This is a genomic window from Leifsonia poae (assembly GCF_050632865.1).
GTDB classification, from domain to species: domain Bacteria; phylum Actinomycetota; class Actinomycetes; order Actinomycetales; family Microbacteriaceae; genus Leifsonia; species Leifsonia poae_B.
This window is the reverse complement of record NZ_JBODSA010000001.1, coordinates 1-113,869: the sequence shown is the minus strand read 5'-3', so window position 1 is coordinate 113,869 and position 113,869 is coordinate 1. Positions and strand designations below refer to the sequence as shown.

Sequence of the window (113,869 nt, the reverse complement as noted above, 5' to 3'; positions counted from 1 at the left end):
GGTGCGCTTCGCGTGCCGTCCGGAGGCGACGCTGGTCACGCTGACGGCCGCCGTCTGAGTGCGAAAACCAGAAGACCCGGTCAGTGATCACTGACCGGGTCTTCGTTTTGGTCGGGGTGACAGGATTTGAACCTGCGGCCTCTTCGTCCCGAACGAAGCGCGCTACCAAGCTGCGCCACACCCCGAAGGCCTCATCTAGGATACACGAGCGCGCGGGTGCTCATGACCACGGGCGGGACGATCAGAGCGCGGTGCGATCAGAACGCGCAGCGGATCAGAACGCATCCGGCCGCGCGAACTCCCGCTCCGCGATGGTCGCCTGCGGGTCGATGTTCGCCCGGATGAGCGGCAGCGTCCGTGAGACCGCCGTGTCGATGCGTTCGCGCAGGTCCTCCGAGCGGATCTCGTAGTCGGCGAAGTCGCTCTCGCTCGCGTAGATGCCGAGCGGCACCGTGAGCGACTGGAAGAAGCCGAACAGCGGGCGCATCTGGTGCTCCACGAGGAGCGCGTGCCGGTCGCTTCCGCCGGTCGCCGTCAGCACGACCGGCTTGTCGATGAGCGCGTACTGGCCGATGTGGTCGAAGAACAGCTTGAAGAGCCCCGTGTACGTGGCCCGGTAGGCGGGCGAGCCCACGACGAGGATGTCCGCGTTCTCTACGGCCTCCAGCGCCTCCGTCACGATGGGGCTGAGGCTGTTGCGGAACGGGCCCGCGCCGAGCTCGGGCAGGAGCGGCGCGAGCTGGATGGTGCGGTGCACGCCGCCCGACGCCTCCGCGTATGCGCGGGCGACCTCGTCCACCAGCACGGTGGTTCGGGACGGGTGGGTGGGGCTTCCGCTCACTCCGACCACGGTCAGTGGATGCGACATGGGTACCGCCTTCGCGTTGGTTCCGGGATGTGCGCCCACGGTACCCGGGCGTGACGGCGACCGCACGGGTCGCCGTCACGGTCCGTCATGCGGCGGGGTACAGTTCCCGGACGATCTCGAGCGAGCGGATGCGGCCCTCGACGCTGGCGGCGCCCGAGGAGATCATCAGCTCGTCGGCCTGGGTGGAGGCCAGCAGCGCATCCAGCCGGGCCTTCACCTCGTCGGGTGTGCCGATCGCCTGGCGGGCGTTGCGGGAGGCGATGAACTCCTCCTCGAGCGGGGTGAACTCGTACGCCAGCGCCTCCTCGATGCTCACCGGCTCGGGCTTGAGCCCCCGCCGCATCCGCAGGAACGAGAGCTGGCCGGGCAGCGACTGCGCCCGCACGATCTCCGGGTCCTCGTCGGAGACCACGTTCACGGCGATCATGGTGTGCGGCTTGCTCAGGATGTCGCTCGGCTCGAACTTGGACCGGTACAGGTCGAGTGCGGCTTCGGTGTTCTCGCCCGCGAAGTGGTGGGCGAAGGCGAACGGCAGGCCGAGGGCCGCCGCCACCTGGGCGCTGTAGCCGCTGGAGCCGAGGAGCCACACCTGCGGCGCGTCGCCGAGGCCGGGGACGGCGGTGATGCCGTGCAGCGGGTTGGCGTCGCTCATGCCGCCGTAGAAGAAGCCGAAGAGGTCGAGCAGCTGCTGCGGGAAGTCCTCGACCCCGAGGCCTTCGACGCTGCGGCGGAGGGCCATCGCGGTGGCGCCGTCGGTACCGGGAGCACGGCCGATCCCGAGGTCGATGCGGTCGCCGTAGAGGGCGCGGAGTGTGCCGAACTGCTCGGCGACCACGAGCGGCGCGTGGTTGGGCAGCATGACGCCGCCGCTGCCCACGCGGATGCGCTCTGTGGCGGCGGCGACGCCGGCGATGAGGACGGCGGGGGCACTGGACGCGATGGCCGGCATCCCGTGGTGCTCCGCGACCCAGAATCGGCCGTAGCCAAGCCGCTCCGCCTCCTGAGCGAGGCGGACGGTGCCGGCGACGGCGTCGGCGTTGGTGCCCCCGGCGGGGCGGCTGGCGAGGTCGAGGACGTTGACGGGGATGCTGGTACTCACCCCGTCTCCAACGCAGAACCCTTAACGGCGATTCCCGGCCGGACCTCGCTGGTCCGGCCGGGAATCGTCTCGGGTGGTGCGGGGGGTGTCAGGACGTGGTCTTGACCTTGCGCACCCAGGCCACGATCGCCAGGGCGATCAGGCCGAGGATGACGAGCGAGCCGCCCATCCAGGCCGCCCACGAGGCGACGACGGAACCGGTGTGGGCCAGTCCGTTGCTGCTACCCGGGTCGACGACCGTGCTGGCGCTGTCGGCAGGCAGGATGGTCAGGGTCGCGGGGCACTCGTGCCCGCTGGTCTGGCCGACGCCGACGAAGTTGTAGGTGCCCGTGGCCGAGGCCGGGACGGTCACCGTGAGCACGTCGCTGCCGTCCGCGTTGGAGTGCTTGACGAACTGGAGGCTGCTCTTGGCGGTGCTGAACGAGGCCAGCTTGAACGACGAGCCGGACTCCCCGGTCACCGTCCAGGTGATCGCCTCGCCGGGCGTCCACGTGCCCGGAACGCAGATGAGGGTGGCTGTGCCACCGGCGGTCGCCACGCTCGCGTCGAACGCGCACTCCGCACCTTTGGTGTAGTCGTCAGCGTTCGCGGCGGCGGGCGCAGCAAGCAGCAGCCCCGCGGTCACGGCGACTGCCGCCAGGATCTTTTTGAACATCGGCCCGCCTTTCAGTTGGGGCCCGGCTCACGCTCGGGTTAGTTGAGTAATACTCACTTTACGACGGCTGAGCACCGAACACCAATGGCCTGGACCGGGTTTCGTGCCCCCACATCGGGGGTGGTCCCATTGCCCGGCAGGGTGGGCGTCGTCACCACGGTGAGCTTCGGAGTGGTCTGGGCGGCGTTGAGGAACTGCACCGAGACGGTCTTCGACTCCCCGGGGGCGAGCTCCACCGTGAACAGGCTGACCGGCCGGCCGTCGTCGACACCGGCCACGGTGGGATAGTTGCCGCCGTCGCTCTGCGTCGCGGCGAGGAACCCTTCGCTCGGCCCGTACACGGCGACGCGCGTACGGATGTTGCCGGGCGTCACGCCGTACGTCCCGCCGCCCGTGACGTAGCGCGGGAGGGAGGTCCCCGCGTCCGCCGGCGCGCGGTTGGTGAGCGTCACGTTGACGACGGTCGTCGGCTTGCCGTCGGCGCGGCAGACGGCGGCGCCGGCGGCGACCGAGGTGCCGAGGTAGTAGTCCATCTTCGAGCCCGTCGCGTCGTTGTAGTAGACGCCGATGCCTGCGGTGGAGAGATCGGAGGTGGGAAGGCCGCCGGCCAGGGTCGTGCCGGCCAGCACCTTCTGCTCGTCGCCTGCGGCGCTCCAGATCAGCACGCGCCGGGAGTCGCCGGCGCCGACGAGCGCGCTCAGCAGCTTCTTGCCATCCACTCCCCCGGCCGAGAGCCGGGTGAACACCGCGCTCGCGGCCGACGCGAAGAACTGGTCCTGCTGCTCGGGCTTCTCGTAGCGGCGGTAGACATCGCTGAGGAGCAGCTTGACCGCGTTCTGCGAGGTGAGCTTGTCACCGGTGTCGAGCGTGATGGGGCCGGTCGCCTTGAGCAACCCGCTCAGCACCACGGGGTCCACGGCGATGACGCCGTCCACCGTGCCCCCGTGGGTGGTGGTCCACATCTTGGACGCGGTCGCGGCCGCGAGCGGGAAGTCGGGGGTGAGGTTCGCATCCTGCAGGAAGCGCCCGACGAGCGGCCCGTAGAGCCCCCGTGTGTTCAGGGGGACGTCCGCGACATCGGACGACCACGGCCCGATGGAGGTGCCCGCCTCCTGCTGCGTCAGCGTCACGGCGCCCTTCTCGGCATGCACCAGCGCTACGGCGCCGATGAGGCCGCCGGTGGAGCGCAGCTCGGCGGGATTCTGGGCCGCCAGGAGGTAATTGCGCGGCTCCGCGGCCCCGAGCATCCCGGGGAGGAGCTTGACGGCGTTGCCGAGCGCGTCGACCTCCGGCGTCGCCCGGTCGAGCACCTGGTGGAGTCGCTGGATGCCGTCGGCGACGGGGCTCAGGAGCGAGCCGGTGTCGATGCTGGCGACGCTGGCGCTGGCCTCGGTGTAGGCGGTCTGCGCCTTGGCGACCGCCGGCTGGGATTTGATGATGGGATCCAGGTTCATCCGCCCGTCGCGGATCGCCAGCGCCCGCAGGTCGATCGCAGAGCCTGCGGCGACGAGTGGTTGGATGACGCGCGAAGCGACGGTGTCGGAGGCGGCCGCCGCGGTGCGGACCGCGGTGAGGTTGGGGCCGATCCACGGCACCGCCTCCACGGTCACCCACACCGGGTCCGAGGTGAGCGCTGCGGCTTCGCCGGTCTTCTGCTGGAGCTCTTTCGCGGCGCGTCCTGCGCCGCCCAGGTCACCGCTCCCGATGGCCGCCTTGACGCGGTCGGCCGCGGGGACGGCGGCATTGAGCGACTGCTGCGCGAGGAAGCCGCGAACGGAGACCCAGATGATGGTGAAGAGCAGGAGGACGCCTATTGCGATGAGCACCCAGAAGACGACCGGATGCCGCAGCTGAGGAAGGCGCCGCGCGCTCGAGAGCACGGGGGCGGGGGGACGCGGCGGCGCGTCGCGGTCGGTCAGACTTGTCGCCATACGACAAATCTAACAAATCCTCACTTTTTTCGCGGCCCCCAATCGGGAGCGCCGCCCGCGATCAGCGGCCGAGCCCCCGATATGTCCAACCCGCCTCGCGCCAGACAGTGGGATCGAGCGCGTTGCGGCCGTCGATGACGGTCCGGCCGCTCACCGACTCGCCGAGCGCGGCGGGGTCCAGCCCGGTGAACTCGGGCCACTCGGTGATGAGGAGCACGATGTCCGCATCCCGGACCGCGTCCTCAGCGCTGTCGGCGAACCGCAGCTGCGGCGCCCGTCGTTTCGCATTCTCGACGGCCTGCGGATCGGTCGCCGTCACGATCGCACCGGCATCGGCCAGCCGCATGGCGATCTCGAGCGCCGGCGAGTCGCGGATGTCGTCGGAGTGCGGCTTGAAGGCCAGCCCGAGGACGCCGACGCGTACCCCGGCAAGGCCGCCGGCCTCCTCGCGGACCATCTCGACGACGCGCGTGCGTCGCCGGAGGTTGATCTTGTCGACCTCATCGAGGAACTGCACCGCCTCGCCGCGTCCGAGTTCACGCGCACGGGCGCTGAAGGCACGGATGTCCTTGGGGAGGCAGCCGCCGCCGAAGCCGACACCCGCGTTGAGGAAGCGTCGGCCGATGCGGGCGTCGTGGCCGATCGCGTCGGCGAGCTTGGTCACGTCCGCGCCGGTCACCTCCGCGATCTCGGCCATGGCGTTGATGAAGGAGATCTTCGTGGCGAGGAACGCGTTGGCCGACACCTTGACCAGCTCGGCGGTCGCGTAGTCGGTGACGATGACCGGGGTGCCTGTGGCGACGGCGGACGCGTACACCTCGTCCAGGAGGCGCGCGGCGCGTTCTCCGGCCTCGCCCTCGGGGACGCCGTAGACGAGGCGGTCTGGGCTGACGGTGTCCTTCACGGCGAAGCCCTCGCGCAGGAACTCGGGGTTCCAGGCGAGCGTCGCGCCCGGCTGGCGCTCGGCCACGAGGGCGGCCAGCCGTGCGGCCGTCCCGACCGGGACCGTGCTCTTGCCGACGATCAGGTCGCCGTCCTTGACGTGCTCCAGGAGCGACGAGAAGGCGGCGTCGACGAAGCGCATGTCGGCGGCATCCCCGTCGGCGACCTGCGGCGTGCCCACGGCGACGAAGTGCACGTCGGCGTCCGCCGCCGCGGCGAAGTCGGTGGTGAAGCGCAGCCGCCCGGACGCCCCGGCCGACTCCAGCACCTCGGGCAGCCCCGGCTCGAAGAACGGCGCGCGGCCGGCCGACAGGGAGTCGATCTTCGCCTCGTCCACGTCGATACCGACCACGTCGTGGCCCAGGTGCGCCATGGACGCGGCGTGCACCGCGCCGAGGTAGCCGCAGCCGATCACGGAAATTCTCATCTGTCCCATCTCTTTCGGGGAAAGGGGCTTCGGGTGACGGACCGGCTCAGGTGAAATCCGGGTCCGGCTCGTCGACGTACGCAGGCACCGCATCCACGGGCCAGTGCCGGCGGCCGTTGTTGAGGACGCCGCGGCTCTCCTGAAGATAACAGTTGCCGCACAAGGACTCGTAGGACACGGACGCTCCGTCGATCGCGACCTGGTCGCCGTCGAAGACGAAGACGCCGTCGATCTTGCGCGCGTTGAAGATCGCCTTGCGGCCGCAGCGGCAGATGGTCTTCAGCTCCTCCAGGCTGTGCGCGACCTCGAGCAGGCGGCGGCTGCCGGGGAACGCGACCGTCTGGAAGTCGGTGCGGATGCCGTAGGCCAGCACCGGGATGCCGTCGAGCAGCGCGATGCGCAGCAAGTCGTCGACCTGGGCCTCGGTGAGGAACTGCGCCTCGTCCACGAGCAGCGCGCTGACATCGGTGTCGAAGCGCTTGATCGTGCGCTCGCGGTGCCGCTGGAAGGAGCCGTAGGCGTCGGTCTCGGGGGTGATGAGGAAGTCGACCTCCCGCGTGACGCCGAGGCGCGACAGGATGCCGAGGTCGCCCTTCGTGTCGATGGACGGCTTGGCCAGCAGCACACGGTGGCCGCGCTCCTCGTAGTTGTAGGCGGCCTGGAGCATGGCCGTGCTCTTGCCGCTGTTCATCGCGCCGTAGCGGAAATACAGTTTTGCCACGCACCGATCCTATGGGTGACCGGCTGGAGAACCGGTCATACACCGGTCAGGTGAGGTAGCCGTCCTCCGCGGCGCGACGGATGAGGTCGGCGCGCGAGCTCGTCGGCCGGCCGGCCTTGCCGTACTTCTCACGCACCCGCCGCAGGTAGGTCTTCGCCGTCTCGTACTGCACGTTCATGGCGCGGGCGACCTCGGAGGTGGTGCGTCCGTCCGCGTAGAGCACCAGAGCCTGCCGCTCGCCGTCGCTCAGGCGCGGGCGGGCGGACTCCGGGATGAGCGGCTTCGGCCGCCACGCCGGCTGTTGCGTCGTCGCCGCGCGGCCGACTCCACGGCCGGCCGCCGAGAGCGCCGCGGCCAGCAGCTCGGTCATCGGCTGCGACTTCGTGACGTACGCGACCGCTCCCGCGGCGAGTGCCGCGTCCCGGTCCTCCGGGGTGTCGACGGCGCTCAGGACGACGACCTTGGCCCCCGCCGCGCGGCATGTGCGGACGCGCGCTCCGATCGAGACCGACTCCTTCAACTGCAGGTCCATGATCACGAGATCGGTGGGGAACGCGTCGCTGTGCACCAGCTCGAGCCAGCTGCTCGCGCGCACGACGAGGTCGAACTCGGGCGCGTTCTTCTCGATCCAGGTGGCCAGGCTGTCGAGCAGCAGCTCGTGGTCGTCGAGGATGGCGAGCCGGATGGGCGGCTCCACGTCGCGCGCGGCGCCGGTGGCATGGGGGTCGGGATGGAGATGTGTCATCGTCGTCTCCCATCAGAGTAAGGGAACCCGGCGGGCGAGGCGAAGCGGACCTTCAGCTCCGCGCCGCGGATCCTCATCGTCGCATCCATGGCGGTGGCGTTGAGTGCGCTGACGAACGGCAGGAGCTCGCGGCGCAGCTCGGCCCGCGGTTCGTCGACCTGCGCGCTCAGCAGGAAGGTCGACCGGTCGGGGGTGCTCGCCGAGATGCGCAAGCTGTCCGGGTCCAGGCCGGGGAGACCTGAGACCGTCGCGATCAGGGCACCGACGATGGCGCGCTGGTCGGAGGTGAGCACGCGCTCCAGCCGGTCCGGATCGTCGACGCGCTCGGCGGCCGTCGGGTGCCCGTCGCGTGCGCGGCCGCTCGCGGCGAGCCGCGGGCCGAGCGCGAGGCTGAGGGTGTCGGCCAGCCAGGTGCGGCCGACGGCGCGCACCGACATCCCGCGGATGTGGTCGGCGAGGACCCGGGCGCGCTCGACGTCGGCCGGGGCGATCTCCTTGCGACGGAGCAGGTCGGTGAGGAAGGGGACGGCCTCGGCGTTCAGGGCGGTCATGCGCTCCTGCGCGATCATCCGGTCGGCCGCCTGGCGGAGCTCGCCGTCGAGCCGGGCCTGCCCTTCGCGCGCCAGCTCGCGCCAGCGCAGCGTCTCCCCCGTCATGGTCCATGCGTAACCGGCACCGCCCGCCGCGAGGGCGAGGATGGGCGTCGCCGCGACCGTCGCATAGACGAGCGGCGAGTTGCTGATGACGAGCGAGTGCTGAGCAGCGGCCAGTCCGCCGAGGACGACCGCGGACACGACGGCCGAGCCCGCCACCTCTCCGATCGGCCGGTACAACGGCATCGCGACGAGCAGCAGGGCGACCGCGATCTGGCCCCAGTCGTCCTGGATGCGCTGGTTGTGGCCCCAGAGCGACGCCGTGGACAGGCAGGCCGCCGTCAGGACGACCGCGATGATCGAGAAGTGCGACCAGCGCCCGAACGGCGCGAAGCCGGGATGGGAGCGGATGGAGGCGACGATCACGGCGATCAGCAGCACGCCGATCGCGAGGATGTCCAGGCCCAGGTCTCGGAACTGCCCCGCGTGCCGGATGGACGAGAACACCGCGTACCCGACGGCGACGGCCCCGAGCAGCGGGATCAGCAGCCACGCGGACTGCGCGCCGAGCGGGTCGAGGCGCTGCGGGGTGCGCTCGACGGCGACCGATCGCGCGCCGACGATGCTGCGCGTGCTGAGAGCGGTCATGCGGTGCGGCCCCCGTCGAATCCCGACCCCGTCCCTGCTGCGGCCGGCACGGTGAGGATGACCGTCGTCCCGACATCGGGGGTCGAGTAGATGTCGACGCTGCCGCCGATCCGGGCGATGCGGTCCTCCACCGACTGCCGGAGACCGAGCCGGTCGGCCGCTGGGCCGCTGGCGGGGAAGCCGCTTCCTCCGTCCACCACCATGACCGAGACGGAGCCCGTCCCTGCGCTGAGCGCGACCTCGGCGCTCGGGCTGCCGGAGTGGCGGATGACGTTGACCAGGCACTGGCGCACGGCGAGGCCGACGGCGTGGCGGATGTGCTCGTCGAGTGCGACGAACGGCGCGCGCTCGCCCGAGATGTCGACGGTGAGGCCTTCGTCACGAGCGGCCTCGATCGCGCGGTGCAGTTCGCTGTCGTACCAGGGGTCGGGCAGCTCCGTCCCGTCGACCGTCTGCTGCGCGGCGGCGCTGCGGGGCTGCTGCTCGCCGCCGGCCATCGGACCGCTGAGCCCGCGAAGGTCGTCCTCGATCCGCCGGGCGAGCCTCGGGTCCAGCGGACCGGGAGTGGATGCGGCCACAGCCAACAGCTCGCTCAGCACGGTGTCGTGCACTTCGGCCGTGGCAGCCACCATGAGATCACGGCGGTGGTCGACGAGTCGGGCGTCGCGCACCGCCCGGTGCAGCGCGGACTGCGCGCCCGACCGCGTTCCCCGGGTGAGGCCGTCGAAGGCGAGGACGCCGACCAGGAGCAGATAGGCGCCCAGGGAGATGGCGTCGGGGACATAGGCGCGCCCGGTGGTGGCGGCGCCGAGGATCACCGCCGCCTCGGCGAGCGCAAAGCCCAGCGTCGCCCAGAGGATACCGGCGAGCGCCCCGGTGCCCGTGCCGCCCACCAGCGTCATGGCGACGACGGGGAGGGCGACGACGAAGAGGTTGGTATCGCGGTATGAGGGAGTGCCGGTGAACAGGGCGACCACGTAGAAGTAGGTGCACACCGTCCCGACCAAAAGGTAGGCGAGGGTGAGCGCTACCGTCCTGCCGCGGGCGAGCACGATGAGGAGGGCGACCATCGGCACGAGCACGGTCACGCTGATCCACGAGATCGCCGAGTCGGTGCCCGCCGTCGACATCGCGACGTTGACCCCCGCTGCGGCCAGGCACACCAGGCCGGCCCAGCGGGCGCCCGCCGCGAGGGCACGGGAGTTCGCGGGTCGCGCCAGATGGCTGGGCAGACCGAGCGACACCTTCGTCCCGTCCCTTCCGGGCCGAGCCGTTCTCGGTCCCTCCCGGATTATGGCACCACCTCGGACGGCTGTGTACCCCGGCTCGTACCCCGATTGGGGGTCGTGTGTACCCCGGGCGAACTCCGGGCAAGCTCCAGACGAGCCGCCCACCTGTCTCGGCGATCAGAACAGCGTCGGCTGCATCCCCAATCCCGTCAATGACGCGCTGACGACGGCCGCCGCGTCCGGCGCCTCCGTCTCCCCCGTCGCCCCCGCTGCTGCACGCACGGCCGAACCCACCGTGCGACGCTCCCCTTCGTCGTCGCGCAGCATCCCGAGCGCCGTCGACCGCACGCCACCGGTCAGCGGGTCTTCCTCTCCCCGCTGCAGACCGTGCGACCGGATGAGCGGCTTGATGCGTCCCGCCAGCCAGCGCCGGTACTCCTGGGGTGCGTACGTGCCGCGCCCGTACATCTGCCGGTAGCGCGGAAGCAGTTCGGGATGCTCCTGCCCGAGCCAGAGGTAGAACCACTCCTTGACCCCGGGCTTCAGGTGCAGCGCCGAGTAGAGCACGGATGTCGCTCCGGCCTCCTTAGCCTGCCGCAGCGCGTCGTCGAGATGGGCACGGGTGTCGGTGAGGTACGGGATGATCGGCATGAGGAACACCGAGCAGTCGAGTCCATGCTCCCGGACCGCCGTGACGGTCGCGAGCCGAGCCTTGGTCGTCGGCGTTCCCGGCTCGATCGACTGCTGCAGCTCGTCGTCATAGACGGCGATCGACATCGCGAGGTCGACCGGGACCCGCTTGGCGGCGTCGGCCAGCCGGTCGAGGTCGCGCCGCAACAGCGATCCCTTGGTCAGGATGCTGAACGGCGTCCCCGAGTCAGCCAGCGCGTCGATGATCCCGGGCATCAGCGAATAACGCCCCTCCGCCCGCTGGTACGGATCGGTGTTCGTGCCGAGCGCCACGGGATGATGCCCCCAGCTCGGCTTGGCGAGCTCTTTGCGCAGCACCTCGGCGACGTTGACCTTGACGATGATCTCGTTGTCGAAGTCTTTGCCCGAGTCGAGGTCGAGGTAGGTGTGCGTCGGCCGCGCGAAGCAGTAGACGCACGCATGGGAGCAGCCGCGATACGGGTTGATGGTCCATCCGAACGGCATCGGCCCTCCCCGCCCGGGATGCGGTTGAGCGCCGACTTCGCCAGCACCTCGTGGAACGTGATGCCGGCGAAGTCGGGCGTGCGCACCGAGCGCACGAGATTGTTCAGCCGGGCGAGCCCGGGCAGCGCCGACGGCTCATCGACCGACAGCTCCTGACCACTCCAACGCATGGTTCTATTCGAACATACGTTCGAAGGTTAAGCAAGGTTGACCGTCCTCCCTGTCCAGCCGGAGCGCAGCCACCGATCGTGGCTGGCTACCACGACCGCGCCGGGGTAGGCGCCCAGCGCCTCCTCCAACTCGGTGGCGAGCGCGAGCGACAGGTGGTTCGTCGGCTCGTCCAGCAGGAACAGGTGGGGCGGACGCGCCACGATGAGAGCGAGCGCGAGCCGGCGCTGCTGCCCGACGGACAGCGCACCGACAGGCCGGTCGAGGTCGCGCGGCGCGATCAGCCCGAGCGAGCTGAGCGGCACCGCCTCCGCCCGACGCTCTCCCACCACCGCTTCGTAGAGCCGCCGAGGCGACGTCGTCGGATCGGCGAACCGCACATCCTGCTCCAGGAGACCGACCCGGAGGCCCCGCCGCCGGGTGACGTCCCCGGCTGACGGCTCGAGCCGCCCCGCGAGGAGGGACAGCAGCGTCGATTTGCCGGCACCGTTCGCCCCGGTCACCAGGATGCGTGCATTCCCCGGAACGACGAACTCGTCGAGATGAAGGCGACCGGCGACGCGCACGTCGCGGACCTGAACGAGCACGCCTGCATCCTCGCCCAGCGCCTGGAACCCGGTCGGGATCCCCGCGAAGCTGAGCGGCGCCGGCGGCTTGCGCACCTGGGACTCCTGCAGCGTCTCCAGCCGCCCCTCCGCGTTGCGGATGCGGCGGCTGATCTGACGGTCGAGGGCGTTCCCCTTCACCGACTTGACGAACTTGTCGTTGTCACGGACCTTGCCCGACCAGGCGATGGAGCGTGCCGTCACATCGACCGCGTGCTTCAGCTCCTTGAGTTCGTGCTGCTCGTCCGAGAACTGCTTCTCCCAGCGCGCGCGCTCCGCCGCCTTCTCGGCGAGGTACGCGCTGTAGCCGCCGCCGAACACCGTCGTGCCGGAGCGCGACGGGTCCAAGTCGAGGAGGCTGGTCGCCACCGCATCCAGGAACGCACGGTCGTGGCTCGCGAACACGACAGGACCGTGCCATCCGCTGAGCTGCCGCTCGAGGAACGCCGCCGCCTCATCATCCAGGTGGTTGGTGGGCTCGTCGAGCAGCAGCACGTCGGGCCGGCCGAGCAGGAGCGCAGCGAGGGCGAACCGCGACCGCTGACCTCCGGACACCTCGCTCACGCGCCGGGCCAGCGGGATGTCGCCCACACCGAGCCCCGCCAGGAGTTCGTCGCGGCGGGCATCGACGCTCCAGACCTCCGCCCGCTCGGCAGCCGCGAGCGCGTCGTCGTACCGCGCCGAGGCCGCGGCGTCGTCGGAACCCAGAGCCTCAGCCGCGGCCTGCAGTTCGCGCTCGATGGCCCGCACATCGGCGAGGGCGTGCTCGATCAGGGCCGACAGCGTCTCGCCCGGCTGAAACCGCACCTCCTGCCACAGCAGAGCGGTGCGCGGTGGCCGGGAGATGACGCCGGAGTCCGGCGTCTCGTGCCCGGAGAGGACGCGGAGGAGCGTGGACTTGCCCGCGCCGTTCTCCCCGATCAGGCCCAGCCGCTGGCCGGGCGCGACCGTGAGGGAGACGTCGGTGAGGACGCGGCGATCGCCGTAGACGACCGAGACGCCGTCGGCGCGCAGGGGTGCGAGAGTGAGTGTTGGCATGGGGAACCGTCCTTCCGGGCGCTCCACAGGGAGCGGGTTCCCGCCGGGCGATCTCCGTCGTGAGCGGCGCCGGAGCGCCCAGGTGCCTGACCGGGCAGCGCATCGGCCGAAAGGGTCCTCACTCACATCGACGGCGCCTCAGGCGCGGGACGTCAGGAGGTTCTCACTTCATAGCGTGGACGACCATAACAGGTCGTCCACGCCGCTGTCCAGCCTCTACTGCTGCAGGTGCAGGGTCTCCGCCGTGGCCGCGAGCACGCGCTGCGCCTCCGCCGGCTTGTCGTTCAGCGTCGTTCCGACCGTCGGGATGAGTTCCTTGATCGTCGGCAGCCACTGGGCGAAGTGGTCCGGGAAGCAGTGCTTCAGCAGGTCGACCATGATCGGGACCGCGGTGGATGCGCCCGGGGACGCGCCGAGCAGGCCGGCGATCGAGCCGTCCTCTGCCGCGACGACCTCCGTGCCGAACTGGAGCACGCCGCCCTTCTTCGGGTCCTTCTTCATCACCTGGACGCGCTGGCCTGCCGTGATGAGCTCCCAGTCCTCCGACTTCGCGGTGGGCATGAACTCCTGCAGCGCCTTCATCTTCTTCGCACGGTTGGCGAGCAGTTCGCCGACCAGGTACTTGATGAGGTCAAAGTTGTCGCGCGCGACCGCGAGCATCGGGCCGAGGTTGCCGGCGCGGATGGAGCCGGGCAGGTCGAACCACGAGCCGGTCTTCAGGAACTTCGGGCTGAAGCCCGCGTACGGGCCGAACAGCAGCGACGCCTGGCCGTCGACCACGCGGGTGTCGAGGTGCGGGACCGACATCGGCGGGGCGCCGACGGCCGCCTTGCCGTACACCTTCGCCTGGTGCTGGGCGACGATCTTCGGGTCGGTGGTGCGCAGGAACTGGCCCGAGATCGGGAACCCGCCGAAGCCCTTGATCTCGGGGATGCCCGACTTCTGCAGCAGGTGCAGCGCGCCGCCGCCCGCGCCGACGAAGACGAAGCGCGCGTCGGTGATGTGCGTGGTGTGACCGACCTCGTGACGGACCTTCAGCCGCCAGAGCCCGTCCTTCGTGCGCTTGATGCTCCGGACGCTGTGGTTGAGCGCGAGGGTGGCGCCGTTCTCGACCAGGTTGTCGAACAGCGCGCGGGTGAGGGCGCCGAAATCGACGTCAGTGCCGGAGGTCTGCCGGGTCGCGGCGATGCGCTGCTTGGCGCTGCGCCTCTTGGTGAGCAGCGGCGTCCACTCGCCGATGACGGCGGGGTCTTCGGAGTACTCCATGCCGGCGAACAGCGGCTCGTCCTTGAGCGCTTCGTAACGCTTGCGGAGGTAGCGGACGTTGTCGCGCCCCTTCACGAACGTCATGTGCGGGGTGGAGTTGATGAACGTGTTCGGCTCGGGCAGGTCGCCCGCAGCGACGAGGCTCGCCCAGAACTGGCGGCTGAGCTGGAACTGCTCGTTGATGCTGATGGCCTTCGCCGGGTCGACCGTGCCGTCGGACGCCTCGGGCATGTAGTTCAGCTCGCAGAGGGCCGCGTGGCCGGTGCCGGCGTTGTTCCACGGGTTCGACGACTCCTGGGCCACTTCGCCCAGGCGCTCGTAGATCCGGATGCTCCAGTCGGGCTGCACGCGCTGGATCATGGCCCCCAGCGTGGCACTCATGATGCCGCCGCCGATGAGGACGACGTCGATGGGAGAATTGCTCACCCGACAATCCTATGCCGGGCACGGCCCACGCCCCGCCGTGAGGAGGGGTGGATCTCTCGATATCGAGATATCAGGCGGTGATCGGATTCGCCAGGCGCTCGGCGACCAGCTCGGCGATCTGCACCGCGTTGAGCGCCGCGCCCTTGCGCAGGTTGTCGTTGCTGACGAACAGCGCGATGCCGCGGCCCGCCGGGGCGCCCTCGTCGGCGCGGATGCGGCCGACGAAGCTGGGGTCGGCGCCGGCCGCCTGGAGCGGCGTCGGCACGTCGGTCAGCTGCACGCCGGGGGCGTCCGCGAGGAGTTCGGCGACGCGCTCGGGGCTGATCGGGTTCGCGAACTCGGCGTTGATGGAGAGCGAGTGGCCGGTGAAGACGGGAACGCGCACGCAGGTGCCGCTGACCAGCAGCTCCGGCAGGCCGAGGATCTTGCGGGACTCGTTGCGGAGCTTCTTCTCCTCGTCCGTCTCGTTGAGGCCGTCGTCGACGATCGACCCGGCGAGCGGGATCACGTCGAACGCGATGGGACGCACGTACTTGACGGGCTCGGGCAGCGTCACGGCGGAGCCGTCGTGCACGAGGTCGAGCAGGCGCTCGTCCGCGACGGCGGCGCGGGCCTGCTCGGCCAGCTCCTCCGCGCCGGCGAGTCCGGAACCGGACACCGCCTGGTAGGTGCTGACGACGAGGCGGGTCAGCCCGGCCTCCTCGTGCAGCGGCTTGAGGACCGGCATGGCGGCCATCGTGGTGCAGTTCGGGTTGGCGATGATGCCCTTGCGCGCCTCGGCGATGGCGTCGGGGTTGACCTCGGAGACGACGAGCGGGACGTCCGGGTCCATGCGCCAGCCGCTCGAGTTGTCGATCACGATCGCGCCGGCCTCGGCGAACCGCGGGGCGTGCGCCTTCGAGCCGGTGGCGCCGGCCGAGAACAGGGCGATGTCGATACCGGAGACGTCGGCGGTCGCCACGTCCTCGACGGTGATCTCCTGGCCCTTGAACGGCAGAGTGGTGCCCGCCGAGCGGGAGGACGCGAAGAAGCGGATGCTCTTCACCGGGAAGTCGCGCTCCTCGAGCAGCCGGCGCATGACGGCGCCGACCTGGCCGGTCGCGCCGACGACGGCGACGTCGAATCCGTTGCTGTCGAAATCGGTGATCTCGCTCATGTCAGCCCCTTCGGGTCGTTGTGGAGGGGAACCGCGGTCATCGCCGCGGCATTCCCGGGTGAGGACTAGCGGCCGGTGCCGGCGTAAACGATGGCCTTCTCGTCGCCGTCCAGGCCGAAGGCGGTGTGGACGACGCGCGCGGCCTCGGCCACGGTGTCGGCGCGGGTGACGACCGAGATGCGGATCTCGCTGGTGGAGATCATCTCGATGTTGATGCCCGCGTCGTACAGCGCCTCGAAGAGCTTCGCGGAGACGCCCGAATTAGTGCGCATCCCGGCGCCGACGAGGGCGAGCTTGCCGATCTGGTCGTCGTACTGCAGCGACTGGTAGCCGACCTCGTCCTTCTCGGCGGTGAGGGCGGTCAGCACGCGCTGGCCCTCCGACTTCGGCAGGGTGAAGGAGATGTCGGTGAGGCTGGTGGCCGCGGCGGACACGTTCTGCACGATCATGTCGACGTTGGCGTTGGCCTTCGCGACGATCTTGAAGATCTGCGCGGCCTTGCCCGGCACGTCGGGCACGCCGACGACGGTGATCTTGGCCTCGCTCAGGTCGGTGGCGACGCCGGAGATGATGGGCTCTTCCACGGTTCCATCCTTCTTGGCGGCCTCGGCCGCCGCTGCTTCGTTGAGGACGTACGTGCCCTCTTTGTTCGAGAACGACGAGCGCACGTGCAGCGTCACGTTGTGACGGCGGGCGTATTCGACGGCGCGGATGTGCAGGACCTTCGCGCCGGCGGCGGCGAGCTCCAGCATCTCCTCGCTGGTGATGCGGTCGATCTTGCGGGCGAGCGGCACCTGGCGCGGGTCGGACGTGAAGACGCCGTCGACGTCGGTGTAGATCTCGCAGACCTCGGCACTGAGGGCGGCGGCGAGGGCGACGGCGGTGGTGTCGGAGCCGCCGCGGCCGAGGGTCGTGATGTCGCGGGACTCGCGGCTGAACCCCTGGAACCCGGCGACGATGGCGATCGCGCCTTCGTCCAGGGCGTCCTGGATGCGGCCGGGGGTCACATCCACGATCCGCGCGGAGCCGTGCTGCGCGTCGGTGATCATGCCCGCCTGGCTGCCGGTGAAGGAGCGGGCGTCGTACCCCATGCTCTTGATCGCCATCGCGAGCAGCGCCATCGAGATGCGCTCGCCCGCGGTGAGCAGCATGTCGAGCTCGCGCGGCTCCGGGATGGGGGTGACCTCGTGCGCCAGGTCGATCAGCTCGTCGGTGGTGTCGCCCATGGCCGAGACGGCGACGACGACCTCATTGCCAGCCTTGCGCGTCTCGACGATGCGCTTCGCGACGCGCTTGATGCTCTCAGCTGTCGCGACGGACGAACCGCCGAACTTCTGGACGATGAGGGCCACGGACTCTCCTGAACTTCACGGGCTTCCCATCCTACCGGCCGGGATATGGCGGTTCCTTCATGTGACGAACCGGTGGATAACGGGGTTCAGGAGACCTGGCGGCGGCCCTCGAAGGCGCGGCCCAGGGTGACCTCGTCGGCGTACTCGAGGTCACCGCCGACCGGCAGGCCGGAGGCGAGCCGGGTGACGCGGATGTCGAGCGTCGTGAGAAGGCGGCTCAGGTAGGTCGCGGTCGCCTCGCCCTCGAGGTTGGGGTCCGTCGCGAGGATGACCTCCTGCACGGTGCCGTCGGCGAGGCGCTGCATGAGCTGGCGGATGCGCAGGTCGTCGGGGCCGACGCCGTCGATCGGGCTGATCGCGCCGCCGAGCACGTGGTACAGGCCGCGGAACTCGCGCGTGCGCTCGATCGCGACGACGTCCTTCGCCTCTTCGACGACGCAGATCAGCGTCGGCGTGCGGCGCGGATCGCGGCAGATGGAGCAGGTGGCCTCTTCGGACACGTTGCCGCAGATTTCGCAGAAGCGGACCTTGTCACGGACCTCGAGCAGGACCTCGGCGAGCCGGGTGACGTCGAACGTCTCGGTCTGCAGGATGTGGAATGCGATGCGCTGAGCGGACTTCGGGCCGATGCCCGGCAGCCGACCGAGCTCGTCGATCAGCTCCTGGACGATGCCTTCGTACACCGGCTACCTCATCCCCGGGGTCGGAGGTGCGGGCTGCTCCTCGATGAAGGTGGCGCCCAGGATCTCGCGGACCACGGCCTCCCCGTAGCGCTGCGGCTGCTGGAAGGTCGGCGTGCGGGCGCCCGCGGCGGGTGCTGCGGACGTGCGCGCGGCACGGGCGGGCTCGGGCGTGGGAGCCGCCTGTGAAGGGGCGGACGTCGCGGTGGCGCTGGGTTCGGCCGCCCAGTCGCCCGTGGGCTCCTCCGGGACCGGAGGTTCGAACGGCGGCTCGGTCTCGGGCGGAGGGACGTCGTCGTAGGGCGGCTCGTCCGGTGCGGACTCGGAGACGGGGCGCGCAGCGGGAGCGGCCGGAGCTGCTACGGGGCGCTCCAGGGTCGCCACGGCGGCGGTCGTCGAGAGGGTGGCGGTCGCGGTGTCGTCGGGTGCGGACGCCGACGGGATGGCAACCGTCGCCCACTCGGTGACCGTGGCGGCGTGAGCGGCCGGAGTGGAGGTGGTGGATGAGGTGGGGGCCTCGGCGCGCACGGCGGAACCCGACGCGGTGGGAGCGGAGGCGGCGTCGCGCGCGCCGGAAGCCGACGCGGCGGGTGCCGACGCGGCGGGGCCGCTGGCCGACGCGGGGGAAGGTGCGGCGTCGGCGCGGGAGGCCGACGGCGCGGGCGCGGCGGCCGCGGCGCGAGCGCCGCCACCCGTAGGAGCGGAGGGCGCGTCGGCAGGGTCGGACCCGGGCCAGGTCTCGGCCGCCGGGGCGGCCGGCGCGCCGGCGGACGGGCGCGGAGAGCCGCCGGAGCCGGACGCCGAGTCGGCGCGGGCGATGAACTTCACGCGGATGCCGAGCACGTCGACGATCGCCTGGCGCAGGTACTCGCTGACGCCCAGGGCGCCGCCGACGTCGGGCTGGCGGAAGCTCTGGACGTCGTTGTCGCTCGGGAACGACAGCGTGAGGACGTCGCCGTTGAGGGCGCGGACCTGCGCGGTGAAGACGACCATCCACGCGCTGCGCTTGGCGCGCTGGACCGCCTCGAGGATCTGGGGCCAGGAGTCCTTCACCTGCTGCGTGGTGACCGGACCGACGGGCGCCGGCGCGGCGGCCGCAGCGGGCGCGGTCGTTGCGGGGACGTCGGCGGACGCGGGCTCGGGCGCAGCGGTCTCCGCAGCGACCGAAGCCTCCGGCGCGGCGGGAGCGGCGGGCGCCTCGGTGACCGGGGCGGATACACGCGGAGCGGGTGCAGCAGCAGGCGCAGACACAGTGGGAGCCGGCGCAGGCGCAGCACCGCGCGCAGGCGTCGCAGCAGCCTCACTCCCCCGCGCCGCATCCGCTGACACGGCATCGCTCACGCCGACCCGACGCTCCAGCCGCTCGACGCGAGCCAGCGCGCCGCGCTCGCTCTCGTCGCTCGACGGTACGAGCACGCGCGCGATCATCAGTTCGAGGTGAAGGCGCGGCGAGGTCGCGCCGGTCATCTCGGTGAGGGCGGCGTTGACGATGTCGGCCGACCGGCTGAGCTCTGCGGCGCCGAACTTCATCGCCTGTACGCCCATGCGGTCGAGCTCGTCCTGCGGCACGCCGCGGAGCACAGCGGCCGCGCCCTCGACGCTGGTCGCCGCGACGACGATGAGGTCGCGCAGCCGCTCCAGCAGGTCTTCGACGAACCGGCGCGGATCCTGACCCGTCTGCACGACGCGGTCGACCGCCGCGAAGGCGCCCGCCGCATCCCGTGCCGCGATCGCGTCGATCACGTCGTCGAGGAGCGCCGCATGCGTGTAGCCGAGGAGGGCGACCGCACGCTCGTACTCGATCGCGCTGCCCTCGGACCCGGCCATCAGCTGGTCGAGCAGGGACAGGGTGTCGCGCGGCGAGCCGCCGCCCGCGCGCACGACCAGCGGCAGCACGCCGGGCGCGACCGTCATGCCCTCGCTGTCGCACAGGCTCTGCACGTACTCGAGCATCTGCGCCGGCGGCACGAGCCGGAACGGGTAGTGGTGCGTGCGGGAGCGGATGGTGCCGATGACCTTCTCGGGCTCGGTCGTCGCGAAGATGAACTTCACGTGCTCCGGCGGCTCCTCCACGATCTTGAGCAGCGCGTTGAAGCCCTGCGGCGTCACCATGTGCGCCTCGTCGAGGATGAAGATCTTGTAGCGGTCGCGGGCCGGCGCGAAGATCGCGCGCTCGCGGATGTCGCGGGCGTCGTCGACGCCGTTGTGGCTGGCCGCGTCGATCTCGACGACGTCGAGCGAGCCTCCGCCGTCGCGGCTCAGCTCGATGCAGCTCGCGCACTTTCCGCACGGGGTGTCGGTGGGGCCTTCGGCGCAGTTGAGGCAGCGGGCGAGGATGCGGGCCGACGTGGTCTTGCCGCAGCCGCGGGGACCGGAGAAGAGGTAGGCGTGGTTGACCCGGTTGGTGCGGAGCGCCGTCATCAGCGGATCGGTCACCTGGGACTGGCCGATCATCTCGGCGAAGGTGTCGGGCCGATAGCGGCGATACAGGGCGGTTACCACTTGAACATGGTACTCACCGCCGCCGACATTCCGGTGGGAACCGGCCCCTCACTGCCCGCGCACGTTCAGCGCCCGCGCGATCGCGGACCAGAGCGCGACGCGGGCGCGCTCGGTCGCCTGTGCGGCGGGCGGCGGCGGAAGGTACAGCGGCGTGTACGGAGGCACGTAGAAGAGGTGCGTCGCGTCGGGCGCGCGGACGTACGCGTCGCCGCCACGCGCCGGTCGCACCCGGGCGGCTTCGTCCATCCACCGGCACGCGTTGTCGAGCTGTTCGTCCTGCCCGGCGCAGCCGAGGACGACAGGGCCGGGGATGCGGTCGAGGCTCAGGACGGCGGCACGCGTCACCTGGTGCGTCCCGCTCAGGCACGGCACCCACGCTCCCCCGACGGTCACGGCGGGTCCGGGCACCGGGGACGGGCAGACGAGGCCGGTCGTCCCCGCCGGCGCGATCGCGCCGTAGACGAGCTCGGGATGCGCGACCGCCGTCCACAGCGCGAGCTGAGCCCCGCGCGACGTGCCGAACACGAACACGCGCCGGGGATCCACCCCGGGCTGCGAGCGCAGCCAGTTCAGCGCGGCGACCACGCGCTCGGCGGGCAGCGTCCGCACCGGATCCAGTTGCTCGCCCGCGGAGCCGTAGGTGGACAGGGCCAGCGCCGGGTATCCCATCGCCGCCAGCACGGAGGCCGACAGGACCCCGGTCGGCGCGCCCGGATCCGTCCCGTCCAGCACCAGCACGCCAGGGCGAGGGGCGGCCGCGCTGGTCGCCGGTTGGATGAAGTCGCCCAGGATACCGTCGTCGAAGACCGCCCGAGAGGGCGCCACCGAGGACAGTCCGACGCGCTGCAGGCGCCGATCCGCCACGCGGCGCCCTCCGATGGCCGCGTCGAGGTCGATCGACATGCTCGCCCCTCCCCACTGCTGCGGGGAGGTCGCCGCGGCTCCCGATGCGGCGGCCAGGGACCAGAACAGCCCCATGCCGTCCGCACCGTGCCACGGGGCCTCGATCGGCGCGTCCCGGTCGAGGTCGACCACCCCGGAGGCCGGGACGGCGTAGATCGCCTGCGAGCTCCACCGGGCACCGTTGAGGGTGCTCGCGCTCACCGTCACGAACCCGCCGGGAGGGAGCGACACGAGCCGCAGGTGGATGGGCTGCCACACTCCGCTGGGATCCTCGTTGACCTCGAAACGCGGGCCGGCGGCGCCGGGTGCGGGCCCGCATCCCGTCAAAGCCGCGAGCGCGACGCCGAGCACCGCGACGGCCGCCGCGATCCGGCCGACCCCTCCCACCCGGATCACGGCCGCACCGACCCCTCCAGCTTGGCGAGCACGAGCGCCCAGAACGACGTCCGGGCCTCCTCCGTCGCCTGCGCGGTCGCCGGAGGCAGGTCGCTCAGCCCGATCGGCAGCACGGGCGGTGTCGTGATGTCGTGCCCCGCGCCGTCGAGGTAGAGGAACGCATCGCCGTCCTTCTGCCCGCGCGCCTCTTCGCCGGCCCGCTGCCAGTCGCACGCCGTCGGCAGCAGCCGGTCGGCCGTGCCGCAGGCGAGCACGAGCGGACCTGGGATGCGCTGCAGCGGCAGGATGTCGGTCCCGGCGATGGTCCGCTCGGGGTTGGCGCACGGGAGCGGGATCCCGTGCTCGATGAGGAGCGGGCTCCCGGCATCCGAGGTGCACTGCAGCGCCGTCGCCCCGCTCGCGGCGAAGGCCCCGTGGATGCGGCCCGGCTCATTCGAGGCGAACCACAGCGCGAGCGAGGACGCGCGTCCGGTGCCGTAGACGAAGATGCGGTCCTCGTCGACGATCGGCAGTTCGGAGAACCAGCTGAGCGCGGCGTCGAACGTCTCGACCGAGAGGGCGGCCGACCCGGCGATCCTGCCCTCCGGCACGAACGCGGGCAGCACGAAGACGGCGAAGCCGGAGGCAGCCATCAGCCGCGCGGCGAAGGCGCCGGACGCGCCGCCGTCGTCGCCGTCCACCAGGATGACGCCCGGTCGCAGGTCGACCGGGGTCGGGACGGCCTCGACCAGAGCGCCTACGCGGGCGGTGGGCGCGAACCCCGAGGCGTCCGGGTCGCCGGTGCCGATGAGGTCGCTGCCGAGCACGTCGCGGTCGCTCGTCCCCGCGGCGAGCGCCGCCCGGTGGAGGACGCGCGAGACGACGGGACGCCCGTCCTGCGTCACGGTGAAGCGCGCGTCCACCCCGTGGTATACCCACTGCGCCTCGAGCTGCTGCTGGCTGAACGACGGTCCCGTCAGGCTCCAGAGCAGCCCGGAGCCGTCGGCCCGGGGATACGGCGCGGTCAGCGGCTCCTGCGACCACAGCCGCACGCGACCGTCCGGCGGGACGGAGTACACCGCTCGCGAGGTGAATGCGCCGCCGCTCGTGGCTACCCGGACGTCGACGACGGCCGGATGCCCAGGCTCGAGCCCGGCGAGCTGCACCCCGACCGGTTGTGTGACCGCGTCCCCGAAGCTGCTGAAGACGATCCGCGGTCCGCCTTGCGTTCCGGCGCTGCACGCGGAGGTCGCGACGGCGAGGGCGGCGACCACCGCAACGGCGGCGAGCCGGCGCAGCAGACACGAGCGGGTCATCCCAGCACCGCCCGGAGCAGCGCCCGGCCGACGGCGTTCCAGAAGGCGACCCGCGCCTTCTCGGTCGGTTGGCCTCCCGCCTCGGGGAGGCCGATCGGCAGCCCGGGCGGCACCGACACCGAATGGCCGGCACCCTCGGCGTAGACGGTCTGCACGCCGAAGGTGGAGAGCCGGGTCGCCACGAGCGCGCGCTGCCAGTCGCAGGCGTTCGGGAGCACGGCATCCTGCTTTCCGCACCCGACGACGATCGGTCCGTTGATGTTGCCGATGGACGGGATGGCCGAGCTCACGACGGTGGCCGGGGAGCCCAGGCACGGCAGTCCGGTCGAGTCGTCGAACGCCGGGGCGACCTGCGCCGGCGAGAGGCAGAGCAGCGCCGCGGCGCCGCCCGCGACGAACAGTCCGCGCACCCGGCCCGGGAACCGGGTGGCCGCCCACACGGCCAGCTGCTCCGATGCTCCTGTGCCGTAGACGAACACCTGGTCGTGGACGATATCGGGACGCTGCGCCAGCCAGTCGAGCACGGCCTGGACCGTGGTGTCCGAGACGATGCCGGTCGATCGCACACCGTCCGACGAGGCGGAGATGGGGATGCTCACCACCGACGCGCCGAACTGGGCGATCAGCGGAGCGGTGTACGCGGCCGACGCGCCGGGGGTCGGGTCGTCGAACATCACGACGGCCGGAGCGCGCGGATGCTCCAGCGTGGCGGCGCTGAAGAACGTGCCGAGCGGCACGTCCTCGTGGGTCTCGCGCGGCACGCGCGCGTCGATCGCGGCGCGCAGGTCGCGCGTGTACAGGGTCCGCTCGGGGAGCCCGGCGGCGAGGCCGGACAGCTCGAAGCGGCGGGACGCGACCACCCGATCGCCGTCCGCGGCCCGGACGGTGACGTGGATGGTGTCGCGCATCCACTGCCGGACGGCCGCGTCGTCGCCGAGACGCGGTCCGCGCAGCGACCAGAACAGCCCGGCCGAGTCGGGCTCGGTGAACGGGGCCAGCTGCGGCCGTGCGCGCGCCAGGTCGAGCGTGCCGGACGCGGGGATCGTGTAGGTCGCCGCCGAGGTCCAGGAGCCGTGGGACGTCGTCAGCTGTGCGGTGAACCGGAGGCGCGCACCCGGCTCCGCCCCGACCAGCTGCAGCGGGACCGGCCAGAGCACCGCGCTGTAGCGGACCAGGGGCGGCGTCACGAAGCGCGCTCCTCCCCCGCCTTCGACCGGGGCACAGCCTGCGAGCGCCGTGACGCCGACGAGCAGCGCGGCGGCGGCGGCGATGATGCGGCGTCGGACACCGCGCACGGGCAGAAGCGGCATCCCGTGCCGCATGCCGTCGCCGCGTCGTCGCCGCATGGCCGTCTCCCGTCAGCCCCCGTGGACTCCCGGACAGCCTCCAGCGACTGCCGCGAGATCTCCAGCTCCTCGTCGGTCGGGACGACGAGCACCGTCACTGCGGAGTCGTCGCTCGAGATCACCCGGGCCTCGCGCGATCGGGCGGCGTTGCGCTCCGGGTCGAGCCGGATGCCCAGCACCTCCAGCCCGGACAGCACCTCCGCCCGGAGCGCGGCGTCGTTCTCGCCGACACCAGCGGTGAAGACGAGCACATCCAAGCCGCCGAGCAGGGCGGTGTAGGCGCCCAGGTAGTGCTTCAGCCGGTGCACGGTGACGTCGAGGGCGAGCCGCGCCTGCTCGTCGCCGCCGTTCGCCGCCGTTCGGACATCCCGCATGTCGCCGCGGCCGGAGAGCCCGAGCAGGCCGCTGCGGCGGTTGAGCAGTTCGTCGAGGTCGTCGGTCGACAGGTGCGCGCGCCGGGCGAGGTGGATGAGGACGGCGGGGTCGAGGTCGCCCGACCGCGTGCCCATGACCAGACCCTCGAGCGGGGTCATCCCCATCGACGTCTCGACCGACCGGCCGCCGTCGATGGCGCACGCGGACGCGCCGTTGCCGAGGTGCAGCACGATCTGCTTGAGCTCGCCGAGCGGGCGGTCGAGGAACGCCGCGGCCGTCTCGGACACGTACTTGTGCGACGTGCCGTGGAACCCGTATCGGCGCACGCGGTGCCGCTCTGCGAGGTCCGCGTCGATCGCGTAGGTGTACGCGGCGGGCTCCAGGGTCTGGTGGAAGGCGGTGTCGAACACCGCGACGTGAGGCACGTCGGGAAAGGCCTTCTTCGCGGCGCGGATGCCCTGCAGGTTGGCCGGGTTGTGCAGCGGCGCCAGGTCCGACAGATCCTCGATGTTGATCTCGACCAGAGGGGTCACGATGGTCGGCTCGAAGAACCGCTTGCCGCCGTGCACCACCCGGTGACCGACCGCGTCCAGCGGGTTGTCGTCCAGGCTCGGACCCTCGGCTTCGAACGCGTCGAGCATCGCGCGGAAGCCCGCCGTGTGATCGGGGATCTCGAGCTCGCGCTCGGTCGTGCCGTCGGGGCCGCGGTGGGTCATCCGTCCGTTCGGCTCGCCGATCCGCTCCACCAGCCCGGACGCGAGCGACTGCTCCGTCTCGCTGTCGATCAGCTGGTACTTGAACGACGACGAGCCGCTGTTGACGACCAGGACCGCGCTCATGACAGCGCCGCCTGGATCGCCGTGATGGCCACCGTGTTCACGATGTCGTCCACTGTCGCGCCGCGCGAGAGGTCGTTGATCGGCTTGCGCAGGCCCTGCAGCACCGGGCCGATCGCGACGGCGCCCGCGCTGCGCTGCACCGCCTTGTACGTGTTGTTGCCGGTGTTGAGGTCGGGGAAGATGAACACCGTCGCCCGCCCGGCCACCTCCGACCCGGGCATCTTGGCCGCGCCGACCGCCGCATCCGCCGCGGCGTCGTACTGGATCGGTCCCGCCACCGCGAGCTGCGGAGCGCGCTCCCGCACCAGCTCGGTCGCGGCGCGCACCTTCTCCACGTCGGCGCCCGCTCCCGAGTCGCCCGTCGAGTAGGACAGCATGGCCACTCGCGGCTGGATGCCGAACTGCTCCGCCGTCATCGCCGAGGAGATCGCGATGTCGGCCAGCTGCTCGGAGGTCGGGTCCGGGATGACCGCGCAGTCCCCGTAGACCAGGACGCGGTCGGCGAGCGCCATCAGGAACACGCTGGAGACGACGGAGACGCCCGGCGTGGTCTTGATGATCTCGAACGCCGGCCGGACCGTGTGCGCCGTGGTGTGGGCGGCGCCCGACACCATCCCGTCGGCGAGCCCCAGGTGCACCATGATCGTGCCGAAGTAGGAGGCGTCGGTGACCGTGTCCGCCGCCTGATCGACCGTGATGCCCTTGTGCGCCCGCAGCCGCGCGTACTCGTCCGCGAAGCGCAGCCGCAGCACGTCGTCGAACGGGCTCAGCACCTCGGCCTCCGACAGGTCGAGGCCGAGCTCGATCGCACGGGAGCGCACCTCGAACGGCTCGCCCAAAATCGTCAGCCGCGCGACCCCGCGCGCCAGCAGGGTGTGGGCGGCCCGCAGGATGCGGTCGTCCTCGCCCTCCGGCAGCACGATGTGCTTCTTCGCCGCTCGGGCCCGCTCGATGAGGTCGTACTCGAACATGAGCGGAGTGACCACGTCGTGGCGCGTGACGTCGAGGCGCGCGAGCAGGGCTCCCGCATCCACGTGCCGCTCGAACAGTGCGAGGGCGGTGTCGTACTTGCGCTGGGAGTCGGCGGCCAGCCGTCCGCGCGCGTGCGTGATCCGGACGATCGTCTCGTAGGTGTCGAGGCCGGTGCGCACGATCGGCAGCGGGGAGCGGAGGCCGGCGAGCAGCCGCTCGATGGGCTCCGGGAGGTCGAAGCCGCCGTTGAGGACGATGCCGGCGATCGAGGGGAAGGTGCCGGACGCGTTGGCCATCAGCACGGCGAGCAGCACCTCGGTGCGGTCCCCCGGCACGACCACGACGGCGCCGTCGACCAGCCGCGGGAGGACGTTGTTCATCGACATGCCGGCGACGACGACACCCAGCGCTTCGCGGGCTAGCAGGGCCTCCTCACCCGACAGCAGGGTCGCTCCGGTCTGCTCCATGATCGAGCGGATGCTGGGCGCCACCAGGAACGGGTCCTCCGGAATGGCCCACACCGGCGGCCGGTCGCTGGTGCCCGCCGCGACGGCCGCGGCGCCGACGGCCGAGCCGACCGCGGCGACGATCGCATCCAGCTTGGTGTCGTCCGCTCGGTTGGCGATGACGGCGAGCAGTCCCGCGTGCTCGGCGCGCAGCTCGGCGACCGCGAGCTCGGCCAGCTGGCGCAGCTCCTCCGGCGAGCGCGGGTCGGCCTGTCCCAGGCGTTCCCCGAAGCCCTGGCCGATGCGTCCGCCCAGGACGAGCAGCACCGGCGCGCCGAGGTTGGCGGCGATGCGGGCGTTGTAGGCGAGCTCGGTGGGGCTGCCGACGTCGGTGTAGTCGGAGCCGAGGATGACGACCGTGTCGCATCGCGCCTCCACCGCCCGGAAGCGCTGCACGATCACGGCAAGCGCCTCATCCGCGTCGGCGTGGACGTCCTCGTAGGAGACGCCCAGCGCTTCCTCGTACGACAGCTCGGCGGTGGTGCGCTGCAGCAGGAGCTCGAGCACGTAGTCGCGCTCCTCGGTGGAGCGGGCGATCGGCCGGAACACGCCGACCCGCCCGACCGAGTGCCGCAGTGCTTCGAGCACGCCGAGCGCGACGGTCGACTTTCCCGTGTGGCCCTCCGCGGAGGTGATGTAGATGGAACGCGCCACTTCAGCCGATCCGCTCGATCGCGGGCGGCGTCCACGTGCCGTCGAGCACGTCCTCGCCCGGCTGGTACAACCGCAGGATCGGCCGGAAGCCTCCGGCGGACGTCGGCAGCCAGTTGGCGGCGGCCGTCGGATCGGTCGGGCGGGCGGCGCTCATCGTGATGGTCAGTCCTCCATCGTCGTCGTACACGAGTCCCGGCGTCCGGTCGCCCACCGAGTAGCGCTCGACGGGGTTGCGGACGAGGTAGTAGTGCGGCAGGTCGTACATGGTGATCGACCAGAACGCGCCCACCGGCGGCGTGGGGTTCAGCCGCAGGCGGTAGACGTGCTCGCCCGACAGGGGCTCGCCGTCCGCGTCCTCGTAGGTCATCAGGTAGGCCGCCTCGTAGGCGTGGTTGCCCCACAGCCCGCCGAGGGCCGCGGCGGCGCGGTGGGCGTAGCGGGTGCGCGGGTCGAAGAGCATCCACTCGGGGGCGTCGATCGCGCCGAGCTCGAAGAAGTCGAGGTTGTAGTCGAAGACGTGGAGGTTGACCGACCAGTGGTCGATGAGCGCGACGGAGGTGTGCAGAGCCGACTCCAGCGCCTCCTTGCCGAGCGCGTATCCCTTCTCCAGCGCCTCGCGGACACCCTCCGGCTGCTCGGCGACGGTGTAGGGGCTCACCAGCCCGAGCGGCGCGTACGAGTCGAGGGCGGGACGGTCGCGCTCGGCGGGCGGGAACGCCTGCGACCACACCCGCAGCTTCTCGAAGAAGTCGAGCGCTTCGCCGTTGCCGGTCGTGACCTCGGGGACGCCCTGCGCGGGCGCCACGGACTCGCGCACCTGTGCGAGCGCCAAGCCGTCCTGGAGGGCGTGGACCGCCGGCAGGTCCTCCTCGCCCGCCACCGCCCAGCGGCCGACGATGGTGCCGACGCGGGTCGGGAAGCGGATGGCCGGAATGCGGCCGTCGGTCGGCTCCTCGTCGGGCGGCAGCAGCAGGAACTCGCCCGCCCCTCCCCGGTCGCCCGGGTGCCGATGTAGGCGAAGTTGTTCGTCCACGCGTCGACGAACTGGAGGACGTAATAGCGGTCACCCGCCTCGGGAACGGTCAGCCGCAGAGGCCCCACCGAGAGGTCGATCTGGGCGATCGAGTAGAGGGTGTCGTTGTTGATCGAGACGAACGTGTCCTCGGGCCCAGCGAGCCGTCGGGCATGCCCGAACGCGTTGAAGGGCGTGGCCGGAACGCCGCCGATCCCCTCCTCGGTGAACCGCACGACCTGCTCCAGGTCGAACACGAGCGGGAACCCGACGACGTACGCTTCGGTCGCCAGCTCGGTCAGCTGCTCGGTCACTGCGGCACCCCGTCCATCCACTGCTCAACGGAAGACACGATTCATTCTACAAGGCGTAGAAGAACGCCCTGCTGCGCTCAATATACGCGGCGGCCGTGACGACGGGCTGGACAAGAAAAAGACCCCCCACGCACCCGCCAGAGCCCGGTTACCCTTGCTGCGTTTCCGCCCTGGGGGAGTTGGCCTGGATGGCGCCACGTGGGGAGCCGGAAACCAGTGTAGCGGGTACGGCTGGGAGCCGTGTGCGTCGGGCCCTCCGCCGATCGGCTACGATATTGTGAGCCGCCGGCCGCGATTGCGGAAGGCAGCCCCAGGAGAATTCGCCTAGTGGCCTATGGCGCACGCTTGGAAAGCGTGTTGGGTGCAAGCCCTCGGGGGTTCGAATCCCCCATTCTCCGCCATTTATTTCTCGGAAGCTCTGCTCAGTCGCTGACCCAGCACTCCCAGACCGCGACGTCGTCGAAGCCGAGACGCCGGTACACGGAGTGGCCTTCCGCGCTCGACTGCAGCCACGCACCGCGTGCCCCCACGGCGAGCGCGTCGTCGATGATCCGGGCGGTGATGGCCGCCCCGTAGCCTTTCCGTCGGTGCTCGGGAGGCGTCGCGATGTTGAAGACCCCGACGTGGTCCGCGAGGTGCAGGCCGAGGCCGGTTGCGACGGGCTCCCCCTCTACCTCGGCGACGTAGAAGTGCAGGGCCGAGCGCTCCGCGACGCCGAGCGCGACGAGCGGGGCGAACAGCGCGGCCGGCGCGCCGAAGCCCGCGGCGGCGACCTCGGCGTGCATCCCGAGCTCCCCGGCCTCCAGCCGTCGCACGACGAGGTCGGGCACCACGCCGGCCGCCGTGCGCGCGGCGGTGTACATGAGGGGCGCGTCCTCCCCGCGGGTCAGGCCGGCGGCGGTCGCGGCGTCCCGCCCGGTCGTCGAGCCGGACGCGAACTGCGCACAGTACGGGACGCCCGCATCCCGAACCGACGACAGCCATTCCGAGAACCGCCCCGCGTCGGGCTGGGCGGACCACACGCCGTTCATCGTCGGCGCGGCGATCCCCGTGACCGAGGCGACGTGATCCCCGTCATGCCGGGACCAGCCGCCCGGCACGCGCTCACCTAGCCACGCGCGTGCGGCGAGGAGGAGGGACGACGCCTGCTCGGAAGAGGCCGGCCCGCGCTCGGCGGCCGCCCTCATCGCATCGGGCGGCCGGTCGTGAATGCATTAGCGGTGGTCAGGCGATAGGTGACCTCGCTCCCCGAATCGGCGACTTTCGTCCAGACGCGCTCCCGATCGCCGAGGTCCATCGTCACACGGTCGTAGGCCTCCCCTCGATCCGCTCTCCGGCGAAATACGACGGACGGCCCTCGGTCGTCGCCGTGAGGACACCCACGAACTCAGCGTCCTTCGGCGGCTCGCTCAAGAGGTCCGACGGGGTGAGTTGCAACACGATACTTTCACCGCGCACTACGCGCGGCGCGCCATTCCTGGCGCCATTGTCTTCGGCCATGGTCGACTCCTACTCAGTGGCTTCCGGGTGGTCACGGTAGGCCCCTCGGTATGCAGCCGCAATGGATGGAGCGCCGCTATTGCTCGGCTCCGTAGACCACCGCCTGGTCGCCGCCGCCCCGCTTGGCGGCGTACATCGCCTGGTCCGCAAGTCGAACGAGGTGATCGACCGACTGGTCGCCGACGTCCCCGTCCGAGATGGCGATTCCGACGCTCGCCGTGATGCTCAGTTCCGCCGGGATGCCGTCGAAATCTTCTGCGATGGCCGCTCGGGCCCGGTCCGCCAGTTCGATCGCATCCAGCGCGTCCGTGACATGCAGCGCCGCGATGAACTCGTCGCCCCCGTACCGGGCGACGGTGTCCTGCTGACGGAAGACCCGGCCCAGGCGCTCGGCGACCTCCTTGAGCACGGTGTCACCCGCGGCATGCCCGAGGACGTCATTGATGGCCTTGAACCCGTCGAGGTCGACGAAGAGCACGGCGATCCGCTCCGCGCGGGCGCGCCCGGCCTGCTGCAGGTTCTCCTCGAACAGCCGGCGGTTCGGGAGCCCGGTGACCTGGTCGAGCATGGCGGCCCGGCGCAGCCGCGCCTCCAGGCGCAACCGCACGAGGACCTGCCCGGCGAGCTGGGCGAGGGCTTCAGCCAGCGGGACAGCCTGATCGTCGAAGATCCGGGGCTGATCGAAGTAGCAGGCGAACGCACCGTAGAGGACACCGTCCTCGATGATCGGCACAGCGAGAACCGCGGAGACCCCCGACCGTTCGAAGACGCCGCTCAATCCGAGACCTGGCGCCACCTCATCGGCCTCAGCGGGTGTCTGGACCGTCATCACGCGCCCGAGCTCGACAGCTCCCTCCGGCGCGTCCTCCGGCCACTCCGCCTCCAGCAGATTCTCTCCAGCCACGAGGACGTAGTTCCCCGGCTCGCCCGTGTGCACGCTGCACGCCGTCGCATTGAACGCCCGCCGCGCCGTCTCCGACAGCAGCGCGCCCAGCTCCTCCTCCGTCTGCGTCTGCGCGAACGCGACGGATGCCGAAAGCAGCAACTGGAGGCGGTCGCTCTCGCGTCGTCCGAGCGCCACCGCGCGCTCGCCGACCGCGGCCAATTCCGGGTCGAAGGCGACGATGGTGTGCCCTTCGGAGATCCGCACCGCCCGGATCACCACCGAGCTCCGTGTCCCCTGGTAGCCGTGCGCGGTGGAGGCGAGGCGGATGCCGCCGGTGTTCCCCGTCGCCAGGGCCGCGTCCAGCTCATCGGCGTCGACGCCGAGCACCGTGGCGAGCGGCATCCCGACGAGCTCGTGAGGGGGCCGGCTCGCCCAGATCTCGAGTGCCAGGTTGGCATCGACCACGACATGGGAACGGTCTATGAGAGCACGCGGGAACGGCTGCATCCGCGCGACTTCGTCGAGCAGTTCTCGTCTCACGGGCGTGACCGGCTCAACGTACATGTGTTGAGAGTGGCTGTTGAGGAGGCGATGGTCAAGTTGCCACACGCCGCGGAGGGCGCGGATGCCGCCGGACGCGAACAGGCGACCACGCAACCGGCTAGCGCACGCTCGACCGGTTCGCGCTCCAGGCGACGGCGTTGCGCGCCTGCTCCGGGGAGAGCGCTGTCTCGGCGCCGCAGTTCGTGCACTGGTTCACATACCGGGTGGAGAACGAGAGCGGGAGGAAGAACAGCGTGAACCGGTGGGAGCGCTTGAGGACGTTCTGTCGCGCGTCCACCCGGCAGTAGCCGCAGACGAAGGTCACCACGGTGATCAGGGTCTCGTGGATGGTGGAGCCGAAGATCAGGAGCATGCTCCATCCAGCTCCGTGTCCGAGAAGCGGGACAAGCCCTTGACCGCCCGGGCCGCAGCTGGGTCGTTCAACGCCGTCGGGGTCGTCGCCGGAGCGCGGCCGAGCCGAGGAGAGCCGCCCCCAGCACCATCGCGCCTAGGGCCGCCCCTGCGGCGGCGCTGACGGGCGACGACGAGCCGGTGTCGGAAAGGTCGCCCGCTACGTCCGCCGTGCTCGAGCCGCCGCCGTCGTCCGGCACGATCGGGGGCGCGACCGCCGCCGCGACGTCGACCGTCACCGTGGTCGTCGCGCACAGGGTCGGGGCGGCGACCGCGCAGATCGTGTAGTCGAACGTGTCGGTGCCCGCGAAGCCGGGATCCGGCACATACACGATCGTTGCACCGTCGACGCGCACGGTGCCGTGGGCGGGAGTCGAGGCGACGACGGGCGCCGTGACGGCTCCGAGGTCGTTCCCGCTCACGGGGATGCTGACCGGCGTGTCCTGGGCGGTGGAGGCGCTGTCCGGGTTCGCGACCGGGTACACGTCGACCGTGACGTCGCCGGTGGAACAGAGCACCGGGTCGCCGTCGTCGCACGCGATGACGGCGTAGGCGTCGGCGCCCGCGAAGTTCGCGCGGGGCGTGTAGGTGGTCCGGTCGTCGGCGACGGACGCCGTGCCGCTGCGCGGCGGGATGCCGCGCGCGAAGGTCAGCGTCTGGCCGATGTCCGGGTCGCTTGCATGGATCGTGTCCGTCACGGCGGCGCCGACGGAGGTCACCAGGTGAAGCGCGTCGACCACCGGCGGGCGGTTGAGCGCGCGCACCACGACGGTCACCGTCGCCGTCGCGCACAGGGCCGGGTTCGTCGGCGAGCAGGTGCGATAGCGGAAGGTGTCCAGCCCGGTGAAGCCGGCGGACGGCGTATACGTGATCGAGCCGGATCCGGCGTCCACGGCAGTGATGCCGTTCGCCGCGGACACCGGCAGCGTCGTCTGAAGGGCGGCGCCGAGCGAGTCGTTCGCGGTCACCGGGATGGTCACCGGCGTGTCCACGCCGGTCACCGCAGTGTCGTCGGACGCCGTCGGGCTGATCGGGAGCGACACCACCGCCGAGTCGCACAGCACGGGGGTGCCGTCGTCGCACACGGTGAAGGTGAAAGCATCGTCACCGGTGAAATCCGGATCCGACCGGTAGGCGAAGCCGCCTCCCGCGACCATCACCGCGATGCCGTGGGCGGGCGGCGTCGTGATCGAGAAGATGAGCTCCTGGCCGGCGTCCGGGTCCGTGGCCGTCACCCTCCCGAACAGCAGCTCGTCGGTGAAACCGGGCTGCACGAGCGGGTCGGCGACCGGCGGGCTGTTGGCCGGCGGCGGGGCCGCGACGACGACCGTGTCCACCTGGCTGTCCTCGCTCGTGCCGTCGTTGTCCGAGGGGTTGGGATCGGCGGTGTCGGAGGTCGCGCTCGCGGCGTCGCGCAGCACGGTGCCGACCGGGGCGGACTCCGAGATCGTGATGCCGAACGAGGCGGACGCCCCGACGGCGAGGGAGCCGACGGTCCAGGTGATGGAGCCGTTCGCGACCGTGCCGCCGTCGGCATCCACGACCCCCGTCGCCTCGGGCGGCAGCACCTCGTGGACGACGACGCCGGTCGCCTCGTCGGGGCCGTCGTTCGTCACGGTGATCGTGTACGCGATGTCGCCGTTCGGCAGCACCGTCCCCGGTCCGCTCTTCGTCACGGAGAGGTCCGCGAAGGGAAGGACGTTGTTGCTGCATCCGGACAGCGGGGCGTCGGGCGACGTCGAGCGGGAGGCGACCACCCGGATCACGTTCGCGATCGTCCCGGTCTGCACGTCGAAGATGCTGCCGGCGGGCGCCTGCGTCTGCACCTGGATGGGGTTGCCCGCGGAGTCGCCGGTGAACCGGCCCTGCACACTGGTGGGACCGGTGAACTGGTAGGCGCCGAAACCGCTCACGGTGCCGTCGTCCGTCAGGCCGGTCGCGGCGAGCAGCCCCTCCACCGACTGCCGCCAGGTCCCGTTGTTGCGGAACGTGCCGCCCGCGACCACGATTCCGGCGTTTGCGGACGCCGCGGCATCGTTCGTGATGGCGCCCGTCGCCCGTACCTGGCAGGCGTTGGCGAACGTCGCTCCGCCGTTGACACCGAGGATGCCCGCGACGTCCACCCGGCCGGTGTTGTCGAGGCGGCCGTTCAGGAGTGCGTCGCCGCCGACGGTCAGCCGCCCGGCGTTCTCGATGCTCGCGCCGCCGTTGAGGTTGAGACTGCCGCCGACGGTCAGAGTGCCGCGATTGTCGAACACGCCCGCCGACGGGGAGAAGGAACCCGACACCGCCATCGTGCCACCGGACGCGATGGCGAACCGCGACGCGCCGTTCACGTTGAGTCCGGCGAACGTCACGCTGCCCTCCGCCTGCAGCGCGAACCCCGTTCCGACGGAGAGGGACGGGAACGTCGCCGTGGCGCCCGCGGCGACGATCACCGTGCCCGCGCCGTTGTTGAGGTATGCCGGTTGCAGGGTCGCCCCGGCGGCGACGCACAGCGTCGCACCGGAGGGCAGGGCGTTCACGCCGCCCGTGAAGGTTCCGGACGCGAGCAGGACCGTCTCGCCCGGCGCGAGGCTCACCGACGACGCGGAGGGGTCGAGCGTCCGGGTCGGAGTGGCGCATTGGCTTGCGAAGCTCGCGGAGGCAGGCGCGGAGGGCGTCCCGAGCGTTATCAGGAATGCGACGGCGAGCGCCGCAACCGCACCGATGCCGCCCCGCACCCCGAATCGCACCATGGCGGCAGTATGTCGTGCGGCCCCGCGCGCCCACCAGACCCGGCGTTCGGATCCCGGGTCACCCCGCCGCCCGCGGCACCTCCACCCCCTCCAGGTACGCCTTCAGTGCGTCCATGATGTAGCGCGATCCGTCCACGGTCTCCTGGCCGTGGCCGCCGGCGTGCACGAGCGTCACGACGCACCCGTCCCCGTCTGGCTCGACGGTCCAGGTGAGCGTGCCCTGATTTTCGCGCTCGCCCGACCAGGTGGCGATGAACTCGTGGCTGTAGGAGCGGGGCGGGTCGTAGGCGAGCAGGGCGCCGGTGATCTGCAGCTCGTCGCCGGCGAAGTACTCCACGGGTTCGCCGACCGTCCAGGTCGTGCGCACCTCGGAGCCGTAGTACCAGGCGACGGTGCGGGCGGGGTCGGTGATCGCCGCCCACGCCGCTTCGGGCGTGGCGTCGATGCGGACGCGGTAGACGCGGTCCTCGGTCATGGTCTCTTTCCTTCCAGATCCCTCTTCAGTGCGGTGAGCCCGGATGCCGTGCGGGCGCCGAAGTCGTCGATCCAGCGTTCGGCGAGCTGCACGATGGGCACCGCGTTGAGATAGCACAGCCGCTGCCGCCCCACCTTGCGGGTGACGACGAGGTCGGCTGCTTCGAGCACGTGGATGTGCTTGAGCACGACGTGGCGCCCGAGCGGCGCGACCCTCTCGGTGAGGGACGCGATGGGCTGCCCGTCCTGCTCGCGGAGGGCGTCGAGCAGCCGGCGGCGGGTGGGATCCGCGATCGCCTGGATGACGTCGTCGGTGCTCATGCCGACACAATAGGTGACTCTAGGGTCACCTGTCTAGACTGAGTCCATGGAGGCGTTCGTCGTCTGGGCGAGTTTCATCGGGGCGTGGTTCCTCGTCGCGGGCCCCCTGTTCCAGGGCTCGGTGGAGCTGCACCGCATCGAGTCGTCGATCGCGAAGGAGGAGACGGCGCAGCCCTCGCGGTACTGGTGGCTTCTGCCGCCGGTGATGTACCTGCTCACCCGTCGCCGTATCGCGGCCGACCCGTCCGTCGGGTCGCGGGCGCGGCTGTTCCGAGCGTCGGGGACGGGATGGTTCGCGGTGTCCGCCGGCGGCGCAGCTGGCGACGCAGGAGACGTGGGAGCTCACGGAGTACCTGCACGCCGGAGACGGCGCCTTCTGGGCGATCTACCTGGTACTGCTCGTGGCGTCCGTGCTCAACACGTCGATCCGGATGATCCGCGAGCGCGTCAGGACCGGCGGCTCCTAGAAGGCGGCGATGCCCTTGCCGATCATCACGACGCCGATCACGAGCAGCAGCACGGACATGACGGCGACGTTGTGGGCCACCAGCCAGCCGCGAAGCGAATCCAGGGGCTTGGTGAACGTCGAGGCGGCCACGAGGTAGCCGACGACCGGGATGAGCACGGAGATAGCGGCGACGAGCGTGAACACGACGATGACCACCACCGCCGACCCGACCGACAGCCCCGCCGTACCGATCGCGACGCCGGCCGAGGCCGCCAGCAGCAGGTTCTTCGGGTTCACCGCGGCGAGCAGGAACCCGAGGACCAGCCCCCGCGTGGCCGTCATGTCGTCGATCGCGTCCATCCACTTCGGTAGCGCCGCGGTCTCGCCGGCGCGCGGCCGCGACCGCCATTGACGCAGCGCCAGCAGGAGCAGCAGCACGCCGAGCACGACCTTGATCACACCGGCGATCGGCTTGGAGGCATCAGGGTCCTCGGCGGGGATCAGACCCGACAGGAGGGTGAACACGACGACGGCGACGACGATGCCCAGCACCCAGCCGATCAAGAAGCCGACGCTGGTCGATCGGGCGTGCGGCGAGAGCAGCATCAGGATCGCCGCGATGATCGGGATCGGGCTGATCGCGATGCCGACCGCCAGCGGCAGCACCTCTCCGATGGCCTCGGGCACGGGAACTCCTCTCAGCGGCGGCTGTCCGCGTCGGTCCGCAGCGCCGCGATCGCGGCACGGTTGGTGTCGAAGACGGTGACGTCGGTGTCCAGGCCGAGGTGGTGGAGCCGGTCGAGGATGCCAGGGCGGACGCGGCTCAGCGCGAGCCCCACATCCCGCGCGGACAGGAACGCCCGCATCGACTCCCATGCCTCGGCGCCGGTCACGTCGACGTCGGTCACGGCCTCCATATCGAGGACGACGTGACGCGCCCCGGTCGTCGACACCGCCGAGGTGACGGCCTGCGCGAACGCGGTGCTGTTCGCGAAGAACAGCGGCGCCGCCAGGCGGATGACGACGACGCCCGGTGCGGTCAGCGTCCCGGGGTCCGCTGGGCCGAGCAGGGAGTGCGTCGGGTCGCCGTCGGACGACAGCGTGTCGATGGGCGGATTCGCCGCCCGCCTCGTGACGTTGATGACGGCGAGCACGAACGCGATCACGATTCCGGCGATCGGCCCGATGAACACCGCACCGAGGAAGCACACGGCCCCGATGGCGAACTCGAACCGGTCCAGCCGCCACAGCCGGATGAAGTCCGGGATGCCGAGCAGCGGCACCACGGCGACGGCCACGATCGCGCCGATGGCCGGTGATGGGATGTCCTCGAGCAGCGCCGTCCCGAAGATCAGGAGCAGCAGTGTCCCGACCGCGGTGACGAGCGACGGCAGCTGCGTGCGCGAGCCGGCCTGGTCCATCGCGGCGGTGCGCGAGGTGGAGGACCCGACGAAGAAACCGCCGCTCACTCCGGCGCCGAGGTTGCCGAGGCCGAACGCGAACAGGTCTCGGTCGGGGCTTGTCGCGTAGCCGCGGCGCTCGCCGTAGGACCGCGAGACGAGCAGCCCCTCCCCCATCGTCACGAGGGTCAGCGCGATGGCCGACGGGATGACGGCGAGCCACTGCCCCCAATCGATCAGCGGCCAGGTGAGCCGCGGCGGACCGGCCTCCACCTTCCCGAGCACCGAGACGCCGGCGGACTCGGCGCCGGAGAGGAGCACCACGATCGTGGCCAGGATGAGCACGATCAGCGCCCACGGCACGGCGCGCGCGATCCGCCGGCCGACGAGCAGGATGAGGAGCGACCCCGCCGCGATCAGCACAGACCAGACGTTGACACCCGAAAGACCTCCGACCAGGCCGACGACCTTGTCCACGAACTCCCCGCCGGAGTCGATCTTCACGCCGAGCATCTTGGCGACCTGCGACACCAGGATGTCGAGGGCGAGTCCGCCGACGAAGCCGACCAGGATCGGCTTGGACAGGAAGTTCGCCAGGAACCCGAGCCTGAAGACCGCGCTCAGCAGGAACAGGACGCCGCCGATCAGCGCCTGCGCGAGCGTCAGCGCGATGTAGTTCCCCTGGCTGACGGCGAGCCCGCCGACGGAGGAGGCCACGAGTGCCGCCGCCGCCGCATCCGGCGACGCGACGACCTGCCGCGAGCTGACGGTGAGGGCATAGAGGATCGACGGGAGGACGAGCGCGTACAAACCGGCGGTCGGCGGGAGCCCGGCGATCTGCGCGTAGCCGATGTTGAGGGGATGGCGATCGCCAGGAGGGTCACACCTGCGAGCAGTTCGCGGACGAGGTTGCCGCGGGTGAGGCCGGGCAGCAGGCGGCGCGGCCGTGCCGCGGTGCCTGCGTCGGCCATGCGCGCCTCCCCTCACGACGTGCGGGCAGGGTATCGCCGGGGGTTTCGGGGCGTCTAGACGGCTCTCGTCCCTGACCGAGCAGTTTCGGAGAAGCCACACACCGCCGTCCCGCCCTATGGTCGGGGACATGACGAAGACGACAGAGACCACAGCCTCCGCGTTCACCGACGAGGAGCGCGCCGCCATGAAGGAGCGCTCGACGGAGGTGAAGCGCCAGCGTCGCGGCAAGGCCGGCCGCGAGGACGACACCCGCGACCTGCTCGAGAAGATCGCCGAGCTGCCGGAGCACGATCGCCGGCTCGCCGAGCGCGTCCACGCGATCGTGACCGAGGCCGTGCCTGATGTGTGGCCGAAGCTCTGGTACGGGATGCCCGCGTACGCCGTCGAAGGGAAGACGTTCTGCTTCTTCCAGCCGGCGTCGAAGTTCAAGTACCGGTACTCGACGCTCGGGTTCAACGATCCCGCGCAGCTCGACGACGGCACGATGTGGCCGACGGCGTTCGCCATCCTGGACCTCACCCCCGCCGACGAGGAGCGCATCCGGGAGCTGGTGGTCCGGGCCGCCGGCTGACCGCGAACCGGCGGGGCGCCTGGCCGCACCCCTGAACGGGTGTCCCCCAAAATGCCGCTACCGGGGCCTATACGAATCGGTCAAGCTCATGGAGTGAGTGAGCAGACAGACGTGGATCGGGATGCGGGGTCGACCCGCGTGACCGTCCTGCGCCCGCACCGGCATCTGTTCATGCGCGGCATCATCGCGGTGCTCGCCCTCACGACTCCGGTGTTCGCCGTGATCTACTGGCTCACCATCCCGGGGCCCGCCTGGCCGTACGTTCTGATCGCGCACCTCGTCGTCATCGGGGCGACCGTGGTCGGGGTCGCGTCCTTCCTTAACACGACCATCACTATCGGCGCGGAGGGCGTTCGGGAGCGCGGGTTCTTCGGGCGGACGGTACACGTCGCGCCGGGTGAGGCGGGCGCGGTCATCCTGGTGCAGATGTACGAGGGCAGTACGCTCGACGTCCTCCCCCAGCTCTTCGTGGCGTCCGCGAGCGGCCGCCTCCTGATCCGGATGCGGGGCCAGTTCTGGTCGCTCGCCGACATGGAACGGGTGGCGGAGGAACTGGACGTGCCGGTCACCCGGCCGGACGAGCCGATGACGCTCAACCAGCTGCGGCGCACCTGGCCGCGGCTGCTGTACTGGTTCGAGCGCCTGCACCTGCGTCCCTGACGGCGGCCGCATGACGGTGCCGGAAGACGCGCTGGCCGCGGTCCGCGAGCGTCTGGGGCTTCGCTCGGACAGCGCTGCGTTCGCGACCTCATCGAGCGTGCTGCAGCCGGTGCGGCGCGGCGACGACCGTGCATTCCTGAAGCTGGCGACGTCGGGCGAGGAGCGGGCCGGGAACGCCGTGCTCCGCTGGTGGGACGGCGATGGCGCCGCTCGCGTGCTCGCGGTCGACGGGGATGCGGTGCTGCTCGAACGCGCGGACGACGACGGGCTCGCCGCCCTCGCGCGCTCCGGGCCCGACGGTGACGACGAAGCCACCCGCGTCCTCTGCCGGGTGGGGAGGCGCCTCCACGCGGCGGGGCGCGACCCTCGGCCCGGGGAGCTGTTCGACCTGCGGCGCTGGTTCCGCGACCTCCTGACCTACGACGGCGCGGATCCCGACGGCATGCTCGCCGCCGCCGCGCAGACGGCCGAGGACGTGCTGTCGCATCCAACCGCTGACGTCGTCCTGCACGGCGACCTGCATCACGGCAACGTGCTGCACTTCGGCGAGCGCGGCTGGCTCGCGATCGACCCCAAGCCGCTGCACGGCGATCCGGGGTTCGACGTCGCGAACATCCTCTGCAACCCGGACGCGGCGGTGGCGCTCGCACCGGGGCGGCTGGAGCGCAGGGTCGCGATCATCGCGGCCGAGACCGGGATGCCGGAGCGGCGGGCGCTCTCGTGGGCGCTCGCGTGGGGTGCGCTGTCGAGCCTGTGGTCGGCCCAGGACGGCGGCGACGGGTCGATCGCGCGCGCGATCGCCGTCCGCGCCCGGGCTCTGCTCGCGCTCTAGCGCCGCCGCCGGGTGCCGAAGATGCCCTCGACGACGCTGCCGAGGATGTCCCGCGTCGCCTTCGAGCCGAGCACCTGCTCCAGGACCGTCTTGTTCGAGGACGAACTCCGCCGCGAGGTCGACCGCGAGCTCGACCGCGGCGCCGTCTGGCGCAGGATGCGCTCGTACTCCTTCTGCGCGGCCGCCTGGGCCTTGGCGTCGGCCTTCGCCTGCGCCGCCGCCTGCTTCTGCGCCTCGGCGGACGCCTTCGCCGCGTCGGCCTCCGCCTGCGCCTGAGCCGCGGCGGCCGCCGCCGCATCCAGCTTGCGTCCCAGCATCTCGCGCGCCGAATCGCGGTCGAGCGGGGTGCCGTACTTCGCCTGCAACGGCGATGCCGCGATCGTCGCCTGCACCTGGTCGGCCGGCGCGGGCGACATCGAGCCCTGCGGGGCGCGGAGTCGCGTCCAGGCGACCGGCGTCGGCGCGCCCTTCTCGTTCATCACCGTCACGATGGCCTCGCCGGTGCCGAGCGACTGCAGCACCTGCGCGAGGTCGTAGCCGGAGGTGGGATACGTCGACACGGTCTGCTTCAGGGCCTTCGCGTCATCCGGGGTGAAGGCACGCAGCTGGTGCTGGACCCGCGAGCCGAGCTGCGCCAGCACATCCGAGGGCACGTCCTTCGGGGTCTGTGTCACGAAGAAAATGCCGACGCCCTTCGACCGGATGAGCCGCACGGTCTGGGTGATGGAGGCGAGGAAGTCCTTCGACGCGTCCCGGAACAGCAGGTGGGCCTCGTCGAAGAAGAACACGAGCTTCGGCTTGTCGAGGTCGCCGACCTCGGGGAGGTCGTTGAACAGGTCGGCGAGCAGCCACATCAGGAAGGTCGAGAAGAGCGCGGGCTTGTCCTGCACCCCCGGCACCTCGAGCAGGCTGACGACGCCGGTGCCGTCGGGCGCAAGACGCAGGAACTCCGCGGTGTCGATCTCGGGCTCGCCGAAGAACGCGTCGGCGCCCTGATCGGCGAACGCGATCAGCTCGCGCAGGATGACGCCCACGGTCGCCGCCGACAGCCCGCCGAGCCCGGTCAGCTCCTCCTTGCCGTCATCGCTTGTGAGATAGGTGAGCACGGCGCGCAGGTCGGCGAGGTCGAGCAGCGGGAGCCCGGCCTGCTCGGCGTAGTGGAAGACCAGGCCGAGGCTCGACTCCTGCGTGTCGTTGAGCCCGAGCACCTTCGACAGCAGCAGGGGCCCGAAGCCGGCGACGGTCGCGCGGATGGGCACGCCGGCGCCCACACCGCCGAGGGAGAAGAACTCGGTCGTCGCGGCGCGGGGCGTCCAGTCCTGGCCGATGCCCCGGGTACGCTCCAGGAGCTTGTCGTTCGGCTGGCCGGGCGTCGCGATGCCGGAGAGGTCGCCCTTGATGTCGGCGGCGAAGACCGGGACCCCGGCCGCGGACAGCTGCTCGGCGAGTACCTGCAGGGTCTTGGTCTTGCCGGTGCCGGTCGCGCCCGCGACCAGTCCGTGCCGGTTCGTCATCGCGATCGGGATGCGGATCGGCACCGCGGGCTGCGGGTCGCCGTTGACGAGGGCGCCGAGCTCCAGCACGGCCCCGTCGAAGGCGTACCCGGCGCGGACGGCCTCCACCTCGGAGGCGTCGAGCGGACCGGTGGGCGCGTCCGTCGGCGCGGCCGGCGCTGCCGGTACAGCCGCCGCGGCCGTCGCAGCCGTCGCAGCAGCGACCGCAGCCTCCCGCAGCGATGCCGCCCGCGCCTCCGCCGCCGCAGACGCCTCCTGCGCCTTGCGCACGGCCTCCGCCGCTTCCGCCTGCAGCCGTTCCGCTTCATCCGCGGCCGCCTGGGCCTCGGCCTGCGCCTTCGCCAGCGCGTCCGCGTCGCTCATGCCGGACACTCTACTGGCGCGTCCGCGACAGGAAGAAGGGATGCGGCTGCGTCGCCTCCAACGCCAGCCGGTGCGCCAGCGGCGTCCAGACGATGATCGCGACGCCGGCCCCGAGGATCAGTCCGCCGATCGTGTCACTCACCCAGTGAGCGCCGAGGTAGGTGCGGCTGATCGCCATCAGCACGGCCCACACGACGCCGAGGACCCAGACCCACACGCGCGGAAACAGGATGCCCAGCACCACCACCATGGTCGCCGCGTTGGCCGTATGCCCGGACGGGAATGAGCCGGTGTCCGCGTGCACCAGGATCTCCGTCGGCCGCGCCCGCCCGACGGTGTGCTTCAGGATCTGCACGCAGACGACCGACACGATGCTCGCGATCGCGAAGAAGGCAGCGCCCCACGGCCTTCGGAACGCGAGCAGCAGCAGGAAGATCACCAGCGGGACGACGAAGGATCCGACGATCCCGCCTCCGGCGTAGTTGAAGAACAGCGCAGGGCCGAGCCAGAGCGGCGAGCGGTGCTCGACGATCTCGCCCATCCACTCGGTGTCGATACCGAACGGCAGCTTGGGCCGCAGGGCGATGATGATGCCCAGCGCGACCACCAGCCCGACCGCCACGGACGCTGCGATGACCGGCCACCGGTTGGTGACCCGCCGCGCTCCGGCGACATCGTGGCCTTCGGCGTCCGGTTTCGCAGGAGAGGGTTCGGCAGCGCTCATGACACGACAACGTACCCGCCGCGGCATGCGCCGCCTAGGGACGGCTCAGTGCGCGAGTTCTGGAACCGTACGCGGCCGCACCACGATCCACAGGGACGCGATCGAGATCAGCGCGCAGATCGCCATGACCGTGGCCATCGGCGCGGCGCTGCCGACGCCCAGGATGCCGACGACCGGGGAGACGATACCCGCGATGCCGAAGTTGAGCGCGCCGAGCAGGCTCGCCGCCGTGCCCGCCTCCGCGCCGTGGCCGTTCAGCGCCAGCACCTGGACGCACGGGAAGCCGAAGCCGCACGCCGCGATGAAGAACCACAGCGGGATGACGATGCCCCACAGACCGACGTGCGCCTGGTCGAGGACGACGATCGTGACGGACGCCACGAACATGACGATGGTGGAGCAGGCGAGGATCCACTGGGGGCCGACGTACTTGGTCAGGCGCGCCGCCGACTGCACGCCGATGATGATGCCGATCGAGTTGACCGCGAACAGCAGGCCGTACTCCTGCGCGTTGAACTTGTAGATGTCCTGGAAGATGAACGAGCTCGACGACAGGTACGAGAACAGGCCGGTGAAGTTGGCGGCGCCGACGATCGCGATGCCGACGAAGAGACGGTCGCTCAGCACGTTCTTGTAGCGCTGGCCGACGGTCGAGTGGCCGGCGTCGTGGCGGCGCGCCTTCGGCAGCGTCTCAACGATCCAGAGAGCCACGCAGGTGACGACGAACAGGCCGTAGACGGCGAGCACGACGAAGATGCCGCGCCACGGCATGACGAGCAGCAGCCAGGATCCGATCACCGGCGCGAGCACCGGCGCCAGGCCGTTCACCAGCGCGAGCCGGCTCAGCATCCGGACCAGCGGTCGCCCGCCGAACAGGTCGCGGACCATCGCCATCGCGACGACACCGCCGGCCGCCGCGCCGATGCCCTGCAGGGCGCGGGCGACGCCCAGCAGCTCGACGTTGGGAGCGATCGCGGCCGCGAGACACGCGATGATGTGCACTCCGGTCGCGACCATGAGCGGCGTGCGTCGGCCGATCTTGTCCGACCACGGGCCGACGAGCAGCTGGCCGACGCCGAAGCCGATCGTGGTCGCGGTCAGCGTGAGCTGGATGGCCGCGGTGGAGACCTGGAAATCGTTCTGGAGTGTCGGAAGCGCCGGCAGGTAGGTGTCGATCGTGAACGGTCCGAGTGCCGTCAGGGCGCCCAGGATGAGGATGTAGGCGAGGCGCTGGCGGCCGGAGAGCGAGTCTCCGGGATGCACGACGGTGGTCACGAGAAAGTCCTTGGCGAGTCTGGGGGCGGAAAGGCGCGCGCCCGCCATCGGACGCAGGAGAAGAGAGCACCGCGTCACGGACGCGGTGCGGAAGACCCGGGCTTCGAATCGATTCGAGCCGTCGGGCAAGTCCTATGTTATACCCGGCCGGGCGCCGAATGTGAACGTGCGCATGCAATGCATTCCGGGCACGTTCGCCGCGACGAAGAGGTCAGGAGGCGGGCGACGCGAGCAGCGGACCGAACGCGCGCTCCGCGGCTCCGATCATGAGGATGTCGGAGCCGAGCGCCGCCCGCACGATCGACAGCCGCTCCGCGCTCGCAGCGAGCGCCTGCTCCCCCACCAGCCGCGGCAGCCGCTCGGGATCGAGCGCGTGCAGGGCACCGAGGAATCCGCCGAGCACGATCAGCTCCGGCGCGAAGATATTCGTGGCGTTCCGCAGCGCGACGGCGAGGAACCCGATTTGGCGATCGACCTCGGCATGCACGGCAGGGTCCCCCGCGGCGAGCGCGTCATCCAGTGCCCGCTCCAGTTCGTCGGCGTCCGCCGCCTCCAGGCCGAGCACCCGGAGCAGCGCACGCTGGCTCACCTCGGTCTCCAGACACCCGACCGCGCCGCAATGGCAACGGACGCCCGCGGAATTCACCAGGGTGTGCCCGAGTTCGCCCGCATACCCGCTGATGCCCGTCAGCGGCCGGCCGCCCGCGATGACGCCCGCGCCGATGCCGGATGCGCCGCCGTTGAGGTACACCAGGTCGCTCGCGCCGCGCCCGCGCCGAACAAACGCTCGGCGTCGGCGCCGAGGTTGGCGTCGTTCGCCGCGTGGACGGGCAGGCCGGTCGCGGCGGACAGCTCCGCGGCGAACGGCTCGTCGACCCAGCCCAGGTGCGGAGCGAGCCGCACCATCCCGTCCTCCTCGCGAACGAGGCCGGGGACGGCCACGCCGATGCCGACCAGTCGACTCGCGGCGGTCAGCTCCGGGCGCAGCTGGGCGATCGCGGCGGTCACGATCTCGACGGCCTCGGCGGCGGTCGGGATGCGGCCCGTCGGGTAGCGCAGGCGGCGGCGCACGGTGGCATCCAAACCCACCACGCCGACGGTCACGGCGTCGATCTCGGGGTTGATCGCGAGAGCGACCACCCGCCCGTCCGCTTCGACCACCGGCGAGGGACGCCCGACGCGGTTGCTGGACGCGGGCTCGCGCTCACGGACGAGTCCCAGCGCGGTCAGCTCGCCGACCAGCGCCCCGACCGTCGACCGGTTGAGCCCGGTCGCCTGGGTCAGAGCCGAGCGGGCGAGCGGACCCTCCCGGTGCACCAGCCCGAGTACGGCCGCGAGGTTGTGCCGCCGCACCGTGTCGAGGTTCGTCCCCGGGCTCGTCCTGCCGTCCATGTCGCAGGCAACCCTACCGGCGCGACGGTCGGCGCCGGCCCGTCACCACGTCTCGGGGCGCGCGCCGTGCGGCACCGGCGCCGGGCGCTCGACCGTCGACGACAGCTCCACGACCTCGTGCGTCGCACCCGCGCGCAGCACCGACTCCATGATCTCGAGCACGTGGAACGCCAGCTCCCCGGAGGCCCGGGCGGGCCGATCTGTCTCGATCGCGCGCGCCAGGTCGGCCAGGCCATACCCGCGTCCGGCGTCGGCGTACCCGGCCACGGGCTCCACGTCGCGGAAGTCGCGCTCGTCGGCCGTGGCGAGCTGCACGGTGTCCGAGAACATGTTCGGGTCCGGGACCGCCAGGGTCCCTGCGGTGCCGTAGACCTCGAACTTCGGGGAGCGCGACGCCCACACCTCGAACGAGACGGTCACGGTGGAGATGACGCCGGACGCGTGCTCGAGGATCGCGGTGACGTGCGTGTCCACGTCGACGGGCACCACCGAGCCGGCGAGCGGTCCGGTCGCGATCCGGCGCTCCCGCGTCGAGCGCCCGGTGGCGCCGGAGACGCGGACGACCGGCCCGAAGAACGTCACCAGGCTGGTCAGGTAGTAGGGGCCCATGTCGAACAGCGGCCCGCCGCCCGGCTGGTAGTAGAACGCGGGAGCCGGATGCCACAGCTCGTGCCCCGGAGCGCTCCAGTGGACTGCCGCCGCGACCGGGTCGCCGATCGCGCCCTCGTCGAGCAGCGCGCGCGACGTCTGGATGCCGGTGCCGAGAACCGTATCCGGCGCGCTGCCGACACGCAGCCCGCGTGCCGCCGCCCGCTCCAGGATCGGCGCAGCCTCGGCGGTGGACAGCGCGAGCGGCTTCTCCCCGTAGACATGCTTGCCCGCATCGAGCGCGCGGAGTGCGACCTCGGCGTGCGCGGCGGGGATGGTCAGATTGAGAACGACGTCGACCCGCGGGTCGGCGAGCAGGGCGTCGACCGAGAGCGCTTCGACGCCCTGCTCGGCGGCGACGACGGATGCGCGGTCCAGGTCGAGGTCGGCGACGGCGGTCAGCGTCAGGTTCGGCAGCTGCGGAAGGTCCTCGAAGTACTGCTTGCTGATCACTCCGACGCCGACGACGCCGACGTTCAGCGGGCGGCCCACAGCAGCCCCCTCTCGATGATGGTGCGGACGGGACGGCTCTCGACGATCTCGAGCCGATGGCCGGGAGCGGAGACGAAGATGCGACCCTTCCCCACTGGCGGGTCCAGATCGCCGGCGAGGTCACCGGGCGGTTCCAGGCATCCCAGGGCCGGACCTCCTGTGTCGTGGTGGCGAGCACGTCGTTGTACTCGTCGCTCAGCACCCAGTACTGCTCCGTCACGAGGTCGAAGTCCTCGATGCCCTCGGTGATGGGATGCGTCTTGCCGTAATCGGTGATGTGCACGGTGTAGGGGATGTAGTTGTCGCTCTGGTCGCCCACCCGCTCGGCCGGGTCCTTGCCCGCGTGGTGGGCGAACTGGCCGCCGATCATGTGGAGGTAGTCCGCGTTGTTGCGGTACGCGTCGGCGATGCCGCCGTGCCAGCCCGCCATGCCGGTCCCGTTCAGGACGGCGTTGCGGAGTCCGCGGAACTCCGCGTCCTCGATGGTGTTCATGGTGTTGACCTGGACGATCAGGTCCACGCCGGTCAGGTACTCCTCGTCGGCGTAGACGCCCGTGCCCTCCTCGACCCGGACCTCGAAGCCGTTGTCGCGGAGGAACGGGACGAACAGGTCGGTGGTCTCGACGGGCATGTGCCCGTCCCAGCCGCCGCGGACGATCAGTGCGTGCTTGCTCATGCTTCCTTCGTGGGTCGGGGTTCGTCGATCAGGGGATGGGGGTCCACGCGCTGCCGGCAGCCGCGCTGCGTTCGACGGCGTCCAGGACGCGCTGGATGTGGAGGCCGTCGGCGAACGACGGCTCGGGGTCCTCTCCGGCCGCGATGGCGGTGACGAAGTCGACCACCTCGTGGCTGAAGGCGTGCTCGTAGCCGATGGCGTGTCCGGTGGGCCACCAGTTGGCCATGTAGGGATGCTCGGGCTCGGTGGCGATGATCCGCACGAACCCCTGCTCGCCGGCCGGGGCGGTCGCGTCGTAGAACTCCAGCTCGTTCATCGACTCCAGGTCGAAGGCGATGGCACCGCGCGAGCCGCTGAGCTCGATCCGGAGCGCGTTCTTGCGGCCGGTCGCGTAGCGGGTCGCCTCGAAGGCGCCGATGGCACCGGCCGCGGCACCGCCATCGAGTCGGGCGGTGAACCAGGCGGCGTCGTCCACGGTGACCCGCCCGCGCTCCGCGGAGGCGGTGCCGGACAGCCCGACCGTCTCGCCCAGCAGCGGACGCTCCTCGACGAAGGTCGCGAGCGTCCCGGAGACACCCGCCAGCCGCGAGCCGGTGAGGTATTCGACGAGGTCGACGGCGTGGGCGCCGATGTCGCCGAGCGAGCCGGAGCCGGCGGCGGCCTTGTCGAGGCGCCACGTCATCGGGCCGTCCTCGTCGCGCAGCCAGTCCTGCAGGTAGAGCGCCCGCACCTGGCGGATCTGGCCGAGCCGTCCGTCCTGCACCAGCCGCCGGGCCACGCCGATCGCGGGAACGCGGCGGTAGCTGAAGCCGACCATCGACCGGATGCCGCGCGCGGCGGCACCTTCGGCCGCCTCGGTCATCGCCTCAGCCTCGGCGACCGTGTTGGCGAGCGGCTTCTCGCACAGGACGTGCTTGCCCGCGGCGAGTGCGGCGATGGCGATCTCGGCGTGGCTGTCGCCCGGCGTGCAGATGTCGACGATGTCGATGGCGGGGTCGGCGACGACCTCGCGCCAGTCGGTTGCGGCGCGCTGCCAGCCGAAGCGGCGGCGCGCATCCTCGACCCGGGCGGCGTCGCGCCCGACGATCACCTCCATCACCGGTTCGGCGGGGAGGTCGAAGAACCGCGGTGCGGTCCGCCAGCCCTGCGAGTGCGCGGCGCCCATGAAGCCGTAGCCGATCATGGCGACCCGGAGCTGGGGTGTGTCGTCGGTCATCGTCGGCCTTCCTCCCGTGGATCCCTCAGCGACGCTAAAGCGGTCTCGCGAACGGGAGCAAGTTTCTGCGGGAGGTTGGAAAACTTTCGTTCAACCGCGCGGCGGCGCCGTCGACCCGCGCTCGATCAGACTGGTGGCGAGCTCCAGCCGCGTGCTCTCGGCGGCCCCCGCCCGCAGGCGCAGCGCCAGCCGTGCGGCCTCCTCCGCCATCTCCTGCAGCGGCTGCCGGATGGTCGTGAGCGGCGGACGCGCCCAGGACGCCGACGGCGCGTCGTCGAAGCCGACGACGGACACGTCGGCCGGCACATCGAGGCCGAGCGCGAACGCCGCGTCGTACACGCCGAGGGCCTGCATGTCGTTGGCGCAGACGATCGCGGTGGGGCGATCCGCGGGGGCTACGCCGAGCAGACGGCGCCCCTCCCGTTCGCCGTCCGCGCGCGAGAACCCCGCCGACTCGACCGGCGCGGGGACCGGGAGTCCGGCCTCCTGCAGCGCCGCCTGGTACCCGGCCACCCGGGCCCGCGAGCACAGCAGGTCGGCCGGGCCGCCGATCGACGCGATGCGTTCGTGCCCGAGCGCGACCAGGTGCCGGGTCGCGGCCAGCCCGCCCGCCCAGTTCGTCGCACCGATCGCGGGCACGTCCGGCGGTGGGTCGCCCGCCGGGTCCACGACGACGAACGGGATGTTGCGCGCCCGCAACTGCCGCCGGTGATCGGCCGTGAGGTTCGAGAACTGCAGGACCACTGCGACCGGCTTGCGCCGCAGCACCCCGGTGATGAGGTCGTCACCGGCCGCGTGGTAATCGCCGATCGTGGACAGCGTCATCGCGAGCCCCGCCTCCCGGGCCACCCGCTCCACGCCGCGGATCACCTCGACCGACCACTCGCTCGCCAGGTTCTCGAGCACGAGTTCGACGGTCTCGCCGCGCTCCGCATCCACCCCGCGGCGGGCGTAGCCGGAGTCGTGCAGCAGGTCCTCGACCAGCCGCCTCGTCGCGGCCGCCACGCCGGGTCGACCGTTGAGCACCTTGGACACGGTGGAGAGCGACACGGACGCCTCGCGGGCGATCGCCTCCAGCGTCGGTCGGGTGGGCTCGGGCATGGTGCCACTGTCGCACATCCGCTCGTCGGCCTTAGCGGTGGCGTCGTCGCGGTGTGCCACAATGACGGCCACGCCGACCTGCGCCGGGTGTACCCCGCCGCCGTCGGCCCGTCCCGGAAAACCGCGCCGAAAGCGAGACCGATGCCGCTCACCGACCTGTCCCACGCCGAACTGCTGACCTTCCGCCCGGAGGTCGAGGAGCCCGCCGACTTCGACGCGTTCTGGGCGCGCACCATCGCCGAAGCGCGCGCGGCGGGCGGGGTGCCCGAACTGACGCCGGCCGAGACGCCGGTGACACAGCTCGTCGTCGACGACCTGGTGTTCCCCGGTTTCGGCGGCGAGCCGGTACGCGCGTGGGTGTCGCGTCCCCTGCAGGCGGACGGCCCGCTCCCGGCGGTGGTGCAGTTCCAGGGTTACGGCGGCGGCCGCGGCCTCGCCGGCGAGAACGTCTCGTGGGCGCTCGCGGGGTACGTGCACGTGTTCGTGGACACGCGCGGCCAGGGCAGCGGATGGGGCAGCGGCGGCGACACCCCCGACCCGCATGGCTCGGGCCCGGCGACGCCCGGGGTGATGACCCGCGGCATCCACTCGCCCGAGACGTACTACTACCGCCGCGTGTTCACCGACGCGGTGCGCGCGGTCGACGCGGTGCGCGAGCTGCCCTTCGTCGACGCGTCGCGGATCGCCGTGACCGGCGGCAGCCAGGGCGGCGGCATCGCACTCGCGGCGGCGGCGCTGTCGGACGGCGTGGCCGCTGCGATGCCGGACGTCGCGTTCCTCTGCGCCTTCCGCCGCGGCGTCGAGGTCGCAGTCGGCGGCCCGTACCAGGAGATCGCCACGTACCTGTCCGTGCACCGCGACGAGATCGCGGACGTGTTTCGCACGGTGTCGTACTTCGACGGCGTGAACTTCGCCCGCCGCATCCACGTGCCGTCGCTGTTCTCGGTGGCGCTGATGGACACGGTGGTGCCGCCGTCGACGACGTTCGCCGCGTACAACCACCTCGCGGCGGAGGACCGGGCCATCGAGGTGTACCCGTTCAACGACCACGAGGGCGGCGGTCACCTGCAGTGGCGCGCGCAGGCGGCTTGGCTGGCCGCGCGCTTCGGCGCCTGACCCCGCAGGTCAGGCGGGCGGGGCGGTGGTCGCTCGGCGCACGAGGCGCGTCGGAAGGCGCAGGTGGGTGCGCTCGGGGGTCTCGCCGTTCATGAGGGCGATCAGCAGGTCGGCGGCCGCCGCGCCCAGGCTCTGCATGGGCTGGCGCACCGTGGTGAGCGGCGGGCTGTACTGCGACGCCTCCGGGATGTCGTCGAAGCCGACGACGGACAGGTCGCGCGGCACATCCAGGCCGAGCTCCGCCGCCACCTCCATGACCGCGATCGCGGAGATGTCGTTCGCCGCGAACACCGCCGTCGGCCGGTCGGGCCGCGCCAGGAGGGGCAGCGCGACCTCCTTCACGGTGTCGTGCTCGTACCGGCCCACCGCGACGAGCGACGGGTCGAACGTGATGCCTGCCTCCCCCAGCGCACGCCGGTAGCCGGCGTCGCGCAGGCTCGACGACCGCAGGTCCGGGCGTCCGGCGACGAATGCGATCCGCCGGTGGCCCAGCCCGATCAGGAAGGCGATCGCGTTGCGCGCGCCGCCGAAGCTGTCCGACTCCACCGTCGGCACGTCGGCCCGGCCGGTGTGCGGGTCGATGGCGACCATCGGCACGTCCGCGTTCGCGCTCACCACGGTCGGGGTCACCATGATGACGCCGTCGATGAGCGTGCCGCTCAGCCGGCTCAGCGAGCGGCGCTCCCACCCTTCGCTCGACGGCTGCCGCGAGCCGCTGTAGGCGAGCAGGTCGTAGCGGGAGTCGTGGAGGGCCGCGCCGACGCCCTTCAGGATCTCGGCGGAGAACGGTTCGAAGTCTGCGACCAGCACGCCGATCACGCCCGTCCGGCGTGACCGCATACTGCTCGCGACCAGGCTGGATTCGTACCCTAGCTCCTGCACGACCTGCAGAACGCGCTCGACCGTCTCGACGGCGACGCCGTACCGACCGTTCACAGCCTTCGAGACCGTGGCGACCGAAACACCGGCCGCCTCGGCCACATCGTTGATGGTCGGACGTCGTCCCATGAGCGTCGAGCATAGCGTTAGAAAAGGTTTTCGAAAACGTTTGACACCGTCGCATGCACTTGCGACACTTCCGAACGTCCCCACCTCAACGAAGAGAACAGGTTGGAATCACATGAAAGGCACCAAGCTCCTCACCGGGGCCGCCGTCGTGATGGCCGGCGCGCTCGCCCTCACCGGGTGCAGCGGCGGCTCCGACAGCTCCAGCAGCAACGGCAAGGTCAACATGACCCTCTGGCAGAACTCCACCACCGGCCCCGGCCAGGAGTTCTGGAAGAACGCCGTCGCCGCTTTCGAGAAGGCGAACCCCAACGTCACCATCAAGGTCCAGTCCATCCAGAACGAAGACCTCGACGGCAAGCTCCAGACCGCGCTGAACTCCGGCGACGCCCCCGACATCTTCCTGCAGCGAGGCGGCGGCAAGATGGCGGCCATGGTCAACGCCGGCCAGCTCATGGACATCACCGACAAGGTGTCGTCCGAGACCAAGAAGAACATCTCCGAAGGCTCGTTCAAGGCGGAGACCTACCAGGACAAGGTGTGGGCCATGCCCATCGCCGTGCTCCCGGGCGGTCTCTTCTACAGCCAGGATCTCTTCAAGGCCGCGGGGATCAGCGACGCTCCCAAGACGATCAGCGACCTCAACGAGGACGTGACCAAGCTCAAGGCGACCGGCGTCGCCCCCATCGCGCTCGGCGCGAAGGACGCCTGGCCCGCCGCGCACTGGTTCTACTGGTTCGCGCTGCGCGAGTGCGCCGGCTCCACCATGGAGAAGACGGCCGACTCGAAGTCGTTCTCGGACGGCTGCTGGCTGAAGGCCGCAGAGGACCTGCAGAAGTTCTCCGACACCAAGCCCTTCAATGACGGCTTCCTCACCACCTCCGCCCAGCAGGGCGCGGGCAGCTCGGCCGGCCTCGTCGCGAACCACAAGGCCGCGATGGAGCTCATGGGCGCCTGGGACCCGGGAGTGATCGCGTCCCTCACGCCTGACCAGAAGCCGCTGCCGGACCTGGGCTTCTACCCCTTCCCGGAGGTTCCGGGCGGCAAGGGCGAGCCTGGCTCCATCATGGGCGGCGTCGACGGGTACTCGTGCTCGGTCAAGGCCCCCAAGGAGTGCGCCGACTTCCTGAACTTCGTCGCCAAGACGGACCAGCAGGAGGCCTACTACAAGGCCTTCAACGCCCCGCCGGTGAACTCCGAGGCGCAGAAGGTTGTCACCGAGCCCTACCTGAAGGACGTGCTCAAGGCCTACAACGCGGCCCCGTACGTCTCGCAGTGGCTGGACACGGTCCTCGGCCAGAACGTCGGCAACGCGCTGAACGTCGCGGTCGTCGACATGCTCGCCGGCAAGAGCGACCCGAAGCAGCTCATCCAGGCGGCCAACGACGCCGCCAAGAAGGGCTGAGGCAGGTTAGCTCGTGACCAACATCCGCGAGAACACCACCGGCGTCCAGCCGGCCGCGGGTCTCGCGCAGCACGGCGGGGGCGACGCGATCGCGTCGCCCCCGTCGCGCCAGCGCCGCCCCCGCAAGGGCCGCTGGTCCGGACGCCTGGAGATCGCTCTCCTGGCCGGACCCGCGGTCATCGTCTTCCTGGGCTTCGTGATCGCCCCGGTCGTGATGGCGGCCTACTACGGCTTCTTCCGCTGGGCGGGCTACGGGACCCCGACCGACTTCGTCGGCCTCCAGAACTACGTCACCATCCTGACCGACTCGGCGTTCCAGCAAGCGTTGGCGCACAACGCATTCATCGTCGTGATGTCGATCGTGCTGCAGGGTCCGATCGCGGTCCTGCTGGCGCTGCTGCTCAACCGCAAGATGCGCGGCCAGTCGATCATCCGCGTCCTGATCTTCGTGCCCTACGTGATCGCCGAGGTCGTGGTCGGCACGGGCTGGAGCCTGATGCTCGCCACCAACGGCGCGCTGAACGGCATGCTCAAGAACCTCGGCCTCGACTTCCTCGTCCACGACTGGCTCTCCGACCCGAGCCTGGCGATCTGGACGCTGATGGGCATCCTGACCTGGAAGTACGTCGGCTTCGCCGTCATCCTCTTCCTCGCCGGCCTCCAGGGCATCCCGGAGGAGCTGTACGAGGCCGCTGCACTGGACGGCGCGTCGTACTGGCAGATCCAGCGCCGCATCACGCTGCCGCTGCTCGGCCCGACGCTCCGCATCTGGGCGTTCCTCTCGATCATCGGGGCGCTCCAGCTGTTCGACCTCGTCTACATCATCTGGGGCCAGTACGTCGCATCGACGGCCGGCACCTCCACCATGGCGACGTACATGGTCGCGAACGGCCGCAACGCGGGCAACTTCGGTTACGGCAACGCCGTCGCCGTCGTGATCTTCCTGATCTCGCTCATCGTCGCACTCGTCTACCAGCGGTTCGTGCTCCGGCGCGACACCGCGGGCGCCATCACCGGCGACAGCCGGAAGGCGCAGCGCGCAGAAAGGAAGGGACGATGACGACCCTCACCGCCACTCCCGAGCCCACGCTCCCGGGCACGACCCGGCGCAAAGAGAAGGGCCTCCCCTGGGGCTCGCCGATCATCTACTTCGTGGCGCTCGTCGTCATCGCCCTGATGCTCGTGCCGATCGCGTACATCGTGCTCGGCGGCTTCCGCACCAACTCGCAGATCACGGTCGACCCGGCCGGGTTCCCCAACCCGTGGAACGTCCAGAACTACCTGAGCGTCCTCAGCGGCAGCACCTTCTGGCAGGAGGTCGGCAACTCGACGATCGTCGCGCTGGTGACCACGCTCGGAGTGATCGTGCTCGGCCTGATGGCGAGCTACGTCCTGGCCCGCTACAAGTTCCGCGGGCGCGGGTTCCTCTACGCGCTGTTCGCGGCCGGCCTGATGTTCCCCATCACCGTCGCGATCACCCCGCTCTACATCGTGGTGCGCAACCTCGGCCTGATGAACTCGCTCGGCGGCGTCATCCTGCCGCAGATCGCGTTCGCCCTGCCGACGACGATCATCATCCTGGTCCCGTTCCTGCGGGCCATCCCGGACGAGATCGAGGAGGCCGCGTTCATCGACGGTTGCAGCCGGCTCGGCTTCTTCTGGCGGATGGTGCTCCGGCTCTCGCTCCCGGGCGTGATCACCGTCGGCATCCTGGCCTTCATCGCGAGCTGGAACAGCTACCTGCTGCCGCTCTTCCTCCTGAACAACGAGGCGACGTTCACCCTGCCGCTGGGAGTGCAGGCGTTCTCGTCGCAGTACTCGCAGGACACGGCGAAGGTCCTGGCCTTCACCTCCCTGTCCATGATCCCGGCGCTGGTGTTCTTCAGCCTGTTCGAGCGCCGCATCGTCGGCGGCCTGACCGGCGCCGTCAAGGGCTGACCGCCCGCTCCGCTTAGAAGTGAGATCCGACATGACCGAATCCCTCCATCCTTCTGCGCCCTCCGAGCGGGTGCGCGCGCTGCTCACCGAGATGACCCTCGAGGAGAAGCTGGCGCAGCTCGTCGGGTACTGGGTCGACAAGGGCGACGAGCTGGTCGCCCCGATGGCCGGCGAGATGGGCAACCCGGGAGCCTACGCGGACGCCACCGAGCACGGCCTCGGCCAGCTCACCCGCGTCTACGGAACGCGCCCGGTCGACCCGGCGGAGCGCGCCGCGTGGCTGTGGTCGGAGCAGCGCCGGCTGAAGGAGGAGACCCGTCTGGGCATCCCCGCCCTGGTGCACGAGGAATGCCTCACCGGGCTCGCGGCCTGGAAGGCGGCGACGTTCCCGACGCCGCTGGCGTGGGGCGCGTCCTTCGACCCGGAGCTGGTGGAGGAGATGGCCGGGCTGATCGGGCTCTCGATGCGCGAGCTCGGCATCCACCAGGGCCTCGCCCCGGTGCTCGACGTGATCCGCGACCCGCGCTGGGGCCGGGTGGACGAGTGCATCGCCGAGGACCCGTACGTCGTCGGAACGCTGGGCACCGCCTACGTCCGCGGCCTGCAGGGCGCGGGCGTCCACGCGACGCTGAAGCACTTCGTCGGCTACTCGGCGTCGCAGGCCGGGCGCAACCACGCGCCGGTGCACGCCGGTCCTCGCGAGGTGCGCGACACCCTCCTGCAGCCGTTCGAGATGGCGGTGCGGGATGGCGGGGTGCGCTCGGTCATGAACTCGTACGCGGAGATCGACGGCGTGCCGGTGGGTGCGTCTCCCGAATACCTCACGGGGATCCTCCGCGACGAGTGGGGGTTCGACGGGACGGTCGTCTCCGACTACTTCTCGGTCGCCTTCCTGCACACCATGCACGGCGTCGCGGCCGACCTCGGCGAGGCGGCCGCCCTGGCCCTCGCCGCCGGAATCGACGTCGAACTGCCCACCGGCGACGCGTTCCTCGAGCCGCTGGTGGAGCGCATCCGCTCGGGTGAGACGGACGAGGCGCTGGTCGACCGTGCTGTACTGCGCGTGCTGGCGCAGAAGGAGGAGCTGGGGCTGCTGGACGAGACGTTCGACTCGCCGCCGACCTCCATCGACCTTGACACGCCCGCCCACCGGGATGCGGCGCTGCGCCTGGCCGAGGAGTCGTTGGTGCTGCTGACGAACGACGGCACGCTGCCGCTGGCGTCGGCCCCCCGCCGGATCGCCGTGCTCGGCCCGAACGCCGACGCGCCCGAGGCCCTGATGGGCTGCTACTCGTTCGCCAACCACGTGCTCGCGCACCACCCCGAGGTGCCGCTCGGCTTCGAGCTGCCGTCGGTGCTGGAGGCGGTCCGCGGCGAGTTCACCGGTGCCGAGGTGGTGCACGAGCGCGGCTGCGACGTGGAGGGAGACGACCGCTCGGGCATCCCGGCCGCCGTGGCCGCCGCGAGCAGCGCCGACGTCGCCGTCGTGATCGTCGGCGACCGCGCGGGCCTGTTCGGCCGCGGGACGGTCGGCGAGGGCAACGACGTGGAGAGCCTGGAGCTGCCGGGCATCCAGCGCGAGCTGGTCGAGCGGGTCGTCGCGACCGGCACGCCCGTCGTGCTCGTGGTGCTCTCCGGCCGACCGTACGCGATCGGCTGGGCCGTCGAGGGCGTGACCGCCCCCGCGGCCGTAATGCAAGCATTCTTCCCGGGCGAGGAGGGTGGCCGCGCCATCGCGGCGGTCCTCTCCGGCCGGGTCGCGCCGTCCGGACATCTGCCGGTGTCCCTCCCCGCTCGGCGGGCGCGCAGCCGTACTCGTACCTCCACCCGATCCTCGGCGGACCGAACGAGATCACGAGCGCGGACAGCACCCCGGTGCTGCCATTCGGCCACGGGCTCTCGTACACGACGTTCGAGCGGTCCGAGCTGACCGTCGACGCGGAGGTCGCCGCCGGCGGCACGTTCTCCGCCAGCGTGCGCATCCGGAACACCGGAGAGCGCGCGGCGACCGACCTCGTCCAGCTGTACGCGCGGGATGTGCACGCCAGCGTGACGCGTCCGGTGGCGCAGCTGCTCGGCTACCGCCGCATCGAGCTGCAGCCCGGCGAGGAGGCGGTGGTGCGGTTCGCCGTGCCGACCACTCGGCTCGCGTTCTCGGACCCGTCGTTCCGCCGCATCGTGGAGCCCGGCGCCGTGGAGCTATGGGTCGGCCCCTCGTGCGACGTCCGCGAGACGTCGGCCGCGCTGACGATCGCCGGCCCTGTCCACGAGGTCACCGCCGCGGACGCCCGCCTGGTGACGTCGGAGGCCGAGACGGCTACCGTGGGTGCCGTCTGAGCCTTCCCCTCGCGCCGCGCGCCTGCGTGCGGTATAAGTTTATTGAAACAACAAATCACCGACGACGCTGAAGGAAACATCCATGAGCCTCACCCCCACCCGCGCCGACAAGTTCTCGTTCGGACTGTGGACCATCGGCTACAACGGCACCGACCCGTTCGGCGGCCCCACCCGCCCCCAGCTCGACGTGGTCGAGGCGGTGCACAAGCTCGACGAGCTCGGCGCCTACGGCCTCACCTTCCACGACGACGACCTGTTCGCGTTCGGCTCGACCGACGCCGAGCGCCAGAAGCAGATCGACCGCCTCAAGCAGGCCCTCGCCGACACCGGCATCATCGTCCCGATGGTGACCACGAACCTCTTCTCGGCTCCGGTCTTCAAGGACGGCGGCTTCACCTCCAACGACCGCGCCGTTCGCCGCTTCGCGCTCCGCAAGGTGCTGCGCAACATCGACCTGGCCGCCGAGCTCGGCGCCAAGACCTTCGTCATGTGGGGTGGCCGCGAGGGCGCCGAGTACGACGCGGCGAAGGACATCCGTTCCGCGCTCGAGCGCTACCGCGAGGCCGTGAACCTGCTCGGCGACTACGTCACCGACAAGGGCTATGACATCCGCTTCGCCATCGAGCCGAAGCCGAACGAGCCGCGCGGCGACATCCTGTTGCCGACCGTCGGCCACGCGCTGGCGTTCATCAACTCGCTGGAGCGTCCGGAGCTCGTCGGCCTCAACCCCGAGGTCGGCCACGAGCAGATGGCGGGCCTGAACTTCGCCGCCGGCATCGCCCAGGCGCTGTACCACGGCAAGCTCTACCACATCGACCTCAACGGGCAGCGCGGCATCAAGTACGACCAGGACCTCGTGTTCGGTCACGGCGACCTGCAGAACGCCTTCGCCCTCGTCGACCTCCTCGAGAACGGCGGCCCCGACGGCGGCCCGGCCTACGACGGCCCCCGCCACTTCGACTACAAGCCGTCCCGCACCGAGGACATCACCGGGGTCTGGGACTCGGCGGCCGCGAACATGCGCACCTACCTGCTCCTCAAGGAGCGCGCGCAGGCGTTCCGCGCCGACCCCGAGGTGCAGGAGCAGCTGGAGGCGTCGCGCGTGATCGAGCTGTCGCGTCCGACCCTCGGCGACGGCGAGACGTACGACGACCTGCTGGCCGACCGCAGCGCCTACGAGGACTTCGACCCGAGCGCCTACTTCGGTGCGAAGGGCTTCGGCTTCGTCCGCCTGCAGCAGCTGGCCCTCGAGCACCTGCTCGGCGCCCGCTGACCCACCCCACCCCACCCCCGTGAATTGCTCGTAGTTGCGGTCCCGACCGGCGTGTCGGCCGCAACTGCGAGCAATTCGCGCGTTCGCGAAGGAAAGAGAGAGGACAGCGCATGACGCTGGTTGCGGGAGTCGACTCGTCGACCCAGAGCTGCAAGGTGGTCGTGCGCGACCTCGAGACGGGGGCGCTGGTGCGCTCGGGGCGCGCCGCGCATCCCGACGGCACGGAGGTCGACCCGGCCGCGTGGTGGTCGGCGCTGCGGGATGCTCTCGCCGCGGCGGGCGGCCTGGAGGACGTGGACGCGATCTCGATCGCCGGCCAGCAGCACGGCATGGTGGTGCTGGATGCGGAGGGGCGCGTCATCCGCGACGCCCTGCTCTGGAACGACACCCGCTCGGCGCAGGCCGCGCGTGACCTGATCGACGAGGTGGGCGCGGACGAGTACGCGCGCCGGGTCGGCGTGGTTCCGGTCGCGTCCTTCACCGCGACCAAGCTGCGCTGGCTGCGGGATGCGGAACCGGAGAACGCGGCGCGGGTCGCCGCGGTCGCCCTCCCCCACGACTGGCTGACCTGGCGGCTGCGCGGCTACGGCCCCGCGGGCGAGAGCGAGCTGGGACCGGAGCTGGAGGCGCTGACCACGGACCGCTCGGACGCGAGCGGCACGGCGTACTGGGGTGCGGCGAGCGGGGCCTACGACCTCGACCTGTTCGAGCGCACGCTCGGGCGCCCCGGGCGCGAGGCCGGTTCGGGCGACGGAGACGCCGTGGTCCTCCCCCGCGTGCTCGGCCCGTCGGAGGCCGCCGGCCGTACACCGTCCGGCGTGCTCGTCGGTCCCGGCGCCGGCGACAACGCGGGCGCCGCCCTCGGACTCGGCGCCGCAGAGGGCGACGTGGTCGTCTCGATCGGAACGTCCGGCACGGTCTTCGCCGTGACCGAGCAGCCCGTCGCCGATCCCTCGGGCACCGTGGCCGGCTTCGCCGACGCGTCCGGGGTGTCCCTTCCGCTGATCGCGACGCTCAACGCCGCGCGGGTGCTGGGTTCGATCGCCGGCCTCCTGTCGGTCGACTTCAACCGGCTCGCCGAGCTGGCGCTGACCGCGGAGCCCGGCTCGGGCGGTGTCGTGCTCGTGCCCTACTTCGAGGGCGAGCGCACCCCGAACCTGCCGGATGCGAAGGCGAGCATCCACGGCCTCACGCTGGCGTCGACCACCCCCGCGAACCTGGCGCGCGCCGCCATCGAGGGGATGCTGTGCGGCCTCGCCGACGGCCTCGACGCCGTGCGGTCGGTCGGGGTCCGCGAGCGGCGCATCCTGCTCATCGGCGGCGCCGCCCAGAACCCGGCGGTCGCGCAGGTCGCCGCGCAGGTGTTCGACGCGCCGGTCGAGGTGCCGTCCCCCGGCGAGTACGTCGCGGACGGCGGGGCGGTGCAAGCGGCCTGGGCGCTGACCGGCACCCGTCCGTCGTGGACGGTCGAGACCGCGGCGACCCTCGCGGTCGACACGCGAGCGGTCATCCGCGACCAGTACGCCGCCGCCCGCTCCTGAGTTCAGCCGGCGGCGGCGTGCTCGGTCTCGGCCAGCGCCGCCGCCACCCGCTCGGCCAGCTCGGCCGGCGTCGCGTCGATGTCGAGCGTCAGTTGGCGCTCGTCCTGCCCCGGCGGTTCCAGCAGGGCCAGCTGGCTCTGCAGCATGCCCGCCTTCATGAAGTGGTGCTCGCGCGCCGCCAGCCGATCCCCGAGGAGATCCGGCGATCCGGTGAGGTGCACGAACAGGACGTCGTCCTTCCGGAGCACATCGCGGTAGCGGCGGGTGAGCGCCGAGCAGGCCACCACGACCGGCCGGCGCTCCCCCATCCAGGACGCGATGGCTGCGAGCCAGGGCGCGCGGTCCTCGTCGGTGAGCGGGATCCCCGCGCCCATCCGCTCGACGTTGGCCGCCGGGTGCAGGGCATCGCCCTCCAGCAGCTCCCACCCGAGGTGGGCGGCGACGAGGGCGGCGACCGTCGACTTGCCGCACCCCGCGACGCCCATCACGACGACCGCGCGCACCGGGGTCATCCCAGGCCGCCCACGAAGAGGCTGACGATGAGGACACCGACCAGGCCGACCACCGAGATCAGGCACTCCAGGACGGTCCAGCTCTTCAGCGTCTGCGGGATGCTGAGACCCAGGTACTCCTTCACGAGCCAGAAGCCCGCGTCGTTGACGTGCGAGAGGAACACCGAACCCGCGCCGATCGCGAGGACCATGAGCGAGACCATCGGGGTCGACAGGTGCTCGGTGAGCGGCAGGAGGATGCCGGCCGCGGTCACCGTCGCGACGGTCGCCGAGCCGGTGGCGACGCGGATGAGGGCCGCGACCGTCCAGGCGAGGAGCAGCACCACGATCCCGCTCGCGCCGGTCGCCCAGCCGGCGATGACCTGACCGATGCCGGTGTCGACCAGCACCTGCTTGAAGCCGCCGCCCGCGCCGACGATGAGCAGGATGCCCGCGATCGGCGGGAGGGAGGCGCTGAGGCTGGCCTGCATGGCCTTGCGGTCCATCCCGCCGCCCAGCCCCAGGAGGAGCAAGCCCGCCAGCACGGCGACGGTCAGTGCGATGACCGGGGTGCCGAGGAAGTCGAGCACGACCTTCCACGCCGGCGCGGCGTCGGCCGGCGTCGCGATGTCGGCCACGGCCTTGGCGAGCATAAGCACGACCGGCAGCAGGATGCTGATCAGCGCGGCGGCGAACGACGGACGGCGGCGAGCGCCGGCCTTCTCCGCCTCGTCGGCGACGAACAGCGCGGGGACGCCCGCCGGCACCCACTTCGCGGCGACGCGGCTGAAGAGCGGGCCGGCGATCGCGATGGCCGGGATGGCGACGAGCACGCCGAACGCCAGGGTCAGTCCGAGGTTGGCGCCGAGCGCGCCGATGGCGACCAGCGGACCCGGGTGCGGCGGGACCAGGCCGTGCATCGCCGAGAGGCCGGCGAGCGTCGGCAGCGCGATGCGCATGAGCGGGAGGCCGGAACGGCGGGTCACCAGGATGATGACCGGCATGAGCAGCACGAGGCCGACCTCGAAGAACATCGGCAGGCCGATGATCGCGCCGACGGCGCCCATGGTCCACGGGAGCAGCCGGGCGCTGGTGCGCGAGACGAGCGTGTCGACGATCCGGTCGGCGCCGCCGGAGTCGGCGAGCAGCTTGCCGTACATCGCGCCGAGGCCGATCAGTACGCCGACGCTGCCCATCGTGTTGCCGAAGCCGGTGATGAAGCTGGCGATGGCCTTGTCGGCCGCCATGCCTGCCGCGAGTCCGGCGACGAGCGAGCCGAGCAGCAGCGAGAGGAACGGGTGGAGCTTGAGCCAGGTGATCAGGATGACGATCACCGCGATGCCGACGAGGGCCGCGATGATGAGCTGGCCCTCCGGGCCGGTCGGCTCGGGGGCGGGAGTGGGAGCGGGCGCGGCGGCAGCGAGGCGCCCGAGTAGTGCTGTGGTCATGAACGTCCTTGGTCGCGAATCCGATGGGGCGGGGATCACTCTAGGAATAAATCAGATTTGTGTCCAATCCGTGCTCATAATTGCGGACGAATCCCGAACATCGGATAATGGAGGCGTGACGCAGCCGCCACCCGGTTCCCTGCACGAGCAGGCCATCGCCTCGCTCGGCGCGCGGATCGTCGCGGGCGACATCCCGGTGGGCACGGTCCTGACCCCCGAGGGGCTGGGCATCTCGCGCACGGTGCTGCGCGAGTGCCTGCGGGTGCTGGAATCGCTCGGTCTGGTGCAGGCCCGCCGGCGACGCGGGACCGTGGTGCTGCCGGAGACCTCGTGGCAGGCGCTCGACCCGCGCATCCTGAGCTGGCGGCTCGCCGGACCGGACCGGATGCGCGCGCTCGGCGACCTTAGCGAGCTGCGCCGCGCGGTCGAGCCCGTCGCCGCCCGGCTGGCCGCGGAGCGCGCGACGCCCGACCAGTGCGGCGACCTCACGGCGGCGATCGTCGGGATGGCGGCGACGCAGCGCTCCGCGAACCGCGAGGAGTACCTGGCGCACGACCGCGACTTCCACCGCGTCCTGCTGGAGGCGTCCGGCAACCCCGTGTTCGCGGCGCTCAGCGACGCGGTCTCCGAAGCGCTCAACGGGCGCACGGAGCACTCGCTCATGCCCGGAACGGCGAACCCGGAGGCGATCCGGCTGCACGAGGAGGTGGCGGCCGCGGTCCGCCGGGGCGACGGCGCGGCGGCCGAGGAGGCGACCCGCTCGATCGTCGAGGAGGCGGACGTCGCGGTGCAGCGGCTGGCGCGGTAGTCCGATCCTCGATCAGCTGCGACGCAGGATCCGCGGCCCCACCACCCACGCCAGCAGACACAGCACACCCGACACGGCGAACGCCCCGAGGAACGGCCACCCGCCTCCCGCGTCCCGCAACGCCGCGAAGACGATGGCCGTCGCCGCGAGCGCCACCGCCGACCCGGTCGCGTCGGAGATCGACAGCGCCGAGCTGTTGAAGCCCTGGTCGTCGCTCGTCGAGTACTCGAGGGTCAGGACGCCGAGTCGCGGGTAGAGGATGCCCATCCCGCCGCCCGCGAACGCCCACGCGATCACGGCGACGGCAGGGCTCAGATGCCACACCGCGGTCGCGATGAGGGTGGCGAGCGCGATCGTCAGTCCGAGCGCACCGAGCCGTGCGGCGAGACGGTTGCCGATGCTCGGGAAGCGGCCCTGCACCCACGACGCCGCCGACCAGGTCAGCCCGGCCGCGGTCAACGCCAGCCCGGCGATCGCCGCCGACTGGCCGTACTGCGTGACGAGCAGAAGGGGCACGTACACCTCGGACGCGAAGAAGGTCCCGGCGACGATCGCCCGCATCAGGATGACGCTCGGCAGCCCCCGCCTGCCGAGCAGCACTCCCCGGGGCACCAGCGGGCGGAGCGCGAACGCGGCCACCACCGCGGCGACCACGGGCACGATCCACTGGACCGGTCCGGTCGCCTCCGCCGCGAGCGTCAGCGCGAGCACCGCGACCGCGAGCAGCACCGCCCAGAAGAGCCGCGCCGGACGGAACGGCGCCGGGTCCGCCGGGGGCTCGAGCACGCCGTGCATCACCGGCACGACCATCACCATGGCGAGCGCCGTCAGCGCCACGACGCCGAGGAACACCCACCGCCAGCCGACCGTCTCGGCGAGCAGGCCGGCGATGAACGGCCCGATCAGCGACGGGATCACCCAGGCCGCCGCGAAGCCGGCGAAGATGCGGGGATGCAGCCGCGGCGGGTAGACGCGCGCCACGATCACGTAGAGCACGACCGTGAGTGCTCCCCGCCGAGCCCGTGGACGAGGCGGCCGACCACGAACATCCCCATCGTGGGCGCCGTGCCCGCCAGCAGCAGCCCGGCGGTGAACAGCGCCACCGAGGCGATCAACGCGCTGCGCGGGTTGCCGCGGTCGGCCCACGCGCCGGCGGCGACCATCCCGACCACGCTCACCGCGAGCGGACCGGCGAAGGCGAACGCATACAGCGCCGCGCCGTCGAGCTCCCGGCTGACCGCGGGCATGATCGTGGTGACCGCCAGCGCCTCGAACGCGGCCAGCATGATGAGCAGGCACATCCCGATGCTGGTCCAGCGGAACGGCGGGCTCAGGACGCCGCCGGACACCGCTCGATCGGGGGATGCGGAGCCGGTCGACACGGAGTCCAGGTCGCGCGAGCTCATGGGCTCCAGCCTAGGCCGGGCCTCCGACGCCGTGGGAGGTCAGCTGAGCGCGGTCGTGGACGACCGGACGATCAGGTCGGGCAGCAGGCTGACGGCGGTCAGCTCCTCGCCGCCCTCGATCTCGGCCACCAGGCTCTCGACGCTGCGGCGGCCGAGGTCGGTGAAGTCCTGGAACACGGTGGTGAGCGGCGGCCAGAAGTGGGCGGCCTCCGGGATGTCGTCGAAGCCGACCACGCTGAGGTCGTCCGGGAGGCGCCGGCCGCGCTCGTACGCCGCGTGATACACCCCGAGCGCCATCTGGTCGTTCGATGCGAACACGGCGGTGACTCCAGGGTCGCGCAGCACCTCGAGCGCCAGCCGGTACCCCGACTCGGCGGTCCAGTCCCCTTCGGGCACCGGCTCCGGGTCGAGACCGGCGTGCGCGAGCTCCTGGCGGTAGCCGTGGACGCGTGCCTGCGCCTCGAACCACGTGAGCGGTCCCGAGAGGTGCACGATCCGCCGGTGCCCGAGTGACACCAGGTGCCGGGTCGCGGCCCGTGCGCCGGCGACCTGGTCGACGGTGAGCTCGCGCTGCAGCGACGAGGGACCGCCCTGCAAGGTGACGTACGGAACGTCGAGCCGGGCGGACTGCAGCTGCTCGATCACCACCTCCTGCGGGGCGATGACGACGATCCCCTCGACGGACTGGGCGAGCAGGTGGTCGAGGCCCGCCGCGATGGATTCGCCGGTCAGGTCGGGGAGCTGCGCGACGGCCACCGAGTACCCGGCTGCGCGTCCCGCATCCTGGATCGCGTTGATGCTCGACACCGGGCCGTAGAGCGCGGCGGCCGACGTCGACAGCACCCCGATCGTCCGGGATCGGGCCGTGACGAGCGCGCGGGCCGCCCGGTTGGGCCGGTAGTGCAGCTGGAGCATCGCCTCCTGCACGCGCTGCCGGGTGGACTCGCGGATGCTGGGGTGGCCGTTGATCACGCGGGACACCGTCTGGTGCGACACCCCGGCGAGCGCGGCGACGTCGCGCATGCTGGCGGCGCGCTGGTGCTCGGTCACCCGCTCCCCTCGCCTGCCGCGGGTCGGGTCCGCGGTGCCCCTATTATGCGCGATCGGTGCGCGGGAGCGGTTCGGGCGCACCCGCGTCGCGGGAGGCGGAAGGCCGCCGACGCGTCCGCCGGGCGACGAGACCGACCAGGAGCGCCACGACGGCGACGCCCGCGGGGAACACCAGGTGCCAGCCCGCGAGGACGAGGAGGCCGGCGGCGAGCACGCACGAGAGCAGCGCCATCCACCAGCCGAGCGAGCGCGCCGGCAGCAGGCGGAGAGCGGAGGCGACGCCGAGACCGTAGACCGCCGCGGCGATACTCGTGTGCACGAGGATGAACGGCTGCAGGTCGCCGCTCGACAGCACCACGACGGAGTACACCGCCATGACGACGGCCGACAGCAGCAGCCCGCGGCGGGCGACCGCGCCGTTCTCGGCGCCCCGGCCGAACCACGCGGGCAGGTCGCCGTCGCGGCCCATCGCCGCGCCAAGCTTGCTGAACGCCGCCAGGTAGGCGTTGAACACGCCGGTGACCACGATCGCGGCGATGACGGCGACCACGATCGCGCCGCCCGATCCGGTCGACACCTCGACCAGGTCGAGCAGAGGCACAGCACTCGTCGCCGCGTGCGACCCCAGGACGGTGACGGTGACGGTCTGGATGGCCAGGTACGCGACCGACACGATGATCAGCGCCAGGGCGGTCGCTCGGGGGATGTCGCGCCGCGGGTTGCGGAACTCCCCGCCGATGCCCGCAACGGCCTCCCAGCCGGCGAACGCCCAGATGTAGAGGGACATGGCGAGCCCGACGCCCGCCCAGCCGTGCGGCAGCAGCGGCTGCAGGTGCGCGACCTGCCCGTGCGGCGCCGCGGCCGCCAGCACGAACACGAGCACGGCGACCAGCGCACCGGAGAGCACGAGCTGGACGGAGGCGGCGAACCGCACGCCGAAGGCGGTGACGGCGACCGGGATCACCATCAGCCCGACCGCGATGAGGGTCGTCGTCAGCGCGTCGCCACCGATGACCGCGACCACGTACCGCGCGGTCATGAGCGCGGCGATAGGGGCGCCGATCGGCGTGCCGAAGAAGAACCAGTAGCCGATGATCCTGGCCGCATCCGGGCCGAAGGCGCGACGCGCGAAGGTGGCGACCCCGCCGGCGTCCGGGTGGCGACGCGCCAGGGCGGCGAACGTGGCCGCGAGCGGGACCGAGATCAGAGCCAGCGCCGCGACCGCGAGGATCGCTCCCGGGCCGGCCACCGCCGCAGCGAGCGCCGGGAGCACGAGGATGCCGGTGCCGAGCACCGCCGCGATGTAGAGCGCCGTTCCGCCCGCCACACCCAGCCGGCCATGCGACGCGTCGGGCACCCGCGGGTCGGGCACACGCGGGTCGGGACGCTCCGGACCGCGGGCGCGCGTGGTCGAGGGCCCGCGTTCCGTCATGTCCCCATGATGGCGCGGACCCCCGACAACGGGCGAACCGGCGTTACGACGTCAGGTCGTAGACGGTCACCCCGTCCACCGTCCGCGCGGTGAAGTTCTCCGACACCCACGACGCGATCTCGCTCGAAGCGCTGCTCCCGCCGTTCGAACGCCCGCCGACACCGCCGGCGATGAAATAGTGGATGCGTCCCTCGGCCACGTACGCCTGGAACTGCGCCAGGGTGGGCGATGGGTCGGAGCCGTTGAAGCCGCCGATCGGCATGACCGCCTGCTGCGTCGCCAGCTGGTAGCCGGCCGCAGAGTTGGACCCGACGGCCGCGGCCACCCAGGTGTACTGGGAGGCGTTCGCCTTCAGGAGCGCGGCCAGCTTCGAGCCGACGGTGCCGGAACCCAGGAGGGAGCCCATCCCGCCACCGGTCCCGCCGGGGGCGGTACCGGTGCCACCGGTCGTCCCGCCTGGCGTCGTCCCGGTCCCGCCCGGCACGGTCGCACCGGGTGGCGTCCCGCCCCCGAACCCGCCCGGCGCGCCTCCGGGCTGCCCGGCGCCGCCGCCTCCCGGCACCCCGCCGAACGCGCGCCCGCCGCCCGGGCCGCCCATCCCGCCGGCGACCGTCGGCCCCGCGGTCACGATCGACCCGGTGTGCGCCGTGGTCACGGTCTCGATCGTGTACGCGAGCGGAGCGAGCAGTCCGGCGACCAGCGTCACCGCGATCGTCGCCGCGGCGAGCACGCGCCGCGGCGGCAGGACCAGCAGCACGGCGCTCGCGAGCGACGCGACCAGCACGACGACCTTGATCCAGGGAAGCCAGTCCGACGCCCGGTCGAGCAGCACCCTGGCCCAGACGCCGGTGCCCAGAACGACGACAGCCGACAGGATGCGCACCCACAGCCGCCCTCGCGCCTGCCAAGCGGCGGACGCCCCGATCGCGACCGTCCCGGCCAGCGCCGGCGCCAGTGCGACCGTGTAGTACGCGTGGAAGATGCCGGCCATGAAGCTGAAGGCGAGCGCGGTCACGACCAGCCAGCCGCCGAAGATCAGCAGGGTCGCACGTCGCGCATCCGTCCGCACCATCCGCCGGCCGAGCACCAGCGCGAGCACCAGCAGCACCAGGGCCGCGGGCAGCAACCACGCGATCTGGCCGCCGATCTCGTTCTCGAACAGGCGCAGGATGCCGGTCTCGCCCCACATCCCGCCGCCCGCGTTGCCCGCTCCGCCGGTCACCGACCCGGTCTCGGCGCCCGTGATCCGGCCGAGCCCGTTGTAGCCGAAGGTGAGCTCGAGGAAGCTGTTCGTCTGCGATCCCCCGATGTACGGGCGCCATGACGCCGGCACCAGCTCGACGATCGCGACCCACCATCCGGCGGAGACGACGACGGCGCCGAGCGCGGCGAAGAGGTGCCCGAACCGCTTGCGCCACGACACCGGCGCCGCCGCCAGATAGACCCCGGCGAGAACCGGGAGGATGAGGAACGCCTGCAGCTGCTTGGTGAGGAATCCGAATCCGACGGCCACACCTGCCCAGATCACCCACCGGATCCGTCCGCTCTCGATCCCGCGCAGCGTGAGGTACGCCGACAGGGTGAGGAGCAGGACGAGCAGCGCGTCCGGGTTGTTGAAGCGGAACATCAGCGCGGCCACCGGCGTGATCGCGAGCACCCCGCCCGCGAGCAGCGCCGTCTGTGCCGAGAACCGGCGGCGGACGATCGCGTAGACCAGGCCGACCGTCGCGACGCCCATCAGCGCCTCCGGCACGAGGATGCTCCATGAGCTCAGGCCGAACAGCCGCACCGAGAGCGCCATGATCCACAGGCTCGCGGGCGGCTTGTCGACGGTGATCGAGTTGGCCGCGTCGCTGGAGCCGTAGAAGAACGCCTCCCAATTGACGCTGCCCGCCTGCACGGCGGCCGAATAGAAGGAGTTGGCCCAGCCGCTGGCCGCGAGGTCCCAGAGGTACAGCAGCGCGGTGATGGCGAGCAGGCCGAGCAGGGCCGGGCGTTCCCAGGCGGCCGCGTCGGCGCGCCCGCGGAGGAGCCAGCGTGCGGCACGGGTGATGCGGCCGGGAGGGGCCGCGGCGTGCGGCGTCGCGACGGAGGCGGTCGGGGGGTTCGTGGTGGTGGTCATGGCTTCACTCGCTTTCAGCGGAGACGGGGACGGAGGGGGAGGAGACAGGGATCGGGGTGGACGGTGCTGCGGGTCGTGGCCGCGGCGGCCGGAACACCCAGAGCCGCAGCAGCACGAAACGCAGGAGGGTCGCCACGAGGTTCGCGACGGTCAGCACGACGAGCTGCAGCTGCGGGGACGCGTTCGGCGCCGCCGCGTGCAGCAGCGCGAGGGATCCGCTGGTGAGGCCCCACGCGATCCCGAACACGATGAGCCCCTGGAACTGGTGCTTCACCATCCCGGGGCCGTTCACCCCGAAGGTGAAGCGGCGGTTGGCCCAGGTGTTAGCGATGGCGGTGAGCAGCAGCGCCGCGAAATTGGCGGCCTGCGCGGTGAGGACCGACTGCAGGAGCAGGTAGAGCACCGCGTAGGCGGCGGTCGACAGCACGCCGACCACCCCGAAGCGGAGCACCTGCCCGAAGAAGCCCGGTGGCGACGCAGGTGCGAACGGCCGTCTCCCGAGCTCCGCGTAGAGGGCTTCGACCGGGATGCGCCCGCGCGCCAGGTTGGTGCCGACGCGCAGCATCCCCTTCAGGTCGTCGCGTGCCGTTCGCACCACGTCGACCGAGCTGTGCGGATCGTCCACCCAGTCCACCGGGATCTCATGGATGCGCAGCCCGGCGCGCTCGGCGAGGATGAGCAGTTCGGTGTCGAAGAACCAGCCGTCGTCCTCGACGAGCGGCACGAGCCGCTGCGCGACGTCCCGGCGGATCGCCTTGAAGCCGCACTGGGCGTCGCTGAAGCCGACGGACATCGTCCGCCGCAGCAGCAGGTTGTAACTGCGCGAGATGAACTCGCGCTTGCCTCCGCGGATCACGCGCGCACTCCTCCCGAGCCGGGTGCCGATCGCGAGGTCGGAGTGGCCGGAGAGCAGCGGCGCCACCAGCGGGGAAAGCGCGGCCAGATCGGTGGACAGATCCTCGTCGAGGTAGACGAGCACCTGAGCGGGCGACGCGAGCCACACCTGCTTGAGCGCGCGTCCCCGTCCCTTGAGCGGGAGGTGGACGGCGACCACGCCCGGGAGCGTCGCGGCGAGCGCGTCGGCCAGTTCGGGCGTCGCGTCGGTGCTGGCGTTGTCGGCGATGGTGATGCGCCAGCTCCACCCGATCGAACGGGTCAGGTAATCGTGGAGGCGCTGGATGGAGGACTCGAGCGTCGCCTGCTCGTTGAAGACGGGCACGACGACATCGAGCGCCAGGGCGGGCAGTGCATGGGTTGAGGTTTCGAGCGTCATGCCGACACCCTCGCGTCGTTACATTCCTGTGACCTTTCGTCGCCCTATGACCGGTTCATGGGTCTCCTGCAGAGTTCCTATGGGCGGCACACTCCCAGCCCGCCCCGCTTCCGCCCGGCCCCGACTCGCGGGAACATGTGCGGCGGAGGAGGCTGCGTGCTCGGACTGGAACTGCTCGTCGTGATCGGCGTGATCACGCTCGTGAGCAAGGTGCTCTCGCGCCGGATCGGGGTCGCCCAACCGCTTCTGCTGGTCGCCTTCGGCGTGCTCATCGGTCTCGTGCCGCTGTTCCGCGACATCGGGCTCGCCCCGGAGGTCGTGCTGTTCCTCTTCCTCCCGGCCATCCTGTACTGGGAGAGCCTGACCACCTCGCTCCGCGAGATCCGGTCGAACCTGCGCAGCATCGCCCTGATGAGCACCCTGCTCGTCGTGGCGACGGCGGCCGCCGTCGCGGTGCTCGCGCACTCCATGGGTCTCGGCTGGGGACCCGCCTGGGTGCTGGGCGCGGCCGTCGCCCCGACGGACGCGACGGCGATGACCTCGTTCACTCACTCGCTCCCGCGGCGCAACGTCACCATCCTGCGCGCGGAGAGCCTGGTCAACGACGGCACCGCCCTCGTCCTCTGGTCGCTCGCCGTCGGCTTCACCGTCGGGGACGCCGACGTCAGCTTCGGCGCGGTGACCGTCACCTTCCTCTTCGCCTACCTCGCCGCGGCGGCCATCGGCGCGCTCGTCGCGTGGCTCGCCATCCTCACCCGGCGGCGCCTCCAGGACGCCATCACGCAGAACATCGCGATGCTGCTCACCCCGTTCATCGCGTACCTGCTGGCGGAGCTGGTGCATGCCTCCGGCGTGCTCGCGGTGGTCGTCGCGGGCCTCATCATCAGCCAGGCGGGACCGCGCGTCGGCGTCGCGGAGGGACGCCGCCAGTCCGACGCGTTCTGGTCGTTCTCGACGTTCCTGCTCAACGCGAGCCTGTTCGTCCTGGTCGGGATCGAGCTGCCGCGCTCGGTGGGCGAGCTGGCCACGCGCGACCTCGGGATGGGGCTGGTCGCCATCGTCGCGGTCACCGTGGTCATCGTCGGGGTGCGGATCGTCTTCCAGTTCGCGAGCGCGTACCTCATCCGTGCAATCGACCGACGGCCGCAGCAGAGGGCGCGGCGGCTGAGCAACCGCTGGCGCATCGTCAGCGGGCTGTCCGGGTTCCGCGGCGCCGTCTCCCTCGCCGCCGCACTCGCCGTGCCTGCGACCATCGGCTCGGGCACGCCCTTCCCCCACCGAGACTTCATCGTCTTCGTGACCACGGGCGTCATCATCGTGACGCTGGTCGTGCAGGGCCTCGCCCTCCCGGCGGTCGTCCGCTGGGCGCAGCTGCCCGAGGACGAGTCCGTCGGGCACGAACTGCGTCTCGCGGAGACGAACGCGACCCGCGCGGCCCTCGATGAGCTGCCGCAGCTGGTCCGCCGGCTCGGCGTCGACCAGGAGATCGCGGAGCGCATCCAGAACGAGTTCGAGGAGCACCTGGAACTCCTGGAGGCGGAGGACGAGTCGCGCGACGGCGAGGAGGCGATCGAGCGCAGCCGCCAGGACACCGACCTGCGCCTGGCCCTCCTGCACTGCAAACGCGAGGAGGTCGTCCGCCTGCGCGACGAGGGCGAGATCGACGACATCGTGCTGCGCGACGTGCAGCGTCGGCTCGACGTCGAGGAGGTGCGGCTGACCGGCCGCGAGCCGGGCGAATGACGGCCTTCTGCTCCCGCCGATGCCCGTCTACCATCGCGCTCAGAACATCCAGGAAGGGGTGCGCACCATGACCGACGCCAAGGAGAACTGGCCGGAGACGCCCTCGGGCGAGCCGATCGATGTGGACGCCATCGCGGAGGGCACCGAGGACGAGGGGCCGTACGACGCCGACGGCGTCTTCGAACCGGAGCACGACGAGTTCGACCCGCTGGAGGACGACAGCGGTAACTGACCCGCACCTCTTGTCCCCCGGTCCTGTACCCCGCTAGGGTCTGTCGTAGACAGGCCGCACAAGGGGAGGGGTGCAGCGTGACCACATTCGACACACCGATCGGGAACGTTCCGAAACCGGGTCAGGACGTCCATCTCGTCCGCTGGATCCGCTCGGCGGACGGCTGGACGAGCGAGACCGTGCTCTGCACCTACGTGGCGTGCACGCCCGAGTCGTGGATCGTCGACTCGCGCGGCCAGCGGATGGCTCTCGCGCGCGAGGAATGGTCCCAGTTCGCGTTCTGAGCGCGGAAGGGGCATAGACTCCGGACCAGAGCGTCCCGGTTGTCCGTGAGACTGCGCCGTCCGTGAGAATGCGCTCGGCGAGGATCCCATGCCCGGCACGTTCCTGTCCCGCGACGCCGCATCCGATCCGGACGCGGCCGAGGAGCTGTTGCGCCGGGGCTACGGGGACGTCTCCTTCGGCTCCGATGCGCGCGAGAGCGGCCTGAGCTATGCGGAGGAGCTGCGCGGCGACGAACGGATGCTGCTCGGGCGGCACCGCTTCGGCGGCGAGCTCTCGCTGTCGTTCGATCTGCCGTTCATCGCCGTCGGACTCGCCCGGGGCGCCTACCGCTGGCGCGTCGGAGACGAGGAGGGCGACCTCGCCGCAGCCCCCGCGCTGTTCCAGCCCGAGACCGGGGCCCAGGGACGGATGGACCGCGCCGACGTCACGGTCGTGGCCTTCGACGTGCGCAGCCTCACCCGAACCGCCCGCGCGACCTTCGGCGAGGACCGGCTCGCGCCGACGTTCCTCTCCGCAACGCCCGTCTCCGTGCAGGCCGCGGAGCACTGGCGTGCCGTGCACGACCTCGCCTGGCGACAGGTGAAGACCGGCGCCTTCGACCACCCGCTGCAGCGCGCCTCCCTCTACCGTCAACTGGCGGTCGCGACGCTCGAGACGTTCCCGCTCGCCGGGGACCACGAGACACGTCGGACCACCGTCGCCGCTCGCGCCCGCGCCTTCAAGCGCGCCATCGCCTACATCGACGAGCACGCATCCCTGCCGATCACCGCCGACGACATCGCCCTGGCCGCGGGGACGACGACGCCGGAGCTCGCACGCGCGTTCGACATGCACCTCCCGTACACGCCGCTGCAGTACCTCGCGAGCGTCCGCCTGACCGCGGCGCACCGCGACCTCCAGGACGGCATTCCCGAGCCGGTCGCCGTCGTGGCGGCGCGCTGGGGCTTCCCGGACGAGGAGACGTTCATCCGGCTCTACGTCACACGGTTCGGCAGCATGCCGGTGTCGCGCACCGTCGGCTGACCCGCTTCAGAGCCCGGCCCGCCCGGCCAGGATCTCGACGGCCACGCGCCAGTCCCGCGCCGGGATCCCCTCGCCGGCCTCCTCCTCTCCGGGGAGGCGCGCCACGAACCCGGGCCAGAGCTCACCGGTGCTGTGCACCTCCTCGATCAGGCCCAGGTACTCGCCGCCGTAGTAGACCTCCCACGCGGCGGTCGCGGTCGGGCTGTACATCAGGGTGAGCGGCAGCGAGCCGTAGGTGTAGACGGCGTGCTGGTGGGCGAGGTCCCTCTCCGTCATGACCGCAGACTATGCGCGATCCCGCGCACACGGAAGGGACAGCGACGCCCTGTTGCGCGCCTCACGCGACGTCCAGGTCGTCGTCCTCCGCTTGCTCGTGCGTGGCCGTGACGGCGAGCCCGACGACGTCGCGGATTCGGCCCCTGCGGCCGAACGCGGCACGCTGCCGGCCCGCCCCTCCCCCGGTCGCGTGGATGCGGGCGACACCGCGCCGGACGACGGCCAGGTCGCCGTTCGCCTCCAGCGCATCGGCGGTGTGGGCGAGGAGCGCTTCCACCGCATCCACCGCCGACGCCTCCCGCCAGGTGACGGGATGCGGCAGCGAGCCGGTCACGCCGGTCAGCGCCGCCTGCCATTCGGCGAGCCGCAGAGCCGCCGACGGCACCGCCGCCGGCGGGATACCCGCGCGCCACTCGGCGACCGCGGTGTCGACCAGCGCGCGGACGATGGCCGCGATCACGGCCGCGTCCCGCGCGTCCAGGCAGACATCCGCGACCCGCACCTCGACGGTCGGATGCTTGCGCGAGACCCGCGCATCCAGGTAGAGCATCCCCGTGTCGAGGATGACGCCCGTGTCGACCAGGAACCGCTCGAAGCGGTCGTACGCCTCGACGGACCCGAAGACGTCCGTCGGGCCGGCGCTCTGCCACTGGTGCCAGGCGACGAAGCGGTAGCTGGCGTGGCCGGTGTCCGCGCCACCGAAGAACGGCGAGTTGGCGCTGAGCGCCAGCAGGGTCGGCAGCCAGGTGCGGATCCGGTCGAGCACCGCGACGCCCTCCTCGCGGGACTCGATGCCGACGTGCACGTGGAAGCCGCACACCAGCGTGCCCCGCGCGGTCAGCCCGTAGCGCTCGATCATGGTCGCGTAGCGGGGTCCTCGGTGACGTGGGGACGCAGCCGCATCGGCGACATCGCCACGGCCACCGCGCGCGCGCCGTGGCGCTGCGCGAGGCCGTCGGCGAGCTCTCGGCCCGCGACGATGTCGAGCAGCAGCTCGCTGGTGAGCAGCTGCGGGCGGGTCTGCGTCTCGATCATCTCCTGCTGGATCTCCGCGCTGACCGAGGGCCCGTCGATGACCGCGGGGGCCTCGGCGAGCAGCATCGGCGCCACTGGAGAGGCCACCCCGCGCGCGTCGACCAGAAGGAGCTCTTCCTCCACCCCGAAAGTCCTCACCCTCCCACTATCGGTGCCGGGCTGCGCACGGACAATACCCTTCTCCCTGTGAGGATGCCGTGCCCGGATCGGTCGAGCCGCGCACGCATTCTGCGGCCTCAACGCCCGAGACGCAGGATCACCTCGTATACCATTTGGTCAGCGCGGGATATTCCTCTATAACTGATCCGGCGATGCAACAAAACCGCGTCGCCGCTCGCAACGACCACGAGGAGCCGCCATGTGGGACACCGCCGTCAGGATCCCGTTCGACGCCTCCCTGCTCACCGACCGCAGCGACGCGTCCGGCCGTGATCGCCTCCGCACCCTGATCGCGAGCGTGCCAGGCATCTCGGTCGACGAACTTCACGCCCTCGGCCTTCCGGGACTCTTCGCCGACCTGCGGGCGCTCCACCGCGACGGCTCGATCGCGGCGAGCGCCGAGCCGCCGCGCTTCTTCGAGCGCGCCACCCGCGTGTACCCGGCGGCGCTCCCAAGCTGACCCGTGCCGGCGCCCGGTAGGCGCCCCTAGACTCGCGCCATGGCCGCCCCGGATCCGACGGACGACGAGTTCGCGACCCTCTGGGACGCCGCGCTCAGCGGCGATCACGCCGGGTTGGAGCAGCGGCTCGTCGCCGGCAGCAGGCTGCCCGGTCCGCGTGCGAACCTGGAGCTGGCGCACCGGTTCGCGGACCGTGTCGGCGCCACCCCTCCGGAGCAGCGGGTCGCGGCGAGCGCCGCGCTGGCGGCGTGGCTCGCCCTTCCCGCAGGGGAGCCGGACCCGCGCGCCGAATACCTCGCCGCCGTGGCCGCCCTCGCCGCGGGCGCCCTGCTCGCGGCTGCGCCCGATCGGAACGCGGACGCCCTGCTCACCTCGGCGGCGCGGGATGCGCGCTGGCGGGTGCGGGAACTCGCCGCGACGGGCCTGCAGCGTGTGCTCGCCGCGGACTGGCCCCGCGGCCTCGCGCAGGCGCGCGCCTGGCTCTCCGACGGATTCGTGACGAATGGTCGCGATTCGCGCCGAATCGCGACCATTCGTGACGAATCGCGGGCTGGCCGCGACCCGTTGCTCGCGCGGGCAGCGGCGGCGGCCGTCGCCGAACCCCCGCTGCTGCGGGACCCCGCACATGCGGCCGATGCCTGTCGGATCGTGGCCGAGGCGGTGGACGTGCTGCTCGCCGTCCCGGCGCCCCACCGCCGCGACCCCGACGTGCGCGTCCTCCGCAAGGCCCTCGGCTACGCCGTCAGCGTCGTCGCCGCGGCCGACCCGGACGACGGCGTCCCGCTCCTGGAGCGCCTGGCGACCTCCGCCGATCCCGACGCGCGCTGGGTCGCCCGCGAGAACCTGACCAAGGTCAGGCTCGCACCGCTCGCCGACCGCCTGGCCGCCGCGCGCGACGCACTCACCCGATCGTGAGCGTGCCGTCCTCGGCGAGCGTCCACCCCGGGTTGTACGCGACCTCCCAGACATGGCCGTCGGGGTCCGCGAAGTACCCGGAATAGCCGCCCCAGAACACGCGCTCGGCCGGCTTCAGGATGCGCGCGCCGGCCGCGGCGGCCTGCGCGAGCACCGCATCCACGTCCCCCTCGCTGCGCTGGTTGCAGGCGAGCGTGATGCCGCTGAACGTGCCGTCGATGGGCAGGCGTGGGTCCTCGGCCAGGTCGTCGCGGCCGAACAGGGCGAAGGCCATGCCGGGCAGCTGGTAGAACACGACGCCCTCGGGCGCGTCCGCCGGCCGCCAGCCGAGCCCGTCCTCGTAGAAGGCGCGGGAACGGGCGAGGTCGGCGACGCCGAGCGTGAGGAGGCTGATGCGCTGGTCCATGCGCCCGAGGCTAGCCCCGACTACCGACCGAGCGCCTGCTCCACATCCGCGAGCAGGTCGTCCACATCCTCGATGCCGACCGACAGGCGGACGATGTTGTCGGGCACCTCGAGCGCCGTGCCGCGGACCGACGCGTGCGTCATCTCCGACGGGTAGCCGATCAGCGACTCGACGCCGCCCAGCGACTCCGCGAGCTGAAACACGCGCGTCGACTCCGCGAACCGGCGAGCCGCAGGGGCTCCCCGCTGAGCGCCACCGAGAGCATCCCGCCGAAGCCGCTCATTTGACGCTTCGCCAGCTCGTGGCCGGGGTGGCCTGGCAGGCCCGGGTAGTAGACCGCCTCGACGCCCGCGTGGCCGACCAGCGCCTCCGCGATCGCCTGCGCGTTGGAGCTGTGCTGACGGACGCGCACGGCCAGCGTCTTGATGCCGCGCGTGGTGAGCCACGCGTCCATCGGGCCGGAGACCGCACCGGCCGCGAACTGGATGAACTGCGTCTTCTCCGCGAGATCGTCGTCCGCGAAGACCAGTGCGCCGCCGACCACGTCGGAGTGGCCGCCGAGGTACTTGGTGGTCGAGTGCACCACCACGTCCGCGCCGAACGACAGCGGCTGCTGCAGCGCCGGGGAGGCGAACGTGTTGTCCACGACGACGACCGCCCCGACCGCGTGGCCGAGCTCGACCAGGGCCGCGATGTCGCTGATCTTCATCAGCGGGTTGCTCGGGGTCTCGATCCACAGCATCCGCGTGCCGTCGGTGCCGAGCGCCGTGCGCACCGCATCCAGGTCGGTGAGGTCGACGGTGGTGTTGCGGATGCCCCACGCGCTGTGGATGCGGTCGATCAGGCGATGCGTGCCGCCGTACGCGTCGTTGCCGAGCACGATGTGGTCGCCGGGGCGCAGGGCGGCGCGGATCAGGGCGTCCTCGGCGGCGAGACCGGACGCGAAGGACAGCGCCCGGACGCCGCCTTCGAGCGACGCGAGCAGCGTCTCGAGCGACGTGCGGGTGGGGTTGCCGCCGCGGCTGTACTCGTAGCCGTTGCGGAGCCCGCCGATGCCGTCCTGGACGAACGTCGACGTCTGGTAGATGGGCGGGATGATGGCGCCGGTGGTCGGGTCGAACTCCTGACCCTCGTGGATGGCGCGCGTGGCGAAGCCGTCAGTCATGTCTCGTATCTCTCGTGGTTCAGTCGCTGAAGTAGTTGAGGAGGTCCTGGCGCGTGAGCACCGCGACCGGCTTGCCGCCGTCGGTCACCAGCAGGGCGCTCGACTGCGCGAGGGCGGCGCGGGCGGCGGTGACGGACTCGTTGACGCCGATCAGCGGCAGCGGCTCGCCGAGGTGCGTGCCCACCGAATCACTCATCTCGGCATGCCCGCTGAACACCGCATCCACCAGCGACCGCTCGTCGAGCGCGCCGGCGACCTCGCCCATCACCACGGGCGGCTCGGCCGTGAGGACGACGAGCTGCGAGACGCCGTAGGTGTTCATGGTCTGGATGGCGTCGCGCACCGTCTCGGACGGGTGCGTGTGCACGAGGTCGGGCAGGTCGCCCCGCTTCGTCTTGACGATGTCGTGCACCGTGGACTCGTCGGGCACCTCGCTGAAGCCGTAGGACTGCATCCACCGGTCGTTGAAGATCTTCGCCAGGTAGCCGCGGCCGCCGTCGGGGAGGATCACGACGACCACGTCGTCCGGGCCGAGGCTCTTGGCCGCCTCGAGAGCGGCCACGACAGCCATGCCGCTGGAGCCGCCGACGAGCATGCCCTCCTCGCGGGCGAGCCGACGGGTCATGCGGAACGCCTCGGCGTCGGTGACGGCGATCACCTCGTCGACGACGGACGGGTCGTAGGCGCCCGGCCAGAAGTCCTCGCCCACGCCCTCGACGAGGTAGGGACGGCCGGTGCCGCCTGAGTAGACGGACCCCTCCGGGTCGGCGCCGATGATGCGGACGCCGCCTTCGGAGACCTCCTTGAGGTAGCGTCCGGTGCCCGTGATGGTGCCGCCGGTGCCGACGCCCGCGACCAGGTGCGTGACGCGCCCGTCGGTGTCGCGCCAGATCTCCGGACCGGTGGTCTCGTAGTGGCTGCGCGGCCCGTTCGGGTTGAAGTACTGGTTGGGCTTGAACGCGCCCGGGATCTCGGCGGCCAGGCGGTCGGAGACGGAGTAATAGGAGTCGGGATGGTCCGGCGGCACCGACGTCGGCGTCACCACCACCTCCGCACCGTAGGCGGTGAGGACGTTGATCTTGTCCTCGCCGACCTTGTCGGGGCAGACGAACACGCACCGGTAGCCGCGCTGCTGCGCGACGAGGGCGAGTCCGACGCCGGTGTTGCCGCTCGTCGGCTCCACGATGGTCCCGCCGGGCTTCAGGAGCCCGTCCTTCTCCGCAGCGTCGATGATGCGGGAGGCGATGCGGTCCTTCGACGAACCTCCGGGGTTCAGGTACTCGAGTTTGACGAGCACCGTCGCCGCGATCCCGTCGGTCAGCCTGTTGAGCTTCACGAGCGGGGTGTCGCCGACCAAGTCTGTAATGGTCTCTGCGTACTTCACCCGACCAACCTTAACAGCGGGCCGCGTGCGGGACGAGCGTGTGACGGCCGCCCTATCATCGGTGCATGCCCGTGTCCGACCTGTCGTCCGTCGCCCAGGACTACCTGAAGATCATCTGGTCCGCGACGGAATGGTCGGACGAACCGGTCACGGTGAAGCAGCTGTCGGAGCGGATGGGCGTCCGCGCGGCGACGGTGTCGGACGGCATCCGCCGCCTGAGCGAGCAGGGCCTGGTGGCGCACGAACGCTACGGCGGCGTGGAGCTGACGGACGCGGGCCGCCGCCACGCGGTCGCGATGGTCCGCCGCCACCGCCTGATCGAGACCTTCCTGGTCGAGGAGCTGGGCTACGGCTGGGACGAGGTGCACGACGAGGCGGAGGTGCTGGAGCACGCGGTCTCCGACGGCCTGATCGACCGCCTGGACCGCCGCCTCGGCTACCCCGACCGCGACCCGCACGGCGACCCCATCCCCACGGCGGACGGGACGCCCCGGCGCCCGGACGCGGTGCCGCTGCTGTCGGCGCCGGTAGGGGCGGCGGTCGCGGTGGTGCGCATCTCGGACGCCGACCCGGCGGTGTTGCGGCAGCTGGCGGAGCTGAAGGTCGGGCTGGACACGGTGCTCACGGTGGAGGCGGCCCGGGACGGAGACGAGGTGCCGGTACGTGTGGGCGACGCGACCGTCCTGCTCGGCGCGGCAGCCGCTGCGGCGCTGTGGGTCGCGGCTACCCCCGCGTAACCGTCAACACCACCAGCACCAGGTTCAGCACCACCACCGCCCCCGCGACCGCGCCCCCGAGCACGCGCACCCACACCCGGTCCACCGCGTCCCCCATGATCGCTCGCGACCCGGTCAGCCGCAGCAGCGGGATCATCGCGAACGGGATGCCCAGGCTCAGGAACACCTGTGACAGCACCAGTGCCCAGGTCGGGTCCACCCCGACGGCCAGGATGACGACGGCGGGGACCAGCGTCACCACCCGCCGTGCAAGCAGCGGCACGCGCACCTTCAGCAGCCCGCCCATGATCGTCGCGCCCGCGTAGCTGCCGACCGACGCCGACGCGAGGCCGGACGCGAGGAGGCCGATCGCGAAGACGACCCCGATCGCCGGCCCCAGCGCCGAGGAGATCGCGGCGTGCGCGCCCTGGATGGTATCCGTCCCGGCCACCCCGCGAAGCGACGACGCCGCCACCAGCAGCATCGCGATGTTGACCGCGCCCGCGACGATCAAGGCAAACACCACATCCAGCCGCGTCGCCTTGAGCAGCGTCCGGATGCGGCCCGCGTCCCCGGACGCGCCGTGCCGGTCCCGCGCGAGCGCGGAGTGGAGGTAGATGGCGTGCGGCATGACCGTGGCCCCGAGCATGCTCGCCGCCAGCAGCACCGTCTCGGCGCCGTCGAAGCGCGGCACCAGGCCGGCGGCCGCCGCACCCCAGTCGACCGGGCTGACGAACAAACCGGCGAGGAAGCCGACCGCGATCACGGCCAGCAGGCCGACGATGACCGCCTCGAAGGGCCGCTGCCCGCGACGGGACTGGATGGACAGGATGCCGAGCGCCACCACGCCGACGATGAGGCCGCCGAGCGGCAGCGGCAGGCCGAACAGCAGGTTCAGCGCGATCGCGCCGCCGATCACCTCGGCGATGTCGGTCGCGGCGGCGACGAGCTCCGCCTGCACCCAGTACGCGCGGCGGCCGACGGTCCCGAGCCGCGCACCCAGGAGCTCGGGGATGCTGCGGCCGGTCACGATGCCGAGCTTCGCCGACTGGTACTGCACGAACACCGCGATCGCGTTCGCGGCGACGAGCACCCAGACCAGCAGGTATCCGTAGCGCGCGCCGGCGGTCAGGTTCGCGGCGACGTTGCCTGGATCGACGTACGCGATCGCGGCGACGAAGGCCGGGCCGAGCAGAAGGAGCAGACGCGCAGGAGCGGCGCGGGACGGCCGCTCGGCGACGTCGACGGTCATCCCGGCTCCTTCCGCGAAAGTTAGCCCAGTCTAACTCTGCGGCGGAACCGGCGGAAGGAGGGTGTCAGCCCTCCGCGAGCAGGGTCAGGAGCGAGACGATGCGACCGTCGCGGACCTCGATCACGTCCACCCCCGCGCGACCGGCGCACCCGCGGGTCCGAAGGTCCAGGCCAGTGCGCCGGAGGTCGCGCCCACGTAGACCGGACCGACCTCGGCGAAGGCGAACTCGGCCGGCGCCCCGTCGAGGAGGCCGGCGGCCTTCGCCTCCAGAGCGTTCCAGCCGCGCACCTCCTCCTCGGGGTCGGTGAACACGACGTCTTCGGCGTAGGTGCGCTCGATCGCCTCACGGCGGGACGCGGCATCGCGGTTGCCGAAGACGTCGTGCAGGTTGGCGGAGAGCAGTTCGGTGATCGTCGGCACGGGCCGTCCTCTCGTCGTGATGGAGCGGGGTGGTGCTGTCCGGGCGCTACTCCTCGAGCAGCGCGCCCTCGGTCTGCTCGCGGTACAACCGCGAGTACACGCCGCCGAGCTCGAGCAGTTCGCGGTGCGTGCCCTGCTCCACGACATGACCGTGGTCGATGACGAAGATCACATCGGCCGACACGATCGTCGACAGCCGGTGCGCGATCGCGATCGTGGTGCGGCCGCTGGATGCGGTGTCCAGCGCCTGCTGCACCACCCGCTCCGAGATGGTGTCGAGCGCGCTCGTGGCCTCATCCAGGATGAGCACTTCCGGGTCCTTCAGCAGCACGCGCGCGATGGCGATCCTCTGCTTCTCCCCGCCGGAGAGCCGATAGCCGCGCTCGCCCACCACGGTGTCGTAGCCGTCGGGGAACCCCACGATCGTCTCGTGGATGTTCGCCCGCCGGGCCGCATCCTCGATCTCCTCCTGCGAGGCGCCGGGGCGGGCGTAGCGGAGGTTGTCCGCGATGGTGGCGTGGAACAGGTACGTCTCCTGGCTCACCACGCCGATGTGCGAGACGAGCGATTCCTGCTGGAGGTCGCGCACGTCGGTGTCGCCGAAGCAGACGCGGCCGCTGGTCGCGTCGTAGAAGCGCGGGATCAGGTACGAGACGGTCGTCTTGCCGGCGCCGCTCGGGCCGACGAACGCGGCGAACTCCCCTGGCTGGATGACGAACGACACGTCGTCGAGGGTGTTGCGCTCGCCCTCGCGGGAATCCGGGTAGCGGAAGACGACGTGGTCGAACTCGATCCGCCCGAGGTCGCGTGCGGGGTCGACGGGTGCCGCATCCGGCCGGTCGGCGATCGCGGGCTTGAGGTCCAGGTACTCGAAGATGCGGGCGAACAGCGCGCCGGACGTCTGCAGGTCGAGCGCGACCCGCATCAGCGCGAGCAGCGGGAAGAGCAACCGCGCCTGCACCGTGGTGAAGGCGACGATCGTTCCGGCCGTGATGTCCGCCGACCCTCCCGCGATCAGCCACCCCGAGACGAGGTAGACGATCGCGGGGATCGACGACAGGAAGATATTCACCATCGCGAAGAACCACTGACCGCTCATCGCCTGCGACACCTGCAGCCGGATCTGGTTGCGGTTCTCGTCCGCGTAACGCTCCTCCTCCGTCTGCTGACGGTTGAAGCTCTTCGACAGCAGGATGCCGGACACGCTCAGCGTCTCCTGGGTGATCGCCGTCATGTCCGACAGCGACTCCTGCGTCTTGGTCGCGATCCGGGCGCGCACCTGGCCGACGCGCCGCTGCGCTATGACCAGGATGGGCATCAGCACCACCGCGACGATGGTCAGCTGCCAGTTCAGCAGCAGCATCGCGACCAGCGCCGCGATGACGGTGACGGTGTTGCCCAGGATGCTCGACATCGTGTTGGTCAGGACGTTGGCGACCCCGCCGACGTCGTCCTGCAGCCGCGACTGGATGATGCCGGTCTTGGTGTGGGTGAAGAAGCTGAGCTCCATCGATTGCAGATGGGAGAACAGCCGCACCCGCAGAGCGCCCATCACCTTGTTGCCGACCGACGACGTCAGGTACGTCTGCCACACGCCGAGCAAGGCGGACACGACGTAGACGACGAGCATGAGCACGACGATCTCGACCAGCACCGGGATGTTGGGCTGGCCGGACTTCGGGAACAGCCCCTCATCGAACGCGCGCTCGGTCAGCAGCGGCGGAATGACCGTCAGCGCCGCTCCCGCGAGCACCAGCACCATGGTCAGGATGATGGCCATGCGGTGAGAGGCGAACAGCTCGACGATGCGGCGGAACAGGTGCGGGATCTTGGGCGCCTCCGCGTTCAGCGCGCGCTGCGCATCCGCGTCCCCGCCGCTGACCCGCCTGCGGCCGCCACCGCCGCCGCCCCCCGCGGCAATCTGGCCCATCACGCTCATGGGATCAGCGTAACGTCGGGACGGCCGTCGGCCCGGCTCTTACGCCGAGGGCGTAGGGAGGCCCGAGCCCTCCGTGACGGAACCGTGATGCAAGCGCTTGACGTAAACGCTTGCATGACCAGCGAACGGCGGGGTACGCTCTGGGCCGGGCGCACCCGCGCTCGCACCAAGAGCTCAACGAGGAGTGAAATGAAAGCAGCACGTCTCTCCGTGATCGCCGGTGTGGCCCTGGTGGGTCTCACACTGGCCGGATGCACCGGTGGCGGTTCGGGAAGCGGGGGCGGCGACGCCAACTCCGGCACTGACAGCAAGGGCCCGATCACCTACGTGCAGGGCAAGGACAACTCGAACGTCGTCCGCCCGCTGATCGAGAAGTGGAACAAGGCCCACCCGGACGAGAAGGTCACCTTCAAGGAGCAGACCGACCAGGCCGACCAGCAGCACGACGACCTCGTGCAGCACTTCCAGGCCAAGGACTCCAACTACGACGTCGTCGATGTCGACGTGGTGTGGACCGGCGAGTTCGCCGCGAAGGGCTGGCTCCAGCCGCTGACCGGCAAGTTCAAGATGGACAACTCGGCCCTGCTGGAGCCGACGGTCAAGTCGGGCACCTACAACGGCACGCAGTACGCGGCGCCGCAGACCTCGGACGGCGGCATCCTGTACTACCGCAAGGACCTGGTCCCCACCCCGCCGAAGACGTGGGATGAGATGCTGAAGGACTGCGACATCGCCAAGGCGAAGGGCATCGGCTGCTACGCCGGCCAGTTCGCCCAGTACGAGGGCCTGACCGTGAACGTCGCCGAGGCGATCAACACCAACGGCGGCACCATCGTCGGCGAGGACGGCAAGAAGGTCACGGTCAACAGCCCCGAGGCCAAGGCCGGTCTGACCCGCCTGGTGGACGGCTTCAAGAACGGGCAGATCCCGGCTGAGGCCATCACCTACCAGGAGGAGCAGGGCCGCCAGGCGTTCGAGGCCGGCAAGCTGATGTTCCTGCGCAACTGGCCGTACGTGTACAACCTGGCCAAGACCGACGGCTCGTCGACCGTGAAGGACACCTTCGGGATCGCGCCGCTGCCGGGCGTCGAGTCGGGCAAGCCGGGCGTCTCCAGCCTGGGCGGTCACAACGCGGCGATCAGCGTGTACTCCAAGCACAAGGCCACCGCGTTCGAGTTCCTGAAGTTCCTGCAGAGCGAGGAGACGCAGAAGTTCTTCGTGACGCAGGGCTCGCTGGCCCCGGTCGTGTCGTCGCTGTACGACGACGCGGCGCTGAACAGCCAGCTGCCGTACCTGTCCACCCTGAAGACGTCGATCGAGAACGCGGTCCCGCGTCCCGTGTCGCCGTTCTACCCGGCCATCACCAAGGCCGTCCAGGACAACGCGTACGCAGCACTGAAGGGCGACAAGACGGTCGACCAGGCTCTGAAGGACATGGAGTCGGCCATCCAGACCGCCAGCGCCGGTTGATCCCGGCCTGAATCGGTCGCCGGGCGGCGGGAACTCTCCCGCCGCCCGGCTCCACACCCACTAGAGACTCCCTCCGGAGGCACACATGTCAACGTCGAACGTCGTCGCCCCCTCATCGACTCAGACCGGCACCGGCGGCAAGAAGCCCGTCCGCGCCGGCGTCAAGCACAACCGCCGCCAGCAGAGCCGCTGGGCCCTTTACCTGATCCTTCCGACGCTGGTCCTCCTGGCCATCGTCATCGGCTACCCGGTCGTCCAGGCGATCGTCATGTCCTTCCAGAAGGACGCCGGCCTCGACCCGGCGACGGGCCTGTTCGTGCAGGGCGGCTTCGCGGGCTTCGAGAACTACGCCCACTGGCTGTTCCAGCAGTGCGCCGGCCCGAACGGGACCACCATCTCCTGCCCGCCCGGCAACCTCGGCTCCGCCTTCTGGAGCTCGGTCTTCGTCACCTTCTTCTTCACGGTGACCACGGTGATCTTCGAGACCCTGCTCGGCCTCTGGTTCGCGCTCATCATGAACCGCGCCTTCCGTGGCCGCGGCTTCGTCCGCGCGGCGATCCTCATTCCGTGGGCCATCCCGACCGCCGTCACCGCGAAGCTGTGGTTCTTCATCTTCTCGGTCGCCGGTGTCGCCAACGCCCTGATCGGCGCCCGCATCCTGTGGACCTCCGACGAGTGGGCCTCCCGCTGGGCGGTCATCATCGCCGACACCTGGAAGACCACGCCGTTCATGGCGCTGCTCATCCTGGCCGGTCTCCAGCTCATCCCGGAGGACGTCTACGAGGCGGCGAAGATGGACGGCGCGAGCACCTGGCAGCGCTTCTGGCGCGTCACCATGCCGCTGCTCAAGCCGGCCCTGATGGTCGCCATCCTGTTCCGCGTGCTCGACGCGCTCCGCATCTACGACCTGCCGCAGATCCTCACCGGCGGCGGCGGCGGTACCGGCCATGCGACGACCACGCTGTCGATCCTGGTGGTCGACCAGATCAGGCAAGGCTTCAACAGCGCAGCGGCCCTGTCGACCATCACGTTCATCATCATCTTCCTGATCGCGTTCATCTTCGTGCGGATATTGGGCACGAACGTCGTCCGAACGCAGGAGGACCAGCAGAAGGGAGCGAAGGGATGACCGCCGTCGCCGGGCCCGCAGCGGCCACGACCGAGGCGAACAGCCTCCCCCGCACCACGACGAAGCGGCGCACCGCGGTGCGACGTCGTCGCAACCAGAGCGCCCGCACCGGGATCCAGGCGATCGTCATCGTCCTGTGGTGCCTGCTGCCGTTCTACTGGATGGTCGTCACGTCGTTCCGCGACGTCGGCTACACGTTCGACAACACCCCGTGGTTCACCCACTTCACCTGGGACAACTACGCGACCGCCCTGTCCACGCAGCTCGGCAACAACCTGCCGGGAGCGCTGCTGAACTCGCTGTTCATCGGCATCTGCGTGACGGTCATCTCCCTCGTCGTCGGCATCTTCGCGTCGTACGCGCTCGCCCGCCTGGACTTCAAGTTCAAGGGCGTCGTGCTCGGCGTGATCCTGGCGGCGTCGATGTTCCCGGGCGTCGCGCTCATCACCCCGCTGTTCCAGCTGTTCACGAACATCGGGTGGATGGGCACCTACCAGGCGCTGATCATCCCGGAGATCTCGTTCGCGCTCCCGCTGACGGTGTACACGCTGACGTCGTTCTTCCGCGAGATGCCGTGGGACCTCGAGGAGGCGGCCCGCATCGACGGCTGCACGCAGTCGCAGGCGTTCCGCAAGGTGATCCTGCCGCTGGCGGCCCCGGCCGTGTTCACGACCGCGATCCTGGCGTTCATCTCGTCCTGGAACGAGTTCCTGATCTCCAGCCAGCTGTCGAGCGACCGGACGCAGCCCGTCACCGTGGCCATCGCCTCCTTCACGGGAACGCAGCCGCACCAGGAGCCCTACACCGCCATCATGGCGGCGGGCACCATCGTGGTCGTGCCGCTGATCATCCTGGTGCTGATCTTCCAGCGCCGCATCGTCGCGGGTCTGACGGCCGGCGGCGTGAAGGGCTGATCCCATGCGCTGGAACGACTCGCGCGAGACGGTCGACGTCGGACTCGGCTTCGTCGGGTTCTTCGGGGTCGTCTTCCTCGGGATCACCATCTGGTGCGAGCTGACCGGTCAGCCCGCGCTGGGCTGGGCGATCACCCTGCTGGTGCTCGTGCTCGCCTTCGTCGGCCTCCTGCAGCTGCGCCGCCGCATCATCGCGCGGCGGCAGGAGGCCGAGGAGCGGCAGCGCGCGCACCAGCACTCCTGATCGGATGTCCACGATGGCGGGGATCGAGGAGGTCGCGCGCGCGACCGGCGTCTCGACGGCCACCGTCTCGCGGGCGCTGCGCGGGCTCCCGAACGTGTCGGACAAGACGCGGGCGGCCGTGCGGCGCGCCGCGGACGAGCTCGGCTACGTCGCGTCGTCGAGCGCGTCCGGGCTCGCGAGCGGACGCACACTGGCCATGGGCGTCGTCGTACCGTCGGTGAGCCGCTGGTTCTACACGCAGGTGCTGGAAGGCGTGGATGCCGAGCTACGCTCGGCGAGCTACGACATGATCCTGTTCAACCTCGGCGGTCACCGCGGCGACCGGGAGCGGGTGTTCCACCGCAGCATCCTGCGCAAGCGGACGGACGCGCTGCTCGCGCTCTGCCTCGACTTCACCACGGAGGAGCGGGAGCAGCTGGCGACGCTCGGGCACCCCACGATCGTCGTCGGCGGCCCGGTGAAGGGCCTGCGCAGCGTCGGCATCGACGAGCCGTCGACCGCCTACACGGCGACGTCGCACCTCATCTCGCTCGGCCACACCGCCATCGCCCACCTGGGCGGCGAGGACGAGGAGGGCCTGAACAGCCAGGTGCCGATCGGTCGGCTGCACGGATTCCGCAACGCGATGCAGGACGCCGGCCTGCCGGTGCGGCCGGAGTGGATCATCCCGGGCGGGTTCACCCTGCCGGAGAGCCGTGCGGCCATGAACAGCCTGCTCGATCGTCCCGGTCCGCGGCCGACTGCGGTTTTCGCCGGCTCGGACGAGATGGCGTTCGGCGCCATCCTCGCCGCCGGCGACCACGGCCTGCGGGTGCCGGAGGACCTGTCGGTCATCGGCATCGACGACCACGACTACGCGGCCGGTTTCGGGCTCACCACCATGGCGCAGGACCCGTTCGAACAGGGCGCGACAGCCGCGCGCATCCTGCTCGACGAGCTCGCGGGCGCCGAGCCGCGGACCGCCTCGATCCGCTCCCCCGTGAGCCTCGTCGTGCGGTCGTCCACGGCTCCGCCCGCCGCGCGCGGATGAGCGGAATCGCCGCTCTGGCCGGAAACGCTCCCACGGTCTGAGACAATGGATGCGCGATCATCCGGCAGAGCGCGCCTTTCGGGTAGGCACGGTGTGCTGATGGGGTCGCCCGTCGGGCTTTCGGGGCCCACATGACGGGAAGAGCCGCTCTGCTTCGTACAGGGCGGCTCTTCGAACAAGTGGGAACGTTCCCGCTCGGTCCGTCGGCGTCAGTCCGCGTCGGCGAGAGCCAGGACTTCGGCCTCCTGCTGCGCGGTCTCGTGCGGGGCGTCCACGCGCTTCAGGTGCTTGTGGCCGATCACGATGAGCGCGGCCGCGATGAGCACCGAGATGGCGCCGGCGTAGAACGGCATCGAGCGGCTGACCGTGTCGGCGAGCAGCGTCGCCGCGGGCGGGGCCACCGCGCCGCCGAGGAAGCGGACGCCCGAGTAGGCGCTGGACGCGACAGCGCGCGGCAGGTCCGTGGCCTCCATCACGCACTCGGTCAGCACCGTGTTCAGGATGCCGAGCAGCAGGCCGCCGACGATCACGCAGACGATGAGAGCGACCAGCGAGCCGACCAGCAGCCCGGCCGCGAGGAGGTCGAGCGCGAGGAGCGGCATGACCAGCCAGAGGACGCGCGTGCGCGGCATCCGCGCGGTGAGGAGCGGAGCGACCCAGACCGAGGTGACGGCGAGCGCGACGCCCCAGCCGAAGAAGATGAGGCCGAGGCTGATCGCGTCCTCGACACCCAGCGGCACCAGCGCGAACGGCGTGTAGGCCAGGAGCACGAAGAAGCCGATGTTATAGAACAGGGCGGCGCCGGCGAGGAAGCCGAGCGCCGGACGGCCGAGCGCGCGGAACGGCGCGGAGAGCTTCGTCGGCTGCGGCTTCTCGGCGTTGTTCTTGAGGAGCGAGACGATCGCGATGAAGCCGATCGCCATGAGGGTCGCGGTGCCGAAGAACGGTCCGCGCCAGCTCCAGCTGCCCAGCAGTCCGCCGAGCAGCGGACCGATGGCGATGCCGAGTCCGAGAGCCGCCTCGTACAGGATGATCGCCGATGAGGTGCCGCCCGAGGCCGCCCCGACGATGGTCGCGAGCGCGGTGGAGATGAAGAGCGCGTTGCCGAGGCCCCAGCCTGCGCGGAATCCGATGATCGACTCCACGTTCTGCGACAGCCCCGCGGCCAGCGCGAACACGACGATCAGGGCGAGGCCGATCAGCAGCGTCTTCTTCGCGCCGATGCGGCTGGAGATCCAGCTCGTGAAGAACATGGCGGCGCCGGTGATGAGGAGGTAGCTGGTGAACAGCATCTCGGTCTGGGTCGGCGTCGCCTGCAGGCTCTTCGCGATCGCCGGGAGGATCGGGTCGACGAGCCCGATGCCCATGAAGGCGATGACGGAGGCGAAGGCGACGGCCCATACGGCGGTGGGCTGCTTCAGGATGCTGGTGGGGCGTTCATGCGACATGGAGGGGTGTCGGCTCCTTGGGTTGTGAGGTGTCCGGTATGGGAATCAGCGGGTGCCGGCGAGCGCGGCGGAGGCGGCGGCGGACAGGTCGACGCGCGACCCGATGATCTGGACGGTGGACCGCATGGCGGCGAGCTCGTCGTCGCTGAGGTCGGAGAACATCGGCACGAGGGCGGCGGACAGCTCGTCGCGCCACTCCTGCAGGGCACGGGCCCCCTTGCCGGTGACGGCGATCTGCCAGGCGCGGGCGTCGTCGGTGTCGGCGATGCGCTTCACCCACTCGGCGTCGACGAGGTTGCGGACGATCTTGGTCATCGTGGGTTGCGAGACGCGGCTCTGCGTGGCGAGCTCGCCGAGGCGCATGGGACCGCTGGTCTGCAGGACGCTGAGCGTGCGCCAGGTCGCGGGCGACTCGGTGCTGCCGGTGACGCGGGCGGCGAGGCGGGTGAGACGGTGGGCGGCGACGACGAGGTCGCCGAGGATCTGGTGGAGTTCGGGTGTCTCGGGCATGAGACAATTATATATAGCTTGACTATGTTTGTCGAATGGCGAGAACGTACGCCTGAGGCGACTTCTGCGGCGGGACGGGCTGGGTGATGAACTCGGCCGCGGGCCCGAAGCCGGCGTCGGCCAGCCGGCGCTTCACCCGCTCTGGATTCTGCCGGCGCGTACGCAGGTCGATGTCGTGACCGTAGGCGTGGGTCAGGTGCACCACGTCCTCCCCCGCCTGGAACGCGAGCAGCAGCGCCCCGCCCGGCCGTGTCACCCGCGCGAACTCCACGAACAGCGCATCCTGTCGCTCGTCGGGAGTGTGGATGATCGAGTACCACGCGAGCGCGCCGGCGAGCTCCCCGTCGCGGAACGGCAGCGCGGACATCGACCCGACCTCGAACCGCAGGCCCGGATGGTCCCGTCGGGCGACCTCGACCATCCCGGGCGAGAGGTCGACGCCGACCACGTCCATCCACCGCTCGGCCAGGTAACCGGCGATCCGCCCGGGGCCGCACCCCAGGTCGCCGACGAGTCCGCCACCGCTGCCCGCGACCCGCTCCGCGAAGAGGTCGAGCATCGCGCGATCGTACGCGCTGCCCGCCAGGTCGTCCCGCAGCAGCGCGGCGTAGTCCTCGGCGACGATGTCGTAGGCGGTCCGGGTCTCGGTCACGTCGTCGGGCTCGGTCACGGGATCAGCGTAGGCTGTCGCGCCCTCGGATTCATCTCGTAGACTCCAGGCCACACTGCCGTTCACTCGGAAGGGGAGACGGGTGGGCCTCGAGTTCGAGCACCGGTCATCCGATTCGCCGTCGATCGAACGGGTCTGGCGGAGCCGGAGCACCGATACGACGGCGATGACGTCGGTCGCTCGGGCGCACTGGGACTTCGTCTTCTGGGAAGACCGGAACGGCGTTCACGCCGGCGTTCAGGGGCCCGAGTCCCGGGCGTCGAGAGCCCCGTTCCGGCCGGCGCGGAATTCCTCGGGGTGCGGCTGGCGCTCGGAGCAACCCTGACCGCGCTGCCGGCGCCGCTTCTCGTCGACCGCTTCGTCGAGCTCCCGACCGACGGGAGATGGTTCGATCTGCTGGGCGAGCGGGTCCAGATACCTCAGTTCGCCGACGCGGAGGAGTTCGTCGCCCTCCTCGTCCGAAGGGGCTCGGTCGTCCTCACCGATATCGAGGGTATTTCCGTAACCGATCGGACACGTCAGCGACGCTACCTCGCAGCCGTCGGCCTTCCGAAACGCACCGTGATTCAGATCGAGCGAGCGAACGACGCCGCCGTCCAACTCAGCGAGGGAAGACCGCCCGCGACGGTCGCGCACGAAGCCGGATACTTCGATCAGCCGCATCTGGCGCGTTCACTCCGCCGATTCATCGGCCCATCCGCAACGGAACTCGCCGACCGCTCCGAGGATGAGACCCCGTTGTCGTTGCTGTACAAGACGGGAGGTCGGTCCGAGCAGTAGCTTCCGGGCAGAACCCCACATCGGGGTCGCGAACGGAGGAGACCACAGTGACTGACACCGCACCCGCCACCCGACGCGTCGTGCTCTATGAGCTGATTTCGCTCGACGGCTTCGCCGACGACCCGGGCGAAGGCCAGTGGCTGGTGGACACGGGGACGAAGCTCGGTGATTTCCTCGCCGAGACGATCGCGACGCAGGATGCGGTGCTGCTCGGTCGTCGCACCTACGAGAAATGGGCGCCGTACTGGCCCACCGCACAGGTCCAGCCCTTCGCCGACTTCATCAATGCAACACCGAAATACGTCTTCACCTCTTCGCCGCTGGACCTCGATTGGACGCAGTCCACGCCCGTCGCCGAAGACGCGGCCGCGTTCGTCGCCGCACTCAAGCGACAGCCAGGCGCCGACATCGGAATCCACGGCAGCCTGTCGCTGGCCCGCGCACTGCTCGCAGCGCACCTCGTGGACGAGCTCAGGCTCGTCCTCGCTCCGAGTCTTGCCGGCGGCGGCAAGAGGCTGTTCGGAGACGACGGCGACCTCCAGCACTTCGAACTCATCGAATCGGAGCGCTCCGGGGGTGCCTCCTCCTGCGATACCGACGACGTCCGTGAGACATCCGCCTCCATGACGAAGCGCCCCCGGCCACAGGCCGAGGGCGCTTCCGGGGGTTACCGCAGGTACCGATCCCAGAGGAGGGTCCTGCGGCAGAGATCCGGCGGGTGGCAGCCGCTGTCGCGGTCGTCCCCGTGGAGCATCGCGTGACCGAAGTCGCGCAGGTGGGCGGCGTAGGTACGCCAGGAACTCGTATTCATTCGGTGCTTCTTCTTCCGGTTGTGCGTCCTTGCACACCGATGCACGCTGGCAGGCGCGATCGGACGCGATGGATGGATGAGCATCCGCGTCCGCACGTCGCTTAACGCACGGAGGGCGTCGCCCCGTTGTCGGGGGCGACGCCCTCCACAACGCGGACACTCTCTATGAGGAGGAGTCCGCGTCGCGTAGCGAGCCTGTCAGCCCAGTAAGAAGAGCCCCGAGGGGCGCGAATTACTTGAGGGTGACGGTGGCGCCAGCCTCTTCGAGCTGGGCCTTCGCCTTGTCGGCGGTCTCCTTGTTGGCGCCCTCGAGCACGGTGCTCGGCGCGCCATCGACGAGGGCCTTCGCCTCACCGAGGCCGAGGCTGGTGAGGGCGCGCACCTCCTTGATGACCTGGATCTTCTTGTCACCGGCGGCCTCGAGGACGACGTCGAAGGAGTCCTTCTCCTCGACCTCTTCGGCAGCGGCGCCCGCACCACCGGCGGCCGGGGCGGCCACGGCGACGGGGGCGGCGGCGGTGACCTCGAAGGTCTCCTCGAACTTCTTCACGAACTCGCTCAGCTCAATGAGCGTGAGCTCCTTGAACGCGTCGAGCAGCTCGTCAGTCGACAGCTTTGCCATGATTTTCTCCTTAGTGTGTGTGGTTACTCACCGCTTGCAGGTCCCGGGGGCCAAAACCCCCGAGAACACTACGCAGCGGACTCCTGCTTCTCACGCAGCGCGTCGACCGTGCGAACGGCCTTCGACAGCGGTGCGTTGAACAGATATGCGGCTCCGAACAGCGAGGCCTTGAAGGCGCCGGCCAGCTTGGCCAGCAGAACCTCACGGGACTCGAGGTCGGCGAGCTTGCCTACCTCTTCTGCGGTCAGCGGGTTACCGTCGAAGTAACCGCCCTTGACCACCAGCAGAGGGTTTGCCTTGGCGAAGTCACGCAGCGACTTCGCGACGGCGACCGGGTCACCGTGCACGAAGGCGATCGCGGACGGACCAGCGAGCTCTTCGTCGAACGACGAGATGCCCTTGTTGTTGGCCGCGATCTTGGTCAGCGTGTTCTTCACCACGGCGTACGTCGCGTGCTCACTGATGGACTTGCGCAGCGTCTTGAGCTGAGCAACAGTGAGACCGCGGTACTCGGTCAGCAGAACGGCGGTCGAGCTCTCGAACAGTCCTTCGAGCTCGGCAACCGTGGCTTCCTTGTTCGCCATGGCCTACTCCTCAATCTTCTTCGTCGCACACCGCGGGAGCGGTGTGCCGACCAGAGGCCCCTGGGCAAAGAAAAAGCTCCGGCGCAGACGCACGGAGCTGGACACGCAAGAGACTTGCGGATTTTGCTTCACACACCTGCGCGGGCGCCCACCTGAGTGGATCTTCGGTCGTGCATGCACGACGACCAGCGGTCTTTGGCTCCGTACAGGTTACGGGATGGGCGCCGCCGTTAGCAAATCGGCGGACGAATCGGCCGGCGCGAGCGGCAGCGTGACGGTGAACACGGTGCTGCCGGGCTCGCTCACCACCGTCACCTCTCCCCCGTGCGCCTGCACCACGGCCTGCACGATCGCGAGGCCGAGCCCAGTGGATCCGGTGGCCCGGTTGCGCGAGCTGTCGCCGCGGGCGAACCGCTCGAACAGCGACGCCTGCAGCTCCTCCGGGATGCCGGGGCCGTCGTCGGCGACCGTCACGACCGCACGGTCGCCCTCGGCCCGCAGCCCGGCGGTCACCTTCGTGCCCTCCGGCGTGTGGACGCGAGCGTTCGCGAGCAGGTTCATGAGCACCTGGTGCAGACGCGGGGCGTCGCCGACCACCTCGACCGGCTCCTCCGGCAGGTCCAGCACCCACTCGTGGCCGGGTCCCGCCGCGTGAGCGTCGCTGAGCGCGTCCACCAGCAGCAACGTCAGGTCGACGGGGTCGCGGTCGAGCTCGCGGCCCTCGTCGAGGCGGGCGAGGAGCAGGAGGTCTTCGACGAGCGACGTCATCCGGGTCGCCTCGGACTCGATCCGCCCGAGCGAGTGCGTGACGTCGGACGGGAGCTCGTGCGGCGAGCGGCGGGTCAGCTCGGCGTAGCCGCGAATGGACGCGAGCGGCGTGCGGAGCTCGTGGCTGGCGTCCGCGACGAACCGGCGCACCTTCTGCTCGCTCGCCTGGCGCGCGGTCAGCGCGGAGGCGACGTGGCCGAGCATCCGGTTGAACGCCGACCCCACCCGGCCGACCTCGGTGTGCTCGTCGGTATCGGCCTCGGGCACGCGCACGGCGAGCGCGACGTCGCCGCGGTCGAGCGGCAGCTTCGAGACCTGCTCGGCGGTCCCGGCGACCCGCTCGAGGGGCCGCATGGCCAGGCGCACCACGACGCTCGCAAGGAGGAAGGCGAAGACGAGTCCTGCAAGGGTGACCAGGACGATCACCAGGGTGAGGCGGGACACGGTCGCGTTCACGTCGCTCAGGGGGAGGCCGATGATGACGCTGTCGCCGTTGGTCAGATCGACGGCGGCCACCCGGTACTCGCCGAGCGTCGGCCCGAGGTCGATGGTGCGGGGATGGCCGTCGGAGGGCAGCGACAGCAGTGCGGTCGTCGCGATCGGCACGCGCTGGGGCGCGACCGGCTGGTCGGGCGAGGTGGTCTTCGGGCGCTCGGAGAGGATGACCGGATAGAGCAGCATCTCGCCGCTGCGGATCACGCCGAACGTGCCCGTCTGCTGGCCGGGCGTCTGCACGATGCCGATCACGTCGGGCCCTGTCGGTTGGTCACCGTAGATGCGGTCAGCCGCGTGCTGACCGCGCTCGAGCGCGGAGGTGAGCTGCCCGTCCAGCCGTTGCATGAGGTAGTTCTGCAGGGCGAAGACGCTGACGGTCCCGATCACGGCGCCGAGCACGGCGAGCATCGCGACGACGACGAGCACGACGCGGCTGCGCAGTGTCCAGGAGCGGAAGGGGCGGAGGCGCGGGAGCCGTCGGCCCGCACCTCCGGTCGGGGCGCCCGCCTCGCGGGCCGAGGTCATTGGGCGGCCTTCACCATGTACCCGGCGCCGCGGACCGTGTGGATCATGGGCGCGCGCCCGGCGTCGATCTTCTTGCGCAGATAAGAGATGTACAGCTCGACCACGCTGGAGGAGCCGCCGAAGTCGTAGCTCCACACGCGATCGAGGATCTGCGCCTTGCTGAGCACGCGGCGCGGATTGCGCATGAGGAAGCGCAGCAGCTCGAACTCGGTCGCGGTGAGCTGGATGGGCTCGCCGTCGCGGTGCACCTCGTAGCTGTCCTCGTCGAGCACGAGGTCGCCGACGATGAGCACCGGGTCGTCCTGGTCGGCGACCGCGGCGCGCGACCGGCGCAGCAGCCCGCGCAGGCGGGCGACCAGCTCCTCCAGACTGAACGGCTTGGTGACGTAGTCGTCGCCGCCCGCGGTGAGTCCGGCGATGCGGTCGTCCAGCGAGTCCTTCGCGGTGAGGAACAGCACCGGCGCCTCGTTGCCGTCGGCGCGCATCCGGGACAGCACTTGCAGCCCGTCGATGTCGGGGAGCATGATGTCGAGCACCACGACGTCGGGCTTGAACTCGCGCGAGAGCTGCAGCGCCTGCTGCCCGTTCGACGCGGTCTTGACGTCCCAGTCCTCGTAGTGGAGGGCCATCGCGAGCAGATCGGTCAAGGTCGACTCGTCGTCCACGACGAGCACCCGGATGGAGCTGCCATCCGCGCGGCGCAGGACGGAGCGGGGCTGGCTGGAGGGGCCGGAGGCGGCGCGCGTGTTGATGGTCACCTTTCTCATTATGAGGAGGCGATTGGATGCTGTCTTTGCGGAACCTATGAACTGTCTGAGCGATCGGGGTCAGCGCAGAGCGAGCTCGGTCTCCTCCGCGATGCGGGTCAGCTTGGCCGGATTGCGGACGATGTAGATGCCGGTGATGAGGCCGTCCTTCACCTGCACCGACACCACCGCGTCGAGCTCGCCGTCGACCGAGAGCGCGAGCGCCGGCGCGCCGTTGACGACGACGGTCTCCGCCGTGACCACCCCGGGCGCTTTGCCCATGGCGCCCCCGGTGAACCGGGTCACCTTCTCGGCGCCGACGATCGGGCGCAGCGCTGCCTGCTTGACCCCTCCACCATCGCTGAGGAGGACGACGTCGGGTGCCAGCACATCGAGCATGGCCTGTGGATCGCCGGTCATCACTGCGACCCGGAACGTGTCCAGGGCGGCGCGCGCCTCGGCGGCCGACACCGTCACGCGCGGACGCCGCGCCTCGACATGGGCGCGCGCCCGGTGCGCGATCTGGCGGACGGCGGCCGGGGACTTGTCGACCGCGCGGGCGATCTCGTCGAACTCGAAGCCGAACACCTCGCGCAGCACGAAGACGGCGCGCTCGGTGGGCCCCAGCGTCTCGAGCACGACCATGAGCGCCATCGACACGCTCTCGGCGAGCTCCGCGTCCTCGGAGACGTCCGGAGCGGTCAGCAGCGGCTCGGGCAGCCAGGGTCCGACGTAGGTCTCGCGCCGGCGCTGCGCGCTCCGCAGCCGGTTGAGGGCCAGGCGGGTCGTGATCCGCACGAGGTAGGGACGCGCGTCCCGCACCTCCGACAGGTCGACCGCCGACCAGCGCAGCCAAGTCTCCTGCAGGACGTCCTCGGCGTCCGCCGCGGAGCCCAGCAGCTCGTAGGCGACGGTGAAGAGGAGGTTGCGGACGGCCACGAAGGCCTCCGTCGCCTCATCGGCCGGTCGCTCGGTCATCCTCGTCCCCCGCTCGCGACCGGCTCCGCGGTCGCGGATGACAGACTACGACGTCGGGCCGGGTCGCCGAAGGCGGCGGGCAGGCGGGTCGCCCCGGGCCGACGCGCCTCCAAACGTAGAGAGAAGACCGTGCCCCGGCAGATCAGCTCCTTGATGTGCGCCCCGGATCGCCCGGCGACCGAGACCCGGGTCGCCGTGTCGTCGCGGTGCTCGAACTGCACGACGCCCTGCCGGCGACCCAGGCTGAGGCAGAGCCCGACGAAGCCCATGGTGAAGGGCTTGGGCTGTTCGCCGCGGAGCCGGGCGAGGATGGTGTCCGCCGCTCCCCGCCGAGCGGTTCGGCCGCCTGGCAGCTCATCCGGAGCGGGATGCCGGAGGGCGCCGCCGCGTCGCCCGCGGCGACGATGCGCTCGTCGTCGACGCTCGTCAGGGTCTCGTCGGTCAGCAGCCGGCCGTCGGCGTCGGTGCTGAGCCCGCTGTCGCGCGCGAGAGCGGGGAGGGAGAACCCGGTCGTCCAGACCGTGATCGCGCTCGGGATGGCGCGGCCGTCGGCGAGCGTCACCGCATCCTCCGCGACCGCGACCACGCGAGAGCCGGGGCCGTCCTCGAGGCTGACGCCCAGCGCGCCCAGGCCGCGGGCCACCGACCGGCGGGCGCGTGCATGCAGCGACGGCCCGAGCTCGCCGCCGCAGAGCAGCGTCACCCGACGCCCGCTCTCGGCTAGCTCCGCGGCGGTCTCGATGCCCGCAGGGCCCCGCCGACCACCGTCACCGCCGCATCCGGCCCGGCTGCGGCGAGCGCCGCCTTCAGACGCTCCGCGGCGGCGAGCTCGGCCACCGGCAGGGCGTGCTCGGCCGCCCCGGGGACCGCCGAGAGGGGGCTACCGCTTCCCACCGCGTACACCAGGTAGTCGTAGCCGAGCGCTTCGCCGGAGGCGAGCTCCACCCGGCGCCCCGCCGCGTCGATGCGGGTGACGGTGTCAACGACGAGTCGCACCGACGGTGCCAGGACGTCGTCGTACGCCACGACCGCGTCGTCGGAACCGGCGGCCAGCTGGTGCAGTCGGATGCGCTCCACGAAGACGGGCCGCGCGTTGACCAGCGTGACCTCGACGGCGTCTCCGCCGCTCACCCGGTTCGCCGCCGAGACTCCGGCGTACCCTCCGCCGACGACCAGCACCCGCGTCCGCTCCTGCATGATGTCCTCCTTCTCGATGAGCTTCCGGACATGGAGACACCGCAGGGGTCCTGAGTGTGACATCAGCTCCGGATCGACGTCCCCGGCTAATCCATAGGTTCGCCATAGCGCCCCGAAAACGCCGCTCCTTAACCTCCCGCAAGTAGTCAGTCATCCGTCCCCGAGAGTTTGGAAGCCATGTTCGGGACCTATCTGCGGCGCGAGTTGAGCGGCCGCCGCAAGCAGACGATCATCATCGCGATCGGCATGGCCCTCGCGATCGCCCTCGTCATCATCGTCAACGCCGTCTCCGCCGGTGTGCAGCAGGCTCAGCAGAGCGTCCTGCAGTCCGTCTACGGCGTCGGCACCGACATCACCGTCAGCCAGCCGGCGACCGCGCAGAACGCGACGGCGCAGCAGGGCCAGGGAGGCGGCCCGCGGTTCGACTTCGGCGCGAACGCCGGGACGGACACGGGCACCGGCCGCACCGTCAACACCTCCCGCCTCGAGCCGACGCGCGGCGCCACGGTGATGGACGCCTCCACGCTCACCACGGTGAAGAAGGTGGATAACGTCGCCTCGGCCGCCGCCGTGCTGTCGCTCACCAACACCCACTTCAGCGGCACCCTCCCGAACTTCCAGCAGCTGCGGCAGGAGCGTGAGAGCGGCGCCGCGCCGACCGCTCCCCCGACCGGCGGCGCCGACGGCGCGGGCGGAAGCTCGTTCACCGTCGACTCGTTCTCGGTGCTGGGTCTCGACCCGGCCGGCAAGTCGGTCGGACCGCTCGCCTCGGTCACCCTCACCGGCGGACGCAGCTTCACGGCGGCCGATCAGGGCAAGGATGTCGTGGTGCTCGACGCGAGCTACGCCAAGACCGCGAGCAAGGCGGTCGGCGACACGATCACGATCGGCGGCACGGACTTCTCCGTGATCGGCATCGTCGCGGCGACCGGCTCGGACGCCACGACGGCGGCCAACGCGTACATCCCGCTGGATGTGGCCCAGACCCTCTCCGGCCAGACCGGCAAGATCTCGTCGGTGTACGTCAAGGCGGCGTCCTCCGACGACATCGGCCAGATCAAGACAGACCTGACCAAGGCGGTCTCGGGCGCCACCGTCAGCACACAGGCGGACCTGGCGTCAACGGTCTCCGGGTCGCTCGGCAGCGCGGGCGAGCTGGTCGCCAACCTCGGCACGTGGCTGTCCGTCATCGTGCTGGCCGCGGCGTTCCTCATCGCCATCCTCTTCACCATCTCCGGTGTCACCCGCCGCACCCGCGAATTCGGCACCCTGAAGGCGATCGGCTGGTCCAACCGCCGCGTCGTCGGGCAGGTCGCGGGAGAATCCGTGGTCCAGGGTCTCATCGGCGGCGTGATCGGCGTCGCGGTCGGGCTCCTGGGGGTGCTTGTCGTGAACCTGATCTCGCCCACCCTGACCGGCAGCGTCAGTCATGGCTTCGCTGACGCTGCCGGCAGGGCCGGAACGGGTGGCGCGGGCGCGACCGCCGGCGAGGGCGCGAACCGCTTCGCCGGCGGCGGGTTCACCGGCGGCGGCGCTTTCGGGGCCGCGCGCGAGGCAGCCACGACGTCCGCCAACATCGCGCTGCACGCCCCGGTCACGCTGTGGATCGTCGTCGGAGCGGTCGCCCTCGCGGTGCTCGGCGGCCTCCTCGCCGGCGCGATCGGCGGATGGCGCGCCTCCCGCCTGCGCCCGGCTGCGGCCCTCCGCTCGGTCGCGTGAGCCGTCCCGATCCCTTCGACCTCCAAGGAGTCACGATGTACACCCTCACCGACGTCACCAAGAAGTACAGCCAGTCCAAGCGCCAGGTCGTCGCCCTCAACGACGTCAGCCTGACCATCCCGGACGGCCAGCTGGTCGCCATCCAGGGCCCGACCGGCGGCGGCAAGTCCACGCTGCTGCAGATGCTCGGCGCGCTGGACCGTCCCACGTCCGGATCGGTGGAGCTCGGCGCGGACAGCCTGTCGAAGCAGCGCGACGGCAGGCTCGCGAAGATCCGCGCCAAGGAGATCGGCTTCGTCTTCCAGGGCTTCAACCTCATCCCCACCCTGACCGCCCAGGAGAACGTGGAGACCGCGCTCGCGCCCCTCGGCGTGAGCAGTGCCGAGCGCAAGCGCCGGGCGGCCGAGGCGCTGGCCTCCGTCGGGCTCGCCGACCGCGGCAACCACCTCCCGTCGGAGCTCTCCGGCGGTCAGCAGCAGCGCGTCGCGATCGCCCGCGCCTTGGTGAAGAATCCCGAGGTCTTGCTGGCCGACGAGCCGACCGGCAACCTCGACGAGGAGACGCGCGACGAGATCATGGACCTCCTGGAGGGCCTGTGGCGCGACAGGGGCCTCACCGTGATCATCGTCACCCACGACACCGCGGTCGCCAAGCGCGCCCAGCGCCGGCTCCACATCAAGCACGGCCAGGTGAGCGAGGTCGCCTAGGGGACGACCATCATGCCCTGGGCTTCGGCCAGGACGACGGCCTGGTGGGCGTCGATGATGGTGCCGCGGAGGAGGACGCCCGCAGGGTCCACGCCGGTGAGGTCGCTACCTGCGAGGGTCGCGCCGCTCAGATCGGCACCGGTGAGGAGCGCGGCGCTCAGGTCGCATCCCTCGAACCGGGCCTCCTGGGCGTGCGCCTGCGTGAGGTCGGCCTCGCGCAGGCGCACGCCCTCGAAGGAGGCGCCGCGCAACTCCGCCCGGAGCAGCCCCGCGAACGACCAGTTGCCGCCCTCGACCTTCAGCAGGGCGAACTCGCAATTCCGGAAGGTGCTGCCGGTCAGCTTGCAGCGGCGGAACGTCGCGTCGAAGAAGTTGCACGACTCGAACCGGCAGTTCACGAACGCCGAGTCGCTGTGCTCGCTGACGTTGAAGCGGACCCGGCGGAACACGCAGTCGGTGAACGTGGCGCTCGAGCTGCGCAGCTCGGTCATGTCCACGTCGTCGAAGACCACGCCCTCGTACTCGACGCCGTCGAGGTCGCGTCCGTACCAGTCCTCACCCGCGATGCCGTCCGTGCCGCTCGTCACGAGCCGAGCCTAGTCGCCCAGCCACGGCCCGATCGGGTTGCCGGCGTCGTCCATCAGGTCGATGAGGCGGTACGTCGCCCCGCGCGGCCAGTCGGCGTCGTCGTCCAGCACGAAGATCTCCCAGACCTCGCGGCCGTCGAACAGTGCACGGGCGCGGAGGGCGGCGGGGGCGGTCCCGCGATCGGCCCTCGCGGAGACGACGGTGTCCGGCTCCCCGGGTCTCACCAGGACCGCGCGGAAGCCGGTCCCGTGCGCGGTGGTCGCGCTCCTACCCATGCGGGACACCCTACGTCCGCTCCGTCCGAGGGAAAAGACAATCGGCCGACCCGATGTCGGTGGCCGGGAGTAGCGTTCCCGACAACTGAAGGGGGATGCGATGACGACTCTCGAAGAACGGCCCGCGACGGCTCTGCTGGTGATCGACGTGCAGAACGGAGTGGTGGGGGCGCCCACCGCCGAGACGAGGTGGTGGCGAACATCTCGGGCCTGGTCGACCGAGCCCGGGAACAGGACGTGCCTGTGGTGTGGATCCAGCACTCCGACGCCGAGAACATGCCGATCGGCAGCGACGGCTGGCAGTTCGTGCCCGAGCTGACGCAGGACGAGGCCGAGGCGGTCGTGCACAAGACCTACGCGGACTCCTTCGAAGACACCGACCTGGAGTCGGTGCTCGCCGACGCCCGGGTCGGCCGGCTCGTGGTGGCGGGCGCGCAGACCGACGAGTGCATCCGGTCCACCATCCACGGCGGGCTGGTGCGCGGGTACGACGTGACGCTCGTCGGGGATTCGCACACGACAGAAGACCTCTCCGAGTGGGGCGCGCCGACGCCCGACCTCGTGATCGCCCACACCAACCTCTACTGGGCGAACCACCGGGCTCCGGGACGCACGGCGGAGGTCGTGGACGCGGCGGACGTCGACTTCGGCTGACGCGCCTCCTCGGCCGCCCGATACGCTCGGATCATGGCCCACGATCTCGCGAACTTCCTCGGCGACGTGGGCCCGATCGTGTTCTATCTCGCGGTCTGGGGACTCGTCTTCGCCGGCACAGCCCTGTTCGTCGGGGTCTTCATCCCGTTCATCACCGGTGACTCGCTGCTGTTCGGCGCGGGCATCCTGACCGGGACGCATCCCGAGCTGTCCATCTGGGTGCTCGCCATCGGCGTCGGCATCGCCGCGGTGCTCGGCGACCAGGTCGGATTCTGGCTCGGCCGCCGCCTGGGCCGGCCCTACCTCGCCGCGCGCGGCGGCCGGTGGGTGCAGGCGGGAGTGCGGCGGGCGGAACGGTTCTACGAGCTGTTCGGCTGGTGGTCGGTGGTCATCAGCCGGTACATCCCGTGGGGACGCGTCTTCATCCCGCCGATCGCCGGCATCAGCGCGATGAAGTACTGGCGGTTCTTCACGGCGAACGTCGTCGGCGCGCTGAGCTGGGGGGTGCTCATCACGGTGATCGGCTACTTCGCGGCGGTGAACCCGAGCGTGCGTCCCGTGGCCTACATCGTCGCGGGGGTCGTCATCCTGGCGTCGATCGTCGCGGGTGCGCGCGCGTGGGTGCTGGACCGGCGGTCGCGGCGGCAGCAGCCGAGCGACGAGCCAGAGCCCCGGCCGCTTCCCTGAACGCCGGCGGCCCGACGATCTCCAAGGCGGCGCCGAAGCGGGCTGGTCCACCCTGTCCCTGGTGGTCGTGGCCGCAGTGCACTTAGCTGGAGGCATGCCTGAGCTCGTCACGCCGTTCCGCGCCTCCGTCGTCCAGTTCGAGGCCGTTCCATCCGACAAAGAGGCGAACCTGGCGACGGTGCGGCGTCTGGCGGCGGAGGCGGTCGCGGACGGCAGCCTCCTCGTCGTCTTCCCCGAGCTGTGCCTGCTCGGCTACTGGCACCTGACGAAGAAGACGGCCGAGGAGCTGCAGGCGCTGGCCGAACCGGCCGACGGTCCCCTCGTCGCGGAACTCCGCGCCCTCGCCGTCTCGCTCGGCGCGGGGATCGGAGCCGGGTTCCTGGAGGCCGGAGACGGGACGCTGTACAACTCCTACGCGGTCTGCCTGCCGGACGGGAGCGTCCACATCCATCGCAAGCTGCACGCGTTCGAGCACGAGGCGATCTCGAGCGGCGACCGGTTCACGGTGTTCGACACGCCCTGGGGCGTGCGGATGGCGACGCTGATCTGTTGGGACAACAACCTCGTCGAGAACGTTCGCGCGGTCGCCCTGCAGGGCGCCACCGTGCTGATCGCCCCGCACCAGACCGGTGGCACGAACTCGCGCAGCCCGCACGGCATGAAGGTGCTCCCGGCCGAGCTGTGGCACAACCGCCACGACGACCCGCAAGCGCTTCTGGACGCGGTCAACGGCCCGTCCGGCCGCGGCTGGCTGATGCGCTGGCTGCCGTCCCGCGCCCACGACAACGGCATCTTCGTGCTGTTCGCCAATGGGATCGGACAGGACGACGACGAGATCCGCACGGGCAACGCGATGATCCTCGACCCCTACGGCCGGATCGTCGCCGAGACGCCGGTCGCAGACGAGGCGGTCGTCACGGCAGAGCTGGATTTCGACCTGCTCCCGCTGGCGACCGGCCGCCGCTGGATGCTCGGCCGGCGGCCCGAGCTCTACGGCATCCTGACCGAGCGCTCCGGTCTGGAGCGCGACGCGCGCACGGCGCGCCACTCCGCCGACCCGGTGCCCTCGGACTTCCGGGTCGGCGGGTGAGCGTCAGTCCTGGTTGCTGAACGCGGCGTCGAACGACGCCGTGGGCTGCTTCCAGAGCAGCGAGCGGATGTAGCCGACCGCCTCCTTCGCACCGTGCAGGCGGTCCATGCCGGCGTCCTCCCACTCGATCGAGATCGGGCCGGTGTAGCCAATGGACTCGAGCGCGCGGAAGGCGTCCTCCCACGGGACGTCGCCATGACCGGTGGACACGAAGTCCCAGCCGCGGCGTGGCTCGCCCCAGGGCAAGTGGGAGCCGAGCACGCCGGCGCGGCCGTTCTTCGGACGCAGGCGCGTGTCTTTGCAGTCGACGTGGTAGATGCGGTCCTGGAAGTCGACGATGAACCCGACCGGGTCGATGTCCTGCCACATCATGTGCGACGGGTCCCAGTTGAAGCCGAAGGCCTCGCGGTGGTCGATCGCCTCGAGCGTGCGGACGCTGGTCCAGTAGTCGTACGCGATCTCAGAGGGGTGAACCTCGTGCGCGAACCGGACTCCCTCTCCGTCGAACACGTCGAGGATGGGATTCCAGCGGTCGGCGAAGTCCTGGTACCCGGCGTCGATGACCGAGGCGGGGACCGGCGGGAACTGCGCCACGTAGGGCCAGATGCTTGAACCGGTGAAGCCGACCACGGTGTCCACGCCGAGCTTGCGGGCGACCTTCGCGGTGAGCTTGAGCTCTTCGGCCGCGCGCTGGCGGACGCCCTCGGGGTCGCCGTCGCCCCAGACCTTCGAGCCGACGATCGCCTGGTGGCGGAAGTCGATCGGGTCATCGCAGACCGCCTGGCCCTTGAGGTGGTTGGAGATGGCCCAGACCTTCAAACCGTACCGGTCGAGGAGGTCGAGGCGGCCCTGCAGGTAGTCGTCGTCCTCCGCCGCACGCCAGACATCCAGGTGCTCGCCCGAGCAGGCGATCTCGAGTCCGTCGTAGCCCCACTCGGAGGCGTACTTGGCGACCTCTTCGAGGCTGAGGTCGGCCCACTGGCCGGTGAACAGGGTGACCGGGTGCGTGCGACCCGACGTGTTGTCCGTTGCGGGGGCGTCCGTCATCAATTCGTTCCCATCTCGATCCAGGTGCCCGACTCGGCCGAGTCGATCACCGCGTCCGTGATCCGCACGGCCCGCAGGCCGTCGGTGAAGCGCGGCAGCCCCTCCGGGCTCTCGCCCGCGACCGCCGCGTAGCTGTCGGCGACGAACGCGTTAAACGCGTCCTGGTAGCCCTGCGGGTGACCGGCGGGCACGAAGGACAGCCGCGCCGCGTCGTCGCTCAGCTGGTCCGCGTCGCGCGGGATGATCAGGCTGCCCTTGCGGCGACCCACCCACAGCGTCTCCGGCTGCTCCTGGTCGAACGCGACGCTCTCCTCGCTGCCGGCGATCTCGAGCCACAGCCGGTTCTTGCGGCCGGGAGCGACCTGCGAGACCAGCAGCGTGCCGAGTGCGCCCGAGTGCGTCTCGACGACGACCGCCACCGCGTCCTCCGTGGTGATGTTCGCGTGGGAGGCGCGTTCGGCGAACACCGTGCGCTTCGTGGCGGACACCCGGCTGACGCGGTCGCCGCTCACGAACTCCACGAGGTCGACCAGGTGCGAGCCGATGTCGGCGAAGGCGCGGGAGCGGCCGCCCTTGTCGGAATCGACCCGCCAGTTGTCGTCGCCCGCGCCAAGCAGCCAGTCCTGGAGGTAGGACGCGTTGATGCTGAGCACCCGGCCGGCCTCGCCCGAGGCGAATCGGGAGCGGGCCTCCCGCACCAGCGGGTGGAACCGATAGACGAACGGGACCGTCGCGGTCCGTCCCTCGGCCGCGGCGACCAGCGCCTCGGCGTCGGCGACCGTCGTCGCCAGCGGCTTCTCGCAGATGACGTCCTTGCCGGAGGCGAGCACCGCGGACGCCTGCTCGGCATGGAGCGCATTGGGCGTGGTCACGTGCACGACGTCGATCGAGTCGTCCGCCAGCAGCTCGTCGAGCGAGTCGTACGCCCGCGCGATGCCCAAGCGTTCCGCCGCGGCCGCCGAGCGCTCCGGCGAGGAGGACGCGATTCCCGCGAGCTCGGCGCGCGCCGCTCGGGCGGCGCGGGAGTGCACCTCGGCCATGAAGCCGCCGCCCACGATCGCCACCCGGAGCCGTGCCCCGGCCGCGCGCTCATCGCGCCGCGTCAGTCCACCGCTCGTCGCCGCGATGTCCGGATTCGTTCCGTCCGTCATCTCGCCGCCTTACGCCAGGGTCGCCGCACGCGGGTCCCAGTCCTCCGGCAGCGCCGGCGCGACCTCGACCGTGCTCTCGACCTCGACGGGCGTGCGGGACTCCCCGCTTCGATCGTCGAGACCATGATGTCGAGCACGTGGTACGCCTGCTCGCCGGAAGCGCGCTCCGGGACGCCCGCGCGGATGGCGCGGGCCAGCTCCACGACGCCGATGCCGCGCGTGAGGGTGGTGCCGGTCGACGGGTACGTCTCGATGCCGTCCGCGCCGTGCACGATGAGCTCGCCCTCGAAGGTGTTCGGATCGGGCACGACGAGAGTGCCGTCGAGTCCGGCGACCTCGAACTGGGTCCGGCCGAGCTTCGAGTCGAAGCTGAAGACCGACTGCGCGGTCTGGCCGCTCTCGAACTCGTACAGCGCGCTGACGTGCGTCGGCACGGTGACGGCGAACGACTCGCCCGCCCGCGGCCCGGAGCCGATGACACGGGTCTCCCGGGCCTTCGAGGCCGTCGCGCTCACCCGGGCCACGGGACCGAACAGCTGCACCAGAGCGGTGAGGTAGTACGGGCCGATGTCGAACAGCGGTCCGGCGCCCTCCTGGAACAGGAAGTCGGGGTTGGGGTGCCACGACTCCGGGCCGGGGCTCTGGAGCAGCGTGAGCGCCGTGAGCGGCGCTCCGATGTCGCCGTTCTCGACCAGGCGACGGGCCGACTGGATGCCGGATCCGAGGAACGTGTCGGGCGCGGTGGCGACGCGCAGACCCTTTGCGTGCCCCGCCTCGAGCAGTTCGCGGCCGCTCGCGCGGTCGAGGGCGAACGGCTTCTCGCTCCAGACGTTCTTGCCGGCGGCGAGCGCCTGGAGCGCCACCTCCACGTGCACCTTGGGGATGGTCAGGTTGACGACGATCTCGATCGCGTCGTCGGCGAGCAGCTGCTCGACCGTGCCCGATCCGGGAACCCCGTACTTCTCCGCCTGCGCCCGCGCACGCTCCACGTCGATGTCGGCGACGAACCGGACATCGAGGTCGGGGAAGCTGGTGAGGTTGCCGAGGTATTCGTTGCTGATGACGCCGGCGCCGATGACGCCGACTCCGACCGGGCCGCCGCTCATGCGAGACCCTTGGAGGAGAGGAAGGCGAAGCTGTCGGCGACGGCCTGGAAGCGGTCACCGCGCGAGTCGTCGAGCTCGATGACGCGCAGCGCGTTCGGCGCCGCGGCGATGATCTGCTCGATGGGGAGCGAGCCCTGGCCGACCGCGACCTGGTCCTTGTTGTCGTGCGTGCCGGGGCCGTCCTTGATGTGCAGCGCGACGACGCGGTCGCCGAGCTTGGGCAGGTAGGCGACGGGGTCGGCGCCGCCGACGGCCACCCAGTACGTGTCGACCTCGAGGACGACCTCGGGCGCGAGCCGCCCGGCGAAGAACTCGAGGGCCGTGACGCCCTCGATCGTGCTGGAGATCTCGTGGTCGTGGTTGTGGTAGCCGACGCGGATCCCGTAGCGGGCGGCCGCCTCGGCCGCGGCGTTGAGCTGGTCGGCGGTCTGCGCCACATCCTCGGCCGACTGCCACTTCTCGGGCGCGACGAACGGGTCGATGACCGTCTGGATGCCGAGCTCCTTCGCAGCGCCGAAGACCTCGTCGAGGTCGCCGCCGAGGAAGCTCTGGTGGGTGGTGGGGGCGCTGAGGCCGGCCTCGGTGAGGCCCTGGCGCAGAGCGTCGCCGAAGCTGAGGAAGGCGAACGGCTCGACCTGGGTGAACCCGATGTCGGCGATCCGCTTGAGGGTTCCGACCGTGTCCTCGGTCAGGAGTTCACGGACCGTGTAGAGCTGCACGGAGACTGGGGACGTCGACACTGTTCTCCTCGTCGAGTTCGTTGCGGGGTGGACGCGCTCGAAAGGGCGCGGTCTCCATTCAAGCGGGACTTCTGCCGGGTGTCAATCAAAAGTCGACTGATGAATGCATATCTTTGGGTCGCGCCACGACACTGTGGTTCAATACCGTCATGACCGACAGCGCGCGCGATTCTGCGCTCGTCGCCGCAGACGCCGCCGAGTTGCTGACGATCCTGCGCGACGGCATCCCGCGGACGCGCGCGCAGTTGGCCGAGCTGACCGGTATGGCCCGCTCGACCATCGCGTCCCGCATCGACCTGCTCACCGCCGCAGGCCTCGTCATCCCGGCGGGCGACGATCCCTCCTCGGGCGGCCGGCCTCCCGCGCGCATCCGGTTCCACGCGGAATCGCGTGTCGTCCTCGCGATCGACCTCGGCGCAACGCACGGTGTCGTCGCCCTGGCCGATCTGTCCGGCACCATCATGGCGAGCCGGTCCGAGCGCCTGTCGATCGCCGACGGGCCGGAGGACATCCTGGACTGGGTGCTCGAAGTCGCCTGCGAGCTCTACAGCGACTCCGGCCGTCGCCCCGAAGAGCTCATCGGCGTGGGCGTCGGCGTGCCCGGTCCCGTCGAGCACTCGACCGGCCTCCCGGTGAACCCGCCGATCATGCCCGGCTGGGACCGGTTCGACATCCCCCGCTACATCCGGCGGGTGTTCGACGTGCCGGTCCTCGTCGACAACGACGTGAACCTGCTTGCGCTCGGCGAGCAGACGCTGATGTGGCCGGAGGAGACCGACCTGCTGTTCGTCAAGGTGGCGACCGGCGTCGGCGCCGGGATCATCAGCGGCGGCCGGCTGCAGCGCGGGGCGCTCGGCTCGGCCGGCGACCTCGGGCACGTGCGCGTGCCGTTCGGCACCGACACCCCCAGCCACGGCGAGCAGGATGCAGACCTCGAGGCGCTGGTAAGCGGTCCGGCCATCGCGCGGACGCTGACCGAGCTGGGCTTCCCCGCGTCCACCAGCGACGACGTCGTGGAGCTGGCGCGCACGGGCAATCCGCGGGTGCTCGAGGCGATCCGCCAGGCGGGCCGCGACCTCGGTGCGGTGGTCGCCACTTGCGTCAACCTCCTCAACCCGTCGGTGATCGTCGTGGGCGGCAGCCTCTCGCGGGTCGGCGAGCAGCTTCTCGCCGGGATGCGGGAGGTCGTCTACCAGCGCTCGACGCCCTTGGCGACGCAGCACCTGACCATCACCCAGTCGCGCTCGGGCGAGACCGGGGGCGTCATCGGTGCGGCCGTCATGGTCGTCCAGCGGGCCCTCGATCCCGGCGCCGGGACACCGCGCTCGCTCTTCCGCTGACGCGCCGCCCTTGCGAAGCCTCCCTCCTCCGACCATCATCGAATCGATTCGAATTCCGAAAGGAGCTCCATGAGCACGAACAGCACCTCCCCCGGCCGTCCTCTGCGGGCCGGCGTCATCGGCCTCGGCTGGGCCGGCCAGCAGCACATGGCGGCGTACGACGCGCTGCCCGGCGTCGAGCTGGTCGCCATCGCCGGCATGGAGGACGGCCCGCGCGCCGAGCTCGGAGAGCAGTACGGTCTCACCCGGCTGCACCGCGACTGGAAGGACCTCGTCGCGGAGGGCGACCTCGACGTCGTGAGCGTCGCCGTCCCGACCTTCCTCCACGCGCCGATCGCCGTCGGGGCCCTCGACGCCGGTCTGCACGTGCTCAGCGAGAAGCCGATCGCGCGCACGGCCGCCGAAGCGCAGACGATGGTGGATGCCGCCCACCGTGCCGGCCGCGTCCTCGAGGTCGCGTTCAACCATCGTCGCCGCGGCGACATCGAAGCGCTGAAGGCGGCGGTGGACGCGGGTCAGATCGGCCGCCCGTACCACGCGCGAGCGATCTGGCTGCGCCGGGCGGGCATCCCCGCGCTCGGCAGCTGGTTCACGAACCGCGAGATGGCGGGCGGCGGTCCGCTGATCGACATCGGCGTGCACGTGCTCGACTACGCGCTCCACCTGTTCGGCGAGCCCCAGGTGGCGGCCGTGTCGGCGGTGACGCATTCCGAGCTGGGCGTCCGTGGACGCGGCGGCGCCACCTCCGCCAAGCAGCAGGTCGGCTCCGACTACGAGGTCGAGGACCTGGCCAGCCTCCTGCTTCGCCTCGAGGGCGGCGGCTCGATCGTGATCGAGACGAGCTGGGCGGCGTACCGCCCGGCCGGCGACGAGTTCGGCATCACCCTCTACGGCACCGAGGGCGGCGCCGACCTGCGCGTCGTCGACTACGCACCCTCCGGCGAGCTGACCATCTTCACGGGCGAGGGCGAGCAGAGCGAGGACATCTCGGTCACCGCCGACCCGGGCCGCGGCCACCTGGCGGTGGTCGAGACCTTCCTCGAGCACGTCGCCGACGAGAGCGCGTGGTCCGAGTGGGACGGCCGCCTCGCGCTGGAGCGCGCCCGCATCATCGACGCGGCCTACGAATCCGCACGCATCGGCGCCGAGGTCCGCCTCGCGCCCGTCACCGAAGGAGCATGACCATGACCCTGCGCGTCACCGTCTGGAACGAGGGCGTCCACGAGGCGACCCAGCCCGAGATCGCCGCCATCTACCCGCACGGCATCCACGGCGCGATCGCCGAGGGGCTGAGCGGACTGCTCGGCGACGAGGTCGCCGTGCGCACGGCGACCCTCGACGATCCGGAGCACGGGCTGAGCGAGGAAGCCCTCGCCGCCACCGACGTGCTCCTGTGGTGGGGACACATCGCCCACGACCGCGTCTCCGACGAGGTCGTCGAGCGGGTGCGGCAGCACGTCCTCGCCGGGATGGGCCTCATCGTCCTGCACTCGGGCCACTTCTCGAAGATCTTCATCCGGATGCTCGGCACGACCTGCTCGCTGCGCTGGCGCAACCCGGAGGGCGGTGAGCGCGAGCTCGTGTGGAACGTGAACCCGACCCATCCCATCGCCGCCGGCGTCGAGCAGCCGATCGTGATCGACGCGCAGGAGATGTACGGCGAGTTCTTCGACATCCCGACGCCCGACGACCTCGTGTTCATCAGCTCGTTCACCGGCGGTGAGGTGTTCCGCTCCGGCGTGACGTTCACGCGCGGACGCGGGAAGATCTTCTACTTCAGCCCCGGCGACCAGGAGTACCCCGTGTACTTCCACCCGCAGGTGCGCCGGGTGCTCGCCAACGGCGTGCGCTGGGCGGCGCCGGCGGAGGGCGCCCGCCGGGCCCCGGAGGTCTCCAACCCCCAGCCCGTCTGACCCGCCACCCGACCCACCTCGGAGGAACCGTGACCGACCTGCTCGCCGCCCTGCCAGAACCCCGCCATCCCGACCCCCGAGATGCGCCCGTCCTGCGCTGGGGAGTGCTCGGGCCCGGTGGGATCGCCGCCGACTTCACCGACGCCCTGCACCGGCACACCCGGCAGCGCGTCGTCGCCGCGGGGTCGCGCTCCGCGGAGCGCTCGGCCGCCTTCGCGGCGGCGCACGGCGTGGAGCGGTCGTACGACTCGTACGAGGCACTGGTCGGCGATCCGGAGGTTGACGTCGTCTACGTCGCCACCCCGCACAGCGAGCACCTGGCGCACGCCCTGCTCGCGATCGCCGCGGGCAAGCACGTCCTGATCGAGAAGCCGATGGCCGTGACCGCCGACCAGGCGCGCCGGATCGTGGCGGCGGCGCGCGAGGCGGGCGTCTTCGCCATGGAGGCGATGTGGACGCGGTACCTGCCGCAGACCGACATCGCCCGCCAGCTCCTGGAGCAGGGCGCGCTGGGCGACGTGCGCGTCGTGACTGCCGACTTCGGCGGCCGCGTGCCGTACGACCCGAGCAGCCGGCTCTGGGATCCTGCCCTGGCCGGCGGTGCCCTCCTCGACCTCGGCGTCTACGCCGTCTCGTGGGCATCGTTCGCGCTCGGCGCCCCGGCGGGCATCATCGCGACCGGCACGCTCGCCCCGACCGGCGTGGACGAGCAGGTCGCCCTCCTGCTGTCGTCCGCGGACGGCGGCCAGGCGCTGCTCAGCACCAGCCTGCTGGCCGGGACGCCCTCCCTCGCCACGATCAGCGGCACCGACGCACGCATCGAGACCGACAGCCCGTTCTGGGGCCCGAGCGGCCTGAAGGTCTTCCGGCCCGACGGCACGATGGCGGCGCACTGGCGCGACCCGTACGGACGCCCGCACCGCGACGGGATGTCCTATGAGGCAGCCGCGCTCGCCCGGTATGTCGCCGAGGGCCGCACGGAGTCGCCGCTGCATCCCCTCTCCGAGGCCGTCGACACGCTGGCGACCATCGACGAGGCACGAAGGCAGGTCGGCGCGACGCGCGTGGAGTGACGGCGAGCGTCGGCCGGACGAGGCACAATGGACAGGTGCTCGACTCCGCTTCCTACCGTTCGGCTGACCTCTACCGGCCGGGCGTCCTCGCGGATCTGAGCCCGGCCCGTCCGGCGCCCGTGCCCGTCGTCCCGGCCGACCCCGGAGCCACCGGACATCTGGCGCGCGTCGTCGCCCGGTCGTCCGACCGGGTGGGCTGGCTGCGCGCCCGAAGCCGCGGCATCACGGCGACCGATGTCGCGAAGCTGTCCTCGCCGCGCGCGGTGCGCGCCGCCATGTACGACAAGCTCCACGGCAGCGGCTTCAGCGGCAACGTGTTCACCCAGCACGGCCGCTCGCGCGAGCCCGAGATCGCGGCCTGGGTCGCCGCCACGCACGGCATCCAGCCGTCGGATCTGCTGTTCCACGCCGAGCGCGACCGCCGTCACCTCGCCACGCCCGACGGACTGGCCGTCCGCACCGGCGAGCGGATCGAACTGTGCGAGATCAAGACCACGAACAAGCCGCTCCGCAGCATCCCGCGCCACTACCTCCGTCAGATCTGGTGGCAGCAGTACGTGCTCGGCGCCGAGCGCACCCTGTTCGTCTGGGAGCAGCACGACGGCTTCGTACCGCTGCGCGACGAGCCGGAGTGCCGCTGGGTCGACCGCGATGAGGCCGAGATCGAGAAGCTGGTCGCCCTGGCGGCCGACCTGATCGAACTGCTGCGTCAGGCGACGTCCGCGCCGGCGCCCGCTTCGCGCGCGAGCACCATGCCCGCCCCGGTGGAGACCGCTCCGGAGCCCGAGCCCGCGCTCTTCTCGGTGACGGCGACGGGGATGCGGGTCA

Annotated in this window: 96 protein-coding genes, 2 tRNA genes, 1 other RNA gene and 11 pseudogenes (1 of these 110 cut by a window edge); 37 read left to right on the top strand and 73 right to left on the bottom strand. The window is 71.1% G+C overall.

What is annotated here, in order from left to right; all coding sequences use genetic code 11:
• Nucleotides 1–58, top strand: the final stretch of a protein-coding gene (locus ACRAWB_RS00550; RefSeq protein ID WP_431351580.1) for a metallophosphoesterase. The gene continues 923 nt to the left of window position 1, outside the view; only the last 58 of its 981 coding nucleotides appear in the window; its start codon lies beyond the left edge, outside the window; the stop codon is at nt 56–58.
• Nucleotides 59–108: 50 nt separating this feature from the next.
• On the opposite strand, the gene ACRAWB_RS00545 is transcribed toward ACRAWB_RS00550, so the two are convergent.
• From ACRAWB_RS00545 to ffs, 25 genes and pseudogenes are all read right to left on the bottom strand, one after another.
• Nucleotides 109–185: transfer RNA gene (locus tag ACRAWB_RS00545), tRNA-Pro, on the bottom strand.
• An 89-nt stretch (nt 186–274) separates the two neighbouring features.
• Nucleotides 275–868 (bottom strand): FMN reductase, encoded by a 594-nt coding sequence (gene msuE / locus ACRAWB_RS00540; protein WP_431351579.1) that lies wholly within the window; start codon nt 866–868, stop codon nt 275–277.
• Nucleotides 869–953: 85 nt separating this feature from the next.
• Nucleotides 954–1,967, bottom strand: coding sequence for an LLM class flavin-dependent oxidoreductase (locus ACRAWB_RS00535; RefSeq protein ID WP_431351578.1), 1,014 nt, complete (start codon nt 1,965–1,967; stop codon nt 954–956).
• A gap of 88 nt (nt 1,968–2,055) precedes the next feature.
• Entirely contained in the window at nt 2,056–2,622 is a 567-nt protein-coding gene (locus ACRAWB_RS00530) for a hypothetical protein (protein ID WP_431351577.1), read from the bottom strand.
• A gap of 53 nt (nt 2,623–2,675) precedes the next feature.
• A complete protein-coding gene (locus ACRAWB_RS00525; RefSeq protein WP_431351576.1) occupies nt 2,676–4,553 on the bottom strand; it encodes a DUF4012 domain-containing protein in 1,878 nt (625 codons plus the stop codon).
• Nucleotides 4,554–4,614: 61 nt separating this feature from the next.
• On the bottom strand, nt 4,615–5,922 hold the full coding sequence (locus ACRAWB_RS00520) for a UDP-glucose dehydrogenase family protein (RefSeq protein ID WP_431351575.1): 1,308 nt from the start codon (nt 5,920–5,922) through the stop codon (nt 4,615–4,617).
• A 46-nt stretch (nt 5,923–5,968) separates the two neighbouring features.
• The gene (locus ACRAWB_RS00515; RefSeq protein ID WP_431351574.1) at nt 5,969–6,643 is read right to left on the bottom strand and encodes a thymidine kinase; all 675 of its coding nucleotides are present in this window, start codon (nt 6,641–6,643) and stop codon (nt 5,969–5,971) included.
• A 46-nt stretch (nt 6,644–6,689) separates the two neighbouring features.
• Complete coding sequence (locus tag ACRAWB_RS00510) at nt 6,690–7,388, bottom strand: response regulator transcription factor (RefSeq protein WP_431351573.1); 699 nt, start codon at nt 7,386–7,388, stop codon at nt 6,690–6,692.
• Nucleotides 7,385–8,629, bottom strand: coding sequence for a hypothetical protein (locus tag ACRAWB_RS00505; protein ID WP_431351572.1), 1,245 nt, complete (start codon nt 8,627–8,629; stop codon nt 7,385–7,387). The genes ACRAWB_RS00510 and ACRAWB_RS00505 overlap by 4 nt, the downstream gene beginning before the upstream one ends.
• Entirely contained in the window at nt 8,626–9,873 is a 1,248-nt protein-coding gene (locus ACRAWB_RS00500) for a sensor histidine kinase (protein ID WP_431351571.1), read from the bottom strand. Before ACRAWB_RS00500 ends, ACRAWB_RS00505 begins: the two co-directional genes overlap by 4 nt.
• A gap of 162 nt (nt 9,874–10,035) precedes the next feature.
• A pseudogene (locus ACRAWB_RS00495) lies at nt 10,036–11,183 on the bottom strand (Rv2578c family radical SAM protein).
• 27 nt (nt 11,184–11,210) lie between these two features.
• Nucleotides 11,211–12,824 carry an ABC-F family ATP-binding cassette domain-containing protein gene (locus ACRAWB_RS00490; RefSeq protein WP_431351570.1) on the bottom strand — a complete coding sequence of 538 codons (1,614 nt, stop codon included), beginning with the start codon at nt 12,822–12,824 and terminating at the stop codon, nt 11,211–11,213.
• A 216-nt stretch (nt 12,825–13,040) separates the two neighbouring features.
• On the bottom strand, nt 13,041–14,516 hold the full coding sequence (locus tag ACRAWB_RS00485; RefSeq protein ID WP_431351569.1) for a malate:quinone oxidoreductase: 1,476 nt from the start codon (nt 14,514–14,516) through the stop codon (nt 13,041–13,043).
• Between the two features lie 70 nt (nt 14,517–14,586).
• Entirely contained in the window at nt 14,587–15,672 is a 1,086-nt protein-coding gene (locus ACRAWB_RS00480) for an aspartate-semialdehyde dehydrogenase (RefSeq protein WP_431351568.1), read from the bottom strand.
• A gap of 65 nt (nt 15,673–15,737) precedes the next feature.
• Nucleotides 15,738–17,024 (bottom strand): aspartate kinase, encoded by a 1,287-nt coding sequence (locus ACRAWB_RS00475; RefSeq protein ID WP_431351567.1) that lies wholly within the window; start codon nt 17,022–17,024, stop codon nt 15,738–15,740.
• 86 nt (nt 17,025–17,110) lie between these two features.
• Nucleotides 17,111–17,707 (bottom strand): recombination mediator RecR, encoded by a 597-nt coding sequence (gene recR / locus ACRAWB_RS00470; protein ID WP_363807488.1) that lies wholly within the window; start codon nt 17,705–17,707, stop codon nt 17,111–17,113.
• A 3-nt stretch (nt 17,708–17,710) separates the two neighbouring features.
• A complete protein-coding gene (locus ACRAWB_RS00465; RefSeq protein WP_431351566.1) occupies nt 17,711–20,206 on the bottom strand; it encodes a DNA polymerase III subunit gamma and tau in 2,496 nt (831 codons plus the stop codon).
• A gap of 48 nt (nt 20,207–20,254) precedes the next feature.
• Nucleotides 20,255–21,505 (bottom strand): acyl-CoA thioesterase/BAAT N-terminal domain-containing protein, encoded by a 1,251-nt coding sequence (locus tag ACRAWB_RS00460; protein WP_431351565.1) that lies wholly within the window; start codon nt 21,503–21,505, stop codon nt 20,255–20,257.
• Nucleotides 21,502–22,800, bottom strand: coding sequence for an acyl-CoA thioesterase/BAAT N-terminal domain-containing protein (locus tag ACRAWB_RS00455; RefSeq protein ID WP_431351564.1), 1,299 nt, complete (start codon nt 22,798–22,800; stop codon nt 21,502–21,504). Before ACRAWB_RS00455 ends, ACRAWB_RS00460 begins: the two co-directional genes overlap by 4 nt.
• Complete coding sequence (locus ACRAWB_RS00450; RefSeq protein ID WP_431351563.1) at nt 22,797–23,987, bottom strand: acyl-CoA thioesterase/BAAT N-terminal domain-containing protein; 1,191 nt, start codon at nt 23,985–23,987, stop codon at nt 22,797–22,799. The genes ACRAWB_RS00455 and ACRAWB_RS00450 overlap by 4 nt, the downstream gene beginning before the upstream one ends.
• A gap of 191 nt (nt 23,988–24,178) precedes the next feature.
• Nucleotides 24,179–25,360, bottom strand: a pseudogene (locus ACRAWB_RS00445) (acetate/propionate family kinase); the annotation flags it as partial.
• A complete protein-coding gene (gene pta, locus ACRAWB_RS00440) occupies nt 25,357–27,492 on the bottom strand; it encodes a phosphate acetyltransferase (RefSeq protein ID WP_431351562.1) in 2,136 nt (711 codons plus the stop codon). The gene pta and the pseudogene ACRAWB_RS00445, both read right to left, overlap by 4 nt.
• Before the next feature lies 1 nt (nt 27,493).
• Complete coding sequence (locus tag ACRAWB_RS00435) at nt 27,494–27,859, bottom strand: DUF1214 domain-containing protein (RefSeq protein ID WP_431352681.1); 366 nt, start codon at nt 27,857–27,859, stop codon at nt 27,494–27,496.
• Nucleotides 27,860–28,372: 513 nt separating this feature from the next.
• Nucleotides 28,373–28,740, bottom strand: a pseudogene (locus tag ACRAWB_RS00430) (DUF1254 domain-containing protein); the annotation flags it as partial.
• A 192-nt stretch (nt 28,741–28,932) separates the two neighbouring features.
• Nucleotides 28,933–29,029: signal recognition particle sRNA small type (gene ffs, locus ACRAWB_RS00425), an RNA gene on the bottom strand.
• 102 nt (nt 29,030–29,131) lie between these two features.
• On the opposite strand from ffs, the gene ACRAWB_RS00420 reads away from it, so the two are divergent.
• Nucleotides 29,132–29,219, top strand: a tRNA-Ser gene (locus ACRAWB_RS00420).
• 21 nt (nt 29,220–29,240) lie between these two features.
• On the opposite strand, the gene ACRAWB_RS00415 is transcribed toward ACRAWB_RS00420, so the two are convergent.
• The 9 genes from ACRAWB_RS00415 to ACRAWB_RS00375 form a co-directional block, all read right to left on the bottom strand.
• Nucleotides 29,241–30,005 carry a GNAT family N-acetyltransferase gene (locus ACRAWB_RS00415; protein ID WP_431351561.1) on the bottom strand — a complete coding sequence of 255 codons (765 nt, stop codon included), beginning with the start codon at nt 30,003–30,005 and terminating at the stop codon, nt 29,241–29,243.
• 112 nt (nt 30,006–30,117) lie between these two features.
• The gene (locus ACRAWB_RS00410) at nt 30,118–30,318 is read right to left on the bottom strand and encodes a hypothetical protein (RefSeq protein ID WP_431351560.1); all 201 of its coding nucleotides are present in this window, start codon (nt 30,316–30,318) and stop codon (nt 30,118–30,120) included.
• Between the two features lie 76 nt (nt 30,319–30,394).
• Complete coding sequence (locus ACRAWB_RS00405; protein ID WP_431351559.1) at nt 30,395–31,669, bottom strand: diguanylate cyclase domain-containing protein; 1,275 nt, start codon at nt 31,667–31,669, stop codon at nt 30,395–30,397.
• A 196-nt stretch (nt 31,670–31,865) separates the two neighbouring features.
• A complete protein-coding gene (locus ACRAWB_RS00400; RefSeq protein ID WP_431351558.1) occupies nt 31,866–32,120 on the bottom strand; it encodes a zinc-ribbon domain-containing protein in 255 nt (84 codons plus the stop codon).
• 67 nt (nt 32,121–32,187) lie between these two features.
• Entirely contained in the window at nt 32,188–34,896 is a 2,709-nt protein-coding gene (locus tag ACRAWB_RS00395) for an Ig-like domain-containing protein (protein ID WP_431351557.1), read from the bottom strand.
• A gap of 58 nt (nt 34,897–34,954) precedes the next feature.
• Nucleotides 34,955–35,371 (bottom strand): SRPBCC domain-containing protein, encoded by a 417-nt coding sequence (locus ACRAWB_RS00390; protein WP_431351556.1) that lies wholly within the window; start codon nt 35,369–35,371, stop codon nt 34,955–34,957.
• Nucleotides 35,368–35,691, bottom strand: coding sequence for an ArsR/SmtB family transcription factor (locus ACRAWB_RS00385; RefSeq protein ID WP_431351555.1), 324 nt, complete (start codon nt 35,689–35,691; stop codon nt 35,368–35,370). The genes ACRAWB_RS00390 and ACRAWB_RS00385 overlap by 4 nt, the downstream gene beginning before the upstream one ends.
• 463 nt (nt 35,692–36,154) lie before the next feature.
• Nucleotides 36,155–36,826 (bottom strand): GAP family protein, encoded by a 672-nt coding sequence (locus ACRAWB_RS00380; protein WP_431351554.1) that lies wholly within the window; start codon nt 36,824–36,826, stop codon nt 36,155–36,157.
• 11 nt (nt 36,827–36,837) lie between these two features.
• Nucleotides 36,838–38,349: a SulP family inorganic anion transporter gene (locus ACRAWB_RS00375; protein WP_431351553.1), complete on the bottom strand. Its 1,512-nt coding sequence runs from the start codon at nt 38,347–38,349 to the stop codon at nt 36,838–36,840.
• Nucleotides 38,350–38,638: 289 nt separating this feature from the next.
• Here ACRAWB_RS00375 and ACRAWB_RS00370 point away from each other — a divergent pair, with 289 nt between their 5' ends.
• From ACRAWB_RS00370 to ACRAWB_RS00360, 3 genes are all read left to right on the top strand, one after another.
• Nucleotides 38,639–39,082: an iron chaperone gene (locus ACRAWB_RS00370; protein WP_431351552.1), complete on the top strand. Its 444-nt coding sequence runs from the start codon at nt 38,639–38,641 to the stop codon at nt 39,080–39,082.
• Nucleotides 39,083–39,175: 93 nt separating this feature from the next.
• Nucleotides 39,176–39,742, top strand: a complete 567-nt coding sequence (locus ACRAWB_RS00365) for a hypothetical protein (protein ID WP_431351551.1) — start codon at nt 39,176–39,178, stop codon at nt 39,740–39,742.
• 10 nt (nt 39,743–39,752) lie between these two features.
• Entirely contained in the window at nt 39,753–40,574 is an 822-nt protein-coding gene (locus ACRAWB_RS00360; protein WP_431351550.1) for an aminoglycoside phosphotransferase family protein, read from the top strand.
• Here ACRAWB_RS00360 and ACRAWB_RS00355 read toward each other — a convergent pair.
• From ACRAWB_RS00355 to ACRAWB_RS00320, 8 genes and pseudogenes are all read right to left on the bottom strand, one after another.
• Complete coding sequence (locus ACRAWB_RS00355) at nt 40,571–42,451, bottom strand: helicase HerA-like domain-containing protein (protein WP_431351549.1); 1,881 nt, start codon at nt 42,449–42,451, stop codon at nt 40,571–40,573. The genes ACRAWB_RS00360 and ACRAWB_RS00355 overlap by 4 nt on opposite strands.
• A gap of 10 nt (nt 42,452–42,461) precedes the next feature.
• Nucleotides 42,462–43,175 carry a phosphatase PAP2 family protein gene (locus ACRAWB_RS00350; RefSeq protein WP_431351548.1) on the bottom strand — a complete coding sequence of 238 codons (714 nt, stop codon included), beginning with the start codon at nt 43,173–43,175 and terminating at the stop codon, nt 42,462–42,464.
• Nucleotides 43,176–43,220: 45 nt separating this feature from the next.
• Nucleotides 43,221–44,498 carry a multidrug effflux MFS transporter gene (locus ACRAWB_RS00345; RefSeq protein WP_431351547.1) on the bottom strand — a complete coding sequence of 426 codons (1,278 nt, stop codon included), beginning with the start codon at nt 44,496–44,498 and terminating at the stop codon, nt 43,221–43,223.
• 163 nt (nt 44,499–44,661) lie between these two features.
• Nucleotides 44,662–45,842 (bottom strand): annotated as a pseudogene (locus tag ACRAWB_RS00340) (ROK family transcriptional regulator).
• Between the two features lie 42 nt (nt 45,843–45,884).
• Nucleotides 45,885–46,982, bottom strand: coding sequence for a Gfo/Idh/MocA family protein (locus tag ACRAWB_RS00335; protein WP_431351546.1), 1,098 nt, complete (start codon nt 46,980–46,982; stop codon nt 45,885–45,887).
• Nucleotides 46,967–47,658, bottom strand: a pseudogene (locus ACRAWB_RS00330) (ThuA domain-containing protein). Before ACRAWB_RS00330 ends, ACRAWB_RS00335 begins: the two are co-directional and overlap by 16 nt.
• Nucleotides 47,659–47,686: 28 nt before the next feature.
• Entirely contained in the window at nt 47,687–48,874 is a 1,188-nt protein-coding gene (locus ACRAWB_RS00325) for a Gfo/Idh/MocA family protein (protein WP_431351545.1), read from the bottom strand.
• Nucleotides 48,875–48,964: 90 nt separating this feature from the next.
• The gene (locus tag ACRAWB_RS00320) at nt 48,965–49,975 is read right to left on the bottom strand and encodes a LacI family DNA-binding transcriptional regulator (RefSeq protein ID WP_431351544.1); all 1,011 of its coding nucleotides are present in this window, start codon (nt 49,973–49,975) and stop codon (nt 48,965–48,967) included.
• 141 nt (nt 49,976–50,116) lie between these two features.
• Here ACRAWB_RS00320 and ACRAWB_RS00315 point away from each other — a divergent pair, with 141 nt between their 5' ends.
• Entirely contained in the window at nt 50,117–51,091 is a 975-nt protein-coding gene (locus ACRAWB_RS00315; RefSeq protein ID WP_431351543.1) for an acetylxylan esterase, read from the top strand.
• Nucleotides 51,092–51,100: 9 nt separating this feature from the next.
• Here the strand turns inward: ACRAWB_RS00315 and ACRAWB_RS00310 are convergent, their stop codons facing one another.
• Entirely contained in the window at nt 51,101–52,099 is a 999-nt protein-coding gene (locus tag ACRAWB_RS00310; protein ID WP_431351542.1) for a LacI family DNA-binding transcriptional regulator, read from the bottom strand.
• 112 nt (nt 52,100–52,211) lie between these two features.
• On the opposite strand from ACRAWB_RS00310, the gene ACRAWB_RS00305 reads away from it, so the two are divergent.
• From ACRAWB_RS00305 to xylB, 6 genes and pseudogenes are all read left to right on the top strand, one after another.
• Complete coding sequence (locus ACRAWB_RS00305; RefSeq protein ID WP_431351541.1) at nt 52,212–53,501, top strand: extracellular solute-binding protein; 1,290 nt, start codon at nt 52,212–52,214, stop codon at nt 53,499–53,501.
• A 13-nt stretch (nt 53,502–53,514) separates the two neighbouring features.
• A complete protein-coding gene (locus tag ACRAWB_RS00300) occupies nt 53,515–54,561 on the top strand; it encodes a carbohydrate ABC transporter permease (RefSeq protein WP_431351540.1) in 1,047 nt (348 codons plus the stop codon).
• The gene (locus ACRAWB_RS00295) at nt 54,558–55,439 is read left to right on the top strand and encodes a carbohydrate ABC transporter permease (RefSeq protein ID WP_431351539.1); all 882 of its coding nucleotides are present in this window, start codon (nt 54,558–54,560) and stop codon (nt 55,437–55,439) included. The genes ACRAWB_RS00300 and ACRAWB_RS00295 overlap by 4 nt, the downstream gene beginning before the upstream one ends.
• 31 nt (nt 55,440–55,470) lie before the next feature.
• Nucleotides 55,471–57,776, top strand: a pseudogene (locus ACRAWB_RS00290) (beta-glucosidase).
• Nucleotides 57,777–57,858: 82 nt separating this feature from the next.
• Nucleotides 57,859–59,049 carry a xylose isomerase gene (gene xylA / locus ACRAWB_RS00285; RefSeq protein ID WP_431351538.1) on the top strand — a complete coding sequence of 397 codons (1,191 nt, stop codon included), beginning with the start codon at nt 57,859–57,861 and terminating at the stop codon, nt 59,047–59,049.
• Between the two features lie 110 nt (nt 59,050–59,159).
• Nucleotides 59,160–60,590 (top strand): xylulokinase, encoded by a 1,431-nt coding sequence (gene xylB, locus ACRAWB_RS00280; protein WP_431351537.1) that lies wholly within the window; start codon nt 59,160–59,162, stop codon nt 60,588–60,590.
• Nucleotides 60,591–60,592: 2 nt separating this feature from the next.
• Here xylB and ACRAWB_RS00275 read toward each other — a convergent pair whose 3' ends face one another.
• Nucleotides 60,593–61,102, bottom strand: coding sequence for a gluconokinase (locus ACRAWB_RS00275; protein WP_431351536.1), 510 nt, complete (start codon nt 61,100–61,102; stop codon nt 60,593–60,595).
• Complete coding sequence (locus tag ACRAWB_RS00270; protein WP_431351535.1) at nt 61,099–62,529, bottom strand: GntP family permease; 1,431 nt, start codon at nt 62,527–62,529, stop codon at nt 61,099–61,101. The genes ACRAWB_RS00275 and ACRAWB_RS00270 overlap by 4 nt, the downstream gene beginning before the upstream one ends.
• 115 nt (nt 62,530–62,644) lie before the next feature.
• Here ACRAWB_RS00270 and ACRAWB_RS00265 point away from each other — a divergent pair, with 115 nt between their 5' ends.
• The gene (locus tag ACRAWB_RS00265) at nt 62,645–63,337 is read left to right on the top strand and encodes a FadR/GntR family transcriptional regulator (protein WP_431351534.1); all 693 of its coding nucleotides are present in this window, start codon (nt 62,645–62,647) and stop codon (nt 63,335–63,337) included.
• A gap of 12 nt (nt 63,338–63,349) precedes the next feature.
• Here ACRAWB_RS00265 and ACRAWB_RS00260 read toward each other — a convergent pair.
• From ACRAWB_RS00260 to ACRAWB_RS00240, 5 genes and pseudogenes are all read right to left on the bottom strand, one after another.
• Nucleotides 63,350–64,743, bottom strand: a pseudogene (locus ACRAWB_RS00260) (MFS transporter).
• Between the two features lie 39 nt (nt 64,744–64,782).
• Nucleotides 64,783–65,793 (bottom strand): LacI family DNA-binding transcriptional regulator, encoded by a 1,011-nt coding sequence (locus ACRAWB_RS00255; RefSeq protein ID WP_431351533.1) that lies wholly within the window; start codon nt 65,791–65,793, stop codon nt 64,783–64,785.
• A 43-nt stretch (nt 65,794–65,836) separates the two neighbouring features.
• Nucleotides 65,837–67,225 carry an APC family permease gene (locus ACRAWB_RS00250; RefSeq protein WP_431351532.1) on the bottom strand — a complete coding sequence of 463 codons (1,389 nt, stop codon included), beginning with the start codon at nt 67,223–67,225 and terminating at the stop codon, nt 65,837–65,839.
• 43 nt (nt 67,226–67,268) lie between these two features.
• On the bottom strand, nt 67,269–69,347 hold the full coding sequence (locus ACRAWB_RS00245; RefSeq protein WP_431351531.1) for an ArnT family glycosyltransferase: 2,079 nt from the start codon (nt 69,345–69,347) through the stop codon (nt 67,269–67,271).
• 4 nt (nt 69,348–69,351) lie between these two features.
• Nucleotides 69,352–70,620 (bottom strand): glycosyltransferase, encoded by a 1,269-nt coding sequence (locus ACRAWB_RS00240; protein ID WP_431351530.1) that lies wholly within the window; start codon nt 70,618–70,620, stop codon nt 69,352–69,354.
• A 156-nt stretch (nt 70,621–70,776) separates the two neighbouring features.
• On the opposite strand from ACRAWB_RS00240, the gene ACRAWB_RS00235 reads away from it, so the two are divergent.
• The 4 genes from ACRAWB_RS00235 (at nt 70,777) to ACRAWB_RS00220 (ending at nt 73,903) form a co-directional block, all read left to right on the top strand.
• Nucleotides 70,777–72,363 (top strand): Na+/H+ antiporter, encoded by a 1,587-nt coding sequence (locus tag ACRAWB_RS00235; RefSeq protein ID WP_431351529.1) that lies wholly within the window; start codon nt 70,777–70,779, stop codon nt 72,361–72,363.
• A 67-nt stretch (nt 72,364–72,430) separates the two neighbouring features.
• Nucleotides 72,431–72,595 carry a hypothetical protein gene (locus tag ACRAWB_RS00230; RefSeq protein ID WP_431351528.1) on the top strand — a complete coding sequence of 55 codons (165 nt, stop codon included), beginning with the start codon at nt 72,431–72,433 and terminating at the stop codon, nt 72,593–72,595.
• Between the two features lie 77 nt (nt 72,596–72,672).
• Entirely contained in the window at nt 72,673–72,879 is a 207-nt protein-coding gene (locus tag ACRAWB_RS00225) for a hypothetical protein (RefSeq protein ID WP_431351527.1), read from the top strand.
• A gap of 88 nt (nt 72,880–72,967) precedes the next feature.
• Entirely contained in the window at nt 72,968–73,903 is a 936-nt protein-coding gene (locus ACRAWB_RS00220; protein WP_431351526.1) for a helix-turn-helix domain-containing protein, read from the top strand.
• Nucleotides 73,904–73,909: 6 nt separating this feature from the next.
• Here ACRAWB_RS00220 and ACRAWB_RS00215 read toward each other — a convergent pair whose 3' ends face one another.
• Both ACRAWB_RS00215 and ACRAWB_RS00210 read right to left on the bottom strand, forming a co-directional pair.
• Nucleotides 73,910–74,179 (bottom strand): hypothetical protein, encoded by a 270-nt coding sequence (locus ACRAWB_RS00215; RefSeq protein WP_431351525.1) that lies wholly within the window; start codon nt 74,177–74,179, stop codon nt 73,910–73,912.
• A 61-nt stretch (nt 74,180–74,240) separates the two neighbouring features.
• Nucleotides 74,241–75,289 (bottom strand): annotated as a pseudogene (locus tag ACRAWB_RS00210) (glutamate--cysteine ligase).
• Nucleotides 75,290–75,572: 283 nt separating this feature from the next.
• On the opposite strand from ACRAWB_RS00210, the gene ACRAWB_RS00205 reads away from it, so the two are divergent.
• Both ACRAWB_RS00205 and ACRAWB_RS00200 read left to right on the top strand, forming a co-directional pair.
• Complete coding sequence (locus ACRAWB_RS00205; protein ID WP_431351524.1) at nt 75,573–75,833, top strand: hypothetical protein; 261 nt, start codon at nt 75,573–75,575, stop codon at nt 75,831–75,833.
• 39 nt (nt 75,834–75,872) lie between these two features.
• On the top strand, nt 75,873–76,748 hold the full coding sequence (locus ACRAWB_RS00200) for a hypothetical protein (RefSeq protein ID WP_431351523.1): 876 nt from the start codon (nt 75,873–75,875) through the stop codon (nt 76,746–76,748).
• On the opposite strand, the gene ACRAWB_RS00195 is transcribed toward ACRAWB_RS00200, so the two are convergent.
• The 3 genes and pseudogenes from ACRAWB_RS00195 to ACRAWB_RS00185 all read right to left on the bottom strand — a co-directional run bounded on the left by ACRAWB_RS00195 (nt 76,735) and on the right by ACRAWB_RS00185 (nt 79,703).
• Nucleotides 76,735–77,154, bottom strand: a complete 420-nt coding sequence (locus ACRAWB_RS00195) for a VOC family protein (RefSeq protein WP_431351522.1) — start codon at nt 77,152–77,154, stop codon at nt 76,735–76,737. The two genes, ACRAWB_RS00200 and ACRAWB_RS00195, sit on opposite strands and share 14 nt — an antisense overlap.
• A 20-nt stretch (nt 77,155–77,174) precedes the next feature.
• Nucleotides 77,175–78,319: pseudogene (locus tag ACRAWB_RS00190) on the bottom strand (cystathionine gamma-synthase).
• Nucleotides 78,320–78,338: 19 nt separating this feature from the next.
• Nucleotides 78,339–79,703, bottom strand: a complete 1,365-nt coding sequence (locus ACRAWB_RS00185; protein WP_431351521.1) for a cystathionine beta-synthase — start codon at nt 79,701–79,703, stop codon at nt 78,339–78,341.
• Nucleotides 79,704–79,768: 65 nt separating this feature from the next.
• On the opposite strand from ACRAWB_RS00185, the gene ACRAWB_RS00180 reads away from it, so the two are divergent.
• Complete coding sequence (locus tag ACRAWB_RS00180) at nt 79,769–80,440, top strand: metal-dependent transcriptional regulator (protein WP_431351520.1); 672 nt, start codon at nt 79,769–79,771, stop codon at nt 80,438–80,440.
• Here ACRAWB_RS00180 and ACRAWB_RS00175 read toward each other — a convergent pair.
• The 3 genes from ACRAWB_RS00175 to ACRAWB_RS00165 all read right to left on the bottom strand — a co-directional run bounded on the left by ACRAWB_RS00175 (nt 80,427) and on the right by ACRAWB_RS00165 (nt 84,021).
• Entirely contained in the window at nt 80,427–81,671 is a 1,245-nt protein-coding gene (locus ACRAWB_RS00175) for an Nramp family divalent metal transporter (RefSeq protein WP_431351519.1), read from the bottom strand. The two genes, ACRAWB_RS00180 and ACRAWB_RS00175, sit on opposite strands and share 14 nt — an antisense overlap.
• A gap of 120 nt (nt 81,672–81,791) precedes the next feature.
• Complete coding sequence (locus ACRAWB_RS00170; RefSeq protein ID WP_431351518.1) at nt 81,792–82,091, bottom strand: nuclear transport factor 2 family protein; 300 nt, start codon at nt 82,089–82,091, stop codon at nt 81,792–81,794.
• A gap of 46 nt (nt 82,092–82,137) precedes the next feature.
• Nucleotides 82,138–84,021, bottom strand: a complete 1,884-nt coding sequence (locus ACRAWB_RS00165) for an ABC transporter ATP-binding protein (RefSeq protein WP_431352680.1) — start codon at nt 84,019–84,021, stop codon at nt 82,138–82,140.
• Between the two features lie 198 nt (nt 84,022–84,219).
• Between ACRAWB_RS00165 and ACRAWB_RS00160 the strand changes: the two genes are divergently transcribed.
• The 5 genes from ACRAWB_RS00160 (at nt 84,220) to ACRAWB_RS00140 (ending at nt 88,817) form a co-directional block, all read left to right on the top strand.
• Complete coding sequence (locus ACRAWB_RS00160) at nt 84,220–85,500, top strand: ABC transporter substrate-binding protein (protein WP_431351517.1); 1,281 nt, start codon at nt 84,220–84,222, stop codon at nt 85,498–85,500.
• Between the two features lie 85 nt (nt 85,501–85,585).
• On the top strand, nt 85,586–86,629 hold the full coding sequence (locus ACRAWB_RS00155) for a carbohydrate ABC transporter permease (RefSeq protein ID WP_431351516.1): 1,044 nt from the start codon (nt 85,586–85,588) through the stop codon (nt 86,627–86,629).
• The gene (locus tag ACRAWB_RS00150) at nt 86,626–87,543 is read left to right on the top strand and encodes a carbohydrate ABC transporter permease (protein WP_431351515.1); all 918 of its coding nucleotides are present in this window, start codon (nt 86,626–86,628) and stop codon (nt 87,541–87,543) included. The genes ACRAWB_RS00155 and ACRAWB_RS00150 overlap by 4 nt, the downstream gene beginning before the upstream one ends.
• A 4-nt stretch (nt 87,544–87,547) precedes the next feature.
• Complete coding sequence (locus ACRAWB_RS00145; protein ID WP_431351514.1) at nt 87,548–87,787, top strand: hypothetical protein; 240 nt, start codon at nt 87,548–87,550, stop codon at nt 87,785–87,787.
• Between the two features lie 13 nt (nt 87,788–87,800).
• Nucleotides 87,801–88,817 carry a LacI family DNA-binding transcriptional regulator gene (locus ACRAWB_RS00140; RefSeq protein ID WP_431351513.1) on the top strand — a complete coding sequence of 339 codons (1,017 nt, stop codon included), beginning with the start codon at nt 87,801–87,803 and terminating at the stop codon, nt 88,815–88,817.
• 209 nt (nt 88,818–89,026) lie between these two features.
• Here ACRAWB_RS00140 and ACRAWB_RS00135 read toward each other — a convergent pair whose 3' ends face one another.
• The 3 genes from ACRAWB_RS00135 to ACRAWB_RS00125 are packed head-to-tail and all read right to left on the bottom strand — an operon-like array spanning nt 89,027 to nt 91,445.
• Nucleotides 89,027–90,265: an MFS transporter gene (locus ACRAWB_RS00135; RefSeq protein ID WP_431351512.1), complete on the bottom strand. Its 1,239-nt coding sequence runs from the start codon at nt 90,263–90,265 to the stop codon at nt 89,027–89,029.
• A 45-nt stretch (nt 90,266–90,310) separates the two neighbouring features.
• Complete coding sequence (locus ACRAWB_RS00130) at nt 90,311–90,775, bottom strand: MarR family winged helix-turn-helix transcriptional regulator (RefSeq protein WP_431351511.1); 465 nt, start codon at nt 90,773–90,775, stop codon at nt 90,311–90,313.
• A gap of 22 nt (nt 90,776–90,797) precedes the next feature.
• Nucleotides 90,798–91,445, bottom strand: coding sequence for a class I SAM-dependent DNA methyltransferase (locus ACRAWB_RS00125; protein ID WP_431351510.1), 648 nt, complete (start codon nt 91,443–91,445; stop codon nt 90,798–90,800).
• Nucleotides 91,446–91,742: 297 nt separating this feature from the next.
• Here ACRAWB_RS00125 and ACRAWB_RS00120 point away from each other — a divergent pair, with 297 nt between their 5' ends.
• Together ACRAWB_RS00120 and ACRAWB_RS00115 are read left to right on the top strand one after the other, a co-directional pair.
• Nucleotides 91,743–92,225, top strand: a complete 483-nt coding sequence (locus ACRAWB_RS00120; protein WP_431351509.1) for a hypothetical protein — start codon at nt 91,743–91,745, stop codon at nt 92,223–92,225.
• A 47-nt stretch (nt 92,226–92,272) separates the two neighbouring features.
• Complete coding sequence (locus ACRAWB_RS00115; protein WP_431351508.1) at nt 92,273–92,986, top strand: dihydrofolate reductase family protein; 714 nt, start codon at nt 92,273–92,275, stop codon at nt 92,984–92,986.
• Between the two features lie 282 nt (nt 92,987–93,268).
• On the opposite strand, the gene rplL is transcribed toward ACRAWB_RS00115, so the two are convergent.
• The 6 genes and pseudogenes from rplL to ACRAWB_RS00085 all read right to left on the bottom strand — a co-directional run bounded on the left by rplL (nt 93,269) and on the right by ACRAWB_RS00085 (nt 98,951).
• Nucleotides 93,269–93,658, bottom strand: a complete 390-nt coding sequence (rplL, locus tag ACRAWB_RS00110; protein ID WP_064110997.1) for a 50S ribosomal protein L7/L12 — start codon at nt 93,656–93,658, stop codon at nt 93,269–93,271.
• Between the two features lie 68 nt (nt 93,659–93,726).
• Nucleotides 93,727–94,242 carry a 50S ribosomal protein L10 gene (gene rplJ / locus ACRAWB_RS00105; protein ID WP_064110996.1) on the bottom strand — a complete coding sequence of 172 codons (516 nt, stop codon included), beginning with the start codon at nt 94,240–94,242 and terminating at the stop codon, nt 93,727–93,729.
• A 210-nt stretch (nt 94,243–94,452) separates the two neighbouring features.
• The gene (locus ACRAWB_RS00100) at nt 94,453–96,030 is read right to left on the bottom strand and encodes a sensor histidine kinase (protein ID WP_431351507.1); all 1,578 of its coding nucleotides are present in this window, start codon (nt 96,028–96,030) and stop codon (nt 94,453–94,455) included.
• The gene (locus tag ACRAWB_RS00095; protein WP_431351506.1) at nt 96,027–96,797 is read right to left on the bottom strand and encodes a response regulator transcription factor; all 771 of its coding nucleotides are present in this window, start codon (nt 96,795–96,797) and stop codon (nt 96,027–96,029) included. Before ACRAWB_RS00095 ends, ACRAWB_RS00100 begins: the two co-directional genes overlap by 4 nt.
• Nucleotides 96,798–96,857: 60 nt before the next feature.
• Complete coding sequence (locus ACRAWB_RS00090) at nt 96,858–97,754, bottom strand: RNA polymerase sigma-70 factor (RefSeq protein ID WP_431351505.1); 897 nt, start codon at nt 97,752–97,754, stop codon at nt 96,858–96,860.
• Between the two features lie 142 nt (nt 97,755–97,896).
• Nucleotides 97,897–98,951 (bottom strand): annotated as a pseudogene (locus ACRAWB_RS00085) (NAD(P)/FAD-dependent oxidoreductase).
• Nucleotides 98,952–99,128: 177 nt separating this feature from the next.
• Here ACRAWB_RS00085 and ACRAWB_RS00080 point away from each other — a divergent pair.
• Nucleotides 99,129–100,670: an ABC transporter permease gene (locus tag ACRAWB_RS00080; RefSeq protein WP_431351504.1), complete on the top strand. Its 1,542-nt coding sequence runs from the start codon at nt 99,129–99,131 to the stop codon at nt 100,668–100,670.
• A gap of 35 nt (nt 100,671–100,705) precedes the next feature.
• A complete protein-coding gene (locus ACRAWB_RS00075) occupies nt 100,706–101,377 on the top strand; it encodes an ABC transporter ATP-binding protein (RefSeq protein ID WP_431351503.1) in 672 nt (223 codons plus the stop codon).
• Here ACRAWB_RS00075 and ACRAWB_RS00070 read toward each other — a convergent pair.
• Together ACRAWB_RS00070 and ACRAWB_RS00065 are read right to left on the bottom strand one after the other, a co-directional pair.
• Entirely contained in the window at nt 101,374–101,964 is a 591-nt protein-coding gene (locus tag ACRAWB_RS00070) for a pentapeptide repeat-containing protein (protein WP_431351502.1), read from the bottom strand. The two genes, ACRAWB_RS00075 and ACRAWB_RS00070, sit on opposite strands and share 4 nt — an antisense overlap.
• 9 nt (nt 101,965–101,973) lie before the next feature.
• Nucleotides 101,974–102,240, bottom strand: a complete 267-nt coding sequence (locus ACRAWB_RS00065; protein WP_431351501.1) for a hypothetical protein — start codon at nt 102,238–102,240, stop codon at nt 101,974–101,976.
• 192 nt (nt 102,241–102,432) lie between these two features.
• Between ACRAWB_RS00065 and ACRAWB_RS00060 the strand changes: the two genes are divergently transcribed.
• The 3 genes from ACRAWB_RS00060 to ACRAWB_RS00050 all read left to right on the top strand — a co-directional run bounded on the left by ACRAWB_RS00060 (nt 102,433) and on the right by ACRAWB_RS00050 (nt 104,671).
• Nucleotides 102,433–102,894 (top strand): isochorismatase family protein, encoded by a 462-nt coding sequence (locus tag ACRAWB_RS00060; RefSeq protein ID WP_431351500.1) that lies wholly within the window; start codon nt 102,433–102,435, stop codon nt 102,892–102,894.
• A 33-nt stretch (nt 102,895–102,927) separates the two neighbouring features.
• Nucleotides 102,928–103,581, top strand: coding sequence for a DedA family protein (locus tag ACRAWB_RS00055; RefSeq protein ID WP_431351499.1), 654 nt, complete (start codon nt 102,928–102,930; stop codon nt 103,579–103,581).
• Nucleotides 103,582–103,675: 94 nt separating this feature from the next.
• Nucleotides 103,676–104,671, top strand: coding sequence for a nitrilase family protein (locus ACRAWB_RS00050; protein WP_431351498.1), 996 nt, complete (start codon nt 103,676–103,678; stop codon nt 104,669–104,671).
• Between the two features lie 3 nt (nt 104,672–104,674).
• Here the strand turns inward: ACRAWB_RS00050 and ACRAWB_RS00045 are convergent, their stop codons facing one another.
• From ACRAWB_RS00045 to ACRAWB_RS00030, 4 genes and pseudogenes are all read right to left on the bottom strand, one after another.
• Complete coding sequence (locus tag ACRAWB_RS00045; protein WP_431351497.1) at nt 104,675–105,718, bottom strand: sugar phosphate isomerase/epimerase family protein; 1,044 nt, start codon at nt 105,716–105,718, stop codon at nt 104,675–104,677.
• Nucleotides 105,718–106,869: a Gfo/Idh/MocA family protein gene (locus tag ACRAWB_RS00040; protein WP_431351496.1), complete on the bottom strand. Its 1,152-nt coding sequence runs from the start codon at nt 106,867–106,869 to the stop codon at nt 105,718–105,720. Before ACRAWB_RS00040 ends, ACRAWB_RS00045 begins: the two co-directional genes overlap by 1 nt.
• A gap of 9 nt (nt 106,870–106,878) precedes the next feature.
• Nucleotides 106,879–107,975: pseudogene (locus ACRAWB_RS00035) on the bottom strand (Gfo/Idh/MocA family protein).
• Entirely contained in the window at nt 107,972–108,715 is a 744-nt protein-coding gene (locus ACRAWB_RS00030; protein WP_431351495.1) for a sugar phosphate isomerase/epimerase family protein, read from the bottom strand. Before ACRAWB_RS00030 ends, ACRAWB_RS00035 begins: the two are co-directional and overlap by 4 nt.
• Nucleotides 108,716–108,864: 149 nt before the next feature.
• On the opposite strand from ACRAWB_RS00030, the gene ACRAWB_RS00025 reads away from it, so the two are divergent.
• The 5 genes from ACRAWB_RS00025 to ACRAWB_RS00005 all read left to right on the top strand — a co-directional run.
• Nucleotides 108,865–110,055: an ROK family protein gene (locus ACRAWB_RS00025; RefSeq protein ID WP_431351494.1), complete on the top strand. Its 1,191-nt coding sequence runs from the start codon at nt 108,865–108,867 to the stop codon at nt 110,053–110,055.
• A gap of 69 nt (nt 110,056–110,124) precedes the next feature.
• A complete protein-coding gene (locus tag ACRAWB_RS00020) occupies nt 110,125–111,237 on the top strand; it encodes a Gfo/Idh/MocA family protein (protein ID WP_431351493.1) in 1,113 nt (370 codons plus the stop codon).
• A complete protein-coding gene (locus ACRAWB_RS00015; protein WP_431351492.1) occupies nt 111,234–111,968 on the top strand; it encodes a ThuA domain-containing protein in 735 nt (244 codons plus the stop codon). The genes ACRAWB_RS00020 and ACRAWB_RS00015 overlap by 4 nt, the downstream gene beginning before the upstream one ends.
• Nucleotides 111,969–111,997: 29 nt before the next feature.
• Complete coding sequence (locus ACRAWB_RS00010; RefSeq protein WP_431351491.1) at nt 111,998–113,041, top strand: Gfo/Idh/MocA family protein; 1,044 nt, start codon at nt 111,998–112,000, stop codon at nt 113,039–113,041.
• Nucleotides 113,038–113,869 (top strand): YqaJ viral recombinase family protein (locus ACRAWB_RS00005; RefSeq protein WP_431351490.1); only part of this gene is annotated, 832 nt, incomplete at its 3' end. The genes ACRAWB_RS00010 and ACRAWB_RS00005, both read left to right, overlap by 4 nt.

Excerpts from the sequence above, each read along its gene's own strand:
- msuE (WP_431351579.1), bottom strand. The coding sequence starts at position 868 with ATGTCGCATCCACTGACCGTGGTCGGAGTGAGCGGAAGCCCCACCCAC.
- ACRAWB_RS00530 (WP_431351577.1), bottom strand. The coding sequence starts at position 2,622 with ATGTTCAAAAAGATCCTGGCGGCAGTCGCCGTGACCGCGGGGCTGCTG.
- ACRAWB_RS00525 (WP_431351576.1), bottom strand. The coding sequence starts at position 4,553 with ATGGCGACAAGTCTGACCGACCGCGACGCGCCGCCGCGTCCCCCCGCC.
- ACRAWB_RS00520 (WP_431351575.1), bottom strand. The coding sequence starts at position 5,922 with ATGAGAATTTCCGTGATCGGCTGCGGCTACCTCGGCGCGGTGCACGCC.
- ACRAWB_RS00510 (WP_431351573.1), bottom strand. The coding sequence starts at position 7,388 with ATGACACATCTCCATCCCGACCCCCATGCCACCGGCGCCGCGCGCGAC.
- ACRAWB_RS00505 (WP_431351572.1), bottom strand. The coding sequence starts at position 8,629 with ATGACCGCTCTCAGCACGCGCAGCATCGTCGGCGCGCGATCGGTCGCC.
- ACRAWB_RS00490 (WP_431351570.1), bottom strand. The coding sequence starts at position 12,824 with ATGCCAACACTCACTCTCGCACCCCTGCGCGCCGACGGCGTCTCGGTC.
- ACRAWB_RS00480 (WP_431351568.1), bottom strand. The coding sequence starts at position 15,672 with ATGAGCGAGATCACCGATTTCGACAGCAACGGATTCGACGTCGCCGTC.
- ACRAWB_RS00455 (WP_431351564.1), bottom strand. The coding sequence starts at position 22,800 with ATGACCCGCTCGTGTCTGCTGCGCCGGCTCGCCGCCGTTGCGGTGGTC.
- ACRAWB_RS00435 (WP_431352681.1), bottom strand. The coding sequence starts at position 27,859 with ATGACCTACGAGGACGCGGACGGCGAGCCCCTGTCGGGCGAGCACGTC.
- ACRAWB_RS00415 (WP_431351561.1), bottom strand. The coding sequence starts at position 30,005 with ATGAGGGCGGCCGCCGAGCGCGGGCCGGCCTCTTCCGAGCAGGCGTCG.
- ACRAWB_RS00410 (WP_431351560.1), bottom strand. The coding sequence starts at position 30,318 with ATGGCCGAAGACAATGGCGCCAGGAATGGCGCGCCGCGCGTAGTGCGC.
- ACRAWB_RS00400 (WP_431351558.1), bottom strand. The coding sequence starts at position 32,120 with ATGCTCCTGATCTTCGGCTCCACCATCCACGAGACCCTGATCACCGTG.
- ACRAWB_RS00395 (WP_431351557.1), bottom strand. The coding sequence starts at position 34,896 with ATGGTGCGATTCGGGGTGCGGGGCGGCATCGGTGCGGTTGCGGCGCTC.
- ACRAWB_RS00390 (WP_431351556.1), bottom strand. The coding sequence starts at position 35,371 with ATGACCGAGGACCGCGTCTACCGCGTCCGCATCGACGCCACGCCCGAA.
- ACRAWB_RS00385 (WP_431351555.1), bottom strand. The coding sequence starts at position 35,691 with ATGAGCACCGACGACGTCATCCAGGCGATCGCGGATCCCACCCGCCGC.
- ACRAWB_RS00370 (WP_431351552.1), top strand. The coding sequence starts at position 38,639 with ATGACGAAGACGACAGAGACCACAGCCTCCGCGTTCACCGACGAGGAG.
- ACRAWB_RS00360 (WP_431351550.1), top strand. The coding sequence starts at position 39,753 with ATGACGGTGCCGGAAGACGCGCTGGCCGCGGTCCGCGAGCGTCTGGGG.
- ACRAWB_RS00355 (WP_431351549.1), bottom strand. The coding sequence starts at position 42,451 with ATGAGCGACGCGGACGCGCTGGCGAAGGCGCAGGCCGAGGCCCAGGCG.
- ACRAWB_RS00350 (WP_431351548.1), bottom strand. The coding sequence starts at position 43,175 with ATGAGCGCTGCCGAACCCTCTCCTGCGAAACCGGACGCCGAAGGCCAC.
- ACRAWB_RS00345 (WP_431351547.1), bottom strand. The coding sequence starts at position 44,498 with ATGGCGGGCGCGCGCCTTTCCGCCCCCAGACTCGCCAAGGACTTTCTC.
- ACRAWB_RS00325 (WP_431351545.1), bottom strand. The coding sequence starts at position 48,874 with ATGACCGACGACACACCCCAGCTCCGGGTCGCCATGATCGGCTACGGC.
- ACRAWB_RS00320 (WP_431351544.1), bottom strand. The coding sequence starts at position 49,975 with ATGCCCGAGCCCACCCGACCGACGCTGGAGGCGATCGCCCGCGAGGCG.
- ACRAWB_RS00315 (WP_431351543.1), top strand. The coding sequence starts at position 50,117 with ATGCCGCTCACCGACCTGTCCCACGCCGAACTGCTGACCTTCCGCCCG.
- ACRAWB_RS00310 (WP_431351542.1), bottom strand. The coding sequence starts at position 52,099 with ATGGGACGACGTCCGACCATCAACGATGTGGCCGAGGCGGCCGGTGTT.
- ACRAWB_RS00305 (WP_431351541.1), top strand. The coding sequence starts at position 52,212 with ATGAAAGGCACCAAGCTCCTCACCGGGGCCGCCGTCGTGATGGCCGGC.
- ACRAWB_RS00295 (WP_431351539.1), top strand. The coding sequence starts at position 54,558 with ATGACGACCCTCACCGCCACTCCCGAGCCCACGCTCCCGGGCACGACC.
- xylA (WP_431351538.1), top strand. The coding sequence starts at position 57,859 with ATGAGCCTCACCCCCACCCGCGCCGACAAGTTCTCGTTCGGACTGTGG.
- xylB (WP_431351537.1), top strand. The coding sequence starts at position 59,160 with ATGACGCTGGTTGCGGGAGTCGACTCGTCGACCCAGAGCTGCAAGGTG.
- ACRAWB_RS00275 (WP_431351536.1), bottom strand. The coding sequence starts at position 61,102 with ATGACCCCGGTGCGCGCGGTCGTCGTGATGGGCGTCGCGGGGTGCGGC.
- ACRAWB_RS00270 (WP_431351535.1), bottom strand. The coding sequence starts at position 62,529 with ATGACCACAGCACTACTCGGGCGCCTCGCTGCCGCCGCGCCCGCTCCC.
- ACRAWB_RS00250 (WP_431351532.1), bottom strand. The coding sequence starts at position 67,225 with ATGACGGAACGCGGGCCCTCGACCACGCGCGCCCGCGGTCCGGAGCGT.
- ACRAWB_RS00245 (WP_431351531.1), bottom strand. The coding sequence starts at position 69,347 with ATGACCACCACCACGAACCCCCCGACCGCCTCCGTCGCGACGCCGCAC.
- ACRAWB_RS00240 (WP_431351530.1), bottom strand. The coding sequence starts at position 70,620 with ATGACGCTCGAAACCTCAACCCATGCACTGCCCGCCCTGGCGCTCGAT.
- ACRAWB_RS00230 (WP_431351528.1), top strand. The coding sequence starts at position 72,431 with ATGACCGACGCCAAGGAGAACTGGCCGGAGACGCCCTCGGGCGAGCCG.
- ACRAWB_RS00220 (WP_431351526.1), top strand. The coding sequence starts at position 72,968 with ATGCCCGGCACGTTCCTGTCCCGCGACGCCGCATCCGATCCGGACGCG.
- ACRAWB_RS00215 (WP_431351525.1), bottom strand. The coding sequence starts at position 74,179 with ATGACGGAGAGGGACCTCGCCCACCAGCACGCCGTCTACACCTACGGC.
- ACRAWB_RS00205 (WP_431351524.1), top strand. The coding sequence starts at position 75,573 with ATGTGGGACACCGCCGTCAGGATCCCGTTCGACGCCTCCCTGCTCACC.
- ACRAWB_RS00200 (WP_431351523.1), top strand. The coding sequence starts at position 75,873 with ATGGCCGCCCCGGATCCGACGGACGACGAGTTCGCGACCCTCTGGGAC.
- ACRAWB_RS00195 (WP_431351522.1), bottom strand. The coding sequence starts at position 77,154 with ATGGACCAGCGCATCAGCCTCCTCACGCTCGGCGTCGCCGACCTCGCC.
- ACRAWB_RS00180 (WP_431351520.1), top strand. The coding sequence starts at position 79,769 with ATGCCCGTGTCCGACCTGTCGTCCGTCGCCCAGGACTACCTGAAGATC.
- ACRAWB_RS00175 (WP_431351519.1), bottom strand. The coding sequence starts at position 81,671 with ATGACCGTCGACGTCGCCGAGCGGCCGTCCCGCGCCGCTCCTGCGCGT.
- ACRAWB_RS00165 (WP_431352680.1), bottom strand. The coding sequence starts at position 84,021 with ATGGGCCAGATTGCCGCGGGGGGCGGCGGCGGTGGCGGCCGCAGGCGG.
- ACRAWB_RS00160 (WP_431351517.1), top strand. The coding sequence starts at position 84,220 with ATGAAAGCAGCACGTCTCTCCGTGATCGCCGGTGTGGCCCTGGTGGGT.
- ACRAWB_RS00155 (WP_431351516.1), top strand. The coding sequence starts at position 85,586 with ATGTCAACGTCGAACGTCGTCGCCCCCTCATCGACTCAGACCGGCACC.
- ACRAWB_RS00150 (WP_431351515.1), top strand. The coding sequence starts at position 86,626 with ATGACCGCCGTCGCCGGGCCCGCAGCGGCCACGACCGAGGCGAACAGC.
- ACRAWB_RS00145 (WP_431351514.1), top strand. The coding sequence starts at position 87,548 with ATGCGCTGGAACGACTCGCGCGAGACGGTCGACGTCGGACTCGGCTTC.
- ACRAWB_RS00140 (WP_431351513.1), top strand. The coding sequence starts at position 87,801 with ATGGCGGGGATCGAGGAGGTCGCGCGCGCGACCGGCGTCTCGACGGCC.
- ACRAWB_RS00135 (WP_431351512.1), bottom strand. The coding sequence starts at position 90,265 with ATGTCGCATGAACGCCCCACCAGCATCCTGAAGCAGCCCACCGCCGTA.
- ACRAWB_RS00130 (WP_431351511.1), bottom strand. The coding sequence starts at position 90,775 with ATGCCCGAGACACCCGAACTCCACCAGATCCTCGGCGACCTCGTCGTC.
- rplL (WP_064110997.1), bottom strand. The coding sequence starts at position 93,658 with ATGGCAAAGCTGTCGACTGACGAGCTGCTCGACGCGTTCAAGGAGCTC.
- rplJ (WP_064110996.1), bottom strand. The coding sequence starts at position 94,242 with ATGGCGAACAAGGAAGCCACGGTTGCCGAGCTCGAAGGACTGTTCGAG.
- ACRAWB_RS00100 (WP_431351507.1), bottom strand. The coding sequence starts at position 96,030 with ATGACCTCGGCCCGCGAGGCGGGCGCCCCGACCGGAGGTGCGGGCCGA.
- ACRAWB_RS00095 (WP_431351506.1), bottom strand. The coding sequence starts at position 96,797 with ATGAGAAAGGTGACCATCAACACGCGCGCCGCCTCCGGCCCCTCCAGC.
- ACRAWB_RS00090 (WP_431351505.1), bottom strand. The coding sequence starts at position 97,754 with ATGACCGAGCGACCGGCCGATGAGGCGACGGAGGCCTTCGTGGCCGTC.
- ACRAWB_RS00080 (WP_431351504.1), top strand. The coding sequence starts at position 99,129 with ATGTTCGGGACCTATCTGCGGCGCGAGTTGAGCGGCCGCCGCAAGCAG.
- ACRAWB_RS00075 (WP_431351503.1), top strand. The coding sequence starts at position 100,706 with ATGTACACCCTCACCGACGTCACCAAGAAGTACAGCCAGTCCAAGCGC.
- ACRAWB_RS00065 (WP_431351501.1), bottom strand. The coding sequence starts at position 102,240 with ATGGGTAGGAGCGCGACCACCGCGCACGGGACCGGCTTCCGCGCGGTC.
- ACRAWB_RS00055 (WP_431351499.1), top strand. The coding sequence starts at position 102,928 with ATGGCCCACGATCTCGCGAACTTCCTCGGCGACGTGGGCCCGATCGTG.
- ACRAWB_RS00050 (WP_431351498.1), top strand. The coding sequence starts at position 103,676 with ATGCCTGAGCTCGTCACGCCGTTCCGCGCCTCCGTCGTCCAGTTCGAG.
- ACRAWB_RS00045 (WP_431351497.1), bottom strand. The coding sequence starts at position 105,718 with ATGACGGACGCCCCCGCAACGGACAACACGTCGGGTCGCACGCACCCG.
- ACRAWB_RS00040 (WP_431351496.1), bottom strand. The coding sequence starts at position 106,869 with ATGACGGACGGAACGAATCCGGACATCGCGGCGACGAGCGGTGGACTG.
- ACRAWB_RS00025 (WP_431351494.1), top strand. The coding sequence starts at position 108,865 with ATGACCGACAGCGCGCGCGATTCTGCGCTCGTCGCCGCAGACGCCGCC.
- ACRAWB_RS00020 (WP_431351493.1), top strand. The coding sequence starts at position 110,125 with ATGAGCACGAACAGCACCTCCCCCGGCCGTCCTCTGCGGGCCGGCGTC.
- ACRAWB_RS00015 (WP_431351492.1), top strand. The coding sequence starts at position 111,234 with ATGACCATGACCCTGCGCGTCACCGTCTGGAACGAGGGCGTCCACGAG.